76 protein-coding genes and 1 pseudogene (1 of these 77 running past the window's edge) are annotated in these 88,312 nt (G+C 71.3%); 30 read left to right on the plus strand and 47 right to left on the minus strand.

The window, feature by feature from the left end; genetic code table 11:
• The 5 genes from AB0M92_RS26920 to AB0M92_RS26940 all read right to left on the minus strand — a co-directional run.
• Window positions 1–728 carry the 5' portion of a TIGR03842 family LLM class F420-dependent oxidoreductase gene (locus tag AB0M92_RS26920; protein WP_366104872.1) on the minus strand. The gene continues 274 nt to the left of window position 1, outside the view, so only the first 728 of its 1,002 coding nucleotides appear in the window; it begins with the start codon at window positions 726–728; the stop codon falls past the left edge of the window.
• Between the two features lie 56 nt (window positions 729–784).
• The gene (hydA, locus tag AB0M92_RS26925; protein ID WP_030858278.1) at window positions 785–2,185 is read right to left on the minus strand and encodes a dihydropyrimidinase; all 1,401 of its coding nucleotides are present in this window, start codon (window positions 2,183–2,185) and stop codon (window positions 785–787) included.
• A gap of 16 nt (window positions 2,186–2,201) precedes the next feature.
• Complete coding sequence (locus AB0M92_RS26930) at window positions 2,202–3,497, minus strand: aspartate aminotransferase family protein (protein ID WP_366104873.1); 1,296 nt, start codon at window positions 3,495–3,497, stop codon at window positions 2,202–2,204.
• Window positions 3,494–4,336, minus strand: a complete 843-nt coding sequence (locus AB0M92_RS26935; protein WP_366104874.1) for a nitrilase-related carbon-nitrogen hydrolase — start codon at window positions 4,334–4,336, stop codon at window positions 3,494–3,496. The genes AB0M92_RS26930 and AB0M92_RS26935 overlap by 4 nt, the downstream gene beginning before the upstream one ends.
• A 151-nt stretch (window positions 4,337–4,487) precedes the next feature.
• Window positions 4,488–5,744 carry a hypothetical protein gene (locus tag AB0M92_RS26940; RefSeq protein ID WP_366104875.1) on the minus strand — a complete coding sequence of 419 codons (1,257 nt, stop codon included), beginning with the start codon at window positions 5,742–5,744 and terminating at the stop codon, window positions 4,488–4,490.
• Between the two features lie 243 nt (window positions 5,745–5,987).
• On the opposite strand from AB0M92_RS26940, the gene AB0M92_RS26945 reads away from it, so the two are divergent.
• The gene (locus tag AB0M92_RS26945; protein ID WP_366104876.1) at window positions 5,988–6,251 is read left to right on the plus strand and encodes a hypothetical protein; all 264 of its coding nucleotides are present in this window, start codon (window positions 5,988–5,990) and stop codon (window positions 6,249–6,251) included.
• A gap of 216 nt (window positions 6,252–6,467) precedes the next feature.
• Here the strand turns inward: AB0M92_RS26945 and AB0M92_RS26950 are convergent, their stop codons facing one another.
• Together AB0M92_RS26950 and AB0M92_RS26955 are read right to left on the minus strand one after the other, a co-directional pair.
• Window positions 6,468–6,848, minus strand: coding sequence for a PPOX class F420-dependent oxidoreductase (locus AB0M92_RS26950; RefSeq protein ID WP_366104877.1), 381 nt, complete (start codon window positions 6,846–6,848; stop codon window positions 6,468–6,470).
• A 291-nt stretch (window positions 6,849–7,139) separates the two neighbouring features.
• Window positions 7,140–7,391, minus strand: a complete 252-nt coding sequence (locus AB0M92_RS26955; protein ID WP_359175209.1) for a helix-turn-helix transcriptional regulator — start codon at window positions 7,389–7,391, stop codon at window positions 7,140–7,142.
• 64 nt (window positions 7,392–7,455) lie between these two features.
• Between AB0M92_RS26955 and map the strand changes: the two genes are divergently transcribed.
• Window positions 7,456–8,223 (plus strand): type I methionyl aminopeptidase, encoded by a 768-nt coding sequence (map, locus tag AB0M92_RS26960; RefSeq protein WP_366104878.1) that lies wholly within the window; start codon window positions 7,456–7,458, stop codon window positions 8,221–8,223.
• Between the two features lie 21 nt (window positions 8,224–8,244).
• Here the strand turns inward: map and ggt are convergent, their stop codons facing one another.
• Window positions 8,245–10,050 carry a gamma-glutamyltransferase gene (gene ggt, locus AB0M92_RS26965; protein ID WP_366104879.1) on the minus strand — a complete coding sequence of 602 codons (1,806 nt, stop codon included), beginning with the start codon at window positions 10,048–10,050 and terminating at the stop codon, window positions 8,245–8,247.
• A 120-nt stretch (window positions 10,051–10,170) separates the two neighbouring features.
• On the opposite strand from ggt, the gene AB0M92_RS26970 reads away from it, so the two are divergent.
• Window positions 10,171–10,896: a hypothetical protein gene (locus AB0M92_RS26970; protein ID WP_366104880.1), complete on the plus strand. Its 726-nt coding sequence runs from the start codon at window positions 10,171–10,173 to the stop codon at window positions 10,894–10,896.
• Here the strand turns inward: AB0M92_RS26970 and AB0M92_RS26975 are convergent.
• From AB0M92_RS26975 to AB0M92_RS27000, 6 genes are all read right to left on the minus strand, one after another.
• Window positions 10,856–12,133 (minus strand): cytochrome P450, encoded by a 1,278-nt coding sequence (locus AB0M92_RS26975; RefSeq protein WP_366104881.1) that lies wholly within the window; start codon window positions 12,131–12,133, stop codon window positions 10,856–10,858. The genes AB0M92_RS26970 and AB0M92_RS26975 overlap by 41 nt on opposite strands.
• Before the next feature lie 46 nt (window positions 12,134–12,179).
• The gene (locus AB0M92_RS26980) at window positions 12,180–12,689 is read right to left on the minus strand and encodes a hypothetical protein (protein WP_366104882.1); all 510 of its coding nucleotides are present in this window, start codon (window positions 12,687–12,689) and stop codon (window positions 12,180–12,182) included.
• Window positions 12,686–14,128 carry a HAMP domain-containing sensor histidine kinase gene (locus tag AB0M92_RS26985; RefSeq protein ID WP_366104883.1) on the minus strand — a complete coding sequence of 481 codons (1,443 nt, stop codon included), beginning with the start codon at window positions 14,126–14,128 and terminating at the stop codon, window positions 12,686–12,688. The genes AB0M92_RS26980 and AB0M92_RS26985 overlap by 4 nt, the downstream gene beginning before the upstream one ends.
• Window positions 14,125–14,808, minus strand: a complete 684-nt coding sequence (locus tag AB0M92_RS26990) for a response regulator transcription factor (RefSeq protein WP_366104884.1) — start codon at window positions 14,806–14,808, stop codon at window positions 14,125–14,127. The genes AB0M92_RS26985 and AB0M92_RS26990 overlap by 4 nt, the downstream gene beginning before the upstream one ends.
• Before the next feature lie 7 nt (window positions 14,809–14,815).
• Window positions 14,816–16,450: a murein biosynthesis integral membrane protein MurJ gene (gene murJ / locus AB0M92_RS26995; protein WP_366104945.1), complete on the minus strand. Its 1,635-nt coding sequence runs from the start codon at window positions 16,448–16,450 to the stop codon at window positions 14,816–14,818.
• A 134-nt stretch (window positions 16,451–16,584) separates the two neighbouring features.
• Window positions 16,585–17,685 (minus strand): peptidoglycan bridge formation glycyltransferase FemA/FemB family protein, encoded by a 1,101-nt coding sequence (locus AB0M92_RS27000; protein WP_366104885.1) that lies wholly within the window; start codon window positions 17,683–17,685, stop codon window positions 16,585–16,587.
• 328 nt (window positions 17,686–18,013) lie between these two features.
• Here AB0M92_RS27000 and AB0M92_RS27005 point away from each other — a divergent pair, with 328 nt between their 5' ends.
• Together AB0M92_RS27005 and AB0M92_RS27010 are read left to right on the plus strand one after the other, a co-directional pair.
• Window positions 18,014–19,213, plus strand: coding sequence for an Ig-like domain-containing protein (locus tag AB0M92_RS27005; RefSeq protein ID WP_366104946.1), 1,200 nt, complete (start codon window positions 18,014–18,016; stop codon window positions 19,211–19,213).
• Between the two features lie 121 nt (window positions 19,214–19,334).
• Window positions 19,335–20,936: a CocE/NonD family hydrolase gene (locus AB0M92_RS27010; RefSeq protein ID WP_366104886.1), complete on the plus strand. Its 1,602-nt coding sequence runs from the start codon at window positions 19,335–19,337 to the stop codon at window positions 20,934–20,936.
• A 36-nt stretch (window positions 20,937–20,972) separates the two neighbouring features.
• Here the strand turns inward: AB0M92_RS27010 and AB0M92_RS27015 are convergent, their stop codons facing one another.
• From AB0M92_RS27015 to AB0M92_RS27070, 12 genes and pseudogenes are all read right to left on the minus strand, one after another.
• Entirely contained in the window at window positions 20,973–21,857 is an 885-nt protein-coding gene (locus AB0M92_RS27015; protein ID WP_366104887.1) for an amino acid ABC transporter permease, read from the minus strand.
• A complete protein-coding gene (locus AB0M92_RS27020; RefSeq protein WP_366104888.1) occupies window positions 21,854–22,498 on the minus strand; it encodes an amino acid ABC transporter permease in 645 nt (214 codons plus the stop codon). Before AB0M92_RS27020 ends, AB0M92_RS27015 begins: the two co-directional genes overlap by 4 nt.
• A 17-nt stretch (window positions 22,499–22,515) precedes the next feature.
• Window positions 22,516–23,451 (minus strand): glutamate ABC transporter substrate-binding protein, encoded by a 936-nt coding sequence (locus AB0M92_RS27025; protein WP_366104889.1) that lies wholly within the window; start codon window positions 23,449–23,451, stop codon window positions 22,516–22,518.
• An 11-nt stretch (window positions 23,452–23,462) separates the two neighbouring features.
• Window positions 23,463–24,206 (minus strand): amino acid ABC transporter ATP-binding protein, encoded by a 744-nt coding sequence (locus AB0M92_RS27030; protein WP_366104890.1) that lies wholly within the window; start codon window positions 24,204–24,206, stop codon window positions 23,463–23,465.
• Between the two features lie 107 nt (window positions 24,207–24,313).
• Window positions 24,314–24,754 carry a DUF6278 family protein gene (locus AB0M92_RS27035; RefSeq protein ID WP_366104891.1) on the minus strand — a complete coding sequence of 147 codons (441 nt, stop codon included), beginning with the start codon at window positions 24,752–24,754 and terminating at the stop codon, window positions 24,314–24,316.
• Window positions 24,755–24,823: 69 nt separating this feature from the next.
• A complete protein-coding gene (locus AB0M92_RS27040) occupies window positions 24,824–25,609 on the minus strand; it encodes an exodeoxyribonuclease III (RefSeq protein WP_366104892.1) in 786 nt (261 codons plus the stop codon).
• 30 nt (window positions 25,610–25,639) lie between these two features.
• The gene (locus tag AB0M92_RS27045) at window positions 25,640–26,272 is read right to left on the minus strand and encodes an MBL fold metallo-hydrolase (RefSeq protein ID WP_366104893.1); all 633 of its coding nucleotides are present in this window, start codon (window positions 26,270–26,272) and stop codon (window positions 25,640–25,642) included.
• Between the two features lie 17 nt (window positions 26,273–26,289).
• The gene (locus tag AB0M92_RS27050; RefSeq protein WP_366104894.1) at window positions 26,290–26,877 is read right to left on the minus strand and encodes a hypothetical protein; all 588 of its coding nucleotides are present in this window, start codon (window positions 26,875–26,877) and stop codon (window positions 26,290–26,292) included.
• Window positions 26,878–27,089: 212 nt separating this feature from the next.
• Window positions 27,090–28,202 (minus strand): annotated as a pseudogene (locus AB0M92_RS27055) (ROK family glucokinase); the annotation flags it as partial.
• A gap of 16 nt (window positions 28,203–28,218) precedes the next feature.
• Complete coding sequence (locus AB0M92_RS27060) at window positions 28,219–29,097, minus strand: ATP-binding cassette domain-containing protein (RefSeq protein ID WP_366104895.1); 879 nt, start codon at window positions 29,095–29,097, stop codon at window positions 28,219–28,221.
• Window positions 29,097–30,128: an ABC transporter permease gene (locus AB0M92_RS27065; protein WP_366104896.1), complete on the minus strand. Its 1,032-nt coding sequence runs from the start codon at window positions 30,126–30,128 to the stop codon at window positions 29,097–29,099. Before AB0M92_RS27065 ends, AB0M92_RS27060 begins: the two co-directional genes overlap by 1 nt.
• The gene (locus AB0M92_RS27070) at window positions 30,125–31,105 is read right to left on the minus strand and encodes a sugar ABC transporter substrate-binding protein (RefSeq protein ID WP_366104897.1); all 981 of its coding nucleotides are present in this window, start codon (window positions 31,103–31,105) and stop codon (window positions 30,125–30,127) included. The genes AB0M92_RS27065 and AB0M92_RS27070 overlap by 4 nt, the downstream gene beginning before the upstream one ends.
• A 230-nt stretch (window positions 31,106–31,335) precedes the next feature.
• Between AB0M92_RS27070 and AB0M92_RS27075 the strand changes: the two genes are divergently transcribed.
• Window positions 31,336–32,340 carry a Gfo/Idh/MocA family oxidoreductase gene (locus AB0M92_RS27075; protein WP_366104898.1) on the plus strand — a complete coding sequence of 335 codons (1,005 nt, stop codon included), beginning with the start codon at window positions 31,336–31,338 and terminating at the stop codon, window positions 32,338–32,340.
• Window positions 32,341–32,387: 47 nt separating this feature from the next.
• On the opposite strand, the gene AB0M92_RS27080 is transcribed toward AB0M92_RS27075, so the two are convergent.
• Together AB0M92_RS27080 and AB0M92_RS27085 are read right to left on the minus strand one after the other, a co-directional pair.
• The gene (locus AB0M92_RS27080; protein WP_366104899.1) at window positions 32,388–33,578 is read right to left on the minus strand and encodes a cytochrome P450; all 1,191 of its coding nucleotides are present in this window, start codon (window positions 33,576–33,578) and stop codon (window positions 32,388–32,390) included.
• A gap of 129 nt (window positions 33,579–33,707) precedes the next feature.
• Window positions 33,708–34,328 (minus strand): dihydrofolate reductase family protein, encoded by a 621-nt coding sequence (locus tag AB0M92_RS27085; RefSeq protein ID WP_366104900.1) that lies wholly within the window; start codon window positions 34,326–34,328, stop codon window positions 33,708–33,710.
• 188 nt (window positions 34,329–34,516) lie between these two features.
• Between AB0M92_RS27085 and AB0M92_RS27090 the strand changes: the two genes are divergently transcribed.
• The gene (locus AB0M92_RS27090) at window positions 34,517–35,281 is read left to right on the plus strand and encodes a 3-oxoacyl-ACP reductase family protein (RefSeq protein ID WP_366104901.1); all 765 of its coding nucleotides are present in this window, start codon (window positions 34,517–34,519) and stop codon (window positions 35,279–35,281) included.
• A gap of 152 nt (window positions 35,282–35,433) precedes the next feature.
• On the opposite strand, the gene alc is transcribed toward AB0M92_RS27090, so the two are convergent.
• Together alc and allB are read right to left on the minus strand one after the other, a co-directional pair.
• Window positions 35,434–36,552 (minus strand): allantoicase, encoded by a 1,119-nt coding sequence (gene alc, locus AB0M92_RS27095; RefSeq protein WP_366104902.1) that lies wholly within the window; start codon window positions 36,550–36,552, stop codon window positions 35,434–35,436.
• 3 nt (window positions 36,553–36,555) lie between these two features.
• Complete coding sequence (gene allB / locus AB0M92_RS27100; protein WP_366104903.1) at window positions 36,556–37,896, minus strand: allantoinase AllB; 1,341 nt, start codon at window positions 37,894–37,896, stop codon at window positions 36,556–36,558.
• A gap of 328 nt (window positions 37,897–38,224) precedes the next feature.
• Between allB and AB0M92_RS27105 the strand changes: the two genes are divergently transcribed.
• Window positions 38,225–39,028, plus strand: a complete 804-nt coding sequence (locus tag AB0M92_RS27105) for an IclR family transcriptional regulator (protein ID WP_366104904.1) — start codon at window positions 38,225–38,227, stop codon at window positions 39,026–39,028.
• An 82-nt stretch (window positions 39,029–39,110) separates the two neighbouring features.
• Here the strand turns inward: AB0M92_RS27105 and AB0M92_RS27110 are convergent, their stop codons facing one another.
• Together AB0M92_RS27110 and AB0M92_RS27115 are read right to left on the minus strand one after the other, a co-directional pair.
• Entirely contained in the window at window positions 39,111–39,821 is a 711-nt protein-coding gene (locus AB0M92_RS27110) for an ABC transporter ATP-binding protein (RefSeq protein ID WP_366104905.1), read from the minus strand.
• Window positions 39,818–40,906: an ABC transporter permease gene (locus AB0M92_RS27115; RefSeq protein ID WP_366104906.1), complete on the minus strand. Its 1,089-nt coding sequence runs from the start codon at window positions 40,904–40,906 to the stop codon at window positions 39,818–39,820. The genes AB0M92_RS27110 and AB0M92_RS27115 overlap by 4 nt, the downstream gene beginning before the upstream one ends.
• 134 nt (window positions 40,907–41,040) lie before the next feature.
• Here AB0M92_RS27115 and AB0M92_RS27120 point away from each other — a divergent pair, with 134 nt between their 5' ends.
• Together AB0M92_RS27120 and AB0M92_RS27125 are read left to right on the plus strand one after the other, a co-directional pair.
• Entirely contained in the window at window positions 41,041–42,237 is a 1,197-nt protein-coding gene (locus AB0M92_RS27120) for a sensor histidine kinase (protein WP_366104907.1), read from the plus strand.
• A complete protein-coding gene (locus AB0M92_RS27125; protein ID WP_366104908.1) occupies window positions 42,237–42,866 on the plus strand; it encodes a response regulator transcription factor in 630 nt (209 codons plus the stop codon). The genes AB0M92_RS27120 and AB0M92_RS27125 overlap by 1 nt, the downstream gene beginning before the upstream one ends.
• Before the next feature lie 25 nt (window positions 42,867–42,891).
• On the opposite strand, the gene AB0M92_RS27130 is transcribed toward AB0M92_RS27125, so the two are convergent.
• Window positions 42,892–44,379, minus strand: a complete 1,488-nt coding sequence (locus tag AB0M92_RS27130) for a PLP-dependent aminotransferase family protein (RefSeq protein WP_366104909.1) — start codon at window positions 44,377–44,379, stop codon at window positions 42,892–42,894.
• A gap of 86 nt (window positions 44,380–44,465) precedes the next feature.
• Between AB0M92_RS27130 and AB0M92_RS27135 the strand changes: the two genes are divergently transcribed.
• The 4 genes from AB0M92_RS27135 to AB0M92_RS27150 all read left to right on the plus strand — a co-directional run bounded on the left by AB0M92_RS27135 (window position 44,466) and on the right by AB0M92_RS27150 (window position 48,664).
• Window positions 44,466–44,660 carry a hypothetical protein gene (locus tag AB0M92_RS27135; protein ID WP_366104910.1) on the plus strand — a complete coding sequence of 65 codons (195 nt, stop codon included), beginning with the start codon at window positions 44,466–44,468 and terminating at the stop codon, window positions 44,658–44,660.
• Window positions 44,624–45,238, plus strand: coding sequence for a nucleotidyltransferase family protein (locus AB0M92_RS27140; protein WP_366104912.1), 615 nt, complete (start codon window positions 44,624–44,626; stop codon window positions 45,236–45,238). Before AB0M92_RS27135 ends, AB0M92_RS27140 begins: the two co-directional genes overlap by 37 nt.
• A gap of 274 nt (window positions 45,239–45,512) precedes the next feature.
• Window positions 45,513–47,141, plus strand: a complete 1,629-nt coding sequence (aceB, locus tag AB0M92_RS27145; RefSeq protein ID WP_366104913.1) for a malate synthase A — start codon at window positions 45,513–45,515, stop codon at window positions 47,139–47,141.
• Between the two features lie 401 nt (window positions 47,142–47,542).
• Window positions 47,543–48,664 carry a GDSL-type esterase/lipase family protein gene (locus tag AB0M92_RS27150; RefSeq protein ID WP_366104947.1) on the plus strand — a complete coding sequence of 374 codons (1,122 nt, stop codon included), beginning with the start codon at window positions 47,543–47,545 and terminating at the stop codon, window positions 48,662–48,664.
• A gap of 94 nt (window positions 48,665–48,758) precedes the next feature.
• Here the strand turns inward: AB0M92_RS27150 and AB0M92_RS27155 are convergent, their stop codons facing one another.
• Window positions 48,759–49,355 (minus strand): helix-turn-helix domain-containing protein, encoded by a 597-nt coding sequence (locus AB0M92_RS27155; protein WP_366104914.1) that lies wholly within the window; start codon window positions 49,353–49,355, stop codon window positions 48,759–48,761.
• A gap of 112 nt (window positions 49,356–49,467) precedes the next feature.
• Between AB0M92_RS27155 and AB0M92_RS27160 the strand changes: the two genes are divergently transcribed.
• Together AB0M92_RS27160 and AB0M92_RS27165 are read left to right on the plus strand one after the other, a co-directional pair.
• The gene (locus tag AB0M92_RS27160; RefSeq protein ID WP_366104915.1) at window positions 49,468–50,292 is read left to right on the plus strand and encodes an SDR family oxidoreductase; all 825 of its coding nucleotides are present in this window, start codon (window positions 49,468–49,470) and stop codon (window positions 50,290–50,292) included.
• 60 nt (window positions 50,293–50,352) lie between these two features.
• Entirely contained in the window at window positions 50,353–50,970 is a 618-nt protein-coding gene (locus AB0M92_RS27165) for a 3'-5' exoribonuclease (RefSeq protein ID WP_366104916.1), read from the plus strand.
• 78 nt (window positions 50,971–51,048) lie between these two features.
• Here AB0M92_RS27165 and AB0M92_RS27170 read toward each other — a convergent pair whose 3' ends face one another.
• The 7 genes from AB0M92_RS27170 to AB0M92_RS27200 all read right to left on the minus strand — a co-directional run bounded on the left by AB0M92_RS27170 (window position 51,049) and on the right by AB0M92_RS27200 (window position 56,983).
• Window positions 51,049–52,434 (minus strand): nucleobase:cation symporter-2 family protein, encoded by a 1,386-nt coding sequence (locus AB0M92_RS27170; RefSeq protein ID WP_366104917.1) that lies wholly within the window; start codon window positions 52,432–52,434, stop codon window positions 51,049–51,051.
• 328 nt (window positions 52,435–52,762) lie between these two features.
• Window positions 52,763–54,166 carry an 8-oxoguanine deaminase gene (locus tag AB0M92_RS27175; RefSeq protein WP_366104918.1) on the minus strand — a complete coding sequence of 468 codons (1,404 nt, stop codon included), beginning with the start codon at window positions 54,164–54,166 and terminating at the stop codon, window positions 52,763–52,765.
• 196 nt (window positions 54,167–54,362) lie between these two features.
• Window positions 54,363–55,286: a factor-independent urate hydroxylase gene (gene pucL, locus AB0M92_RS27180; RefSeq protein WP_366104919.1), complete on the minus strand. Its 924-nt coding sequence runs from the start codon at window positions 55,284–55,286 to the stop codon at window positions 54,363–54,365.
• Between the two features lies 1 nt (window position 55,287).
• Window positions 55,288–55,677, minus strand: coding sequence for a hydroxyisourate hydrolase (gene uraH / locus AB0M92_RS27185; RefSeq protein ID WP_366104920.1), 390 nt, complete (start codon window positions 55,675–55,677; stop codon window positions 55,288–55,290).
• Between the two features lie 2 nt (window positions 55,678–55,679).
• Window positions 55,680–56,198 (minus strand): 2-oxo-4-hydroxy-4-carboxy-5-ureidoimidazoline decarboxylase, encoded by a 519-nt coding sequence (gene uraD / locus AB0M92_RS27190; protein ID WP_366104921.1) that lies wholly within the window; start codon window positions 56,196–56,198, stop codon window positions 55,680–55,682.
• A 153-nt stretch (window positions 56,199–56,351) separates the two neighbouring features.
• Window positions 56,352–56,735 carry a helix-turn-helix domain-containing protein gene (locus AB0M92_RS27195; protein WP_366104922.1) on the minus strand — a complete coding sequence of 128 codons (384 nt, stop codon included), beginning with the start codon at window positions 56,733–56,735 and terminating at the stop codon, window positions 56,352–56,354.
• A complete protein-coding gene (locus AB0M92_RS27200) occupies window positions 56,732–56,983 on the minus strand; it encodes a thiamine-binding protein (protein ID WP_078621981.1) in 252 nt (83 codons plus the stop codon). The genes AB0M92_RS27195 and AB0M92_RS27200 overlap by 4 nt, the downstream gene beginning before the upstream one ends.
• A 126-nt stretch (window positions 56,984–57,109) precedes the next feature.
• Here AB0M92_RS27200 and AB0M92_RS27205 point away from each other — a divergent pair, with 126 nt between their 5' ends.
• From AB0M92_RS27205 to AB0M92_RS27215, 3 genes are all read left to right on the plus strand, one after another.
• Window positions 57,110–57,943, plus strand: a complete 834-nt coding sequence (locus AB0M92_RS27205; RefSeq protein ID WP_366104923.1) for a TIM barrel protein — start codon at window positions 57,110–57,112, stop codon at window positions 57,941–57,943.
• A gap of 75 nt (window positions 57,944–58,018) precedes the next feature.
• A complete protein-coding gene (locus AB0M92_RS27210; protein WP_366104924.1) occupies window positions 58,019–58,909 on the plus strand; it encodes a 2-hydroxy-3-oxopropionate reductase in 891 nt (296 codons plus the stop codon).
• Between the two features lie 207 nt (window positions 58,910–59,116).
• The gene (locus tag AB0M92_RS27215) at window positions 59,117–60,574 is read left to right on the plus strand and encodes a catalase (protein ID WP_366104925.1); all 1,458 of its coding nucleotides are present in this window, start codon (window positions 59,117–59,119) and stop codon (window positions 60,572–60,574) included.
• A gap of 399 nt (window positions 60,575–60,973) precedes the next feature.
• Here the strand turns inward: AB0M92_RS27215 and AB0M92_RS27220 are convergent, their stop codons facing one another.
• Window positions 60,974–61,624 (minus strand): ATP-binding protein, encoded by a 651-nt coding sequence (locus tag AB0M92_RS27220; protein ID WP_366104926.1) that lies wholly within the window; start codon window positions 61,622–61,624, stop codon window positions 60,974–60,976.
• A gap of 126 nt (window positions 61,625–61,750) precedes the next feature.
• A complete protein-coding gene (gene gcl, locus AB0M92_RS27225) occupies window positions 61,751–63,538 on the minus strand; it encodes a glyoxylate carboligase (RefSeq protein ID WP_366104927.1) in 1,788 nt (595 codons plus the stop codon).
• Between the two features lie 307 nt (window positions 63,539–63,845).
• Between gcl and AB0M92_RS27230 the strand changes: the two genes are divergently transcribed.
• Together AB0M92_RS27230 and AB0M92_RS27235 are read left to right on the plus strand one after the other, a co-directional pair.
• Window positions 63,846–64,679: a hypothetical protein gene (locus AB0M92_RS27230; RefSeq protein ID WP_366104928.1), complete on the plus strand. Its 834-nt coding sequence runs from the start codon at window positions 63,846–63,848 to the stop codon at window positions 64,677–64,679.
• A 117-nt stretch (window positions 64,680–64,796) separates the two neighbouring features.
• Window positions 64,797–65,288, plus strand: a complete 492-nt coding sequence (locus AB0M92_RS27235) for a glutathione peroxidase (protein ID WP_366104929.1) — start codon at window positions 64,797–64,799, stop codon at window positions 65,286–65,288.
• 75 nt (window positions 65,289–65,363) lie between these two features.
• Here the strand turns inward: AB0M92_RS27235 and AB0M92_RS27240 are convergent, their stop codons facing one another.
• Both AB0M92_RS27240 and AB0M92_RS27245 read right to left on the minus strand, forming a co-directional pair.
• A complete protein-coding gene (locus AB0M92_RS27240) occupies window positions 65,364–67,046 on the minus strand; it encodes an AMP-binding protein (RefSeq protein ID WP_366104930.1) in 1,683 nt (560 codons plus the stop codon).
• A 45-nt stretch (window positions 67,047–67,091) separates the two neighbouring features.
• Window positions 67,092–68,210 (minus strand): winged helix DNA-binding domain-containing protein, encoded by a 1,119-nt coding sequence (locus AB0M92_RS27245; RefSeq protein ID WP_366104931.1) that lies wholly within the window; start codon window positions 68,208–68,210, stop codon window positions 67,092–67,094.
• Between the two features lie 158 nt (window positions 68,211–68,368).
• On the opposite strand from AB0M92_RS27245, the gene AB0M92_RS27250 reads away from it, so the two are divergent.
• From AB0M92_RS27250 to AB0M92_RS27260, 3 genes are all read left to right on the plus strand, one after another.
• Window positions 68,369–69,541 carry a magnesium and cobalt transport protein CorA gene (locus tag AB0M92_RS27250; protein ID WP_366104932.1) on the plus strand — a complete coding sequence of 391 codons (1,173 nt, stop codon included), beginning with the start codon at window positions 68,369–68,371 and terminating at the stop codon, window positions 69,539–69,541.
• 326 nt (window positions 69,542–69,867) lie between these two features.
• Entirely contained in the window at window positions 69,868–70,398 is a 531-nt protein-coding gene (locus AB0M92_RS27255; RefSeq protein WP_366104933.1) for an SMI1/KNR4 family protein, read from the plus strand.
• An 81-nt stretch (window positions 70,399–70,479) separates the two neighbouring features.
• The gene (locus tag AB0M92_RS27260; RefSeq protein WP_366104934.1) at window positions 70,480–71,064 is read left to right on the plus strand and encodes a hypothetical protein; all 585 of its coding nucleotides are present in this window, start codon (window positions 70,480–70,482) and stop codon (window positions 71,062–71,064) included.
• 172 nt (window positions 71,065–71,236) lie between these two features.
• On the opposite strand, the gene AB0M92_RS27265 is transcribed toward AB0M92_RS27260, so the two are convergent.
• Window positions 71,237–72,373 carry a hypothetical protein gene (locus AB0M92_RS27265; protein WP_366104935.1) on the minus strand — a complete coding sequence of 379 codons (1,137 nt, stop codon included), beginning with the start codon at window positions 72,371–72,373 and terminating at the stop codon, window positions 71,237–71,239.
• Window positions 72,374–72,742: 369 nt separating this feature from the next.
• Here AB0M92_RS27265 and AB0M92_RS27270 point away from each other — a divergent pair, with 369 nt between their 5' ends.
• Genes AB0M92_RS27270 through AB0M92_RS27295 form a run of 6 tightly spaced genes read left to right on the plus strand, consistent with a single transcriptional unit; the run spans window position 72,743 to window position 85,811 of the window.
• Window positions 72,743–74,791, plus strand: coding sequence for a hypothetical protein (locus AB0M92_RS27270; RefSeq protein ID WP_366104936.1), 2,049 nt, complete (start codon window positions 72,743–72,745; stop codon window positions 74,789–74,791).
• Window positions 74,788–75,768: a hypothetical protein gene (locus tag AB0M92_RS27275; protein WP_366104937.1), complete on the plus strand. Its 981-nt coding sequence runs from the start codon at window positions 74,788–74,790 to the stop codon at window positions 75,766–75,768. Before AB0M92_RS27270 ends, AB0M92_RS27275 begins: the two co-directional genes overlap by 4 nt.
• Window positions 75,765–81,221: a DEAD/DEAH box helicase gene (locus tag AB0M92_RS27280; RefSeq protein ID WP_366104938.1), complete on the plus strand. Its 5,457-nt coding sequence runs from the start codon at window positions 75,765–75,767 to the stop codon at window positions 81,219–81,221. Before AB0M92_RS27275 ends, AB0M92_RS27280 begins: the two co-directional genes overlap by 4 nt.
• On the plus strand, window positions 81,221–82,975 hold the full coding sequence (locus tag AB0M92_RS27285) for a hypothetical protein (protein WP_366104939.1): 1,755 nt from the start codon (window positions 81,221–81,223) through the stop codon (window positions 82,973–82,975). The genes AB0M92_RS27280 and AB0M92_RS27285 overlap by 1 nt, the downstream gene beginning before the upstream one ends.
• Window positions 82,972–84,060, plus strand: a complete 1,089-nt coding sequence (locus AB0M92_RS27290) for a hypothetical protein (protein WP_366104940.1) — start codon at window positions 82,972–82,974, stop codon at window positions 84,058–84,060. Before AB0M92_RS27285 ends, AB0M92_RS27290 begins: the two co-directional genes overlap by 4 nt.
• Complete coding sequence (locus AB0M92_RS27295; RefSeq protein ID WP_366104941.1) at window positions 84,057–85,811, plus strand: Hsp70 family protein; 1,755 nt, start codon at window positions 84,057–84,059, stop codon at window positions 85,809–85,811. The genes AB0M92_RS27290 and AB0M92_RS27295 overlap by 4 nt, the downstream gene beginning before the upstream one ends.
• On the opposite strand, the gene AB0M92_RS27300 is transcribed toward AB0M92_RS27295, so the two are convergent.
• On the minus strand, window positions 85,808–87,985 hold the full coding sequence (locus AB0M92_RS27300; protein WP_366104942.1) for a DEAD/DEAH box helicase: 2,178 nt from the start codon (window positions 87,983–87,985) through the stop codon (window positions 85,808–85,810). The genes AB0M92_RS27295 and AB0M92_RS27300 overlap by 4 nt on opposite strands.
• Between the last annotated feature and the right edge of the window lie 327 nt (window positions 87,986–88,312).

Genomic DNA, 88,312 nt, shown 5'->3' on the forward strand with positions numbered 1-88,312 from the left:
GAGGAGTGTTCGCCGTACCGGGAGACCAGGTCCGCGACGTGGTTGCCGACCATGCCGCCGAACCAGCGGCACTGGTCTCGGGCGTGGGCCAGGTCCTCCCCCACGTACGCGGGCGCCGCCACGCAGATGGTGATCGAGGCGGGGTCGCGGCCGGCCTCCGCGGCGGCTTGCCGGACCGCCTTGACCATCCACTCGGTGAGGTAGGGGTCGGCGAGCTGGAGGATGAACCCGTCGGCCTTCTGACCGGCGAGGGCCAGCGCCTTGGGCCCGTACGCGGCCATCCACACCGGCAGCTTCCCGTCCTTGATCCACGGGATCCGCAGCGGCTTGCCGTCCACCTCGGCCTCCCGGCCCTCGGCCAGGTCGCGGATGACGTCGATGGCCTCCCCCAGCCGGGCCAGTGTGTTGGGGGCCCGGCCGACGACCCGCATCGCCGAGTCCCCGCGCCCGATCCCGCACACCGTCCGGTTGCCGTACATGTCGTTGAGGGTGGCGAAGGTGGAGGCGGTGACCTCCCAGGTGCGGGTGCCCGGGTTGGTGACCATCGGGCCGACGTGCAGCTTCTGCGTGTTGGCGAGGATCTGGCTGTAGATGACGAAGGGTTCCTGCCACAGGACCGCCGAGTCGAAGGTCCAGCCGTAGCGGAAGCCGTTGCGCTCGGCGCGCTTCATGAGGCTGACGACCTGGGAGGCGGGTGGGTCGGTCTGCAGGACGAGGCCGAAGTCCATGCGTCGCTCCTTGCTGGGTAGTGCGGGTGCCGGGGCGTGCGGGCCCCGGCCGCCCCCTAGAGGTACTGGCAGGTGGACCGGGGGATGAACACCCCGTGGCCGGCCCGGCCCGTGTACTCGCGCCGGTCGATGACGAGTTCGCCGCGGGAGAGCACGGTGTCGACGCGTCCGGTGATCCGCTTGCCCTCGTACGCCGAGTAGTCCACGTTCATGTGGTGCGTCTCGGCGGAGATGACCTGCTCGGCGTGCGGATCGTAGAGGACGATGTCGGCGTCGGAGCCCGGCGCGATGGTGCCCTTCTGCGGGTAGAGGCCGAACATCCGGGCCGGGCTCGCGCAGGCGATCTCGATCCAGCGGCGGCGGCTGATGTGCCCGTCCAGGACGGCCTGGTGGAGGAGGTCCATCCGGTTCTCCACCCCCGGCAGCCCGTTCGGGATCTTGGAGAAGTCCCCGCGGCCCAGTTCCTTCTGGCCCCGGAAGCAGAACGGGCAGTGGTCGGTGGAGACCACCTGGAGGTCGTTGGTCCGCAGGCCCCGCCACAGCGCCGCCTGGTGCTCGCGCGGACGCAGCGGGGTGGAGCAGACGTACTTGGCGCCCTGGAAATCGGGCTCTTCCAGGTTGTCGGTGGACAGGAACAGGTACTGCGGACAGGTCTCGCCGAAGACCGGCAGGCCCTTGTCGCGGGCGGCGGCCAGCTCGGCCACCGCCTCGTCCGCCGAGACGTGGACCACGTACAGCGGGGAGCCGGCGACGCGCGCGAGCTGGATCGCCCGGTGGGTGGCCTCGGCTTCGAGGACGACCTTGCGGACCTCGCCGTGGTGGCGGGGGTCGGTCTCGCCCCGGGCCAGGGCCTGTTCGACGAGGACGTCGATCGCGATGCCGTTCTCGGCGTGCATCATGATCAGCCCGCCGTTGCCCGACGCCCGCTGCATGGCGCGCAGGATCTGCCCGTCGTCGCTGTAGAAGACCCCCGGGTAGGCCATGAACAGCTTGAAGGAGGTGACGCCCTCCCCGATCAGGTGGTCCATCTCCTTCAGGGTCCCCTCGTTGACGTCCGAGAGGATCATGTGGAAGGCGTAGTCGATGGAGCATTTGCCGTCGGCCTTGTCGTACCAGGTGTCGAGTCCCTGGCGCAGGGCCTGCCCCATGCTCTGCACGGCGAAGTCCACGATGGTGGTGGTGCCGCCCCAGGCGGCGGCCCGGGTGCCCGTCTCGAAGGTGTCCGAGGCGGCGGTCCCGCCGAAGGGCAGCTCCATGTGGGTGTGGGCGTCGACCCCGCCGGGGATGACGTACTTCCCGCTCGCGTCGATCGTGCGGTCGGCCGTCCAGGCTTCGGCGGCCGCCGAGCCGTGGGCCGCCAGGGCGGCGACGCGGCCGTCCTCGACCAGGACGTCCGCGTGGAGTTCGTCGGCGGCCGTGATGACGAGGCCGCCGCGGATGAGGGTGCGGATGGACATGTGCGGCGCCTCCCGGTCACACGATGCTGTGCAGGGCCCGTTCGAGGATCTCGGCGCCCTCTTCCGCCTCGGCGACGGTGAGGGAGAGCGGCGGCGCGATGCGCAGCACGCTGGTGTTGTACCCGCCGCCCTTGCCGAGCAGCAGGCCGCCCGCGCGGGCGGCCTCCAGTACGGCGGCGGCCGCGTCCGGGTCGGCCGTGTCGGTGCCGGGCTTCGTCAGCTCCAGGCCGGCCATCAGGCCCCGGCCGCGGACCTCCCGTACGGCGGGCACGGTGGCGGCGATGGCGCGCAGCCGCTCCAGGAGCAGGCCGCCGACGCGGCGGGCGTTGCCCTGGAGGTCGTGCTCCAGCAGGTACGAGAGGTTGGCGACGCCGGCCGCCATGGTGACCGGGGAACCGCCGAAGGTGGAGATGGAGTTGGTGTCGATGCAGTTCATCACCTCGGCGCGGGCCACGACCCCGCCGATGGACATGCCGTTGCCGATGCCCTTGGCGAAGGTGAGGATGTCCGGCGGACCGTTCTGCCCGTGTGCCTGCCAGCCCCAGAAGTGGTCGCCGGTACGGCCCCAGCCGGTCTGCACCTCGTCGCTGATCCAGAGGATCCCGTGCCGGTCCAGGACCTCGCGGAAGGCCCCGTACAGCCCGTCGGGCGGGGCGGTGAACCCGCCGACGCCCTGGACGGGTTCGGCGATGAGGGCGGCGACACCGCCGCGGGCCTGGCCCAGCACGTCTTCGAGGTCGGCGACGGCGGCGGCGGTGAAGGCGGCGTCGTCGAGGTGCGCGAAGGGTCCGCGGGTGCGGACGGCGCCCTGGACGTAGTAGGTCTGGAGCGGCGAGAGGCTGGTCGGGGACCAGCCCCGGTTGCCGGTGATGGAGACGGTCGAGAAGGACCGGCCGTGGTAGCTGTTGCGCATCGCCAGGATCTGGTTGGAGCGGCGGTACGCGGTCGCCAGCAGCAGGGCGGTGTCGTTGGCCTCCGTGCCGGAGGTGGTGAAGAAGACCCGGGCGTCGGGGATGCCGGACAGGGCGGCCACCCGCTCGGCGAGCTCGATCATCGGGCGGTTGAGGTACAGGGTGGAGGAGTGGATGAGCCGGCCGGCCTGTTCGGCGACGGCCTTGGTGACCTCGGGCAGGGCGTGGGCGGTCATCGTGGTGAGGATGCCGCCGAAGAAGTCGAGGTACCGGTTGCCGTCGGCGTCCCAGACGTGGCGGCCCTCGCCGTGCGTGAGCTCGATGGGGCGGTCGTAGTAGAGCGCGAGCCAGTCGGGCAGTACGGCCTGGTGGCGGCTGTGCAGGGGGATCGGGTTGGTCACGGCTGAACGAGCCCTCCGTAGGCGTCGGGGCGGCGGTCGCGGTAGAAGGCCCACTGGTCGCGGACCTGCTTGATCAGGTCGAAGTCGAGGTCCCGGACGAGGAGTTCCTCGTCCTTGCCGCTGGCGACCTCTCCGACGAACTGGCCGCGGGGGTCGACGAAGTAGCTGGTGCCGTAGAAGTCGTTGTCGCCGTACTCCTCCTGGCCGACGCGGTTGATCGCGGCGACGAAGTACTCGTTGGCGACGGCCGCGGCGGGCTGTTCCAGCTGCCAGAGGTAGGAGGACAGGCCCCGGTGGGTGGCGGAGGGGTTGTAGACCAGCTGGGCCCCGGCCAGGCCCAGGGCGCGCCAGCCCTCGGGGAAGTGGCGGTCGTAGCAGATGTAGACGCCGACCCGGCCGACGGCGGTGTCGAAGACGGGCCAGCCGAGGTTGCCCGGGCGGAAGTAGTACTTCTCCCAGAAGCCTTTGACCTGGGGGATGTGGTGTTTGCGGTACTTGCCGAGGTAGCTGCCGTCGGCATCGATGACGGCGGCGGTGTTGTAGTAGAAGCCCTCGGATTCGAGCTCGAAGACCGGGACGACGATGACCATGCCGGTCTCGCGGGCGAGCGCCTGCATCCGCTGGACGGTGGGGCCGTCGGGGACGGCCTCGGCCCAGCGGTAGTGCTCGGGTTCCTGGACCTGGCAGAAGTAGGGGGCGTTGAACACCTCTTGGAAGCCGATGATCTGCGCGCCGTCGGCGGCGGCCCGCCGGGCGTGCTCCTCGTGCTTGGCGATCATCGACTCGGTGTCTCCGGTCCAGGTGGCCTGGACGAGTGCGGCGCGGACGACTTGGGCCATGAGCTGCTCCTCGCGACGGGAACGCCGAGTTCTACGCACGTAGACGGTGTGCGTAGGGAGTAGAACGTAGGCCTCGTCACACCGCGGGGCAAGACCGCCGTGCGCGGTTGGGTGAGTCGATCAAGTTATGGCAACGGGTGGTCGGATCCGATCATCGGGCGGACGGTTTCGCAATCCGCAAGGCGTGTACGAGGTCACGGTGGTGCGTGCCGGAGAGGGCCTCGGCCGCCCGGAGCAGCCGGGGCGTGAACCACTGCGGATCGCGCCGGGCCAGGCGGACCGCCTCCTCGGCGGTGCGGACCTTGACGAAGGCGCCGAGCAGGGCGTCGGCCTCGCCGGTCCGGCCGGCCCCGGCCAGGGCCAGGGCGGCCTCGGCGATCTCGGCGGCGGGGCGGGCCGCGCCCTGGCGCAGCAGGGCCTCGCAGTCGGCGCGCCGGCCGGCCGCGCCGAGGGCGGCGGCGGCCGCGGCGAGCCGCTCGGGCGGGAGCGAGGCCGCCTCCCAGAGCAGCGTGGCCCAGTCCGCCCCGAGCCCGGCCCGGACCAGCGCGTCGGCGAGGGCGGGCAGCCGCGCGGCGGGCCATGCGGCCGCCTCGCAGAGCAGTACGTGCGCCTCCCCGCCCCGGCCCCGGGCCCGCAGCCCGAGCAACTCCCCGATCACGGCGGCGATCCCGCCGGGGCCCGGGCCGCCGGCCTCGCGAGCGGGGACCTGCCCGTCCCGACCGGGGGTGTCCGGTGCGGGGGCGTCCGGGGCCGGGGCGTCCAGGGCCGGGGCCCGTCCGTCCTGTGCGGAGGCGCCCCGTGCGGGGGCGGCCGACCGGCTCTGCGGCACCGCCGCCGGGGCGAGGTGGTCCGGCTCGGGCGGGGTGAAGCGGGGGCGGCCGATGGCCACGGAGCGGGACCTGCGGAGGGCGGGGGCCCCGGTCGCGGGGCGGGGCTCGGGGGCGGCCGCGAGGCGGGGCTGCGGGTGGGGTCCGGGGCGGGGCTGCGGGTCGGGTACGGGGCGGGGCTGCGGGTGGGGTCCGGTGTGAGCCTCGGGGCGGGGCTCCGGGCGGGGTCCGGTGTGAGCCTCGGGGCGGGGCTCCGGGCGGGGTCCGGTGTGAGCCTCGGGGCGGGGCTCCGGGCGGGGTCCGGTGTGGGCCTCCGGGTCGGGTACGGGGCGGGAATCCGGGCGGGGTGCGGGACGGGGCTGCGGGTGGGCCTCCGGCGCGGCGAAGCGCGCACCGCGAGGGGCGGCGGCGGGCGCCTCCGCGTGGCCCGGCGGCGGCGTGAAGGGGGCGGGGGCGGGGGCGCCCGCGTACCGGGCCCCGCCACCACGCCGCGCCCCGCGCAGCCACCGTCCCTCGGCCCGTCCGACGGGCGGCTCGGTCCGTTCCTCCCCCGCTTCCCGCGGGCCCGGCACCCCGGACACCACCCCGCCCTCCTCCACCCCGGCCCAGGCCCCGGGCGCATCCGTCCACGCGGCAGGCCGGCCCGCCCGCGGCGCCGGCCCGGCCGCCGCGCCGGGCCACGGGTCGGCGGACCAGCCCGGCCCGGGCGGGCTCGTCTCCCGGCGGGCCGGGCCCGCGGACGCCGGCGGCCCGGCCGGGGCCGCTAAGACTCCGAGCCGGGCCACGAGGTCTTCCTGGCGGGAGGCGGCCCTGGCGGCGTCGTCGTGGACCCAGGCCAGTTCGCCGGTCAGCGCCTGCGCCTGCGCCGGGTCAGCGGTCGCGGCCAGGCGGGCCGTCAGGGTGCCGTTCGCCGCCTCCGCCACGGCTCGCTGCTCGGCGGCCGCCGCCAGCAGGGTCCGGAGTTCCTCCGCACCGCCGGGCAGCCGGTCCCACACCGTGACGGCCGCGGCCCGCAGCCGGGCCGCGTGCTCCCGCTCCCGCGCGGCGAACTCCGCGCCGCGCGCCCCCGCGAGGTCCCCGAGCAGTGACTCCACCACGTCCCAGGGCGGCATCGCGGCCCCCTCCAGGCAGGCCCGCAGGCCCTGCGGATCCCGGCGCAGAAACTCCCCGTACCAGCCCGTCCCCGGATCGAGTCTCTGTGCCAACCCCCTCAAATAGTCCGAGAGTTGACCGATCACCAGCGAAGTCGGGGTCTCCATGCCCGCATTGGACCCCACCCGCGTTACGGGCGGGCTACGGGCGCCTCAAACCTTGACGGCGATCGCGGTGTGCGGACGCTTCCCGCGCCGGGCCAGCGCGGCCGGCACGTCCACCGCCCAGAACTGCCACGTGTACTTCCGCGACATCAGCTTCCGCACCCGCCTCAGCCCCGCCTCGTCCAGCAGCCGCGCCTCGCCCTCCAGTACGGCCGCCCCTTCGGCGACCCGGCCCCGCACGTCGCAGGCGCTGAGCGCGACCCGCCCGTTGTTGCGGATCCGCTTCACCTTCCAGGAGTCGCTGCGCGTCCACACGTAGAGCTCGCCCCCGTCGGCCACCGCCCACACCGGCGTCGCCACGGGCGTGCCGTCCTTGCGGAACGTGGTGAGGCTGACGTACTTGCCCTGGTTCAGCTCGTCGAGAGTCATGCCCGGAGCCTACGACGGCGCCCGGGGCGCGGAGGGTCGCGTACCCGGATCCCGGGCGGACGCCCGGCCCGGCGGCGTCACGCAGACCGCGAGCAGCAGACCCGCCGCGAGCAGGGCGCCGAGGAGGGCGAAACCGAGTCGTTGGGAAGCGTTCGAGGAGGGCACGCCTTCACGCCTGCCCCGTGCCGGCGTGCTCCCACCGCCGATTGGGCCGTTCGGCCCGCCGGCCCCGCCCGAAAGAAACCGCAGGTCCGCGGCCCGGGCGGCGCTTCAGGCGGACCCGCCGGAAGCTCAGGCCGGAGCGAACGCGCAGCGGCGCAGCACGTCGTCCAGGGACAGCCCGAGCGCTTCGGCGAGGGCGGCCACGGTGAAGAAGGCGGGGGTCGGCGCGCGGCCGGTCTCGATCTTGCGCAGGGTCTCCGCGGACAGACCGGCGCTCGCCGCGACCTCGACCATGCTGCGGCCGCCGCGGGCCTCGCGCAGCAGCGCGCCGAGGCGCTCGCCGCGCTCGCGCTCTTCGGGGGTGAGAGGGGTACGGACCATGCCCGCATCCTACCCCCTTGACCAATAACTATCCCGTTAAAGTTATACCGGTATAGTTATTGGCATGGTGGAACTGAAGACAGAAGAATCGATCAACGAGATGCGCGCCCCCGGCCGGGTCGTCGCGCGGGCCCTGGCCGCCGTCCGGCAGGCCGCCCACGCAGGGGTGTCCCTGCTGGAGCTGGACGAGGCGGCCCGCGCGGTACTGGCCGAGGCCGGCGCGAGCTCGCCCTTCCTCGGCTACCGGCCGCACTTCGCGCCGGTGCCCTTCCCCGGGGTCATCTGCGCCTCGGTCAACGACGCGATCGTGCACGGAGTCCCCGACGGCTACCGGCTCCGCGACGGGGACCTGGTCAGCATCGACTGCGGGGCGGAGCTGGGCGGCTGGGTCGGGGACGCGGCGGTCAGCTTCACCGTGGGCCGCCCCCGCCCCGCCGACGTACGGCTGATCGAGACCGCCGAGGCGGCCCTCGCCGCCGGCATCGCCGCCGCGCGCCCCGGCAACCGGATCGGCGACATCGCCCACGCCATCGGCACGGTCTGCCGCTCCGCCGGGTACGGGATCATGGAGGACTTCGGCGGCCACGGCGTGGGCCGCACCATGCACGAGGACCCGGGCGTGCCCAACGAGGGCCGACCGGGGCGCGGCATGCAGCTGCGCCCCGGCATGGTCCTCGCGATCGAGCCGATGCTGATCGCGGGCGGCACCGACGACTACCGGTGCGACGGTGACGGCTGGACCCTGCGGACCGTCGACGGCAGCCGCGCCGCGCACACGGAACACACGGTCGCGATCACCGCAGAAGGCCCGAGGATCCTCACCGCCCTCTGAGTCACCTGGAGCTGGCGGGCCCTACGGTTTTCCGTACGGGTGGACCACCATCGCCGAGCCCCCGCCCCTGCGGCTCGTCTCGGCGGCGGCGAGCCAGCGGCCGTCCGGGAGCCGCTGGACCCCGGTCGCCGCGCCGATCTCCGGGTTCTGCCGGAAACCCTGGCCCAGCGCCTCCAGTCGGCCCCGCAGCGGGCTGTTCCACAGCCCCGGCTCCAGCTCGGTGGTGGTCTGGTTGCGCTGGCTGGCCCGCGGCGCCGCGATGGCGTCGACCAGCGGCAGCCCCCGGTCGAGGTGCCCGATCAGGGTCTGCAGGACGGTGGTGATGATGGTGGCACCGCCCGGGGAGCCCACCGCGAGCACCGGACGCCCGTGCTCCAGCACGATGGTCGGGGACATGGACGAGCGCGGCCGCTTGCCGGGGCCGGGCAGGTTCGGGTCCGGGACCCCGGGGGCGGCCGGGGCGAAGGAGAAGTCGGTCAGCTCGTTGTTGAGCAGGAACCCGCGGCCCGGGACGGTGATCGCGCTGCCGCCGGTGGACTCGATGGTCAGGGTGTACGAGACGACGTTGCCCCAGCGGTCGGCGACCGTCAGGTGCGTGGTGTTCTCCCCCTCGTACGTGGTCGGGGCGGCCTGCCCGGAGCCGGCGCAGGCCACCGGGTGGCGCGGGTCGCCGGGGGCCAGCGGGCTGGTCAGGGTACGGTCCGGGGCGATCAGGCAGCCGCGCGAGTCGGCGAACCGCTGCGAGAGCAGTTCCCGGGTGGGCACGTTCTCGGCGGCCGGGTCGCCGACCCAGCGGCCGCGGTCGGCGAAGGAGATCCGCGAGGCCTCGATGAACCGGTGCAGGTACTGGGTCTCGGACAGCTTCGACAGGTCGGTGCGCTCCAGGATGTTGAGCGCCTCGCCGACGGTGGTGCCGCCCGAGGAGGAGGGCGCCATGCTGTACACGTCGAGGCCGCGGTAGCCCACCTGGGTCGGGGCCTGCCGCTTGGTCCCGTACGCGCGCAGGTCGCCGGTGGTCAGGTCGCCGGAGCGGACGATCCGGGTGGCGGCCGGGGCCACGGGGGGCTTGCGGACGGCCCGTACGATGTCCTCGCCGATCGGCCCCCGGTAGAGCGCCCCGGTGCCCGCCCGCCCCAGCTCGGCGTACGTGGCCGCCAGGTCGGGATTCTTGAAGGTGGAGCCGACCACCGGCAGCGCCCCGCCCGGCAGGAACAGCTTCGCGGTGTCCGGGAAGTCCTTGAACCGGTCCTGGTTGAGCTCGGTCTGGGCGCGGAACGTCGGATCGACGGTGAACCCGTCGCGCGCCAGTTTCTCGGCGGGCTTCAGCATCTGGGAGAGCGAGCGGGTGCCCCAGGCGTCCAGGGCGCTCTTCCAGGTGGCCGGGGTGCCGGGGACGCCGACGCTGCGGCCGCTGGTCTGGCCCTGCTCGAACGGGATGGGGACCCCGTTCTCCTGGAACAGGGTCTGCGTCGCCGTGGCGGGCGCGGTCTCGCGGCCGTCGATGGTCTGCACCCGGCGGGACTTGGCGTCGTAGTAGACGAAGTAGCCGCCTCCGCCGATTCCGGCCGAGTACGGCTCGGTGACCCCGAGCGCGGCGGCCGTGGCGACGGCCGCGTCCACGGCGTTGCCGCCGGAGCGCAGGACCGCGATGCCGGCGGCCGAGGCGTCGGCGTCGACACTGGCGACGGCCCCGCCGTACCCGGCGGCGACGGGGACCTTCGCGGGAGCACCGCCCGCGGAGTCCGACGGCGGGGCCGCCGCGCCGGTGGACACCAGCGCTCCGGCGAGGGCGACGAGCGCTAACTGACGTGTGGCGGAACGACGCATCCGAACCTCCAGTCGACGGCCCGTCACACCCCACCGGACGGGCCTGAACCCTGACTCGGCACTGTAACTTCACCGCACCCCCCGCGTCAGGAAGACGTGGTGCGGGCTAGCATCCGGCGCATGAACGACGACGTGCGCAACATCGTGCTCGGGGTGGTGGCCACCGCGATCAGCGGCGGGTTCGGCTGGTTCTCCCGGACCTATCTGTGGCGCCGTACGCTGCGCCGCAAGCAGGCCTTCTTCGGCCTGCCCACCGGCTCCGACTGCCTGTTCGTGGTCAACCGGCAGATGGGCGGCACGGAGGGGTCGGTGCACCGCAACGACGCCTTCGCGCTGCTGGAGATATCCGCCCTGATCAAGGACTGCGGGGCCAATCTCCAGATCGTCTCCCACGATTGCGTCCGCCAAGGCTTCGGCGAGCGCGCCGAGTTCTGCGTGGGCGGGCCGATATCCAACGCGCGGACGGCGGCGCACCTGGCCTCGATGCTGCCCGGGGTCCGGGTCGACCTGTCCAGGGATCCGGGTCCGGACCGCGGGGCGATCCACGTCGGTGAGGAGATGTACCGCTGGGAGAAGGGCCAGATCGACCACGTGCTGCTGGCCCGGCTGACGGCCGGGCCGGGCAGCCGCCCGGTGTTCCTGATCTCCGGGCAGACCGCGATCAGCAATCAGGCGGGCGCGCGCTATCTGGCCCGCCACCACCAGGACTTGGCGCGCCGCTACCGCGGGGACTCCTTCTGCGTGGTGCTCAAGGTCAACAACTCCGACGCCTACGGCCCGGACGTGGTCGACCTGTTGGCGGACGTCACCCGGCAGGCCCGGACACCCGCAGTGGAAGCCGTGTGATCCCGTTGATGAAGTTCGACACCAACCGGCGTGGCGGGCCTGCGAGTTCCGGAGCGGGCATGGCGGCGCGCCACTCCTCGTAGAGCACGCGCAGCTGGAGCCGGGCGAAGTGGGCGCCCAGGCACACGTGCGGTCCGTCGCCGAACGACACGTGCGGGTTGGGCGTCCGGCCGAGGTCGAGGCGCCCGGGGTCGGTGAAGACGCGCTCGTCGTGGTTGGCGGAGGCGTGGAAGACCACCACCTTGTCCCCGGCCCGGACCGGCCGTCCGGCGAGCTCGGTGTCGACGGCGGCGGTGCGCCGGAAGCTGAGCACCGGCGGGTGGACGCGCAGCAGTTCGTCCACCGCGCCGTGCACCGGTACCCGGCCGTCGGCGAGCTGCCGGTACGCGTCCGGGTCGCGGGCCAGCGCGAGCAGACCGCCGGGGGCGGCGGCGCGCACGGTGTCGTTGCCCGCGACGGTGAGCAGGAAGAAGAACATCTCCAGCTCGGCCGGGTCCAGTCCGGCCCCGGCGAGCGCGGTCATCACGTCGTCGCCGGGGTGCGCGCGCTTGTGGGAGGCCAGTTCTCGGGCGTACCCGAACATCTCGCCGAGCAGGGCCGGGGAGCGCGGGTTGACGGGTTTGCCGTCGGGGCCGAGCAGGGGCGCGGGCGCGTCCTCGGGGTCCTGGTAGCCGATGACCCGTACGGTCCACTCCAGCAGCAGGCCCCGGTCGGCGGCCGGGACGCCCAGCAGGTCGGTCAGGTTGAGCAGCGCGTACTCGTCGGTGACCGCGGCGACCAGGTCGGCGGCGCCGTCCTCGGCCCCGTCCCGGGCGGCGGCCAGCAGCGTACGGGCCCGCTCGCGGACCCGGCCGGTGAAGGCGTCGACGCGGGCGGGGGTGAAGGCGCGGGAGACCAGCCGGCGCAGCCGCCCGTGGTCGCCCTCCCCCTCCCCGCGGCGCGGGTCCTGGTTGAGCATGGTGCGCCGCAGGAACGGCAGGTCGGCGGGGTCGGGATCGCGGATCTGGGTGGCGCCGAGCCAGGATGAGTACGTGACGTGGTCGCGCAGGACCCGGACCACGTCGGCGTGCCGGGTGACGGCCAGGAATCCGGGCCCGGCGGGCCAGCCGGCGATCTCGGGTTCCGCCTGCCGGGCCACCGGGTGGTGGTCGCGCAGCAGCCGGTAGCTCTCGTACGGGATCCCGGCGCCGTAGATCCGGGGGTCGAACACGTCGGGCACGTACGGGGCGGTGTCCATGGGGCCACGGTGGCGGGAGGAGCCGTCCCGCCGCAAGGGGCACCTCCTACTGGTCGAGCTCGCAGCGGGCGGGGCCGATGTCGGCGTCCGGGCCGAGCAGCACCACCTTGTAGTTCGGTTCGGTGGAGGCGATCGTGCACACCAGCTGCCGGCGGGCCGTTTCTGAGAGGGTTCCCACCTTGAACGGCAGGCCGACCCCGATGGTGTCGTCCGACAGCATGCTGGTCCCGGCGCCGGCGCCCTGCTTCTTGATGTCGAGAGGGGGCAGCCGGGTCTCCAGCCCCGCGGCCCGCGCCTCTTCGCCGGGGCCGACGAGCAGCTTGATGAGGATCGCGGCCGTCGACTGCGAGGGCTGGTCCCGGTCGGGCACGGGGAACAGCCGGTCGTCGGCGGTCACGAAGTACACCGTCCCCTTGGTGTGGGGGTCGGGATAGACCACCTTCGCGGCGGCCCCGCTCTCGATGACCCCGGTGGACTTGATCCCGCAGCCCGTGAGCACCGCCGCGCCCAGCACCAGGGCGGCGGTGGCGGCCGCGGCCGCCCGTATCCGGGTCATGCGTCGGCCTCCAGGGGCATGTCGAGCGTGAACACCGCTCCCCCGGCGGCGCCGTTCGCGGCGTGCAGGGTACCGCCGTGCAGCCGGACGTTCTCCAGGGTGATGGCGAGGCCGAGGCCGCTGCCCGCGGAGCGCGTACGGGCGGCGTCGGCCTTGAAGAACCGGTCGAAGATGTGCGGCAGCACCTCGGGGGCGATGCCGGGACCGCTGTCGGCGACCTCGATCAGCAGCCGGGGGCCGTCGGGCCGCGGCTGCGTGCGCACGGCGACGCGGACGGGGGCGCCGCCGTGCCGCAGGGCGTTGCCGACGAGGTTGGCGAGGACCACGTCGAAGCGGCGCGGGTCGAGCCGGGCGCGGACCTGCGAGGGCAGGTCGGTGAGCACGCGCTCGTCGTCCCAGTGGCGGCGTTCGAGGGTCTTGCGCACGGCCTCGGCGATGTCCACGTCGTCGAGGTTGAGCTCGGCCGCGCGGGCGTCGAAACGGGAGATCTCCATGAGGTCCTCCACGAGGACGGCCAGCTTGCCGGTCTCGGCGCTGACCAGCCTGAGGGCGGCGGCCGTGTCGGGGTCGAGGCGCTCGGCCTCCTCGTCCAGGACCTCGGTGACGGCGAGCATCCCGGCCAGCGGGGTGCGCAGTTCGTGGGAGACGTCCGAGGCGAAGCGGCGGGCCCGGACCTCGGCGTCCCGCAGCTCGCTCACCGACTGTTCGAGGGCGCCGGCGGTCTCGTTGAAGGTGCGGGCGAGTCCGGCGAGCTCGTCGGAGCCGCGGACCTCGATGCGCGTGTCCAGGCGGCCGCGGCCCATGCTCTGGGCGGCGCGGCGCATGTCCCGTACGGGGCGCAGCACGCTGCGCGCGGCCAGCAGGGCGGGGACGATGGCGATGGCGAGGCCCGGAACGGCGCCGCGCTTGGCGGCTTCGACCATGGCGTCGACCGTGTTCCCCTCGGTGGAGAGGGACATCGTCGCGAAGAGGACCAGGCCGGTGGGTTCCCGGGCCTCGTTGTGGAGGAAGACGGCCGGCATGCCGACGGCGAGGTACGGGGTGCCGTTGGCCCCGGTGACCCGCTGGAAGGCGGCGTGCGGATGGGCCGCGACCTTGCGGCGCAGCTCCTCGGTGACCACGGTGGAGGTGGGCGCGCTGGTGCTGGAGGCCCGCAGGTTGCCGTACTCGCCGAAGACGTTCCAGGGGTTCGGTTTGCCCTTCTTCCCCAGGTCGTTGACGACCCGCTGGAGCTGGGCCTGGTCCAGCGGCAGGTCGAGGGGCAGCGTCTCCACCTGGTCGCGCAGGGTGCTGACCGCGGTGTCCTGGCTCTGTTTGAGGACCGCCGTGCGGGCCTGCTGGTAGGTCAGCGTGGCCGTGGTGACGGCGCTGATGGCGGCGACCAGCAGGAAGGCCGCGATCAGGCGGGTGCGCAGCCCGAGCGGCGCGATGCGCCTCACAGCGGGCCGAAGCGGTAGCCGAAGCCGCGGACGGTCTGGATGTAGCGGGGGCTGCCCGCCGGGTCTTCGACCTTGGTGCGCAGGCGGCGCACGCAGGCGTCCACGAGCCGGGCGTCGGCGTGGTAGCTGTGGTCCCACACGTACTCCAGGAGCTGCTGGCGGGAGAAGACCTGTTCGGGCGAGGCGGACAGGTGCAGCAGGAGCTTGATCTCGCTGGGGGCCAGGGGGACGCGCTCACCGTTCTTGGCGACGCTCAGCCCGGCCCGGTCGATGGCGAGCTCTCCGTGGAACTCGATCTCGGGGCGGCTGCCGGCCGGGGCTCCGAGGCGGCGCAGCACGGCCTTGATGCGGGCCTCGATGACCTCGGTGCGGGCGGGTTTGACGATGTAGTCGTCGGCGCCCGCTTCGAGGCCGACGACTATGTCGAAGTCGTCGCCGCGGGCGGTCAGCATGATGATCGGGAGCTGGCTGGTCTCGCGGATGCGGCGGCAGACCTGTACGCCGTTCATCCCGGGCAGCATGAGGTCGAGCAGGACCAGCTCCGGCATGAAGGTGCCCATCAGCGCGAGGCCCGCCTCGCCGGTTTCGGCGGCGCTGACTTCGTGGCCGCGCCTGCGCAGGCCGAGGCCCACCCCTTCACGGATGGAAGGGTCGTCCTCGATCAGCAGTACGCGTGGCATCAGGTCATTATCCAGGGTGGCTCGAACGTTCTTGCTCCTGCTGACGGCCGAACTTGCGCCGCAGCGGGGCCAGCAGGTCGGTGATCTCCGTGAGGCCGAGCGGTCCGGCGAGGAGGACGACGACGAGCGCGAGCGCCGCGGTTCCCGCGCCGACGGCGGCGAAGTCGCCGAGCCCGTCGGCGGCCCGGGCGGCCGCGTACCCGGCGGCGGCCCCGGGCAGACAGGCGGTCAGCATCCGCAGGTGGGTGCGGACGGCGGTGGCGCGGCGCTGCGTACGGGTCCCGGTACGCGGGCCGAGCCTGCGGGCGAGGGTGTGCGCGGTGACCGCGAGGCCCGCGAACAGGGCGACGGAGTAGGCGCCGGCCATGCCGGTGACCGCCCAGCGCGGGGGCAGCAGCAGGTAGGCGGCGGCGGACAGCCCTGCGTTCAGGGCGGCGATGACCAGGTTCAGGAAGAAGGGGGTCCGGGTGTCCGAGAGCGCGTAGAAGGCGCGCGAGAGGACGTACTGCCCGGAGAAGGCGATCAGGCCGGGGGCGAAGGCGATCAGCATGCCGGCCATGACCTCGGTGTCGGCGTCGCCCGTGCGCCCGTACCCGAAGACGCTGCCCATCACCCAGGGGGCGAGGGCGGCGAACAGCGCGGCGGCGGGGACGACGAGGGCCGCGCTGGAGCGCAGCGCGTACGACACGTCCCGGCGGATCGCGCCGAGCTCGCCGTCGGCCGCGGCCGCGCTCATCCGGGGCATCAGGGCGGTCACGAGGGAGACGGTGATGATGCCCTGCGGGACGATCCACAGCTGGTAGGCGTTGCTGTAGGCGGTGTACCCGGCGCCGCCCGCGAGCCCGGCCTCCACGGCCCGGTGCCCGGTGGCGGTGGAGAGCCTGGTGACGACCCAGTAGCCGATCTGGTTGGTGAAGACGAGCATGACCAGCCAGCCCGCGTTGCGCAGCGGGCGGGCGAGGCCTTGGCCGCGCCAGTCGAAGCGGGGGCGCCAGCGGAAGCGGGCGGCGCGCAGCGAGGGGATCAGGGCGAGGGCCTGGACGACGATGCCGGCGGTGGTGCCGAGGCCCAGCAGGCGGGCCTCGCCGGCGGTCAGGCCGTCGGGGGCGCCGTGGGAGAGGTACAGGAAGAGCCCGAAGACGCCGATGATCACGAAGTTGTTGAGGACCGGGGTCCACATCATCGCGCCGAACCGGCCGCGGGCGTTGAGCACCTGGCCGAGCAGGGTGAACAGCCCGTAGAAGAGGATCTGCGGCAGGCAGTACCGGGCCAGCGCGACGGTGGTGCTCGCCTGGCTGCCGGTGTACGGGGTGTACGCGGCGACGATCAACGGCGCGGCCAGCACGGCGACGGCGGTCAGGACGACGAGCGCCGCGGTGCAGGCGGTCAGCAGCCGGTCGGTGTAGGCGGCCCCGCCGTCCTGGTGCTCTTTCGCGGCCCGGACCAGCTCGGGGACGAAGACCGCGTTGAGCGCGCCGCCGATGAGCAGCATGTACAGGATGTTCGGGACGGTGTTGGAGACGGCGTAGCTGTCGCCGAGCAGGCCGGTGCCGAGCGCGGCGACGACGACGGCGGAACGGACGAATCCGGTGGCGCGGGAGACGATCGAGCCGGCCGCCATGAGCGCGCCGCTGCGCAGCACGGAGGTTTTGCCCGCTGCCGTGCCCGAGGTGCCTGCGGCGCCTGACGTGTCCGTGCCCTCGGCGTCGGCGGATGCCGGGTCGGCGGGCGCCGGGTCCGCCGTCGCTGCGGTGGTCTGCCTGGTGTCCGTGCTGGTCACCGGCGGGCCATGTACGCCTGGAAGGCCTTGTAGAGCGCCGTGTTGGCGTATCCGTCCATGGGGGTCTCCCACTCGCCGAGCGTTTCGACTACCTGCCCGCCGGTGCCGAGCTTCCAGCGCAGCAGCCCGAAAGAACGTTCGTCGGGGTCAAGAGTGGAGGGTACCCCGCGCATGTCGTACTCGTGGGCTCCGAGCTCGTGGGCGTCGCACATCATGTGCCACTGGAGCGCGTTGCTGGGGCGGACGTCGCGGCGGTGGTCGGCGGAGGCGCCGGTCTGGTACCAGACCCGGTTCCCGGCCACGATCATGGTGTGCGCGGCGAGGATCTCGCCCTCGTGGACGCCGAGGTAGAGGCGCATCCGGCCGGGTGCCTCGGCGTTGAGGACCTCGTACTGCTGCTCGTAGTACGCGAGCGAGCGGCCGAGGCGGAAGCCGTCGCGCTCCTCGGTGATGCGCAGCAGCCGGTAGAACTCGGGCAGGTCGGCGGCGGAGCCGATGAAGGTCTGCACGCCGGCCTTCTCGGCCTTGCGGACGTTGCGCCGCCACTCCTGGTTCAGGCCCGACCACAGCTCCTCGACGGAGCGGCCGGCGAGCGGTACGCGAAAGACGTGGCGGGGCTGGGCGTCGCCGTCGTCCTCGCCGCCGCAGCGCTTCCAGCCCCGGGTGCGCAGCCGGTCGGCGAGGGCGGCGCCGACCGGGTCGACCTCGGTGGCGAGTACGTCGGATATCTGCCGGCCCGCTCCGGTGGCGGCCTTGACGGCGGCGGCGTCCCAGCGGCGGTAGGCGGGGGTGGGCCCGATCCGCACGGCGAAGGCGCCGGCCGCGCGCAGGTGGCGCTTGAGGGGGTCCAGCCACCGGTCGATGTGCGGGTCGGACCAGTCGGCGACGGGGCCCTCGGGGAGGTACGCGAAGTATTTCCGGGTGCCGGGGAATTGGCGGTAGAGGATCAGGCCGGCGCCGGCCATTTCCCCGTCGGGGTAGTGCCATCCGACCCTTTCCGAGCGCCAAAGGTCCTTTACCTCGGCCCAGGAGGGGTACTGCAGAAAGCTCGCGTTCCGGTTACGCGAAAGGAAGGCCTGGTATTCCGGTACGGACATCGGACGCACTCTCAGCTCCCGCTCCGGGGACTGGTTTCGCTGGGCGGGGGTCACGAGCAGTGCGCACACGGCGATTCGGCCTTCCTGTACGTCCGGAGGATGGGGGACGCACAGGACTCTCACAGGAGTCCGTGACCGGCGTGCGCGGCGATTGTGACCGGACGATGACCGTTTCGCTGCGGTCGACGTCACAAGAGAAAGTCGGAACTTTTCGCCGGATTGTGCAACCTACAGTCGTGCCGTCCGCATCTCCATTTGCGAACGATCATTACTTGGAGGGGTTTCGTTGAGCCGCACACGCCGTACCGCACGCAGTCGTCGCCACGCCATGCTGGCCGGGACCGCACTCATGGCCGCCGCGCTGACCGCCTGCGGGGGCGGTTCGGGCGGTGACGCGAAGGGCTCCGGCACCGCGGACGCGAAGAAGAAGCCGGACATGGCGATATCCGTGAACCTCACGGGCGATCAGGCCAAGCCCGGCGAGCCGGTGAAGGTGACCCTCGCCGACGGGAAGCTGGCCCTGGTCAAGGTGTCCGACGGGAAGGGCGGTGAGCTGCCCGGCAAGATAGCCGACGACGGCAAGACCTGGACCTCCGAGCGCAACGCCTCGCCGGGCACGGACTACAAGGTCGAGGCGCAGAACACCGAGAGCCAGAACGCGAGCGCCCAGTTCAAGACGGTCGCCGCGGACAAGGTGAACAAGGTCACGATCAACCCGGGCAAGGCCAACCCGGTGGTGGGCATCGCCCAGCCGGTCTCGATCGTCTTCGACAACCCGGTCAAGAACAAGGCCGAGGTCGAGAAGCACCTGAAGGTCACCACCTCGAACAACACCGAGGGCTCCTGGGGCTGGTTCAAGGACTACACCGGCAACGACCGGGTGGACTGGCGGCCGAAGGAGTACTGGAAGTCCGGCACCGACGTGAAGGTCGAGATGAACCTCAACGGGGTGGACTCGGGCCAGGGCGGCGGGATGTTCGTCAAGGACTACAACACCGAGTTCAAGATCGGCAAGGACCGCCGGCTCCAGGTGAACCTCGACACCCACAAGATGACGGTGACCGAGGACGGTCAGGCCGTGAAGACCATCCCGATCTCGGCCGGCACGCCCGGCGGGCAGAAGGCCTCCTGGCTGGGGAAGATGGTGCTGATGTCCAAGGAGGGCACCATCCGGATGGACTCCCAGACGGTGGGCCTGGGTGACTCCTACGACAAGATGGTCGACTACTCGATGCGGGTGACCTGGTCGGGCATGTACATCCACGCCGCCCCGTGGAACAACGGCAACTTCGGCCGGGCCAACACCAGTTCCGGCTGCGTGGGCATGAGCGACGCCAACGCGAAGGACCTGTTCGCCGAGGCCCAGGTCGGCGACCTGGTCGAGGTCGCCGGCGACGGTTCCAAGGGCAAGGCCGACATCGGCAACGGTTACGGCGAGTGGAACCTGTCCTGGGACGAATGGAAGGCCAAGAGCGCCCTGGCCGGCGGCGCCCCGGGCGGCGCGAGCTCCACTCCCCAGAACGGCTGATCCGCGCACTTGACATACGGCCAATCGTTACCGCCGCGTAACTTACCGGCGGGTTACCTCCGGTAAGCCCCTCCCGTTACCGTCGGGTCACTTTGACACCGGCGCACGCGAGGAGCGATCGATGGTCCGCACCGCCCGCACCACCAGCAGCACCGCGGCCGCCGTGGCGGCCGTACTCGCGGCAACCGCCCTGGGCCTGGCCCCCCACCAGGCCCAGGCGGCGCCCGCCCCCGCCGCGGCGGCGGCTTCGTCGGCCCCGTCCGACCTCCGCTTCCACGACATCCCCGGCTCCGGCGGCATCACCCTCAAGGGCAATGTCTTCACCCCGGCCGGCGCGCAGTCCGGCCGGACGTACCCGCTCGTCGTCCTGCCCACCAGCTGGGGCATGCCGCAGATCGAATACGTCGCCCAGGCCAAGAAGCTCGCCGACGACGGCTACGTCGTCGTCAGCTACACCTCCCGCGGCTTCTGGCTCTCCGGCGGCGAGATCGAGGTCGCCGGCCCGCCCGACACCGCCGACGTCTCCGCCGTCATCGACTGGGCCCTGGCCAACACCCCCGCCGACGCGGACCACATCGGTCTGGGCGGGGTCTCCTACGGCGCGGGCATCAGCCTCCTGGCCGCCGCGCACGATCCCCGGATCAAGGCCGTGGTCGCGCTCAGCGGCTGGGCCGACATCATCGAGTCGATCTACTCGGGCCGCACCCAGCACCTCCAGGCCGCGGCCCTGCTCGGCGGCGCCGGATACCTCACCGGCCGGCCGGGCCCCGAACTGGGGCAGATCCTCGGCGACTTCCTCGGCTCCCGGCTGGACCGGGAGCCGCAGATGATCGAGTGGGGCAGGAAGCGCTCGGCCGCGGAGCAGGTCGACGAGATCAACGCCAACGGCGCCGCGATCATGCTGGGCAACGCCTGGGGCGACACCATCTTCCCGCCCAACCAGTACGCGGCCTTCTACGAGAAGCTGACCGGCCCCAAGCGCCTGGAGTTCCGCCCCGGCGACCACGCCACCGCCGAGGGCACCGGCCTGCTCGGACTGCCCAACGACACCTGGACCAACGCCCACCGCTGGTTCGACCGCTACCTCAAGGGCGAGCGCAACGGCGTGGACACCGAGGCCCCGGTGCAGATCAAGTCCCGCAGCAACGAGGGCTACGAGGGCTACGCCGACTGGAAGTCGGTCGGCGCCGGCGGCACCGAGAAGCTCCCGCTCTCCGACAGCGAGCACCTGTTCACAGGCGTCGACTCGGGCGCCGACGGCGGCGTCGTCTTCCTCTCCAGCATCCTCGACCAGCTGGTCAAGGCGCCCCCGACCGCCTCCATCCCGCTCCTCCCCCGCGCCTTCGCCGCCGTGTGGCAGTCCCCGCGCCAGGAGGCCGAACGCCGCATCCGCGGCACCGTGAAGCTGCACACCACCGTCACCCCCACCGCCGCGGACGGCACGTTCGTCGCCTACCTCTACGACGTCGGCCCGCTCGGCATCGGCAAGCTGGTCAGCAACGCCCCGTACACCTTCCACGACAAGCCCCGGGGCCGGGCCTTCGGCGTGGACCTGGAGCTGTTCTCCACCGCCTACGACGTGCCCGAGGGCCACCGGCTCGCCCTCGTGATCGACACCGTCGACCCCCTCTACATCGAGCACAACCCCACCGGCGCGCAGCTGACCTTCTCCTCGCCGCGCACCGATCCCTCGTACGTATCGGTACCTCTGCGCGAGGAGTGATCTGCGACTGCTGCCGGGCGGGGCGGCTCTTCGGAGCTACCGTGGACCGCCCGGCAGCACCGTTCCGGGTTCGGCCTCGGCGACGCCGACCGCTTCGGTCTTCACGCTGCGCCGCTCGAACCGCGCCACCCAGCCGGCGAACCAGGAGAGCAGCATGCACATCCCGATGTAGATCGGGGAGATGATCATGACGACGGGGATGAACGGCAGGTCGTAGTCGAGGTTCGAGGCGATCAGCTTGCCCGCGTGCAGGAACTCCTCGTACGTGATCAGGTATCCGAGCGAGGTGTCCTTCAGGGCCACCACCAGCTGGCTGATGATCGTGGGCAGCATCGCCCTGACCGCCTGCGGGGCGAGCACGAACGTCATCACCTGGGTCTTGCGCATGCCGAGCGCGTACGCCGCCTCGCGCTGCCCCCGGTCGACGGAGTTGATGCCCGTACGGAAGACCTCGGCGAGCACCGAGCCGTTGTACAGGGTCAGCCCCGCCACCAGCGCCGGCAGCGGCTGGACCTTCAGGGCCACGAAGATGAAGAAGATCATCACCAGCACCGGCATGGCCCGGAAGAACTCCACGCACAGCGTGGCCGCCCAGTGCACGGGGCGGTGCACCGAGAGCCGCCCGGTCGCGAGCAGCGCGCCGAGGACCAGTGAGAACACCGAGGCGTACAGGAAGGCCTTCAGGGTGTTCCCGAGCCCCTTGAGCAGCAGTTCCTGAATGCCCTTGTACGTGAAGGGGCTCCACTTGCTGGCGGTGAACTGGTCGGTGTCGAAGAGGAGGTAGAGGATCCAGGCGAGCAGGGCGAGGATCACCACCGTCGAGACGATCCCGTAGAGGAAGTGCCGCCGCCGGGTCCGCGGGCCGGGCAGGTCGTAGAGGGCGGTGGACTCCAGGTCCCCGCGGAGCGCGTGCGCGGTCATCGGGTGATCCCCCAGCGCTTCTCCAGCACGTTGAAGAGCGCGCTGATGGACAAGGTGATGATCAGGTAGCCGACGGCGATCCAGACGAAGGTCCAGATGATGTTGTAGCCCAGCTCGCTGAGGGTCTTGTACGTGCCCAGCAGCTCGGTGACGCTGAAGGCGCCCGCGATCGCCGAGTTCTTGGCGAGGGCGATCAGCGTGGATCCGATCGGCGGGATGACGCTGCGGAAGGCCTGCGGCAGGACCACCGACCCCAGGGTCTGGGTGAAGGTCATGCCCAGGCTGCGGGAGGCCTCGCCCTGGCCCTTGGGCACCGTGTTGATGCCCGAGCGCAGGGCCTCGCAGATGAAGGCGGAGGTGTAGCAGCCCAGCGCGAGGACCGCGAACACCTGGAAGGGCAGCACCAGACCGAAGCGCGGCAGGCCCAGCAGCACGGCGAAGAAGAGCAGGGTGAGCGGGGTGTTGCGGAGCACTGTGACCCAGACCGTGCCGAAGACCCGGAAGGAGCCGACGGGCGCGACGCGGAAGGAGGCCATCACGAAGCCGAGGACCAGGGCGAGGATCGAGGCGTAGACCGTGAGCTGGACGGTTCCGAGGAAGCCCTGCCAGTAGAGCGAGAAGTTCTGCGTGAGGACGTACATGGTGGTGCGCTCTCCCCTCAGCCCGCCGGGTAGCGGTCGATGGCGGGCGGCTTCGGGGCGGGGACGCCGGACAGGCCGAGCGTGGCCTCGTACGCCTTCTTCCAGTTCCCGTTCTCCTCCTGCTGCGCCAGGGCGTCGTCGAGGGCGAAGCGCAGGGCGCTGTCGCTGCGCGGGACGCCGATGCCGTAGGGCTCCTTGGAGAACGGCGTGCCGACGACCTTGAGCTCCTCGGGGACCTTGGCCGCGTAGCCGAGGAGGATGGAGTCGTCGGTGGAGACGGCGTCGACCTGGTAGGTCAGCAGGTTGTCCACGCAGACCGAGTAGGTGTCGTACGCGACGAGGACCGCCTTCGGGTACTCGCGCTGGAGCCGCTGGTAGGGGGTGGAGCCGGCGGCGGAGCAGACCTTCTTGCCGGCGAGGTCCTCGGGCCCCTTGATGTCCTTCTCGTCCTTGCGGACGAGCAGGGACTGGCCGGCCATGAAGTAGGGGCCGGCGAAGCCGACTTGCTTCTTGCGGTTGTCGTTGATCGTGTAGGTGCCGACGTAGTAGTCGATCTGGCCGTTCTGGAGGGCCGTCTCGCGGTTGGCGGAGGCGATCGTCTTGAACTCGATCGTCTTGGGGTCGAAGCCGAGCGAGGCCGCCATCATCTTGGCGATCTCGATGTCGAAACCGGAGTAGCGGGCGCTCGCCGGGTCCTTCTCGCCCAGGTACGGCTGGTCCTCCTTGACCCCGACCACCAGGTGGCCACGCTTCTTGGCGCGCTCCCAGGTACGGGACTGCGGCAGCTGGAAGCCCGTCGCGACCTGGTAGACGGGCAGGTCCTCGGGCTGGGGGCCCTTGACCGGAGGGCTGCCCTCCTTGCCGCAGCCGGCGAGGAGGGCCAGCAGGGCGAGGAGGAGGAGCGGCAGGAGACGGAGGCGGGCGCGCGGGCGCGCGCCGTGAGTGCGCTTCATCGGCCCGCCCCTCAGTGCTTGAGGATCTTGGAGAGGAAGTCCCTGGCCCGCTCGCTCTCCGGGGCGGTGAAGAACTCCTCCGGCGTGCGGTCCTCGACGATCTTTCCGTCGGCCATGAACACGACGCGGTTGGCGGCGGAGCGCGCGAAGCCCATCTCGTGGGTGACCACGACCATGGTCATGCCGTCGGCGGCGAGCTGGCGCATGACCTCCAGCACTTCGTTGATCATCTCCGGGTCGAGGGCGGAGGTGGGCTCGTCGAAGAGCAGCGCCTTGGGGTTCATCGCCAGGGCGCGGGCGATGGCGACGCGCTGCTGCTGGCCGCCGGAGAGCTGGGCGGGGTACTTCGGGGCCTGGTCGGCGAGGCCGACGCGGTCGAGCAGTTCCCGGGAGCGCTTGTCGGCCTCGTCCTTCCCCCGCTTCCTGACCTTCATCTGCGCGAGCGAGACGTTGGCGAGGACGGTCTTGTGCGCGAAGAGGTTGAAGGACTGGAAGACCATGCCCACGTCGGCCCGCAGGGCCGCCAGCTCCTTGCCCTCGTCGGGCAGCGGCTTGCCGTCGAGCCGGATCGTGCCCGACTCGATGGTCTCCAGGCGGTTGATGGTCCGGCACAGGGTGGACTTGCCGGAGCCGGACGGGCCGATGATCACCACCACCTCCCCGCGGCCGACGGTGAGGTTGATGTCCTGGAGGACGTGCAACGCCCCGTAGTGCTTGTTGACGTCCCGCAGCTCGATCAACGGATCGACGGCCATACGCTGCCCTGCCCACCTGTCGGAGTGTCGAGGTCAGCGCAAACTATCCAGCGACGGAAGGGCACTTCCCCTCGACACGCCTAAAGGTGACATAAAGCTCAAACGGGTCAGCCTTCGGAGGCTTCTGCGTACGCCTGGGAGAGCTCCGGGGAGCCGGTCATCGCCCAGGAGACCCCCGACTCCACCACGTTCAGTTCGCGGCCCGAGGCCAGGCGGATCACCGGCTGGCCGTTGGGCCAGACCTGCCAGGCGGAGCCCAGCTTGGTCCGGACGATCACGGTGCCGAGGTAGAAGCCCGCGTCGTTGCCGAGCCAGGGCACCACCTCGGGGTCCCGGCGCCAGCGGGGCATCAGCTGGTCGAGCGCCTCCAACGAGGCCGGGCTCTCGTCGAGTTCCAGCCCGGCCGCCCGCGCGTGGACGCGCAGCATCTCGCACTCCGAGAACAACTCGTTGACGCCCTCGGGGTCGTCCGCGAGGGCGGCGGCCAGCCCCGCACCCCGTTCCGTTTCGTGCCGGTTCAGCCAGTTGTCCAGGAAGGGGATGTTCATACCGACCAGCCTGGCACCAGGATCCCGCGCTGGCCACAGGGCGCGCGGGATCCGTCCGGGAGGGCCGGGCTACGCGTCCAGCGCGAGGTCGACGACCACCGGGGCGTGGTCCGAGGCGCCCTTGCCCTTGCGCTCCTCGCGGTCGACATAGGCATCGGTGACGGCCTTGGTGAAGGGCTCGTTCCCGTAGACCAGGTCGATGCGCATGCCCCGGTTCTTGGGGAAGGCGAGCTGGCGGTAGTCCCAGTACGTGTACGGCCGGTCGTACTTGAGGGGGCGCGGCAGCACGTCGGAGAGCCCGGCGCCCCGCAGCGCCTCCAGGGCGGCGCGCTCGGCCGGGGTCACGTGGGTCAGGCCCTCGAAGACCGCCGGGTCGTACACGTCCTCGTCGGTCGGGGCCACGTTGTAGTCGCCGAGCACCGCGAACGGGCGCGGGCCCGCCGCGTCTTCGGCGACGGCGGCGGTCAGCGCGCGGAACCAGTCCAGCTTGTAGCCGTAGTGGTCGTGCTCGACCTCCCGGCCGTTCGGCACGTACACCGACCACAGGCGGACCCCGCCGCAGGTGGCGGAGATCGCCCGGGGCTCCTCGACCCCCTCGTAGCCGGGGCCGCCGGGCAGGCCCTTGACCACGTCCTCCAGGCCGACCTTGGAGATCAGGGCCACCCCGTTCCACCTGCCGGTGGCGTTGACGGCCGACTCGTAGCCCAGCTCGCGCAGCTGCTCGTGCGGGAACTGCGCCTCGGAGCACTTGGTCTCCTGGACGCACACGACATCGGCGGCGGAGCTCTCCAGCCAGGCCAGCAGACGGGGCAGCCGGGCGGTGATCGAGTTGACGTTGAACGTGGCGATACGCATGCCGTCCAACCTACCGCCCGCCGCCGACAGTCACAGCTGGGCGGCTTCTCCGGCGGCGAGGCGCCCGTGGTCGGTGCCGCCCAGGGCCGCGAGGGCGCCGTCGTAGATCGGCCGCGCGATGTCCGAGAGGTAGGCGTCGTGGATGTCGATGGCCCGGCGCGGCTTGACCTCGCGCAGGTAGTCGATCACCTCGGCGACCTTGTTCCAGGGTGCGTGCACCGGGAGCATCAGGGTGTCCACGGGCACCTCGGGCACCGTCAGCGCGTCTCCGGGGTGGAAGAGCGATCCCTCCACGAGGTAGCCGACATTGGTGACCCGCGGGATGTCCGGGTGGATCACCGCGTGCAGCTCGCCGTGGACCTGGACCTCGAAGCCGGCCGCGCTGAAGGCGTCCCCGTGACCGACGGTGTGGACCCGGCCCGGATAGGCGGGGGCCAGCCGCTCGGCGACGCTGCGCAGGGTCCAGAGCGCGGCCGCCGGGTCGGCGTCGAGCGCGGCGCGCAGCCGGCCCTCGTCGAAGTGGTCGGGGTGCTCGTGCGTGACGAGCAGGACGTCCGCCCCGAGCCCCGCGTCGGGCTCGCTGAAGGCGCCCGGGTCGATGACGAGCACGCGCCCGTCCTTCTCCAGTTGGACACAGGAGTGCAGCCGCTTGGTGAGCTTCATGGCAGCAGGCTAGCCATTTACGGGGTCGCGGTGGACACCACGTAGACCCTCGGCTTGGCCGGGTCGGTGAGATCGACCGTGACGTCCCGGGTGGGGCGCGGGTTCGGCTGCTCCAGGGTGGTGCCGTACCAGGTGTTGTGCGGGCCCCAGCTCCAGCCCGCGATGGCGGCGTCGTGCGGGCTGACGGAGACCTCCCGGGTCAGCCCGGCCCGGCTGGTGCCGAGGTCGGCGAGGAAGGAGTCCAGGTCGGCGGGGGTGACCGCGAACTGCACGTACAGCCGGCTGGTGCGCCAGTTGTTGGTCTCCAGGAACCCGACCCGCCAGGCCTTCGGCGGGATCGGCACCTCGTAGATGCTGCGCTGGACCTTGGAGGGCCAGCCGGGGCGCACCTTGGTCGCGCCGACCTTGGCGGCCTTGTCGCGGCCGCTCTCGCGGCTCTGCTGGGCGGAGACGGCGAGGTAGCCCGCGGGCACGCCGACCAGCAGCAGGATGATGATCGCGGTGATCCAGCGCCGCCGGACGACGTGCTTGCGGTCCTCCGGCGGGAGCGGGGAGCCGCCCTCGTCGGGGGCGGAGGCCTGGTGGGGTACGGAGGGCGGGGTCACCGCGGGTCCCCGTCCTTGGGTTCGGCCGGTGTCGTGTCCGCGGCGCCGGCCGCCGCGGCCCCGCCTGCTCCGGTCTCGCCTGCTCCGGTCTCGGCGGCCCCGGTCTCGGCGGCCTTGAGCTCGGCGGCCTTGAGCTCGGCGGCCTTCGTCTCCGCGGCCTTGAGGTCCGCGGCCTTGCGCTCCGCGGTGGCCGGGGAGTCGATCAGGCCCCACTGCGCGTAGCGCTCGTACCGCTCGACGCGCCGGCGCGTGGCGCGGCGGAAGCGGCGGGCGACGAGCCGGGCCAGGTCGGCGGCGCCGACCATGCCCGCCTCGGGGCCCAGCTGCGCCTTGGCGATCCGGGCCTCGGGGCGGTAGCCGCGGCCGGTGAGGTGGCGCCGGAAGGCGTCCCGGGCGGGCCCGATCAGCAGGTCGTCGGCGGCGCTGACGCCGCCGCCGATGACGAAGCAGGAGGGGTCGAGGGCGGCGGCGAGGTTGGCGATGCCGACGCCGAGCCACTGGCCGATGTCCTGGAGGAGCTCGACGCACATGGCGTCGCCCTCGCGGGCCAGCTCGGTGATGAGCGGCCCGGTGATCTCCGAGACGTTTCCGCCGACCTTGGCGATGATGTTGTACGCGACCGGCGAGTCGGCGGCGGCGAGCTCGCGGGCCTCGCGGACCAGGGCGTTGCCGGAGCTGTACTGCTCCCAGCAGCCGCGGTTGCCGCACGGGCAGCGGTGGCCGCCGGGGACGACCTGCATGTGGCCGAACTCGCCGGCCACCCCGAAGCGGCCGCGCTTGACCTGGCCGCCTTCGAGGATCGCGCCGCCGATGCCGGTGCCGAGCGTGATCATGACGAGGTGGTCCTCGCCGCGGCCGGCGCCGAAGCGCCACTCCGCCCAGGCGGCGGTGTTGGCATCGTTGTCCACCATGACCGGGACCGCGAGCCGGGACTGGAGCGCGTCGCGCAGCGGCTCGTCGCGCCAGGCCAGGTGGGGTGCGAAGAGCACCCGGGAGCGGTCGGCGTCGACCCAGCCGGCCGCGCCGATGCCCACGGCATGGACGTCGTGCCGGTCGGACAGGTCGAGCACCAGCTCGACGATGGTGTCCTCGACGACCTTGGGGCTCTTGGACTTGTCGGGGGTCTCGGTGCGGATCTTCTCCAGGATGACCCCGTCGGCGTCGACGACGCCGGCCATCACCTTCGTGCCGCCGATGTCGATGCCGACGGTCGGGACGCGCGGGGCGGTCAGGTGCGACCGGCGCTCACGGGTCCCGATGGTCCGCAGGACGGTGCCTCGCGCCGACCCCCGGTGGGTGAGCGCAAAGTCCCGGTACGTGCTCATCGAGTCGTGTCGTCCCTCAGGGTGCGGTGGTGCCGGATGCGGTGTCTGCTGCTCCGGACGGGTGGTCCGGTCCCGATTCTGCCACCCGCTCCAGTTCGTGGCTCAGCTCGTCCAGCTCGGAGCCGCCCGCCATCTGCCGGGTGAGCTCGTCCAGGGTGATCGAGTCGCGGGTGTGGCTGCCGGCCATCGTGCCGCGCTTGAGCAGCACGAACCGGTCGCCGACCAGGTAGGCGTGGTGCGGGTTGTGGGTGATCAGGACCACGCCGAGGCCCGCGTCACGGGCCGCGGCCACGTACTTGAGGACCACGCCGGACTGCTTGACGCCGAGGGCGGCGGTGGGCTCGTCGAGGACGAGGACCTTGGCCCCGAAGTAGACGGCGCGGGCGATGGCCACGCACTGCCGCTCGCCGCCCGACAGGGTGCCGATCGGCTGGTCGACGTCGCGCAGGTCGATGCCCATGCGCAGCAGCTCGGCGCGGGTGGTCTTCCGCATGAACTCCACGTCGAGGCGGCGGAGGGGGCCGCGCCCCCTGGTGGGCTCGGAGCCGAGGAAGAAGTTCCGCCAGACGGGCATGAGCGGGACGACGGCCAGGTCCTGGTAGACGGTGGCGATGCCGTGGTCGAGGGCGGCGCGCGGATTGGCGAGCACGGTCTCCTCGCCCTCGATCTCGAAGCTGCCGGCGTCGTGCCGGTGCAGTCCGGCGATGATCTTGATGAGGGTGGACTTGCCCGCGCCGTTGTCGCCGAGGACACAGGTGATCTCGCCGGCGTGCACTTCCAGGGAGACCCCCTGGAGCGCGCGGATGTTGCCGTAGAACTTGCTGACGTCGGTCATCTTCACGAGCGCCGGCGCGGAGGACTTCCCGTACGCGGTCGCGGACTCGGTACCGGTCATCACTTCGCCTCCGCCCGCTTGCGGACCCATGCGTTGAGCAGCGTCGCCAGCAGGAGCATCGCGCCGAGGAAGAACTTGAACCAGTCCGGGTTCCACTGGGCGTACACGATGCCGTTGCTGGTCATGCCGAAGATGAAGGCGCCGACGGCCGAGCCGATCGCGGAGCCGTAGCCGCCGGTCATCAGGCAGCCGCCGATGACGGCCGCGATGATGTACAGGAACTCGTTGCCGACGCCCTCGCCCGACTGGACCACGTCGAACGAGAAGAGGATGTGCTGCCCGGAGATCCAGGCGCACAGGGCGACGCCCATGTACAGGCCGATCCGGGTCTTGACGACGGGGACGCCGGTCGCGCGGGCCGCGTCCGCCCCGCCGCCGACCGCGAAGATCCAGTTGCCGGCGCGGGTGCGCAGCAGGATCCAGGTGGCGACGGCGACCAGGGCCAGCCACCACAGGATGGTGACCTTGAGCGTGACCGAGCCGACGTTCCACTGGGAGGCGAAGAGCGCGCGGGCGGAGGAGAAGCCCTCCATGTCGGCGATGCTCTTCGTGGAGACGGAGCCGCTGATCAGCTTGGTGAAGCCGAGGTTCAGGCCGGTCAGCATCAGGAAGGTGCCGAGCGTGATGATGAAGCTCGGCAGCTTGGTACGGGTCAGCATGAACCCGTTGAAGAAGCCGATGGCCAGGGTGACCAGCAGGGACACCCCGACGCCCACCCACACGTTGGCGGTCATCTGGTAGCTGAACATCGAGCTGAACAGCGCCGAGGTGGTGACCATGACGCCGGCGGAGAGGTCGAACTCGCCGCCGATCATCAGCAGGGCCACCGGTACGGCCATGATCCCGATGGTGGAGGCCGAGTACAGGATCGTGCTGAGGCTGGAGGCCTGCAGGAAGCTCGGCGCCGCGAAGGAGAAGAAGACGAAGACGGCGGCCGCGCCGACGACCGCGCCGAGCTCGGGACGGCCGAGCAGCCTGCGGACCAGGGAGGTGGGGGCGAGCCGTTCGTCGACGGCCGTTGCCGTGCTCATCGGCTGCCCCGCTTGATGAACTCCTCCAGCTTGCCGGCCTCGTCGGCCGTGACGATCTGCGGTCCGGTGAGCACCGGGCGGCCGCCGCCGAGCACGTCCGCGTTGTAGCGGTACAGCCAGAGCAGGTCGATGGCCTCGTAGCCCTGGAGGTAGGGCTGCTGGTCCACGGCGAAGCCGAGGGCGCCGGACTTGAGGTCGCGGGCGACGGACTCGTTGAGGTCGAAGGTGTCGACCTCGGCCTTGCTGCCCGCCGCGTCCTTCGCCTTGACCGCCGTCGGGGCGAAGGGGGCGCCGAGGGTGACGATCGCGTCGACGGACGGATCGGCCTGCAGCTTCGCCTGGATGGCCGCCTGGACGGAGGGCATGTTGGTGCCCTCGACGTACAGGTTCTCCATCGTTCCGCCGAACGTCTTCTTGGCCCCGGCGCAGCGCTGCTCGTGGCCCACGTTGCCCTGCTCGTGCAGGACGCAGACGGCCTTCTTCTTCCCGCGCTTGGTCAGCTCGCTGCCGACCGCCTCGCCGGCGATCTGCTCGTCCTGGCCGATGTGGGTGAGGGCGCCGTACTCGGCCGACTGCGCGGATCCCGAGTTGACGGTGATCACGGGGATGCCGGCCTTGACCGCCTTGCCGATGACGTCCTTGAGCGCCTCGGGCTTGGCCAGGCTCACCACGATCCCGTCGACCTTCTGGTCGATGGCGTTCTGCACGAACTGGGCCTGCTGCTGTGCCTGGTCGTCGTGGGCGTAGACGAAGTTGATGTTGTCCTTCGCCGCGGCCTCCTTGGCACCCTTCTGGACGATGTCCCAGAAGGTGTCGCCGTCGCCCGCGTGCGTGACCATCGCGAAGGTCCAGCGCGGGGTGGACACCGCGGGCCGGCCCGCCTGGGCCGCCTTGGCCCGGTCCTCGGCGCGCTTGCCGCCCGTGCTGCTGCAGCCCACGAGGGAGGCTCCCAGTACCGCCGCGAGCACGGCGCCCACGACGCGTACCCCTGTCCGAACCCTAGCCACGTCTGCGTGCCCTTCCCTCGTCCTGTGTCTGCCGCCGCCGTCTGCGGGCCGCTGCCGCCAAAGCGGTCATTACGGTTCCAGCCGCTCAGTATCCGCCACAGTGGACCATGTGCCGCCATCGGGGCCTTCGCGCCCATCTCCGCCATACGGGTACTGTCCTGCGGATTGACAGCCTCCGGTGACAGGGTCACGTTGATTGCATGCGCATCGGGGTGATCGGAACGGGCCGGATCGGCTCCTTCCACGCGGCGGCACTCGCCCGCCACCGCGACGCGGGCTCGCTGCTGCTCGCCGACGCCGATCCCGCACGGGCCGCGCGCCTCGCCGACCGGCTCGGGGCGACCGCGGCACCCTCCGTGGAACAGGTCTTCACCTGGGGCGTGGACGCCGTGGTCGTGGCCTGTGCCACCGACGGGCACGCCGAGCTGGTCCTGCGGGCCGTCCGCGGCGGGCTGCCGGTCTTCTGCGAGAAACCCCTGGCCACCGATCTGACCCGGACGCTGGCCGTGCTGCGCGAGGTGACCGCCGCCGGTGGAGTGCTCCAGCTGGGCTTCATGCGCCGCTTCGACGCGGGCTGCCGCACCGCGCGGGAACTGGTGCGCTCCGGGGCCCTGGGCCGGCTGCACACCGTACGGATGATGACCGCCGATCCGGCCCCGCCGCCCGCCGCGTACCTGGCGACCTCCGGGGGCCTGTACCGGGACTGTCTGGTGCACGATTTCGACATGGTCCGCTGGGTGACCGGTCACGAGGTGAGCGAGGTCTACGCGACCGGATCCGACGCGGGTCCGCCCGTCTTCCGGGAGCTCGGCGACGTGGACACCGCCGTGGCCGTCCTGACCCTGGACGACGGGACCCTGGCCACCTGTACGGGCACCCGGTGCAACGGCGCCGGCTACGACGTGCGGATGGAGCTGGCCGGGGAGCTCGACCAGGTCTCCTCCGGGCTGGACGACCGTACGCCGATCGCCTCGACCGAACCGCACGGCCCGCCCCCGGCGAGCAAGCCCTGGACGGGCTTCCTGGAGCGCTTCGGCCCCGCGTACGAGGCGGAGCTGGCCGCCTTCGTCCGGCTGGTGCGCGGCGAGGGACCCAACCCGTGCGACGGCCGGGAGGCGCTGGCCGCGCTGCGGATCGCGGAGGCCTGCGAGGTGTCGCGGCGGGAGCGGCGCCCGGTCCGCATGACGGAACTCCCGGACCTGTAGGGGCGCCGGGGGCGGCGGGGGTGGTACGCGACCGGACACGGGCGGCGCTACCAGCGCACCGGCAGCCGGGTCACGCCCCGGATCAGGCTCCCCCCGATGTGGTCCGGCGGACCCCCGGCCGGGTCCTCGGCCAGGTCCGGGAAGCGTTCCAGCAGCCCGCGGAGCGCGATGCGGCCCTCCATGCGGGCGAGCGGGGCGCCGATGCAGAAGTGCAGTCCGTGCCCGAAGGCGAGGTGTCCCTGCGGGGCCCGCCGGATGTCGAACGTGTCGGGGGCTCCGTAGCGCTCGGGGTCGCGGTCGGCTCCGGCCAGCGAGACGAGGACGGTGGCGCCTGCGGGGATGACGGTGCCGCCGAGCTCCATGTCCTCGCGGGCGTAGCGGTAGGTGGCGTTCTGCACGGGGCCGTCGTAGCGCAGCATCTCCTCGACCGCGCCGTCGAGCAGGCCGTCGCAGTCGGCGCGCAGGGCGGCCAGTTGGTCCGGGTGGGCCAGCAGGGCGCGCGTGCCGTTGGAGATGAGGTTGACGGTGGTCTCGTGGCCGGCGACCAGCAGCAGGAAGGCCATCCCGATGAGTTCTTCGCAGGAGAGTGCGTCGCCGTCTTCGTCGCGGGTCCGGATCAGTGCGCTCAGCAGGTCCTCGCCCGGGTCCTTCGCCTTGGCGCCGACGAGTTCGCCGAGGTACTCGCCGAGCTTTTGGTGCGCGGTGGTGCTCGGGGTGGCGGAGGTGGGGGCGACGACCTCTTTGGACCAGTAGCCGAAGCGTTCGCGGTCCAGGTCGGGGACGCCCAGGAGTTCGGCGATGACGGTCATCGGGAGCGGGAAGGCGAGGGCCTTGACGAGGTCCGCGCTGCGCTGCGGGCGGGCGGCCATCGCGTCGAGCAGCTCGTCGGTGATCTGCCGGACGCGGGGCCGCATGGCCTGCACGCGGCGGGAGGTGAACTCGCGGGCGACCAGGCGGCGCAGCCGGGTGTGGTGCGGCGGATCCGCCTCCAGCATGTTGCGGTTGGCCTGGGTGACGACGATGCCCGGCAGGATCGCACCGCTGCTCCAGTCCTTCGCCAGACCGGGGTGGCCGAGGGCCCGGCGGGCCTCGTCGTAGCCGACGACCAGGAAGGCGGGCGCGTACTCGGCGGTGACCTCCACGCGGTGCACCGGCCCCCTCGCGCGCAACCGGGCGTAGAAGGAGTAGGGGTCGCTGTGGAAGTCCGCGTCGTTCGCGCTGATGTCCGGTAACGGCATGCGGTCACACTAATGTGACCGCTCAGTACGGGACCCGGCGATTTCCGGTCACTCGTCCGCGCTCTCCGGCCGCCCGCGGCAGACCCGGCCGGCGGCCGCGTCGGCCCTCCGGGAGCCGCCCCTCCCGGTTCAGCCGAAGGTGGCGAAGGCGGCACGGCCCGTCGGGCGGTACGTGAGGATGGCGGCGCCGTTCGGCGTCGTGCGCGAGGCGACCAGCTCGTAGGCCGTGGGCAGTCCGCCGGTCGGGAACAGCCGCCGCCCGGCGCCCAGGAAGACGGGGTACACCTCCAGGTTCAGCTCGTCCACGAGGTCCCGGGCGAGCAGCCACTGGGCCAACTGCCCGCTGCCGTGCACCTGGAGCTCCCGGTGCCCCTCCAGCCCGTCCTTGATCCGGACGATCTCGCTCTGGAGCTGCTCCCCGTCGATGACGGTGGTCCCCGCCCAGGAGGGGTTCCTGAGCGTGGTCGAGGCCACGTACTTCGGCAGGCCGTTGAGCCGGCTCGCGATCGGGTCGGTGGGCTCGGTCCGCTTCGGCCAGTAGCCGGCGAAGATGTCGTACGTCCGGCGTCCGAGCAGGAAGGCCCCGGCCCGGTCGAACAGCTCGGTGGTGAACGCGCCCACCCCCTCGTCGTGGAACGGGGTCAGCCAGCCGCCGTACGCGAACCCGCCGGACGGGTCCTCCTCCGGACCGCCGGGGGCCTGCATCACGCCGTCGAGGGTCACGAAGGTGGTCAGGGTCAGCTTGCCCATGGCTCTGCGCTCCTTGCGTCCGGTGTCTCGCGCACGGGGTCCGCCCGTACGGTTTCCCCCTGTACGGCTTCAGACTCCCGGCCTCCCCCGCACTCATCGGCGCGGCGCGCACGAACGCGAGGTCCGATTCCCGCCAGCGCCCGCGCCCCTCCCCCTATTTCATTGAAGCCGCAACGACTTTTCGGGCAATGAGAACGAGGGAGAAGACCATGGGCAGCAACGGCGCGGTTGTGGCGGCACTGGTGACCGGTGGCAGCCGGGGCATCGGGGCGGCCACCGCCCTGCGGCTGGCGCGGGACGGGGCCGACGTGGCGCTCACGTACGTCAACGGCGAGCGGGACGCGGCCGAGGTCGTCGCCGGGATCGAGGCGCTCGGCCGGCGCGCCGTGGCCGTACGGGCCGACGTGGGCGACCCGGCGCAGGCGGTCGCCGCAGTGGAGGAGACCGTACGCGGGCTCGGGCGGATCACCGCACTCGTGAACAACGCGGGGATCGGCGTGCTCGGACCCCTGGACGCCCTGACCCTGGCCGATGTGGACCGGGTGCTGGCGGTCAACGTGCGCGGGGTGTTCCTCACCACCCAGGCCGCGGCCGCCCGGATGGACTCCGGCGGCCGGATCGTCACCATCGGCAGCTGCATGGCCGCCCGGGTCCCGGGCCCCGGAGGAACCCTGTACGCGATGAGCAAGGCCGCGCTGATCGGCCTGAACAAGGCGCTGGCACGGGAGCTCGGCGAGCGCGGCATCACCGCGAACCTCGTGCACCCGGGCCCGGTGGACACCGACATGAACCCGGCCGACGGACCGTACGCCGCCGCGCAGAGCGCACTGACGGCCCTCGGGCGCTTCGGCACGGCGCCGGAGGTGGCGGGCCTGGTGTCCTTCCTCGCGGGTCCGGACGCCGCCTACGTGACGGGCGCCGAGTTCGCGGTGGACGGCGGGCACGCGGCCTGACGCGCGGCCGGGCACGGGGCGCGGCGCGCAGGGGGACGCGGCGATGGGGCGCAGGAGGACGCGCCGATGGGGCGCGCCGCGGCCGCGGTGCGCCCCATCGGGCCGTGCGGGCCCCGGGGGTGTCGGCCCCCGGGGCAGTCAGGGGGACGGCGTCAGCCGCCCAGCTCCTGGTTGCGGGCGGTCAGCGCGGCCGCGCCGGCCTCCGTCAGCGAGCCGTACAGGCGCAGGCGGGAGAAGCCGCCGTCCGGGAAGATGTCGATCCGCACGTGGGTGCCGACCGCCGGGGTGTCCAGTACGAAGCGGTGGTTGGTGTCGGGCTGCAGGCGAGTCCGCGGCAGGAACTCCGTCCACTCGCCCTCCTCGCCCGTCTTGACGGACAGCGAGGCCCAACCGGCCGAGTTGCCCTTGAGGTAGGCGGTGTCGATCTCGACGGCGCGGATCTCGGAGTCGGCCACCAGCTGGTAGCGGATCCAGTCGTTGCCGTCGTCGCGGCGGCGGGCGGTCTCCCAGCCGTCGTCCATCTTGCGGGAACGGCCCGGGTTGATGGTGTTGGCCGGCGGGGAGTAGAAGCGGTTGGAGGCGTCCTGGACGGAGCCGCCGTTCTCCAGCGCGACCACGTCGAAGGAGCCGAGGGCCGCGAGCCACTTCGGGTCGGGCAGGACCTCGCCGTAGACGCGCAGGCGGGCGATGCCGCCGTCGGGGTGCTGGTTGACGCGCAGGTGCGTGAAGCGCTGCTCGACGGTGACCTCGAAGCCGTTGGCCGCGTGGCCGCCGACCGGGGTGCGCGCGACGATGGTCGTCCACTTCACCGCGTCGCCCTGGAGCTCCTCCGGGGTCGGCGCGAGGGCACCCTCCCAGTTGGTGGCCTCGACGGAGACGGCCTGCGGCATGTTGCCGCGGAAGTGCGCGGTGTCGACGACGATGCCGCGGATGACGCCGGGGGCGCCCAGGCGTACGAGGGCCCAGTCGTGGTCCTCGGGCGTCGGCCAGGGCTGGGTGGCCGAGACGCCGCGGCGGCGGCGGGTCTCCCAGCCGTCCATGACCTTGCCCTTGTGGCCGAAGTCCTCCGGGTCGAAGTGCGCGGCCTCGGAGATCAGCAGGTTCTCGCGCTGGGCGAAGAACTCGTCGTTGGCGGCGATGACACCGGCGCCCAGCTCACGGGCGGCGAGGTTCGCGTACTGGGTGAACGGGAAGTCCGCGGTGCGGTAGTCCGCGTACGGGTCGCCGCCTCCGTACGGGTTCGCGTTGCCGGTGAAGGATTCAATCGCCACTGGTCAGTTCTGCCTTTCGAGGAGGAGGCCCGTGGGCTCGGTCGGGGTGCCGTGGTCGGCGATCCGCGTGCCGCGCAGCCAGGTGGACTTCACGACGCCGTGCAGGGTCTTGCCCGCGTACGCCGTCACCTGGTTGCGGTGGTGCAGTTCGGCCGGGACCACCGTGAACGTTTCTTCGGGGGCCAGGACGGCGAAGTCGGCGTCGCGGCCGGCCTCGATGGCCCCCTTCTGGGCGAGGCCCGCGAGCTTCGCCGGGGCCGCCGACATCCAGCGGACCACGTCCTCCAGCGTCCGGCCGCGGCGGCGCGCCTCGGTCCAGATCGCCGGCAGGCCCAGCTGGAGGGAGGAGATGCCGCCCCACGCGGTGGAGAAGTCGCTCGTCTTGAGGTCCGCCGTGGACGGGGAGTGGTCGGAGACGATGCAGTCGATGGTGCCGTCGGCGAGCGCGTCCCACAGGAGGTCCTGGTTGGCGGCCTCGCGGATGGGCGGGCAGCACTTGAACTCGCTCGCGCCGTCGGGAACTTCCTCGGCGGTGAGGGTGAGGTAGTGCGGGCAGGACTCGACGGTGATGCGGACGCCTTCGGCCTTGGCGGCGGCGATCAGCGGCAGCGCGTCGGAGGAGGACAGGTGCAGTACGTGGACCCGCGCGTTCAGCCGCTTCGCCTGGGCGATCAGGTTGCCGATCGCGGTGTTCTCGGCGTCGCGCGGCCGGGAGGCCAGGAAGTCGGCGTACTTGGGGCCCGGGACGACCGGGGCGGAGTCCAGGTGGTGCGGGTCCTCGGCGTGCACGATCATCAGGCCGCCGAAGCCGGTGATCTCGGCGAGGGAGGTGGCCAGCTGCTCCTGGTCGAGCTCGGGGAACTCGTCCACGCCGGAGGGCGACAGGAAGCACTTGAAACCGTAGACCCCGGCGTCGTGCAGCGGCGCCAGGTCCTTGACGTTGTCCGGCAGGGCGCCGCCCCAGAAGCCGACGTCCACGTGCGCCTTGGCGCGGGCGACCTCCTGCTTGACGCGGAGGTTGTCGACCGTGGTGGTCGGCGGCAGGGAGTTCAGCGGCATGTCGAGGAGCGTGGTGACGCCTCCGGCCGCGGCGGCGCGGGTGGCCGTCCAGAAGCCCTCCCACTCGGTGCGCCCCGGGTCGTTCACGTGCACGTGGGTGTCGACCAGGCCGGGGAGCAGGACGTCGTCGCCGAAGTCCTCCAGCCGGGCGCCGGCCGGCACCGCGGCGTCGTGCGGCAGTACGGCGACGATCTTCCCGGCGGCGACGGCGACCGAAGCGGCGCGCGTCCCCCCGGGGGTGATGACGCGAGTCGAGCGCAGTACCAGTTCCACGTCGTCGGACACGCCGGAACCTCCCCATCTACTTCCACAGAGCGAAATTCAACGTTCTGTTGACGGAGTCTCGCCGCCGATCCGGGGCCAGTCAAGAGCCGCCGGACAGAGCACTGACACACCGGTGCCGCAATTGGATGTTTCCACAGGATGGAATTAAGATTTCACTATCCAGAATGTAGCTACCACCACCGGGGGCGGACGGGTAACTTCCCGAGGAGGTCCGCGACCCGGACAAACCCCATCTGACCGGCGGGGACGGCTTCGACCCGGCTCTAGGGCCGACGCCGACCGACCGGTAGGCTGCTTCCTTGCCTGCCAGCACCGAAAGGACCGCGCCGTGCCGACGTCCAGCGCCAGCACCACCGACGCTTCCGCGAAGCCCACCGCCGCCAGCGGTGGCGTTCAGTCCCTTGAGCGCGCCTTCGATCTGCTTGAACGCATGGCCGATGCCGGGGGCGAGGTCGGCCTCAGCGAGCTCTCCACCGCCAGCGGTCTGCCGCTGCCCACCATCCACCGCCTCATGCGCACCCTCGTGGCGTGCGGCTACGTACGGCAGCAGCCCAACCGACGGTACTCCCTCGGCCCCCGCCTGATCCGCCTCGGCGAGTCCGCGTCGCGCCTGCTGGGGACCTGGGCGCGCCCCTACCTCGCCCGTCTGGTCGAGGAGACCGGCGAGACGGCCAACATGGCCCTGCTCGACGGGGACGAGATCGTCTACGTCGCCCAGGTGCCCTCCAAGCACTCCATGCGCATGTTCACCGAGGTCGGCCGCCGGGTGCTGCCGCACTCCACCGGCGTGGGCAAGGCGCTGCTCGCGTACACGCCCGCCGACGAGGTACGGGCACTGCTGGCGCGCACCGGGATGCCGGCCGCGACCGAGAAGACCATCACCACTCCGGAGGGCTTCCTGGAGGCCCTGGAGCACGTGCGCAAGGCGGGCTACGCGGTCGACGACAACGAGCAGGAGATAGGGGTCCGCTGCCTGGCCGTGTCGGTGCCGAACTCGCCGACCGCCGCCGCGATCTCCATCTCGGGACCGGCGGGGCGGGTGACCGAGGCCGTGGCCGAGTCCTTCGTGCCGATCCTGCAGAACGTCGCGGCCGAGCTGTCGGTGGCGCTGCAGAGCCAGAACCCCGCGTAGGTTCCGGCCCCGCGCCCGGACGTACGAAGGCCCCGGCCCCGCTGACGCGCGGGGCCGGGGCCTTTGCCGTACGTACGGGCGCTCAGGCGGCCGGGACCGTCTTCGGCCCGGACTCCTCCCGGGCCGGCTCCGTCAGGCGGCCGTCGGTCATGGTGGCCGTCCGGTCCATCCGCTCCAGGTGGGCGTGGTCGTGGGTGACCAGCACGGTCGCCGTGGAGCGCTCGCGGGTCAGGGTGACCAGCAGGTCGAGGACGGCCGCCCCCCGCTCGTGGTCCAGGGCGCTGGTGGGCTCGTCGACCAGGAGCACGGCCGGCTCGTTCATCAGGGCGCGGGCGATGTTGACGCGCTGGCGCTGGCCGCCGGAGAGCTGGTGGGGCCGCTTGCCGGCCTTGTCGGCCAGCCCGACGGCGTCCAGCAGCTCCAGCGCCCGGCGGCGCAGCGTCCGCGCGGGGCGGCCCGACAGGTGGGCCATCACCTGGAGCTGCTCGGCGGCGGTGAGCGAGGCCGGCAGGTTCGGCTGCTGGAAGACGATGCCGATCCTCTCCCGGCGCAGGGCCGACTTCTCGGCCGCGCTCAGCCGTGCGGTGTCCTGGCCGGCCACGACCACCTGCCCGGAGTCCGGGGTGACCAGGGTGGCGGCGACGGCCAGCAGGCTGGACTTGCCGGAACCGGAGGGCCCGATCACCGCGGTCAGCGTGCCAGCGGGCACTTCCAGGCGGACCCGGTCGAGGGCGGTGAGCCGGCTCTCGCCGTCCGGGTAGGTGAGCGTGACGTCGTGCACGAGCAGGGTCATCGGGCACTCCCGAGGGCGGTCAGGGGGTCGACGGCGGTGATCCGCCGGATGGACAGGGCCGCGCCGAGCGCGCCGAGCGCGATCATGATCGCGGCGGGCGCCAGCACGGTCGCGGTGTCGAGGACGAAGGGCACGTCGCCCCCGCTGATCAGCGCGCCGAACCCGGCGGCGATCGCCGTACCGAGCCCGGTGCCGATCGCGAGCATGACCACGGCCTGCCCGAGGGCGTCCTTCAGGAGGTACGGGGTGGAGGCTCCCAGAGCCTTCAGCACGGCGATGTCGCCGCTGCGCTGGATCGTCCAGACGGTGAAGAAGGCCCCTATGACCAGGGCCGAGATGGCGAAGAGGAAGCCGCGCATGAGCTGGAGCGAGCCGTTCTCGGCCTGGTAGGACCCTATGGCGCCGAGCGCCTCGTCGATCGTGCGGACCTTCGTGCCGGCCGCCCGGTCGCCGGCGGCGAGGTCCGCCGACCCGGCGGTGTCGAGCGCGATCACGGTGGCGAGGGCGCCGACGGAGGTGCCGGGGTTGCCGATGCGCTGCCAGTCGTCGATGTCCATCCAGACGACCGGGGTGTGGCTGTAGGCGGCGGTGCCGGAGACGGCGGCCACGGTCAGCTCCAGCGGGCCGATCCTCAGCTCGTCGCCGGCGGCCGGCCCGCCGAGCTCCTTCGCCGCCTTCTCGGTGAGGACCACCCGCCCCCGGGCGAGGCCGGTGCCGCGCGGCGGGAGGGGGCCGGCCGGGTCGACGCCGAAGACGGAGACCGCGGCGGTGCGGGCGCCGGCCGACGCGTTGGTGGTGCGGATTCCGAGGGGCTCGGCCGACTTCACGCCGGGCTGCTCACGCCAGGCCCGCCAGGCCTTCTCCGGCACCTGGGAGCCGGTGAAGGACACCTGCCGGTCCCCGGCGGGCGCGGCGAAGGCGAGGTGGCCGGCGGGCAGCCCGGTGACGGCCGAGGTGTTCTCCCGGGCCAGGCCGGCGGTGAGCCCGGACAGCAGGCCGACCAGCAGCGTGATCAGCAGTACGACGGAGCCCATGAGGGCGAAACGGCCCTTGGCGAACCGTAGATCTCTCCATGCGACGAACATGGTCCCCACCCTGGTCCCCGGCGTGGGTCCGGGGCATCGCGCCGCGGTGGCGATCCTGGTATCGAAGGACGCATCCGGACATCAAACTTTCGATTGACCGGCGGCCGCGGGCCCGCCTTTACGCTGGTCGGGCCATGGCTGATCCGCAATCCCCCGCTCCCCGCCCCCTCACGCCCGTGACGCGCGTGCTGCGCCTGTGCCTGCACGCGCTGCTGTTCGGGCTGCTCGCGCTGGCCGCCGGGCGGGCCGTCACCGATTCCGCGCCGCGCGCCGGCTGGGTGGTCGCCGCCTGCGCGGTGCTGGCCGCCGTGTACGGGGCGGGGGTGCTGGCCCCCGCGGTCCACCGCTCGCCCCGGGCCGCGGCGGTGTGGCTGGCCGCGCTGGGCGCGGCCTGGGCGGCGCTGCTGGTGGTCTCCCCCGACGGACTGTGGATCGCGTTCCCGCTGTACTTCCTGGAGCTGCACCTGCTGCGGCTGCGCTGGGGGATCGCGGCCGTAGCGGTGACCGCGTGCGCGGCGATCGGAGGCTTTCTGGCGCACGCGCAGAGCGGCGCGCTCTCGCCGGGGGCGTTCCTCGGGCCGCTGCTCGGCGGGGCCGTGGCGGTGGCGACCGTACTGGGCTACCAGGCGCTGTACCGCGAGAGCGAACGCCGCCGCGAGCTGATCGAGGAACTCATCGCCACCCGCGCCGAACTGGCCGCGGCCGAGCGCGACGCCGGGATCCTGGCGGAGCGGGAACGCCTGGCCCGCGAGATCCACGACACCCTGGCCCAGGGCCTCTCCTCGATCCAGCTCCTGCTGCGCGCGGCGGAACGAACACTTCCGCAGGACGCCCCGGCCCTGGACCACATCGGCCGGGCCCGGGAGGCGGCGCAGGAGAACCTCGCCGAGGCGCGTCGTTTCGTACGGGCCCTCACCCCGCCCGACCTGGAGCACGGTTCGCTCGCCGCCGCGCTGGAGCGGCTGTGCGCGGCCGCGCCCGGGCCGCGCGTGCGGTTCTGCCTGAGCGGCGCGCCCCGGGTCCTGCCCACCCCGTACGAGGTGGCCCTCCTGCGCATCGCGCAGTCGGCGCTGGCCAACGTGGTGCGCCACGCCCGCGCGGGCCGCGCCGAGATCACCCTGACCTTCATGGAGGCCTCGGTGACCCTGGACGTCGTGGACGACGGAACCGGCTTCGACCCCTCCTCGGCCCCCTCCGGCGAGGGCGGGTTCGGGCTGCCGGCCATGCGCTCGCGGGCCGAGACCCTCGGCGGCCTGTTCACGGTCGAGTCCTCCCCCGGCCAGGGCACCGCCGTGGCCGTCACCCTGCCACTGCCCCTGGGGGCCTCCTGATGACGATCCGCCTGCTGCTGGCCGACGACCACCCGGTGGTCCGCGCCGGGCTGCGCGCGGTCCTGGACACCGAGCCGGACTTCGCGGTGGTCGCGGAGGCCGCCACCGCCGAGCGGGCGGTGGAACTGGCCGCTTCCGAGCCGGTGGACGTGGTCCTGATGGACCTCCAGTTCGGTACGGGCATGCACGGCTCGGCGGCGACGGCGGCGATCACGGCCCGGGCCGGGGCGCCCCGGGTCCTGGTCCTGACCACGTACGACACGGACGCGGACATCCTGGCGGCGGTCGAGGCGGGCGCATCGGGCTACCTGCTCAAGGACGCCCCGCCGGAGGAGCTGGCGGCGGCGGTCCGCACGGCGGCGGCGGGCCAGTCGGCACTGGCCCCGGCGGTGGCCCTGCGCCTGATGGACCGCATGCGCACCCCGGCCGAGGCGCTGACGAAGCGGGAGCTGGAGGTGCTCCAGTTGGTCGCGGACGGCCTGTCGAACCAGCAGGTCTCGAAGAAGCTCTTCCTGAGCCAGGCCACGGTCAAATCCCACCTGGTCCACATCTACGCGAAGCTGGGCGTCGACTCCCGCACCTCGGCGGTGGCCACGGCCACCTCCCGCCGCCTGATCCGCACGCCGTAGCCCCTGGGCCCGGGCGCCCGGCGTACTACGCCACCCAGTGCGGCCGGTCCACCGCCGGCGCCAGCGGGACCCCGTCGTGGAAGGCGGCCGCGAGGCGGCGTACGGCCTCGTCCAGGCGGTCCTCCGGCAGCGTGTACGGAATCCGCAGCCGGTGCTCGAAGGTCCCGGGGTCGACCCCGAACCGCGCCCCGCGCCCGATGTGCACGCCGCAGGCCCCGGCCCGCTCGGCCAGCGCCGAGCTCACCGGCTCCCCCAGGTCCACCCACAGCGACAGCCCGCCCGGCCCCCGCACCCAGGACCACTGCGGAACGTGCCGCTCCAGCGCGGCGACCAGCGCATCCCGCTGCCCCCGCAGCTGCGCGAGCCGCGCCGGCAGCGTCCGCTCCAGCCCCTCCAGCAGCGGCTGCGCCACCAGCTGGTCCAGAACCGACCCCGTCATGTCCGCGGCCACCTTCACCGCCGCCAACTCCGTGATCATCTTCGCGGGGGCGCGCACCCACCCCACGCGCAGCCCGCCCCAGTGCGTCTTGCTGAGCGAGCCGATCGTCACCACGTGCTCGGCCCCGCCCCGCGGCGCCAGTGAGGCCAGCGGCGCCGGCGCGGGAACGTCCAGGGCGATGTCGGCGATGGTCTCGTCGACCACCAGCCACGTCCCGGTCCGCCGCGTGGCGGCGAGCAGCCGCAGCCGCTGCTCCGGCGGCATCAGCAGGCCGGTCGGGTTGTGGAAGTCCGGGATCACGTACGCCAGCCTCGGCACGGTCTGGCGCAGCGTGGACTCGGCGATCTCCATGTCCCAGCCCGTGTCGGACACCGCGATCGAGCCGGTGCGCAGCCGCGCGTGCCGCAGGGCGTCGAGGGCGTTCGCGTACGTGGGGTTCTCGGTCACCACCCGGTCCCCGGGCCCGCACAGCAGGCTCACGACCAGCGAGAACGCCTGCTGCGCCCCGGCCGTGACCAGGATCTGCTCGGGGCGGGTCGCAAGGCCCCGCCGGGTGAACCGCTCGGCGACGGCGCCGCGCAGGTCGGGCAGGCCGAAGGGGCGGTACCCGGGGCTGCGGGCGAGCCCGGGCAGTCGGGACGCGGCCCAGGCGAGGGCCTCGGTGAGGCTGTCCTCGGGGGCGCCGAGGGCGGCGATGGCCAGGTCGATCCCGGGATCGCCGTCGGTGAGGTAGCCGCCGGTGCCGGCCGGCAGGTGTGCGCCGACCGGGCCGTGGCCCTCGGGCAGCTCGGTCCAGGTGCCGGAGCCGCGCCGGCTGCGGACGTAGCCGCTCTCGCGCAGCAGGTCGTACGCCCCGGTGACGGTGGCCCGGCTGGCGCCGAGCGCCTCGGCGAGCTCGCGCTCGGCGGGCAGCCGTACGTGCAGGGCGATCCGGCCGTCGAGGATCAGCGTCCGCACGGCGTCGGCGAGGGAGCGGTAGCCGGGGCGGGCCAGCACCCCGGGGGGCAGCAGCGCGGCGAGCTGGCGACTGCCGATGGTCCTGTCCGCCGTCTGGACGACTCGCCCGTTTGCCATGCCAACCTCCCCTGATTGGCTCTGCCGACCAGACCAATCGAGGACCAGACTCGCGGTATTGGCCCCCGATTGGCAAGGAGACGGCAATGCGCACCCCGCTGACCGACCGTGACGAGCGCGCCCTGGCGGCCGCCGCCGAGAACCGGATCTCCGAGCCGCTGCGCCTCGGGCCCGCCCTGGCCGCCGTACGACGCCTGCTGGAGCGCCGCCCGCGCACCGCACGGCAGGAGCGAGAATCACTGACATGTCTCCCATCACGCACTCGACCCCGAGCCCGGTGATCGCGGGCCTGCTCCTCGCCGCCGGCGGCGGCCGCCGCCTGGGGGGCCGCCCCAAGGCCCTGCTCCCGTACCGCGGCCGCCCGCTGGTCGAGAACGCCGTACGGGTGCTGCGCGAGGCGGGCTGCGGCCCGCTGCACGTGGTGCTCGGCGCCTCCGCGGCCGAGGTCCGCGAGCGTGCGGACCTGAGCGGCTGCGTGATCGTGGACAACCCCGACTGGGCGCAGGGCATGGGCTCGTCCCTGCGCGTCGGCCTCGCCTCGCTCGCCGGTACGGGCGCCGGCGCGGCCCTCGTCTCACTGGTGGACCAGCCGGGCATCGGGCCCGCGGCCGTGGCCCGGGTCCGGGAGGCGTACCGCTCCCCCGCGAGCCTGGTGGCGGCGGCGTACGGCGGGGAGCGCGGGCATCCGGTGCTCTTCGGCGCGGACCGCTGGGCGGACATCGCGGCGACGGCGACCGGGGACAAGGGCGCGCGGGTGCATCTGACGGATCACGCGGACGAGCTCACGCTGGTGGAGTGCGGGGACATCGCCGAGGCCTTCGACATCGACACCCCGCCCGACCTGGCACGACTCGCTTGAGCGGCGGATGGGCGAGAGTTGAGCGGGTAGTGACGACGGTGGCACTGAGGGCCACCGGGCGCCCGATTGTGTCGACTCGGAGAATCTCGACATCAACAAACCATTGAACTTCCACCATAAGGAAATTACTATCCACTGGTCAGAAGCGCCCTGAACCCCCAGACGGCGCCCGCGACCGTATCCCGGAACTCTCCACACCCGGCGGCACTGCGTGCCGCCCTGCGCGAGCATTCCCCCGCGGCCGCCAGGCACCGCCGCTGAAGGAGTGACAGATATGTCCGCACCAGCGCCGTCATCGCTGGCCATCGTCGACGCCGAGCCCCTGCCCCGGCAGGACGAAGTCCTGACCGAGGCGGCCCTCGCGTTCGTGGCCGAGCTCCACCGGCGGTTCACGCCCCGCCGCGACGAGCTGCTCGCGCGCCGCGCCGAGCGCCGCGCCGAAATCGCCCGCACCTCCCACCTCGACTTCCTCCCGGACACCGCACAGGTCCGCGAGGGCGACTGGAAGGTCGCGCCGGCGCCGGCCGCGCTGAACGACCGCCGTGTGGAGATCACCGGTCCGACCGACCGCAAGATGACCGTCAACGCCCTGAACTCGGGCGCCAGGGTCTGGCTCGCCGACTTCGAGGACGCCTCCGCCCCCACCTGGGAGAACGTCGTCCTCGGCCAGCTCAACCTGATCGACGCCTACGAGCGCCGCATCGACTTCACGGACCCGCGCACGGGCAAGTCGTACGCCCTCAAGCCGGCCGAGCAGCTCGCGACCGTCGTCATGCGCCCGCGCGGCTGGCACCTGGAGGAGCGCCACCTCCAGGCGGAGGGCCGCCCGGTCCCCGGTGCGCTGGTCGACTTCGGCCTGTACTTCTTCCACAACGCCAAGCGGCTCATCGAGCTCGGCAAGGGCCCGTACTTCTACCTGCCGAAGACGGAGTCGCACCTGGAGGCGCGCCTCTGGAACGAGATCTTCGTCTTCTCGCAGGACTACGTCGGCATCCCGCAGGGAACGGTCCGCGCGACCGTCCTGATCGAGACCATCACGGCCGCGTACGAGATGGAGGAGATCCTCTACGAGCTGCGCGACCACGCAGCGGGCCTGAACGCGGGCCGCTGGGACTACCTGTTCTCGATCGTGAAGAACTTCCGTGACGGCGGGGAGAAGTTCGTCCTCCCGGACCGCAACGCGGTGACGATGACGGCCCCGTTCATGCGGGCGTACACCGAACTCCTGGTCCGCACCTGCCACAAGCGCGGGGCCCACGCCATCGGCGGCATGGCGGCCTTCATCCCGTCCCGCAAGGACGCCGAGGCCAACCGGGTCGCGTTCGAGAAGGTCAAGGCCGACAAGGACCGCGAGGCGGGCGACGGCTTCGACGGCTCGTGGGTCGCCCACCCCGACCTGGTCCCGATCGCGATGGCCTCCTTCGACGCGGTCCTCGGCGAGAAGCCGAACCAGAAGGACCGGCTGCGCGAGGACGTCTCGGTGGCGCCCGGCGAGCTCATCGCGATCGACTCGCTGGACGCCAAGCCCACGTACGAAGGCCTGCGCAACGCCGTCCAGGTCGGCATCCGCTACATCGAGGCCTGGCTGCGCGGCCTGGGCGCGGTCGGCATCTTCGGCCTGATGGAGGACGCGGCCACCGCCGAGATCTCCCGCTCGCAGATCTGGCAGTGGATCAACGCCGGCGTCGTGTTCGAGCACGACGGCAAGCCCGTGACGGCCACCGCCGACCTCACCCGCGAGATCGCCACCGCGGAACTGGCCGCGATCCGCGCCGAGATCGGCGAGGAGGCCTTCGCGGCCGGAAAGTGGCAGCAGGCCCACGACCTCCTCCTCCAGGTCTCCCTGGACGCGGACTACGCGGACTTCCTCACCCTCCCGGCCTACGACCAGCTCGTCGGCTGACCCGAGTCCGACCGACGCGCACAGCGGCCGGACTCCCCACCCTCCGCCCCCGGGCCCCAGGCCCGGGGGCGGAGGTGTTTTCGGGTGCGGGCGACCACGGACCTTTGCGCAGCGCGGGCCGGCGCCGCCGGCCGAACCGGGCCGCGGAAGCGGAATGTTGGGACACCGAACGACCGGTCGGTCGTTACGTCATCGTAATCTGCGGCTACCTAGCGGTAACAACGTGCTGCATGTCACCTTTCCGATGCCACCGGCCGGCGGTACCCCCACTTCCCCAGCCATGCACCGGAGTTCTCTTCGGCATTGCCATGGCCGACCGCAGGAGTTCCGCCGTGATCGGATTCCGCACCGCCAGCAAGGACCGGGCCCGCAGTCGAGCGCGACGACTCGCCGGGGCCGGGATGGTTCTGCCGCTCGCCGTCGGCGCGCTGGTCGCCGGCTCCGCCGGGACCTCCGCGGCCAGTCCCGGGACCGGGCCCACCGCCGTGGTGTCCATGGGCGACAGCTACATCTCCGGCGAGGCCGGGCGCTGGAAGGGCAACAGCCTGACCAACAGCGGGAACCGGACCGGCACGGACCGCGCATGGGTCTCCGGGAACACCTACGACCCCGCCAAGGTGTACGGCGCCACCGCCGGGGGGTGCCACCGCTCCGACTCCGCCGAGGTCAAGAGCGCCGGGGCCATCGCCGACGTGGCCGTGAACCTGGCCTGCTCCGGGGCCGTTTCCGAGAACGTCTTCCGCGCCTCCAACGGCGGCGTCCCCTTCAAGGGCGAGGCCCCGCAGGCCGATCAGCTCGCCGCCGTGGCCCGCACCAACGACGTCAAGGTCATCGCCCTGTCCATCGGCGGCAACGACCTGGGCTTCGCCGACATCATCAAGGACTGCGCCCTCGACTTCGTCCTGTGGGGCTCGTACTGCTACGACGACCAGCAGTACGGCGTCGACGAGAAGATGGACGGGGTGATGGCGAACGTCGGCAAGTCGGTGGACGAGATCCGCGCCGTGATGCGGACCGCCGGGTACACCGATTCCTCGTACCGGATCGTGCTCCAGTCCTACCCGTCGCCGATCCCCCGCGGCGCCGAGAACCGGTACACGCAGAGCGACTGGAGCCGGCTCAACACCGGCGGCTGCCCGTTCTGGAACCGGGACTCGGACTGGGCGCGCGATTCCCTCGTGCCGCAGATCGCCGGGCGCCTCAAGGCGGTCGCCGCCGCCAAGGGCGTGCAGTTCCTGGACCTGCGGGACATGATGCAGGGCCGCGAGGTGTGCGCGAAGGCCAGCAAGCTGGTGAGCAGTTCGGCGCCCGCGTCGGCGAAGACGAGCGAGTGGGCGCGCTGGATCGACAGCAGCGAGACGCAGGGCCTGGTCCAGGAGTCCATGCACCCGAACTACTTCGGCCAGCTGGCGGTCGGGCGCTGCCTGAACCTCGCCGTGGCCCAGCCCGCCAACTCCGCCTCCAGCTGCAAGAACACCGCCGGAGCGGACCACACGGGCATGTTCTTGACGTCCGCCCCCTGAGCCGTACGTTCCGGGTCCGGGGCGCCCGCGGAGAGTTCCGCGGGCGCCCCCTCCCGTCCGTACGGCCGCTCCGCACGGCGGCCCGGGGCCGCCCTCAGCCGCGTACGGCGGCCAGCGCCTCGTCGTACAGGGCCGCCAGGTCGGCACTGCCGCCGCTGCGCACCCAGGCCTCGGTGGCCGCGTCCACGCAGGCGAAGACCGTGGCCGTCACGGCCGCGGCGCGCACCTGCGGGACCGGGCCCTTCCCGGTGGGCATCCTGGCCGTGACGGCGGGCTGGACCAGCTCCTGCCAGCGCAGCCGCTTCTGCGTGTAACGGGCGCGAAGCGGCGGGGTGTCGAAGATCAGCGTCGTGATCTCCAGCAGCTGCCCCGGGTCGCCGTGCGCCTCCATGAGCACCTCGAAACCGGCGCGCAGCGCCTGCCACGGAGTGGCCTCGGCGGGCTGGGCCTCCACCGTCGCGCGCAGCAGCTCGCCGAGCTCCTCCTGCTCGCCGCAGACGATGTCCTCCTTGGTGCCGAAGTACCGGAACAGCGATCGCTGGGAGATGCCCGCTTCCTTGGCGATCTGCGCGATGGTCGTGGCCTCGTACCCCTGCTCGGCGAAGAGCCTCATGGCCGTGTCGAAGATGCTCGCCACCACGGCCTGCCGGGAGCGGTCCCACAGGCTCGGCTGCGTTGCGGTTGTCCCCATCGGGCCAGCATATAGGCGGACCGCCAGCCTGACCTTTGCTGTCCGCTTGGCAGTGACTGCCACACGGACATACAGTGATGACAGATGTCGTCATCCATGGGCAGGAGCCACTGTGAACGCGGTCGACTACCGAGGCAGGACCACCCTGATCACCGGCGCGAGCTCGGGCCTGGGCGCCGAGTTCGCGCGGCAGCTCGCGGCGCGAGGATCCGACCTGGTGCTCGTCGCCCGCCGGGAGGAGCGCCTGAAGGCCCTCGCCGCAGAGCTGTCGGCGGCGCACGGCGTCACGGCCGAGCCGATCGTCATGGACCTGGCCGTCGACGGGTGCGGTGAGCTGCTCGCCGCCGAGGTCGAGCGGCGCGGGATCACGGTCTCCAGCCTCGTCAACAACGCCGGCTTCGGCACGCACGGCCCCTTCCACGAGGAGGATCCGCGGCGGGTCCGCCAGGAGGTGGCCCTCGACGTGACGGCCGTCGTCGACATCAGCCGGGCGTTCATCGGCCCGCTGCGCAGCCGGGGCGAGGGCGTACTGGTCAACCTCGCCAGCGCGGCCGCCTACCAGCCCGTCCCGAACATGGCCGTCTACGGCGCGTCCAAGGCCTTCGTGCTCAGCTTCACCGAGGCCCTCTGGCAGGAGTCCCGGGGCACCGGGCTGCGCGTCATGGCGCTGTCGCCCGGCGCGACGAAGACGGAGTTCTTCGACGTGGTCGGCACGGAGGACGCCGCCAGCGGCACCAAGATGCAGACCTCCGAGGAGGTCGTGCGGACCGCGCTGAAGGCGCTGGACCGGCGGAACCCGCCGCCGAGCGTGGTCTCCGGGGCGCTGAACAAGATCATGACCCTCAGCGGGCGGTTCGCGAGCCGCCGCACGGTCGTACGGATCGTGGACCGGATGACCGCGCCCCGGACCCCCTCGCGGACCGAGGCCGCGGCGTAGGGACCGCCGCCCGCCCGAAACCGGATGATCGCAGCGGCTCGGGCTGGCATGATCCCGCTCATGCCCGCCCGAACCGCACGGCCCAGCCTGTACGTCTCCGTCGACGTCGAGGCCGACGGCCCGATCCCCGGCCCGTACTCGATGATCAGCTTCGGGGCCGCCGTCGCGGGGCGGCAGGACGGCGCCTCGTATACGGCCGCCGACCCCGAACTGCACACCTTCTACCGGGAACTGCGGCCGATCAGCGACCAGTACGTGCCCGGGGCGCTCGCCGTCAGCGGGCTCGACCGGGACCGGCTGCTGCGCGAGGGCGCCGAACCGGCGGCGGCCATGGCGGAGTTCCGCGCGTGGGTGCGGGAGGTGTCCGCCGAGGCCGGGGCGCAGCCCGTGATGTGCGGCTACCCGGCCTCCTTCGACTGGACTTTCCTGTACTGGTACTTGATGAGCTTCGGCGGCGAGAGCCCCTTCGGGCACTCCGGCTGCCTCGACATGAAGACCCTGTACGCGGCGAAGGCGCGCGTCCCGCTGCGCGCGGCGGTCAAGGGCCGGATGCCCCGCGAACTGCTCTCCGCCCGCCGCCACACCCACCACGCCCTCGACGACGCGATCGAGCAGGCGGAACTGATGAGCAACCTCATGCTCTGGACCCCTCCGGCCGCCGCCGGCCCGGCCGGCTGACGGGAAACGGCCGGTGCGCACGCCACACCCGCAGTGGGTGGCGTGCGCACCGGCCGTCGGCGGCCCGCGGGGACCGGGTCAGTGCACCGGGACCGGTTCCGGGGCGGCGGCCCCGGCGCGCTGGGCGCCGAAGTGGTTGAAGGCCAGGTTCAGCGCGATGGCCACCACGCAGCCCGTGCTGATGCCCGAGTCCAGGACGACCAGCAGGTCCTTCGGGAACGCGTGGTAGAACTCCGGCGCCGCGATCGGGATCAGGCCGATGCCCACCGAGGCGGCGACGATCAGGGCGTTCTCGCCCTTCTCCATGGCCGCGCCCGCCAGGGTTTGGATGCCGCTGGCCGCGACCGAGCCGAAGAGGACGATGCCGGCGCCGCCGAGCACCGGCAGCGGGACCACTCCGATGACGGAGGCCGCCATCGGGCACAGGCCCAGCAGGATCAGGATGCCGCCGCCCGCTGCGACGACGAACCGGCTGCGCACCTTGGTCATCGCCACGAGCCCGATGTTCTGAGCGAAGGCACTGCACATGAAGCCGTTGAACAGCGGGCTGAGCGCGCTGCCGAGCGTATCGGCGCGCAGTCCGCCCTCGATGGTCCTCGCGTCCGCCGGGCGGCCGACGATCTTGCCGAGCGCCAGGATATCGGCGGTGGACTCGGTCATGCACACCAGCATCACGATGCACATCGAGATGATGGCGGCGACCTGGAACTGCGGGGCGCCGAAGTGGAACGGGGTCGGGAACCCCACCAGCGAGGCGTTCTTGACGGCGTCGAAGCTGGTCATCCCGAGCGGGAGCGCGATGAGCGTGCCGGCCACCAGACCGAGCAGGATCGAGATCTGCTGGAGGAAGCCGCGCAGGAACTTGCGCATCAGCAGGACGATGACGAGGGTGACGGCCGCCATGCCGATGTTCTTCATCGAGCCGTAGTCGGTGGCGGTCCGGTTGCCGCCCTGCGACCAGTTGAAGGCCACCGGCAGCAGGGACACGCCGATCAGGGTGATGACCGTGCCGGTGACGACCGGCGGGAAGAAGCGGACGAGCTTCCCGAAGTACGGGGCGGCGAGGAATCCGACGACCCCGGCGACGATGATCGCGCCGAAGATGACGGGGATGGCGTCCGCGCCCTCGCCCTTGCCTATGGCGATCATCGGGGTCACTCCGGCGAACGAAACGCCGTTGACGAAGGGGAGCTTGGCGCCGATCTTCCAGAAACCGAGGGTCTGGAGGAGGGTGGCGAGGCCGGCGGTGAAGAGCGAGGCGCCCATCAGGAACGCCGTCTCGGTGGCGGAGAGTCCGACGGCGGGGCCGACGATCATGGGCGGGGCCACGACACCCGCGTACATGGCGGCCACGTGCTGGAGGCCGCTCGTGAACATCTTCAGAGGAGGCAGGGTCTCGTCGACCGGGTGCTTCTCCTCCGGTACTGCGACTGCATCTTTGCGAAACCTGGGCGTGTGGGCCACGGCTTCCTCCGGTCGGGTAACACGTCGGCAGGGACGTGGGTGTCTTGGAGGTGGTGCGAACGCTGTGCGAGTCGAGCCGGTATGGAGTTGTGGGTGGTGCCGGGAGTGTGGGGGGTACTTCTTGCTCAGGAGGTGCAGAAACGATTCGCCCAAACCGTTCCGGCCAAGCAGTGGCACGAGTCACCGCCCCCGGGAACGCCCTCGGAAAAACCTCGGGCGCTTCCCGGGAACGGCTGCCGCGGACCCCGCTCGGGTCCGCGGCGACCGGCCGGGGGCCGTCCCCCCCGGCCGGACTCTGGGGGTCCCCCCGGCAGAGCCAGGGGGAAGATCAGCCCTGCGCGGTGATGCGCGCCAGGCGCTGGGCCTCTTCGCGGGTGGACACCGCGATGGCGTCCTCGTCGGCGAAGAGGAGTCGGTTGTTCTCGACGATCTGCTTGCCGTTGACGAACGAAGCCGTCACCGGGGCGGCCGCACCGAAGACCAGCGCGGTCACCGGGTCGGCGATGGAGGAGTGCAGGAAGGTGCTGATGTTCCACAGCACCAGGTCGGCGCACTTGCCGGCCTCCAGCGAGCCGATGTTGCCGGCGCGGCCGAGGACCTGTGCACCGCCGTACGTGCCGAGGCGCAGGGCCTGGCGGGCGTTGAGCGCGGCCTCGCGGTGGACCGGGTTCAGCCGGTTGATCAGCAGCGCGTTGCGCAGCTCGGTGTGCAGCTCACCGGACTCGTTGGAGGCGGTGCCGTCCACGCCGAGGCCGACCGGTACGCCGGCGGCCAGCATGTCCGGGACGCGGGCGATGCCTGCGGCCAGACGGGCGTTGGAGGACGGGCAGTGCGCGACACCGGTCTTGGTACGGGCGAACGCGGCGATGTCGGAGTCGTTCATGTGGACGCTGTGCGCCATCCACACGTCTTCGCCGAGCCAGCCGGTCGACTCGAAGTAGTCGGTCGGGCCCATGCCGAAGAGCTCGTGGCAGAACTTCTCCTCCTCGACGGTCTCGCTGCCGTGCGTGTGCATGCGCACACCGAGGCGGCGGGCCAGCTCGGCGCCCTGCTTCAGCAGCTCGGTGGAGACCGAGAAGGGGGAGCAGGGGGCGACGGCGACCTGGGTCATCGCGTCGAAGGAGGCGTCGTGGTACTTCTTCACGGTCGCCTCGGTGTCGGCGAGCGCGCCTTCCAGGGTCTCGACCGCGTGGTCCGGCGGCAGGCCGCCGTCCTTCTCGCTGCGGTCCATGGAGCCGCGGGCGAGGGTGAAGCGGACGCCCATCTCGGACGCGGCGCGGATGATCGCGCCGGAGAGGTCGCCGGACCCCTTGGGGTACACGTAGTGGTGGTCCATGGCGGTGGTGACACCACCGCGGGCCATCGCGGCGAGGGAGCCCTGGGCGGCCGAGTAGGCCATCTGCTCGTCGATGCGCGCCCACGTCGGGTACAGCGCGACGAGCCAGTTGAAGAGGTTGTGGTCAGTGGCCAGGCCACGCGTGATCCACTGGTAGAAGTGGTGGTGCGTGTTGACCAGACCGGGAGTCACGAGGTGCCCGGTGCCGTCGATGCGGCGGACGACGTTGTCGAGGTTCTCGGGGGCCCTGCCCGCGCCGATGGACTCGATCTTGTTGCCGGCGATGACGATGTGACCCGAGGCGTACTCGGTGTCGTTCGCGTCGACGGTTGCGATCGCACAGTTCTCGATGACGATGCGCTCTACTGCGCCGTCCTGGGCTGCCGATGCTGCCATGGGACTTCCTCGTGCTTTCAGTGGCGGTGCGGGCACGGCAAAACCCAGGGGATTTGAGTGCCGGAGCCGGGGGTCTGACAGCTGACAGTACTGTCGCCCCGTTGGTTGCGTCCGGGTGCCGATTCAGGAAGTGGGGGGCGTGTCGCGCGCCGTCCCGGGGCCACTGCGGAGCCCCGGGACGCGACGCGTACCGCGCTTAGAGGTTGGTCATGTCCACGGGGATGCGGGCGTCCACGCCGTCCCGCAGGATCGTGGCCTCGATCAGACCGTACGGACGGTCCGCGGCGAAGTAGACCTCGTTGTCGTTCTTGAGGCCGAAGGGCTCCAGGTCGACCAGGAAGTGGTGCTTGTTCGGGAGCGAGAAGCGGACCTCGTCGATTTCCGAACGGTGGTTGATGATGCGCGAGCCCATCTGGTACAGGGTCTGCTGCAGCGAGAGGGAGTACGTCTCGGCGAAGGCCTGGAGCATGTGCTTCTTGGTCTCGGCGTAGGACTTCTCCCAGTTGGGCATCCGCTGCTCGTCGTCGGTCCAGTTGAAGCGCCAGCGACCCGACACCTGGGTGGCCAGGATGCGGTCGTACGCCTCCTGCAGGGTCGTGTACTTGTCCTTCACGTAACCCCAGAACTCCGAGTTGGTGGAGTTCATGACGATCAGGTCCTTGAGGCCGGAGATGACCTCCCAGTTCTGGCCGTCGTACGTGATCTGGGTGACGCGGGTCTCCATGCCCTTGCGGACGAAGGAGTGGTTCACCTCGTCGGAGCCGATGAACTTGGAGTTGGCGTCCGAGGTGGCGATCCGGTCCCAGGCGTACTCCTCGATCCGGATGCGCGCACGCTGGATCGGCTCCTGGCTGCCCACGAACCAGCGCGCCAGGTGGATGCCGAACTGCTCGGCGGACTCGATGCCGTACTCCTTGGCGAACGCGTACACCGTGTTCTTGGTGGTGTCCGTCGGAAGGACGTTGGCGTTCGAACCCGAGTAGTGGACGTCGTCCATGTCGCCGGAGAGGGCGACCGAGACGTTCAGGTCCTTGATGTGGTGGGTGTCGCCGTCCCGCGTGATCTTGACGACGCGGTTCTCTGCTTTGCCGTACTGGTTCTGGCCCAGAATCGTGGCCATGCTAGCTCCCTCGGTAAACGGAGTAGCCGAACGGGTTGAGCAGCAGCGGTACGTGGTAGTGCTCGCCCGGGTTCACCGCGAAGGTGATCGTTACCTCGGGGAAGAACGCACCGCTGTCCCTTACGCGGGGGGCGTCCTGCTGCGCCTCGGCTTGCTTCTTTGAGAAGTACGTCTCGGTCTCGAAGTCGAGACGCACGTGGGTGGTGCCTTCCGGCAGCGCCGGCAGGTCCTTGCATCGCCCGTCCGCATCGGTGGCGGAGCCGCCCAGGGCCGCCCACTCGCCGCCGAGACCCGTCCGGGCCGACAGGGAGATGGCGACACCCTCGGCGGGGCGTCCGATGCTGGTGTCCAGGATGTGCGTGGACACCGACGCGGTGGTCTCGGTGCTCATGCTCACGCTCCTTCTTCTGCGAGTTCGACGAGGCGGGTCAGACGGATCCGGTTGATCTTCACCAGCTCGCCGCGGGCGATCTCCCGCTCGGCCTCCGGCGAATTGTCGATCCGGACCCTGACCGCGTCCCGCATGAACTCACCGGTCGCACCGGTGGCGCAGATGAGGAAGACGTGGCCGAACTTCTCCTGGTACGCCAGGTTCAGTTCGAGGAGCTCGGTCTTGAGCTCCTCCGAGGCGCCGGCCATGCCGCGCTGCTCGCGGGCGGAGGTCGGGTCTCCCGGCTTCGGCCGGCCGATCGGCGCGTGGCCTGCCATCGCCTCGGCCAGGTCCTCGGCGGTGAGCTCCGCCATGGCGGACTCGTTGGCCGAAAACAGGGCTTCGGAGCCGGCGAAGGGGCGCTGGGCGAGCAGCTTGCTCCCCCATGCCGAACTGGCGCACACCTCGTGCAGCTCGGCCGCGGCCGCACTGTCGTCCAAGGCGTTGAACCGGGTGAGACCCGGGGTCGGACTCGAAGTCACGGTAGGCCTCCGTGGCCTGTTGTTGCTTGACGGGCTGCGCATAGCTAACGCCCTCGACAACACGGCGTCAACACTTTGTTGAAACTTCCCGTACACAAAAGCCGCCGCCCGGATGAATTGGGCGGCGGCTCGTCACTATGGGTCAGGCGGATTTCACCCTTGGTTGCCTTTGTTGGCGTTTTCCCTGTTCAGGTAGTTGTAGACCGTGAAACGGCTTACGCCCAGGGCGCCCGCGACCGTCTCCACACCGTGCCGCACGGAGAAGGCGCCGCGCGCCTCCAGTATCCGTACGACGTCCTGCTTGGCCTTCCGGTCGAGCTGTGACAACGGTACGCCGTGGCGGCGTTCCAGCGCGGCCAGGATCCGCTCCAGCGAGTCGGACAGCTGGGGCAGCCGTACGGCCAGCAGGTCCTCGCCCTCCCAGCTGAGCACGACGTCGTCGGGCTGCGCCAGGGCCGGATCCATCAGCTCGCCGCCCATCGCGTCGACCAGGGGCTTGACCGCGGTGACGAACGGGTGGTCGCGGGGCTCGGTCATGGGGTGTCCTCCCCGATCACGTTGACCTGGAGCGAGACGCGGGTGGCCCCGGACTCCAGCGAGTCGCGCAGCAGCGCGGCCACCGCGGTCAGCACCGCGTCGGCGTCGCCCTCGGCGGTATTGCCGAACGGCCCCACGTCGACGGCGTCCAGCTGGGCCTTCTGGATGACCTCGCGAGCGGCCACGGCATGGGCGGGCGCCTCTTCGAGATCGAAGGGCTCGGTCGTGAACTCCACTCTCAATCGCACGCTGGTCAAGCTACCTCCCGGTCATGATTTTTCGGCAGTCCGGGCTTGACATCCACGCAGAAGCCCATGCAGTCTTCCATCAAGCAGAAACTAACTTCCGCAATACGGAAGGAGCGCACACCCCTCATGGGATACACGGACCAGCGCTTCGATGTGAACCTTTCGATCCTCTTCACGGAACTCCCGCTCCTGGAGCGTCCCGCGGCAGCCGCCGCGGCGGGCTTCACCGCGGTCGAGCTGTGGTGGCCCTGGATCGAGACCCCCACCCCCGCTCAGGCGGAGCTCGACGCCCTCAAGAAGGCTCTTGAGGACGCCGGCACTCAGCTGGTGGGCCTGAACTTCTACGCCGGCCGGCTGCCGGGCCCGGACCGCGGCGCGGTATCGGTACCCGGTGAGGAGTCGGACCGCTTCAACGCCAACATCAACGTGGCCGCGGACTTCGCCGCCTCGGTGGGCTGCAAGGCGCTGAACGCCCTGTACGGCAACCGCGTCGAAGGCGTGGACCCGGCCGTTCAGGACGAGCTCGCCCTGAAGAACCTGGTCGTGGCGGCTCAGGCCGCGGACCGCGTCGGCGCGATCCTGCTGATCGAGACCCTCAACAAGCCCGAGTCGCCGCTCTACCCCCTGGTGAGCGCCCCGGCCGGCATCGAGGTGGTGGACAAGGTGAACGAGGCCACCGGCCTCGGGAACGCCAAGTTCCTGCTCGACCTGTACCACCTGGCGATGAACGATGAGGACCTCTCCGAGGTCATCGAAAAGTACGCCGCCAAGACCGGCCACGTCCAGATCGCGGACAAGCCCGGACGCGGTGCCCCCGGCACCGGCGAGCTGCCCCTGGAGGAGCTGCTCGACCAGCTGAAGAAGGCCGGGTACGAGGGCTACGTAGGCCTGGAGTACAAGGCCGCCGACGCCGCCGCCTCCTTCGCGTGGCTGCCGGCCGGGGCCCGCGCCGCCCGGTAGGCGGACAAAGTCCGGGCGATCAGCCAGGCACCCCTCGCACTTTTCGTACGAAGCATTAAGAGAAGGACCCTCATCATGAGCACGCTCCCCAACATCGCCTGGATCGGCCTCGGCATCATGGGCTCCCCCATGGCCGAGAACCTCCTGAAGGCCGGCTACCCGGTCACCGGCTTCACCCTGGAGCAGGACAAGCTGGAGCGCCTGGCCGCCGCGGGCGGCAGCGCCGTCGGCTCGATCGCCGAGGCCGTCAAGGACGCCGACGTCATCATCACGATGGTGCCCGCCTCCCCGCAGGTCGAGGCCATCTCGTACGGCGAGAACGGCATCCTGGAGAACGCGAAGTCCGGCGCGCTGATCATCGACATGTCGTCGATCACCCCGCAGACCTCGATCGACCTCGCCAAGAACGCCGCCGAGAAGGGCATCCGCGTCATCGACGCCCCGGTGTCCGGCGGCGAGGCCGGCGCCATCGAGGCCGTCCTGTCGATCATGGTGGGTGGCGAGAAGGCCGACTTCGACGCGGCCCTGCCGATCCTCGAAACCCTCGGCAAGACCATCGTGCTCTGCGGTCCGCACGGCTCCGGCCAGACGGTGAAGGCCGCCAACCAGCTCATCGTCGCGGTCAACATCCAGGCGTGCGCCGAGGCCGTGGTCTTCCTGGAGAAGTCCGGCGTGGACCTGAACGCCGCCCTGGACGTCCTCAACGGCGGTCTGGCCGGCTCCACGGTGCTGACCCGCAAGAAGGACAACTTCCTGAACCGCGACTTCAAGCCCGGCTTCCGGATCGACCTGCACCACAAGGACATGGGCATCGTCACCGACGCCGCCCGCAACGTCGGTGCGGCCCTCCCCGTCGGCGCGGTCGTCGCCCAGCTGGTCGCCTCGCTGCGCGCCCAGGGCGACGGCGGCCTGGACCACTCCGCCCTGCTCCGCGCGGTCGAGCGCCTCTCCGGCGCCCAGATCTGAGCGCCTCCCCTCTCGCAGGGGCCCTGAGTTTCCGGATGGTGCCGGTGCTGACACCTGTCCTGTCGCGCCCAAGCGCCGGCACCGTCCGGATCACCTCTCTCCATCTTTGTTCAACAAACTGTTGACGCTGCGTTCGGCCTGAAATTAGGCTGTTCCGCATGACGGAAGACGCTTTCCGTCAGCAGGTTTCCCGTACGGAAGGTCACCATGTCGAAGCGCACGCTGACGACCGAGTCCGGCGCCCCGGTCGCCGACAACCAGAACTCCGCCACCGCCGGCGTCGGTGGCCCGCTCCTGATCCAGGACCAGCAGCTCCTGGAGAAGCTGGCCCGCTTCAACCGGGAGCGCATCCCGGAGCGCGTGGTGCACGCCCGCGGCTCGGCCGCGTACGGCCACTTCGAGGTGACCGACGACGTCACCGCGTACACCAGCGCCGCGTTCCTGAACACGGTCGGCAAGAAGACCGAGACCTTCCTGCGCTTCTCCACCGTCGCCGACTCGCTCGGCGGCGCGGACGCGGTCCGCGACCCGCGCGGCTTCGCGCTGAAGTTCTACACCGAAGAGGGCAACTACGACCTCGTCGGCAACAACACCCCGGTGTTCTTCATCAAGGACCCGATCAAGTTCCCCGACTTCATCCACTCCCAGAAGCGCGACCCCTTCACGGGCAAGCAGGAGCCGGACAACGTCTGGGACTTCTGGGCGCACGCCCCCGAGGCGACGCACCAGATCACCTGGCTCATGGGTGACCGCGGCATCCCGGCCTCGTACCGTCACATGAACGGCTACGGCTCGCACACCTACCAGTGGACGAACGCGCAGGGCGAGGCCTTCTTCGTCAAGTACCACTTCAAGACGAACCAGGGCATACGCTGCCTGTCGGGCGAGCAGGCCGCCGAGCTCGTCGGCAAGGACGCCAACTCGCACCAGACCGACCTGCTCCAGGCGATCGAGCGCGGCGTGAACCCGAGCTGGACCCTCTACGTCCAGATCATGCCGGCCGCCGAGGCCGCGGACTACCGCTTCAACCCGTTCGACCTCACCAAGGTGTGGCCGCACAGCGACTACCCGCTGCACCGCGTGGGCCGCCTGGTCCTCGACCGCAACCCGGACAACGTCTTCGCCGAGGTCGAGCAGTCCGCCTTCTCCCCGAACAACTTCGTCCCGGGCATCACCGCCTCGCCGGACAAGATGCTCCAGGGCCGACTGTTCGCGTACGCCGACGCCCAGCGCTACCGCCTCGGTGTGAACCACACCGTGCTGCCGGTCAACGCCCCGAAGGCGGCGAAGGCCGACAACTACGGCCGCGACGGCGTCATGGCGCTGCGCAACGGCTCGCGCCACGACAAGAACTACGAGCCCAACTCGTACCAGGGCCCGGCCGAGACCGGTCTGGCGCTGGGCGCCCCGAAGGCCGTCTCCGGCTACACGGGCACCCACGAGGCCCCGGCCCACACCAAGGACGACGACTTCTTCCAGGCCGGTGAGCTCTACCGCCTGATGTCGGATGCCGAGAAGCAGCGCCTGGTGGCGAACATCGCCGGCGGCCTGTCTCAGGTCACCCTGGAGGACGTCATCGAGAAGAACCTGGCTCACTTCCACGCCGCGGACGCCGACTACGGCCGCCGCGTCGAGGAGGCCGTCCGCGCCCTGCGCGACGCCTGAGCCGCTGAGCTGCACCGGGGACCTGGCGGGAGGTCAGGTCCCGGGTGCCGAGCCCGAGCCGCGGACCCGGATGAGGGGTGGTACGCGGTGAGGGCAGGACGAGGACCGCGACGGGCGTGTGAGCCAGTGCGGTGGTAATGGGGGCCGAGGCCCGTCTCTTGACCTGAGGGAGACGACGCCGGAGCTCTCGTCACCGCCCGTCGCGGTCCCAGCCAATCCCCTTCAGTACGGGGGGCCGTACGGGGGCTGCGCACGGAGTCCCCCGCACGGAGTCCCCCGCACGCAGGTCGCCACATACTCCGCCCGGCGGCGCGAACGTCCTGTCGCGCCAGCCTCGCACCGTCGGGCGGTCACACTCAAAGCGCCGAGTCACGGACGGTCCCGTGACTCGGCGCTTTGTCATGCCCGGCGGTCGTCGATCTCCACCGACAGGCACGGCCACGTGGTCGCGAGGACGGCCGGATCGACGAGTGCCGGTGCCGGTGCCGGTGCGCCGCCCGCGCCCGCCGCGCGTACGGGCTCCGGCCCGGAGGGGCTGAAGTGGACCGTCGTACCGGTCGTACCGTCATCGGCGATCGGTGTCAGGCCGGTGGTGGGAACGCCGTGTTCGTAGCGCTGGACCCAGGCCCCGCCCGCCCTGCGGTTGGTGTGGACGAGCCAGTCGCTCAGGGCCGCCACGACGGACATGCCGCGGCGCGGGTGGCCGTCGGGGAGGACCTGCGCGCCCGGGTGGTCGAAGAACCGGAGGTCCTTCGTCGCCATGACCGGCTTCTTCACCGGCCGGCCCCGATCGTCGAAGCGGGTGTCCGTACCCCGGCCCTCGTCCGCCACGGACACCGAGCCGTCGGGGTGGAGCGTGACCGTGCAGCGCCCCGCGCCGGAGCACTCGGCCTCGTCGGCCGCGTAGGCGAGGACTTCGAGGAGCAGGTGGCGAAGGCCGCCGGGGGCGAACACGGCCCGGTCGCGGCGGATGGCGGCGAGGTGGTCGGCGTCCACGGACCGGGTCCAGTCGTGCGTCGTGTTGCGCCAAGAGGCCGTTGATCTGTCCATCGGAGCAGTATGCCGACCCGGTGCCGATCGGCGGCCCGGCACCGGCACAGGACGCACGAGAGCGGCCCCCGCCCCTCCGCGAGGAGGAACGGGGGCCGCTCGTACGCTGCGAACTGCGAACCGACGTCAGGCGGACAGCGGGCGGATCGCGGTCGGGGCGTGACCCGGCTCGGTCGCCAGCTCCTCGAACTCGGTGACGTCGCTCATGTCGACCGTCTTGCTCATCGAGATGTTGGTGACGCGCTCCAGGATGGCCTCGACGACGACCGGGACGCTGTACTCGGCGGCCAGCTTCTTGGCCTCCTCGAAGGCGGCGCCCAGCTCGTTCGGGTCGGTGACGCGGATCGCCTTGCAGCCCAGGCCCTCGACGACCTTGACGTGGTCGACGCCGTAGACGCCCAGTTCCGGCGCGTTGATGTTCTCGAACTCCAGGTTGACCTCGAAGTTGATGCCGAGGCCGCCCTGCGCCTGACGGATCAGGCCCAGGTAGGCGTTGTTCACGAGGACGTGGACGTACGGGATCTTGTGCTGCGCGCCGACCGCCAGCTCCTCCAGCATGAACTGGAAGTCGTAGTCGCCGGAGAGGGCGACGACGGGGGTCTGCGGGTCGGCGGTGGCGACACCCAGCGCGGCCGGGATGGTCCAGCCGAGCGGGCCGGCCTGGCCGCAGTTGATCCAGTGGCGCGGCTTGTAGACGTGCAGCATCTGCGCGCCGGCGATCTGGGAGAGGCCGATGGTGGTGACGTAGCGCGTCTCCGGGCCGAAGGCCTTGTTCATCTCCTCGTAGACCCGCTGCGGCTTCATCGGGACGTTGTCGAAGTGCGTACGGCGCTGCAGCGAGCCCTTGCGCTCCAGGTGCGAGGCGACCCAGGCGCTGTAGTCGGGCAGCTTGCCCTCGGCCTTGAGCTCCTTGGCGACCTCGATGAACAGCTCCAGCGCGGCCTTGGCGTCGGAGGCGATGCCGAAGTCCGGGGCGAAGATCTTGCCGATCTGGGTGGGCTCGATGTCGACGTGGACGAACTTGCGGTCGCCCAGGTACGCGTCGAGGTTGTAGCCGGTGTGGCGGTTGGCCCAGCGGTTGCCGATGCCGAGGACGAAGTCCGACTCCAGGAACGTCGCGTTGCCGTAGCGGTGCGAGGTCTGGACGCCGACCATGCCGGCGGCGAGCTCGTGGTCGTCCGGGATGACGCCCCAGCCCATGAGGGTGGAGATGACCGGGACGCCGGTCAGCTCGGCGAACTCGACCAGCAGGTCGCAGGCGTCGGCGTTGATGATGCCGCCGCCGGCGACGATCAGCGGGCGCTCGGAGTCCAGCAGGAACCGGATCGCCTTCTCGGCCTGGGCACGGGTCGCACGCGGCTTGTAGACCGGCAGCGGCTCGTAGGTCTCCGGGTCGAACTCGATCTCGGTCAGCTGGACGTCGATCGGCAGGTCGATGAGGACCGGGCCCGGACGGCCGGAGCGCATGAGGTGGAAGGCCTGCTGGAAGACGCCGGGGACCTGCGCGGCCTCCAGGACGGTGGTCGCGGCCTTGGTGACCGGCTTGGCGATCGAGGCGATGTCGACGGCCTGGAAGTCCTCCTTGTGGAGCTTCGCGACCGGAGCCTGACCGGTGATGCACAGGATCGGGATGGAGTCCGCGATGGCCGAGTACAGGCCGGTGATCATGTCGGTGCCGGCGGGGCCGGAGGTGCCGATGCAGACGCCGATGTTGCCCGGGTTGGTGCGGGTGTAGCCCTCCGCCATGTGGGAGGCGCCCTCGACGTGGCGGGCGAGGGTGTGGCTGATCCCGCCGACGTTCTTGAGCTCGCGGTAGAACGGGTTGATCGCGGCGCCGGGCACGCCGAACGCTTGCGACACGCCCTCGCGCTTGAGGATCTCCACTGCAGCGGCGGCGGCTGTCATACGAGGCATCGAGTTCTCCTGCGGGTCAGGCGGTGAGGCGGTCAGGCGGTCAGGCTGCTTCCGGATTCCGGACTTCCAGCGGGTTTCCGCAATCCGGAAGTTTTGTTCTGCTATACGGAACAAGCTAAGCGGCGAGTCACGGCACGTCAAGCAGCTGCGGGACCCCGGAACGCACCAAAAGCCGCGTGTCGCGCAAGCGACTTGTACGAACGACCGGGACGCGGCGGAATATCAGCGGAAAATCGAGGGCACGCCCGCCCCGTCGGTGGCGGGTGGTGGAGCATGGATCCACGCAGAGCGACGGAGGGCAGTACTCATGGCGGATGCGGTACCGGTGCGCTGCCCGGCGTGCCTGCGCGAGAACGACTACGCCGCCCCGGTCTTCCCGTGCGCGTGCGGGAGTCCGGTCGTCCCGCCGCTGGACATGGCGGCGCCGCCCGCGCCGCTGACGCACCGCACCTGGTCCGACACGTGGGTGGCGGTGCGCTGCGCGCCCTGCGGGCGGGTGAGCGAGTGGCCGCACCCGGAGCTGGGGTGCGCGTCGTGCGGGACGGTGGCGCGGATTGCGGTGCACCCGGTGGATCCCGGGGCGCCCGGGGCGCCCGCGCCGGGTGGCGGCGTACGGAAGGGGCCGCGTCCGCGTCCGGACGTACGGGGAGCACAGGGAGAAGGGGGAGATGGGGGAGACCTGCGGGGGCCTGTACGGCCCGGTCCGGGGGGCTCCGGCGGCCCCGGCGGAGCCGGCTCGGCGGCTGCCGGGCGGCGGCCCGCGTTCCGCCCGGTGACCATCCGTACCGCCCGGGACGCGGTGGCCACGGCCACGCTGTACCTGCGGTGGCTCGGCTTCCAGGACGTCCGCCGACCGGACGGGCGGCCGATCCCCTCGGCGGCCGTGGACCTGCGGGCCCCGGGGCTGGTGGCCCAGGTGGACCCGACCACGGCGCCGGCCGGGCTGCGGGCCGTGGAGTGCGTCTGGCTGAACGGGCTGACGGCCTCCGCGACCAGCGTCTACTTCTCGCTGGCCGGGTACACGCAGGACGCCCGTTCCCGTGCGGACGATCTCGGGATACCGCTGTTCGTCATGGACCTCACGGGCATGCCGCAGCCGGTCAACGACGCGGCGGACGTACTGCTGGACTCGGGGGCGTAGGGCGGTTCGCGGGGCCCGGTCGGCCCCGGCCCACCGCCTCGGTCGGCCCGCGGGGCAGGACGTAGGCTCGGAGCACATGGCGGAACACGTATCCGTATCTGTGCCGAGGAGAGCCCGATGAGCCTGTACGACATCCCGCTGACCACCCTGTCCGACGAGCCCACCAGCCTGGCGGCCCACAAGGGCAAGGCGATCCTGCTGGTGAACACCGCCTCGCAGTGCGGTCTCACCCCGCAGTACTCGGGACTGGCCCGCCTGCAGTTCACGTACGAGGCGAAGGGCTTCACCGTCATCGGCGTGCCCTGCAACCAGTTCGGCGGCCAGGAGCCCGGCACCGCCGACGACATCGCGACCTTCTGCGCGGCCGGCTTCGGCGTGACCTTCCCGATGCTGGAGAAGACCGAGGTCAACGGCGAGAACCGGCACCCGCTCTACCAGGAGCTGGTGAAGACCGCGTACGCCGACGGCGAGGCGGGCGAGGACATCCAGTGGAACTTCGAGAAGTTCCTGATCTCCCCGGCCGGCGAGGTCGTGGCCCGCTTCCGGCCGGGCGTCGAGCCGGAGGCCCCCGAGGTCATCGCCGCGATCGAGGCGCAGCTGCCGGCGTAGCGGATCACACGGGTCGGGGGCGGGGCCGCCTGGTGGCGGCCCCGCCCCCGCTGCTTTCGTAGCGCGCCCCGGCCCTCAGCCGAGGTCGGCCTCGTCGTACTCCGCCCCCGAGCCGGCGGCGGTCAGCTCCCGCAGCTCCACGCGGCGGATCTTGCCGGACACGGTCTTGGGCAGCTCCGCGAACTCGATGCGGCGGATCCTCTTGTACGGGGAGAGCACGGCGCGGGAGTGCGCGAACAGCGCCCGCGCGGTCTCCGGGCCGGGCTCCCAGCCGGCGGCGAGCGCGATGTACGCCTTCGGCACGGCGAGGCGCAGCGGGTCGGGGGCCGGCACCACGGCGGCCTCGGCCACGGCCTCGTGTTCGAGCAGCGCGCTCTCCAGCTCGAACGGGCTGATCTTGTAGTCGGAGGCCTTGAAGACGTCGTCCGAGCGTCCGACGTAGGTGAGGTACCCGGCGTCGTCGCGCGAGGCGATGTCCCCGGTGCGGTAGAGCCCGTCCGCCATGGCCTCGGCGGTGCGCCCGGGGTCGTCGCGGTAGCCGGTCATCACCCCGGCGGGGCGGGTGCGCAGATCCACGCAGAGCTCTCCCTCGTCCGGGGACTCCTTGCCGGTGACGGGGTCGAGCAGCACGATCTCGTACCCGGGCGCCGGACGCCCCATCGAGCCGGGCTTGACGGGGACGCCGGGGAAGTTGCCGATCTGGAGCGTGGTCTCGGTCTGGCCGAACCCGTCGCGGATGGTGACGCCCCAGGCCTCGCGGACCTTCTCGATGACCTCGGGGTTGAGCGGCTCGCCCGCGGCGACGGCTTCGCGGGGCGGGGTGCGCAGCTTGGTGAGGTCGGACTGGATCAGCATCCGCCACACCGTGGGCGGGGCGCAGAAGGTGCTCACGCCGTGCCGGTCCATCTCCGCCATCAGGCGCTCGGCGTCGAAGCGGGCGTAGTTGTGGACGAAGACGGTGGCGCCGGCGTTCCACGGGGCGAAGAGGTTGGACCAGGCGTGCTTGGCCCAGCCGGGCGAGGCGATGTTGAGGTGCACGTCGCCGGGGCGCAGGCCGAGCCAGTACATGGTGGAGAGGTGCCCGATGGGGTACGAGGCGTGCGTGTGCTCGACCAGCTTGGGGCGGGCGGTGGTGCCTGAGGTGAAGTACAGCATCAGCGGGTCGGTGGCCAGGGTCTCGCCGTCCGGGCTGAAGTGGGGGTCGGTGGCGTACATGTCCTCCAGCCGCCGCCATCCGGTGGGTACGTCCGCTCCGGCGGCGATGCGGGTGTAGGTTCCGGGGACCTCGTCGAACTTGCCGGTGTCCTCGGCGCGCACGATGACGTGGCGTACGTTGCCGCGCTCGATGCGGTCGCGCAGGTCCGCCGCGCCGAGCAGGGGGGTGGCGGGGATGACGACGGCGCGGAGCTTCATCGCGCCGAGCATGACCTCCCACAGCTCGCGCTGGTTGCCGAGCATGACCAGGACCCGGTCGCCGGCCGCGACGCCCTGGTCGCGCAGCCAGTTGGCGGCGGAGGCGGACCGCACGGACAGCTCCGCGAAGGAGACGGACCGGCTGGTGCCGTCCTCCTCCACGATGCGCAGGGCGTCGGCGCCGTTGCCGTCGGCGATGCGGTCGAACCAGTCCAGGGCCCAGTTGAAGCGCTCGGGGCGGGGCCAGGTGAATCCGGCGTGGGCGGCTTCGTAGTCCCCGCGGCGTTCGAGCAGGAAATCGCGTGCGGCCAGGAACGCGGCGGTGGCGCCGGTGTTGTGCGTCATGGAAGGCATCGTGCCGTGCCGCCCGTACGCCCCACCAGAGCGGCGTCAGCCGTGGATTGACCCGAAGCGCACGGAGGGACGCCGGCCGGTCCCCCCGGTCTCGCCCATCTCGGTGATCATGCGCTCCCCTTCGGCGACGATCTCCTCCTTCTGCCCCTTCGAGACCCTCCCGAACAGCTCGACGGCGATCGACGCCTCCTCCCCCTTGTCCTCCCACCGCCACAGCCCGGCGACGAAGCCGTCCACGAGGAGGGTGCGGTGGGCCTGGTTCCCCGTCCAGGTGCGCCCCTTGAGCTCGGCCGGGACCACGCGGGTGCGGTCGGCGTGGGAGAGCAGCAGGTTGTCGAACTCCGGGAGGAAGCGGGGCGGGGCCGGGGTGCCGGCGTCGGGGCGGGGCGCGTCGGGCAGGTCGAACAGCTCGACGCCGTTCTCGTCGCGGAAGGCCGCCAGCCGGGGTCGCAGCCGCTCGAAGACCTCGCGCAGCCGGGTGAGTCCGGCCCAGGTCTGCATGTCCTTGACGGAGGCGGGTCCGAAGGCGCCGAGGTAACGCAGGACGGCGTCGTCGACGGCGTGCGGCGGCGGCCCTTCGCCCGGCGGCCGTCCGAGCCACTGCTCCAGGGTGGTGAGCCGTACCTGCCCGCTGCGCCCCCAGACCCCGCGCGGCGTGACCTGGACGAGCGGCAGCCGGCAGCGCGCGGCGACGGACAGGGACTGCGGGTCGGCGCCCGGCCAGTAGGCGAGCAGCTCCTCGCGGATCTCGCCCATCGTGCGGGGTTCGGCCTCGACGAAGGTACGGGCGAGCTCGCCGAGCCGCTCCAGGTCCACTCCGGCGAGGCCCTTGCGGAAGGCGCCCACCTCCCGGTCGCGGGCGGGCTGGACCAGTGGGCGCAGGGTCAGCGCGTCGTGAGCGGTATGGGTGTGGATGGTGGACCGCATGGTGACCATCCGGACCACCTTGCGGGACTCCATCAGCTGCGCGAGCGCGTCGGGGCGGAACCCTTCGAGCCGGGCGTGCAGCTGGAAGTACGGCGGTTTCACGTTCTGCGCCTGGAGCCCGAGCAGGTGCGCGACGGCTTCCTCGGCGCTGAGCGCGGCGCGGCTCAGGAGCAGTTGGCGCGCGAGCGTGGCACGGTTCAGTGAACGGGTGTCGAGTACGGAGCCCATGCAGGCAAGCTACCCGCACTCGCGGACGGATTCAGTCCGCAATGGGCGGGGCAGAAGCAGCCACAGACTTGCCCATACCCTCCCGAACCCTCCTACCCCTTCCGATATCCTTCCCGTTGCCGACCGTAAAGATGTCCGACTGGGGGAGCTGACCTGCGATGCCGGAGCGCCCGGACCACCGACACCGCCGCCCCGCGCCCTCCGGGAAGCGGACCGGCTGGCGCCGCCCCGCGCCCCCGCCCGCCGCGCCCCCCGCCTCCCGGCCGGCCGACCCGCGGCCCGCACCGGCCTCGGCCGCTCCCCCGGACCACCGCAGCGTGATCGACTCCGCCGTCTACCGCGACGGCCGGCGCATCGCCTCCCCCGCGACCCTCGCGGAGACGTTCCGCCGGCTGCGTGAGGAGCCCGACGGCATGGCCTGGATCGGCCTGCACCGCCCGACCGAACCGGAGCTCCACTCACTGGCCGCCGAGTTCAACCTCCACGAGCTCGCGGTCGAGGACGCCCTGGAGGCCCACCAGCGCCCCAAGCTGGAGCGCTACGGCGACACCCTCTTCGTCGTCCTGCGCGCGGCGCGCTACCTCGACGCTTCGGAGGAGGTCGAATTCGGCGAGCTGCACGTCTTCCTCGGCCCGGACTTCCTGATCACGGTCCGCCACGGCGCCGCCCCCGACCTCTCCGCGGTCCGCCGCCGCATGGAGGAGACCCCGGAACTCCTCGACCTCGGCCCCGAGGCGGCGCTGTACGCGATCCTCGACGCGGTGGTCGACGGCTACGCCCCCGTCGTCGCGGGCGTCCAGAACGACATGGACGAGATCGAGACGGAGGTCTTCCGCGGCGACCCGGAGGTCTCGCGCCGCATCTACGAACTCTCCCGCGAGATGGTCGAGTTCCAACGCGCCACCCGCCCCCTGGTCGGCATGCTCCACGCCCTGATGGCGGGCTTCGCGAAGTACGGCACGGAAGAGGAGCTCCAGCGCTACCTCCGCGACGTGGCCGACCACGTGACCCACACCAGCGAACGCGTGGACGGCTTCCGCCAGGCCCTGACCGAAATCCTGACGGTCAACGCCACCCTGGTCTCCCAACAACAGAACGCCGAAATGCGAGCCCTGGCCGAAGCCGGCTTCGAACAGAACGAGGAGATCAAGAAGATCTCCTCCTGGGCCGCCATCCTCTTTGCACCCACACTCGTGGGAACCATCTATGGCATGAACTTCGAGGACATGCCGGAACTGAAATGGGCAGGCGGCTACCCCTTCGCGATCCTGCTGATGGCAGTGGTCTGCGTGAGCCTGTACGTCATCTTCAAGAAGCGCGACTGGCTGTAGACCGCACACCAGCGCCGTTGATCAACTTAGCTCTTGCGAACGCAAAGAATTGGCCCGCAGGACCCCCGGGGAGAATCTGGGGAGAATCCGCAGCCCACCCATGTCGGGCGCTCCCCGGACCTTGGGGCCAGCTCTCCCGCACCGCCGACCACCTTCGACGGCACGCGATTGCGGAGGGTAACGACAACGGGTGGCACAGCAGATGCTGTGCCACCCGTTGTTGCGACCAGGCCTGTCCTGTCTCCCCCGACGACTACAAGCCGGCAGTCCTCCAACGACCCTGCCCGTGGGGCGTCGATGTCCGACCCCCTGTCTAGCCTGTCTCCGTGAAGCCCACCGATGACCGACAGTTCCCCGCCGCGCTCGCCACCGCGATGACCGTTCGATTCGACTACGCCGATGGGAAGACCGGGGTCGACTTCGAACCCTTCCCGGCCTTCCTGTCCGCTGCCGAGACCACCGACTGGTTTCAGGCGTGGACGGGGAACAGCGAACTGGACGGCAACGACTTCCGGGTGTTCGGGCAGGACGGCACGGGCGGGTACGCGGCGATCTGGCTCATCCGCCCGAACCGCCCTCTGGCCGACCAGCCCATCGTCTTCCTCGGCTCGGAGGGCGAGACCGGCGTCGTAGCACGCGACCTGGGCGACTTCCTGTGGCTACTGGCCGACGGCTTCGGCCCCTGGGAAGCCGCCACCTCCTACGAGCCCGACTGGCAGGCCCACCCCAATCCGGAGCTGGCAGCCATCGCCCAAGGATTCGCACCGCACCAGCACCGGTCGGCGGCAGCCGCGATCAAGCTGGCGACCCAAGAGTTCCCCGACTTCGACGACACCATCATGGACCTCTGCCGCTGAACCCAGCGCGGTCGATTGCGGACATTCGCCCGCGCCCCGGACCGCCCTCGCCGCATTCGAGCGCCTCTGTAGCCTCTGGCCATGAGTCATGAGGAAGACGAGGACGAACTGATCCTGGAGGCCCGCGCGATGCTGGCCGTCGGACGGAACGCCGAAGAGGTCTTCGTCGCACTGGCCGCGCGCAGCTGCGGCTGGGGGGCCTCCGCCTTGGTCATGTGTCTGGCCCTCGGAGTCCCCCGGACTGACGCCGAAGCCCGAATCCGCGAGGCTCGACCCCTCTTCGAGGAGTTCGCGGTGGGCGAGGACGACCTCGTCGCCTCGGTTATGGCCTTCGTGGACGTGTTCGTCGTGGACGGGGTGCTGGACGCTCACCAGGAGCGGATCCGCGACCTTTTGGGGACTGCAGCCGGCGCCCGCGGCGGCTTCCCCGGCAGCCTCCTCGCGTGGTTCCGTAGCGGGGAACTCACGAACCTCTTCGTGTACTTCGCGAAAACGCGGTTCCGGGACGGGCGGGGCTCGCCCCCCGACTTCTGGGCGGCCATGGTGGCGGCCGGGGAACTACTGGTGACCGAGGACGGCCCCGACCGGGCTGAGGTGACAGCGGGGCTGGAGCACTGCCGGGCACCGGCAAGCTCCATAGGTGCGGGACGTCAGGTGCGGCCCTGAGAGAGGACGAGGCCCTCGGATACGTACTCGGGCACCGTGCCGAGCAGTGCGGGCCCTACGTCTGGGGGGCCAGGGCACGGCGAAGTGACGTGACCTGGTGGGGCCACTTCGATCGGTCCGAACAGCACCTCCGCGTCCGCCGTGCTTCCGTCGCATCAGGGAACGGGGCGGATCACACTGCGGCCGTGTCCGGTTCGTCTGCGGCCGATGGGTGCACGGGCCTACCGGGGTTGAACGGTGTGAACCAGGCGCCGAACGCCATGGGTGCAGTGCCGAGGGCCGATCCCACCGCGCCCTCGTCGATCCCGTCCATCGAACCGTCGTACAGCCACTCGTGGTCCATGTCCTCGTAGACGTTGTCGGCGAAGGCTTCTAGAGCGTTCGAGACTCCGTCGTCGAGCAACCCGAACAACTCCAGCGTGACGGTCGTCTGGCTCAAGAGCAGCCTCAGGGCAAGTTCCTCTGCGACGCAACTCAACCGGTCGAAACTGCCGTTGGTGAAGCGGGTGGTCATGGCGATCACGGTCACCAGGAAGCGGCGGGCGAATCGGGTGTCGTACTGGAGGACGTACCTCTCGGGCAGGTCCTCCAGGTGCCACAGAGGGCCGTCGCAATCCCCTACGTTGCTTCCCTCCTGCTCCAGCGTGTGCACGTCCTCGAACAGCTCGTCGATCAAGACGTCGGTGGCGTAGATCAGTGCGCCGGCGGCCAGCATGGCGTCCTCGGGCGCGACTGCGAAGCCGTAGTCGTCGCCGTCCTCCTCCCCGGGGTCGTCCCGCACACCGAACATCACTGGTGGAAAGGAACGCAGCTCGTCCGCCAGCACGAGCATCCGGGCGCGCACTTCCTCGGCCTTCGCTTGCGCGTCGCACTCGCCTCCTTCGGCTGCTGCGGGCGGCTCAGCATGACGGGCTTTGCGGGCCGCGGGGTCGTCCGGCGGGCCGTCCGGGCCGTCGGCGGCGGCGAGGCTCTCCTGGGTGAGCTCAGGGTGCAGTTCGACTTCGCACCGCTCGACCGTCCAATCCGCGAGCAGCTCGGAGCGCCGAAGCACTTCGCTCACGACGTCCCGGACGGCGTCCTCCGCGAATTCCAGCGCCTCTGCGTCGACGAACACCTTGAGCAGTGCCCCGCCCGGATACACGCCCACGATCGTGTCGAGGAGTTCGACCTCCATGCCGTCCGGCCCGTCGATGCCGTCGACCGAGGCGAAGCCGCTCTCGATCAGCGCGACGGCCCCGGCACGCTGCAGCGGGTCCATCTCCGGAGTTCCCTCCGAGATGCAGATGTCTACGGTCACTACGTACGTCACGTGTCCGAGCCTGGCAGACGGAACGGAGCCGAGGGAGAGAATCGAAGTGGTTCGTCAAGCCGTCGCCCCACGAAGGCGACTGCCACCTCTAAGGACTCTGGCACCATACGGGGGCGTGTATGGTCATACTGCTTCATGGCAAGCATGAGTACCTCTTGAACGGACGGCGCCACGAGCGTGTCTTTTCGGTTGGTCGGGCGACGGCTCACGACAAAGCCAAGCAGGCGTGCGCACTGGTCGGTACACCACCGCGAACACGCCGACGGATCCCTGTGCCAGGGCGCCGCTGGATTCCCCGCCCGCCCCCCGCCTTTCGCGTGATGCCGTGACGTCCTCTTCAGGCAGTGACAACCTCTCCATGGGAACAGAGTGGATCTCTCCTACCAGGCGTGGCAGCGGGTGCTCGCGGACGAGTTCTTCGGACCGCAGCACGCGGGTCACCCGACCCTGCTCTATATCGACGGCGATGTGGAACAGGAGCTCATGCGCCGCGGCGGTATCGAAGTGCCGCTGGCCGAGTCGGTCGGCCTGGCCATACGGGCGGCAGGACCCGACCCCTACGCCGAGATCGAGAACCACCGGTGGCGTGTGCGCCGCCAGGACCGCGACGGCGTTCCCGCCTTCCTGCCTCTTCTGGCCTGTTCCGTCCTGGCCGCCACGAGAATGGTGCACGACCAGCACCACCGGGCCAGCGCGTACCACGCCCGCTTCTCCGAGTTGCTGACCGGTGACACCGGTCTGCTGCGCAGCTCTAACTACGAGCCGGTTTCCCGGATGTGGCAGGTCCTCGCTTCCTGGCAGCACAGCCAGGGCGGTGCCCGGGGCCTGTGCACGATCCCCTCTCCGCGCGACCTTCCGCCCAACCGCGGCAGGATCGGCTTCGCGCTGTCCCAGGCGCTGCTCAGTGGCAGGGACCGTAGCCAGCTGCCTGACATCTTCACCGCGTTGCGCAACTACAACGGGGATATCTGGCCGCTGCCCGGTGACGCCCTGCTGGGCGCCCTGGAGATCCGTCACTGGGAGCAGCGGTTCTCCTCCGGTTTCCGCCGGGCGGCCGAAGAAGAGGAGTTCCGTCCGCTCATCGCACGGCTGCTCGGCAACTACGCCGCGACGTGGGACGGATCGGCGGAACTCGTTCCAACCGGGCTGCCCCGTGCCGAACTCCTGGTACAGCTCGACGCCGGACGGCTCAGCTGGGTGGCGCGGAGTTCCAGCGCCGATGCCGCCCGTATGGTCCTGCCGGACGACGTCGTGCTCAACCGCCTCGGTGATACCGCCTACTACTCCGTCGGCGGATTGACCGCTCCCGGTGCCAGCGGCCTGAAGGAGGGCGTACGGATCCGTGGGCAGGACCTCATACTCAGCCGCCCGCCCGTTTCGGTGCTCGTGCTCGCACGCAATGACGTGCTGGGCGTCTGGGCCAGCGCGGACGGCTTCATCCCGGGTGAGCAGCACGTGGTGCTCGCTGCGCCCGAAGCCCGCTCGGACGTGCAGCGCCTGCTCGACCGTGCTGCGTCGGCGGGCCGCCGTCAGGAAGGGTCCCAGCTCGCGTGGATGCCGGAGGGCTGGTCCCTGCACCGCCCGGTGCTCTTCGACGATGCCCTGACACTGCGCAAGGCCCTGCACGAGGTCCAGGGCACGGTGGGATCACTGCACCCCAGCCCCCAGTTCAAGCTGCGGTTGGAGGGCGGGCTGCGCCTCGCCCCCGGTCTGGACCCGCAGCTCTTCCTCACGGGGGCCGAACCCTCCGTGGTCATGCCCGACGCCACGGAGGGGGATCTGCTGCTGGACGGCTCGGAGCGCCCTGAGTTCCGGGAGCCCTCCGCACTCGGCCTTCCTGTCCCGCTGGCCGGGCTGGGGCTGATGCCGGGCCAGCACACGATCAGTGCCGAACTCTCCGAAGTCAGCTTCACCACGGCCGAGTCGGCGCCGATTCCCCCGGCCGCGCCCCAAGTGTGCGGCTTCGCGGTCGCGGCGGACGGAGTGGCCGCGGCCTACCCGGCCGTGCTGGCCGGGGCCGCCCCGGCCGTAGTGGGCGCGGACATCACGGCTCAGGACGGTTCCGCCCTACACCGCACAGTGCTATGCCGGCGCGGCTCCGACCAGCGCCTGTTCGCGGCGTCCGACGGCCGGCTGTGGAACATCAGCTGCCCAGAGCCCCCCGCCTGGTGGGCCGAGCGGCTGCCAGGCGTCGCCGACCCGCTCTTCTTCGAGGTGAACCTCTTCGATGTGGACGGCTGGCTGTTGGAACGCCGTGCCGGGCGGTGGCGTGCACAGCCGGTCAGCCCTGGGCTGCCGCAGCCCGGCTCTTCCGCCCGGGCCCGTATCTGGGCCTCGGCCGTACTGACCGCGCAGGAGGCATCGGCGGATCCGCTCTGGACCGCCTACGTACGGGCGGCGAAGGAGCTGGAACGTTGAACACCACGGGGGTCGGCGGCGTACTGCTGCGATGGGCAGCTGAGCGCGGCGGCGGAAGGGCGGCCGAGCTGCGTCAGGGCATCCGCGGAACGGCCCAGTCGTACGGGCTCAGGCTGACAGAATACGCCCACTGGGACTGGCTGCGTACGGCCTCCGCCATGGGCTTCCTCGATCTCGACCTGCGGGTGGACCAGTGGTCCGCCGCCCCGCTGGTCCTCACTCGCCTGCCACACGCGGACGGGCTAGCTCTCATCACGGGTGCACGCTCGGCAGCGGCCAGCGGCCAGCTGCAGCGCGCCGCGGAGGACTGGCTCGAACTCCTCACGGTCCCCGACAAATCGCGCGACGGTGCGGTACCGCTGCCCGACACCCTGCTGGTCCAGTACGACGACCCGGAGCTCCTTCCGGAGACCGCCCAGCGACTCGGCGCCCGCTTCGTCCCCTGTGCGGCGCGGCAGCTCACGGATCTCCTGCCCCGCACCGCAGTCGGCCCGGAGGCCGCGCCGCCGGGCGGCTCCGGGATGAACTCCCTGGAGCAGTACGACATCGGCAAACGGCGCTTCGAACCGGTCGCCGCAGCGCGTGAGGACGGCCTGTACCGCTGGCGGGGTGCCGATAACGCACGCTTGGTGCGGGCCCGCCGGAACGGCGTCTTCTATAGGACGGAGCGGGAGACCGGCGTATATCTGGAGCTCGCCCGCCACCGCGAGAACGCGGTGCGCTGGCGCGCGGAACCGGCTGCTGGCCGGTCCGCCTGCGGATGTCTCTTCGTCGACCGGGGCGCCCCGATGCCGCCGCTGCACCAGAGGGCGGCCGTGCTGTGCACCGGGCTTCCGCCGCAGACCGGAGCCCATGGGGAGACCCTGGCCTACGACAACGTTCCGCGCGTCCTGGCCGAGGCGATCGCCGCCTCGCTGCTGCAGAACCTCGAAGTCCTGCCGCAGCCCGCGGCCGCCGCCACTGGGAGGGCCAAGTGAACGCCGAAGACCGGGACTCCGCAGCCGCAGGCGCAGTCGGCCCCCATGACATCATCGGGACCTTCAACGACCTGCGCCGGGCACTCTTCCGCTACTACGACACGCCCTTCGGTGTGGACGACGCCTCCGTCATGGCGGAGAGGCGAATGCTCCTGGACCGCGACAACGGCACCTGGCGCGAACCCCTGATCGAACTGCGGCCCCAGTACGCGTCCAGCGGGATGAGCGTCGAGGAGTCGTTCGCCGCGGCCGGCACGCACCCGGACGCGGCAGCCTTCTCGCAGTTCGCCCTGCCCGACGGGGTGGACAGCCTGTACCGGCACCAGCACGATGCCCTGGTCGCGGCCTGCCGGGACGGCAAGGACTTCGTCGTTACCGCCGGCACCGGATCCGGCAAGACCGAGGCGTTCCTGCTCCCGGTCCTCGCTGATCTGGTGGCCGAGTCGGCGACGTGGACCGGCACCCGGTCCGAACCGAGCATGTGGTGGCAGGGCGACGGGGGCTACGAACACAGCCGGACCCGGGAGGACGGGCATCCCGCCGCGATGCGGGCCCTGGTCCTGTACCCGACCAACGCCCTGGCGGACGACCAGCTCGTGCGCCTGCGCCGGGCGCTGGACGGTGACGGGTCCCGCAAGTGGCTGGATGACCACCGCAAGGGCCACCGTTTCTACTTCGGCCGCTACACGGGGGCCACACCGGTAGCGGGCAGCAGCGAATCCAAGCCGGGACTGGCCAGGCTGCGCGAATACCTGCGTATTGTGCACCAGCGCCAGGAACGCGCCGACGCGCGGGTCCAGGCCTTCATCCCGCGCCTCGGCGGGGCCGAGATGCACAGCCGCTGGGACATGCAGGCGGCCGCACCGGACATCATGGTCACCAACTACTCCATGCTGAACATCATGCTGCTGCGCCCTCAGGAGAAGGCGCTGTTCAACGCCACCCGCAGATGGCTGGAGAGCACGCCCGGGGCCCGCTTCACGCTGATCCTCGACGAGCTCCACATGTACCGCGGCACCGCCGGGACCGAGGTGGCGTACCTGCTGCGCAACTTGCGTCACCGGCTCGGTCTGGACCACGCTCCGGAGAAGTTCCGCGTCCTGGCCGCTTCCGCATCGCTGGAGGACGGCCGCGACGACGCCTTCCTCGAGGAGTTCTTCGCGCTCCCCCGCTCCCGTCGCGTGATCATCCCGGGTACGGCGCTGCTTCCCAAGCGCGGCAGCACCGATCTGAGCCCGCACGCGTCCGTGCTCGCCGCTGCCGCTGGGCAGGAGCTGTCCCGCGATCAGGCCCGTGGCCTTGCCGATGCCACCGGGCTCGGCGCGGCGATCCCGCACACCCTGTCCCCGGGCGGGGTGCCCCGGGCGCTGTCCACCTCCGCGCTGGCCCGGCAGCTGTTCCCCGGGAGCGCCACACCCGAACAGGGGGAGGCCGCGCTGCACGGCGCCCTGCGCGTCCTGGGCACGGCCGAGGACCCAGACCTGCCGAAGCTCCGCGCGCACCTCTTCTTCCGCAACATCGGCGGGATCTGGGCCTGCTCGGACCCGCAGTGCCCGGAGGTACCGGCGGACGCTGGCCCCGAGCGCCGGGTCGGCCGTCTCTTCGCCGAGCCTTCATCCCGTTGCGGATGCGGGGCGCGGGTGCTGGAACTCCTGTACTGCCAGACCTGCGGCGACCTGATGCTGGGCGGCTACGCCAGCCCGGACGACACCCGGGGCCGGAAGTTCACCGGCGCGCTGCACACCGACTTCCCCGAGCTCGACCTGTTGCCGGACGAGGTCAGCGGCGTGCCCACGGCGGCGAACTACATCGTCTACTGGCCCCGGACGAAGGGGCTGGGACTGGACGACCCCGGCTGGACCGCGGCCCTGTCCAACGGCGGGCCCAGCGTGAGCTTCGAGTTCCGCCGCAGCGAGTACCAGTCGGCCACCGGGCGCCTGAACAACAAGGACGTGAACCACACGGGCTGGTCCTTCCACATCTCCGTCCCCGAGGACAAGGAGACCCGGCAGCCGGTCCTCGATCCGGCACGGCTGCGGCCGTTCCCCACCCGCTGCCCTGCCTGCGGTGACGACTGGGAAATCAGGCGGGACCGGGACGGGCGCCACATCCCCCTGGAATCGTCGGCGAGGCTGCGCAGCGCCCCGGTCCGCCGTATGCGGACCGGTTTCGACAAGATCAACCAGGTGCTGGCTACGGAGGTCCTGGGCCACCTGCCGCCCGGGCAGCGCAAGGCGATCGCCTTCTCCGACAGCCGCGACGACGCCTCGGAGCTCGCCAGCGGCCTGGCCCTGAGGCACTACCAGGACCTTTTGCGCCTGCTCAGCGCCAAGGCGGTCCGGGAGCAGGGCGATCCTTACGCCGACCTCCAGCTGGTGAAGTCCTACTACGCACACGAGACAGTGGACAAGGAAGAGGCACGGGGGGCCATGATCCGGCTGCGCGAGCGCGGGCCGGCTGATTTCGGCAAGCTGAAGGCCATCCTCACCGACGACCTCGATGCCGAACCGGACCTGCTGCCGGAACTCGAAAGCCGTTTCGCCGCGCTGCCGTCCCTCGACACCCTCTCCGGAGATCTGGAGGGCCTGCTGCTCCGGTACGGGACGAACCCGGGCGGCCCTTCCGCCTCCCTCCAGCAGACCTCCACCGGGCAGAACTGGACCGCGCTCTACAACTGGAAGCGGGACCGCGAGTCCGTCGCCGTGACCCAGGCCCATCAGGAGCTGCTGGAGAAGGTGCGCGAGCGGCTGCGGACCGAGTTCCTCTCCAGCCTGTTCTCCAGTGCGGGCCGCGACTTCGAGTCCCTCGGCCTGGGCTGGCTCTGTCTCCAGGACGACCGGTCGCCTGTCGAGGTACCGACCGGGAGCAATGAGGCGGTTGCACGCGCGAGCCTGCGCATCCTCGGCCAGATGCGCCGCTTCCACCGGGTGAGGGCCGCGCTGCAGAACCCTCCGGCCCCGCTGAAGCGCTTCTGGAAGCAGGTGGCTGAACGCGAGGGCACGGATCTGGAGAGCGTCAAGGACCGCGTGCTCGGCGTCTGGAAGGACGCCGTCGTGGAGTACCTGGTCAACCCCGAGAAGGTGGCCCTCCGCACGGGTGGCGGCAGGGTGTGGACCTGCACCAGCTGCCGGCGCCCGCACCTGCACCCCGGCGTGGGCCTGTGCACGAAGTGCTGCACTCCGCTGCCAGCCGGTCAGGAGTTCACCGGAGCCCTCGAGGACGACTACTACGCGTGGAAGGCGGCCCACGGCACGGGCGACTTCGCCCTGCGCACGGCCGAACTCACCGGACAGACCGACCGGCTGGAGGCCCAGCGCCGCCAGAGCGTGTTCCAGGATGTCTTCCTCGGCGAGGACGACGTCCCCGCCGCTGACGGACTCGAACTGCTCTCCGTGACCACGACCATGGAGGCCGGTGTGGACGTCGGCCCCCTCAACACCGTCCTCATGGCGAACATGCCCCCCACCCGCTTCAACTACCAGCAGCGCGTGGGCCGGGCCGGCCGGCGTACGACCCCGGTGGCGATCGCGCTCACGGTCTGCCGCGGGCGCAGCCACGACGAGCACTACTTCGCCCGTCCCGAGGCCATCACCAACGACCCGACCCCGCCGCCCTACCTGGCGCTGGGCATGCCGTCCGTCTTCCGGCGCGTGCTCCTGGGTGAGGTCCTGCGCCAGGCCTTCGAAGCGGTCCCGCAGTCCAGCACCCGGGACGCACCCCCGCTGACCAGTAACGTGCACGGCCAGTTCGGCCTGTCCGCGGACTGGCCTGCGCATCAGGAGATGGTCAGACGCTGGATCCTGGACCACCCGGACCGGATCCAGGCGGCGGCTGCCGCGCTCCAGTCACACACTCCCGAGCCGGTAGCCTCCGCCGACCCGGTCGCCTGCATCGCCGAACTCCTCGAAGAGATCGAAGACGTGGCTGCCAGAAGCGTGGGGCACGCCGAGCTGAGCCAGCGGCTGGCCGAGGCCGGGCTCCTGCCGATGTTCGGTTTCCCTACACGCGCCCGGCTGCTGTTCCGGAGCGTGCCCAAAAAGACCTTCCCCTGGCCGCCGGCTGACTCGGTCAACCGCGACCTGGCAGTGGCCCTCAGCAAGTTCGCGCCCGGCAGCGAAACACCGCAGGACGGGCGGCTGCTGCGGTCCGACGGCGTGGTCGCTCTGTCTCCCGGCGCCCGCAGCGTGTACGCCGCCGAGGAGCCGTTCGGTCCGGAGCAGCTCGTGGCCATGTGCCGCATCTGCGCTCACGTCGATCCGGCTCCCGAAGCCGCGGACAAGGTAGGGGACTGCCCGGCCTGCGGAGCGGAGGGCAAAAACTACCGCCTCGTCCCCTTCCGCGAACCGGCGGGCTTCTCCGCCTCGGGGACTCCCCGGGACTACGACGGCACACGCGACTGGGGAGGCGGCACGACCAGCACCCGCACGGCTGCCGACCTGGAGAGAACCGCACCCCGTGTGGTGCGGACGTCCGACGACTGGCTCGTCGCCCACAGCGGCAGCGGGTACCGGTACATCGTCAACACCAACGGCGGCAAGCTCTTCCGCTTCCGCAAGGGGAAAGCTCCCTGGAAGGGCTACTGGCACCTGGAGAGCCAGTCGGCGGACGCGGACCTGGAGACCGCCCTCGGTGCGACCCAGCACACCGACATGTTCTTCGTCGGCGCGAAGGCCGCAGTGGACGAGGACCGGGGGCTGCGCTTCGACATCTCCAGGTCCGGACAGCCCAGCGGTTTCGCCGACGCCTACCACGGGCGACGGGCGGCCTGGTACTCGCTGGCGGCGCTGCTCCGCCGCGCCGCCGCACCCCACCTCGACGTCCAGCCCGAGGAACTGCTCAGCGGCATCCACGGCTCGGACGCCCCGGTCGCGGCGCCCGTGATGGCGTACCTGGCCGACAGTCTCGACAACGGGGCCGGCTTCAGCACCCACCTCGGGTCGGCCGCACACATCGACGGGTTCCTCGGAGCCGTGGACACCTATCTGAGCCAGCTCGGGGCGGACCGGCGGCACACCGAGAACTGCAGCAGTTCCTGCTACGCCTGCCTGCGCGACTACTCGAACATGCGGCTGCACCCGCTCCTCGACTGGCGCCTCTCACGTGACCTCCTGGACGCGCTGCGCGGACGGGAACTGCAGCTCGACCTAGGCCTGCACGCGGAGCTCCTAAGCGGGTGGGCGAAGGAGGACGCGGCCGTACGGCCGGTCGAAACGCCCAGCGGCTTGGTCTGCCTGCACACGTCCGATTTCAGTGGGGAGCCGGTCGCCGTCGCCGTGAAGCACCCGCTGGAGGCCGCGGCGGAGGAGGTCCAGGCGAAGCGGCTCCAGCAGCTGAGCCGAGACGTGCTGTCCGCGGGGCTCGCCGAGAGGATCGCATTCGTCGACGCGTACTGCCTCGACCGGACCCCCGCCGCAGTGATCGACCAGGTCCGCCGGTTCGCGGAGGACTTCTGATGGGCACCGGGATCAGCCTCAGCCACGGTCCGGATCCGTCTGAGGCCCTGGAGGCCCTGAGGCAGCGCGAGCTCGCGCGCCGCATCGCGCTGCAGGCCGCGCGTGCCCGCGGGGAGCGTCCGGCCGTCATGCGCTCCTCCCCCGCCCGGGCAGCGGAGGGTGCTGCCCAGTCCCCTGCCGCGGGAACGGACGGGGGCGCCCCTGTCCAGGTGCCAGCCGCGGACCTGCTGGTCCCCACAGGGTTCGCCGGCCAGGAGGCCTGGGACCGGGCCCTCATGCTCGCCCGCCGGGTCCTCCCGGCGCCCGCACCCGGGTCGCCGGAACTACGCGAGATGCCGGCGCTCCGGCTGGCGTCGGAGGTGCTTGAGGCTGCCGCACGGCTGGAGCCGTTCGAGGCGGTGACGCTGCTCGTCGAGGCCGCGGACCACGGTTTGCCCGTCGCGGATCCCGTAGCCACAGCGCGGGCCAGGGCCCTGCTGAAGGATGATCCGCTGGCCTTGCCCGGGGAGCCGGATACGTCTTGGCAGGTCTACCAGGACGAACGGCGCGTGCAGGAATTCCAGCTCCCGGCCGGCCGCCAGAAGCCGCTCCTGTCGGTGCTGCCGATCCCGGTGCTCGACGACTTCATCGACGAAGAGTGGATCACCGCCGCCCCGGAGCCGGACGGCTCACCACGGGCGGCCTACCTTCGTGCCCGTCTCGTTCCCGAGGCGCTCAGCGACGCGGAGCTGAGCCTGCTCAACTGGCGCCTGGAGCGGCAGCGGCGGGAGGCTAGGCCCGGCAGTGAGCCCGGACCTGACTGGCCGGACTCCTGGTGCCTGCTGCTGAGACTGCAGCAGGGTGACGCCCAGGCCGTCGACGAGGACTGGCCGGTACTTCCGCGTGCCGTCCGCGGGCTGCTCAACGAGCTGCGGACCGTACGCGAGACCGGCCGGGTCTCCCGTCATCTCGCCGAAGACCAGGCCCTGTGGCCCCTGCTCGAGCGCCTCGCGCCCGAAGCACGCAGTGAGTCCAAGGAGTTCTACGGCTGGCTCGCCGTCCGGAGGCTGCTCCGCGCCCTTCGCCACCTGCACCGGGCGGAGATCCGTGGAGACCAGGAACTCGCCGAGGCGCAGCGGCAGGCGGCCTGGGACCTCACCGGGCACCTCGCATTCGCTTCCCAGGCCGTTCGCTGGGAGGCTCAGAACGCCCGCGCCTACCTGAGTGCAAGGGCGGACCCTGCCGAAGCCGCCCGGTGTCTTGCCCACGACGCGGAGTCGCACCCTCCGAGGCAGCAGGAGCTCGGTGACACGGCCATCAGCCGGCTCCTGGGCAACCGCTCCTTCCTCGAAAGACACCGGCCCTCCGACCGTGACCGGCTGGTGAATCCCTACCTCATCCTGGGTGTTGAGGACGGTTCGACGGAGTGGAAGCGTTCGTGGCGCGCGCTGCGCCGCGAACTCGATGAGTCCGGGTGCGTCCGGATCAACCAGGCCAAGGACGCAATTGAATCCGCCCAGCGCGAAGACAGAGACGCCGAGCGGCTCGTGATACCGCTCGCTCCGCACCGCTGGGCCGCTCCCACCGCGGTGAGCCACAGGCTCGGTCTGCCAGCCGAACCAGTGGAACGCGCGACCGAGCCCCCGTCGGAATCTGACCGGGAGTGGGCGCGAGCGGCCGCGGCCCGCGAAATAATCACCCTGGCGACCAGCCGCCTCCCCCAGGCTGCCGAGCATCCCGTAGCCCCTTGCGATCCAGAGAGCAGTGCACTGTGAACGAGCACTCCGTCCATCCGGAAGGCAGCGGCAAGAAGGCGCGGCGCACCGGCCACCGCGCAGACGGGAGCACCGGCGCACCGAAGCGGCGCAACTCCACCGATGGGCAGATCCGTTCCAGCGGATCCCAGAGGTCCCAGTGGACCGCGGACAGCAGGACACCGCAGATCGCTCCCGGAACGCTGGACGCGGCCAGCCTCCTGGGAGCCGTGACAGACGCCTTGCGTCCGGTACTGGAGCAGCGTCTCTCCGACATGGCTGACAGCCTGGCGGCCGTTCTCGGGGATACACAAGGCCCCGACGCGGCCAACGCGTTGCGTGCGGAGCTGCTCAAGCGTGTTCTCCCGCAGTTCACCGAGGCGGTGCGCGGGGCAGTCGTGGAGAGCATCCGGACCCGGCAGATGCACCTGGCCCAGCTCGCGGTCATCGACCGGACCGCCCACCAGGCAGAGAGCCTGAGGGCTCTGTGTGTCCGGATCGACGGCGAGATCAGCCGGGCCGGACTGGTTCGCGTGACGGAACCGGGAGACCTCTCCCTGTTCAACCTGGTCGACGCCGACGCCCTACGCCAGGGAGCCGACGAACCTCCCGTCTACTCCGTCGTCGCCCCCGCCTATACCGACCGTGAATCGGGCAAGCCAGTGGAACGGGGCTGGCTCAGCGTCGCCTATGAACCCCCGGCCCCGCTCGCGGCCGCCTGCACCCCGGCCCCGGGCCAGAAGCGACGGCAGCACAAGGAACGGGCCGTGAAGGAGAGCCCGTCGCCGGAGCAGCCGTCCGCACAGGTGTCCGTGCAGCCGTCCTCCGGGCGGGCCCCGTACGCCGACGGCACCCCGCCCGACCAGCAGCCTGAGTCCGCACCGGATCCGCGTACCGAAGCAGTACACCTTGACGCTGAGCCCGGGCCCAGCCCCAACCCGAAGGGAGGCTCCGGCCCGGCTGGTGCCATCGAGGCGCCCGCACCGCACGCGGACCCTCCCACAGGCCCCGAAGACTCCCCCGAGCCTGCCGCACCGCCTCGGAAGTCATGGCGGGCGGCCTTGCACGCGTCAGCCAGCAAGCACATGGGAGGGAGCTACCGATGAGCTTCGGCATCGATTTCGGTACGAGCAATTCTGTCGTGGCCCGGTGGAACGGTCACACCGCCGAGGTGGTCCCGATCGACGGCGGCAACCTCCCGGCGCTATGGCGGCAGCCGGAGTTCGACCAGATCTTCCCCTCCGTCGTGTCGGTGCGCGACCTCCAGCGGACGCTCTGCTTCGGGTGGGCCGCCAAGACTGCCACTAACGAACCGCTCGACGCGGTAAAGCGCATGCTGGGCACAAGGTCCGGGGCAGACCGGCCGGACGGATCTGACGAACTGGAGGTGCTCCCCCAATTGGAGGAGCACCACGTGTGGATCGGCGGCGAGGCCTTCCACAGCACGGCCGCGGCCGCCTCGCTGTTCAGTCGCATGCGCGAGGGCGCCGCCGAGCAGCTCCTCGAGCTCACCGAGGCAGTGGTCACGGTGCCGGCGAACGCGACCGGAGGGGCGCGCTACCGAACCCGCGCTGCCGCCGCGCTGAGCGGGATCAAGGTCAAAGCGCTGCTCAATGAGCCGACGGCCGCAGCGATCTCGTACGCCCACGATGTTCCGGTCCCCGGCCGGTTCCTTGTGTTCGACTGGGGCGGAGGGACCATCGACGTCACCGTCCTCGAGTACGCCGACGGTCTCTTCGAAGAGCAGACGTCACGCGGCATCACGGCGCTCGGAGGCCTGGAGTTCGACAGCGAACTCGCCAAGCTCGTGCTGCGCAAGATGGGCAAGGCCCCGGAGTCGCTGACCAAGGCGGAGCGCCGACACTGGCGGAGGCACGTCGAGCTGACCAAGATCGCCCTGTCCCACGTACCGCCGGACGGCCAGATCCTCTTCGAGCCCGGGCCGGGCTCCGGCAGGGCGGCGCGGGCCGTCCCCGTCACGGCGGAGGAGTACGCACAGGCCGTCGCACCTTTGATCGGCCAGGCCATGCAGCCGGTGGAACAGGCCCTGAAGGACCTGAACATCAGCCCTGAGGACATCGACTCCGTCCTTCTGATCGGCGGCACCTCACAGATCCCTCAGGTCCGCCACGCCCTCGGGGCGGTCATGGGTCATGACCGCATCGTCGACCCAGGGCTGTGCCGCCCCATGACCGCGGTGGCCCGCGGCGCAGCCATCTACGCGGCCTCGCTGGACGGCACCCTCGGCGACCAGGACGGCGGCGGTGACTTCTCGCTGGTCACCAGCTACGACCTGGGCACCGCCGTGAGCGCGGGAAAGCAGCGCGGTTTCCGTCAGATCATCCGCCGCAACGCCACTCTCCCCGCCGAGGGTACGTCCACCTTCCAGCCCGACAAGCCGGGTGCCTCCTCCGTGCGCGTCTCCGTCATCGAAGGCGAGTACGGGCACGCCGCCGACAGTGACCGGGCGTTCCCGCTGGCCACCATCGAGGTGCCCCTGCCCATGGCGGAACACGACCCGACACGCAACCGGATCGAGGTCCGGTTTCGCTACAACGAAAGCGGGATCCTGCGTTTCACTGCCACTCACGCGGCCACCGGCAAGGTGCTGGCAGAACGCGAGATCGACTCCTTCGGCCCGGACGGCACACCGCTCCAAGACGGTCTCCAGGAGCAACTCACACGCCTGCTCGCCCATACAGTGCGGCCCTTCGCCGAGCCCCCGCAGCCTGCTGTGAGCAAGGCCCGGGAGACGGCTGCGCCTTCCGTCGCCCCGGTCCCCGAGCCGGCCGTGGTGGCAGACCCCGCGGTGAGCGTGAACGGTACGGCGCAGCACCTCGCGACCGGCGCCCCCTAGGCCTGGTCCGCTCCAGCGGAGCGGTTCAGGCCCGTCAGGAACGGGCTCGGGGCGCCGCTCCAGCTCACGGACAGTCCTTCGCGCGCCCGGGTGCAGGCCACGAACAGCAAACAGCGCTCGGCGAGCATGTCGGCCGCGTGCTGCACTGGGTCGGCGGCTGCCGGGGTCACCGCTGTCAGTAGCGGCAAGGCGCTCTGGGCCGCCCCCAGGATCGCCACGCAGCGGAACTCCAGGCCCTTCATGGCGTGCATCGTCGCGATCCGCACGCCCGGGGCATCGGGACCGGGGGCGTCCTTTAGCAGCAGCGCCTCGACCCCCGCTGCCCGGAGCCGACTCTGCGCTTTGGCTCCGAGCTGGTGGAAGCGGGTGCACACCGCGATCTCCTCGGCGGATACGTCCATGGCGAGCCACTGGCGCACGCATTCGACGAGCCCGGTGAGTTCAGCCTCTTCGGACAGGTGGCCGAGGACGCCGGGGCGGGCTCCGTGCAGGAGCGACACGTACCCGGCCAGTCCGCCGTCCGTACCGTCCCCCGAAAGGTCCTCAACGGTCTGGCCAGACAGCACTCCCCCGGACCACCACAGGATCTCCTCCGTATTGCGGTAGTTGACGCGCAGCCGGAAGCTGCGCCCCACCACGGCGATGCCGAGCGCGGCGAAGGACACCCGGGAGTCGTAGATCCGCTGGTGGGGATCGCCCGTCAGGAAGACGTCGTCCGGCCCTTCGGGCACCGCGGCCCGCAGCAGACGCCATTGGGCCGGGTGGAGGTCCTGTGCCTCGTCCACGACAAGGTGCCGGTAGAGACCGGGCCCCTGGCTCCGTTCCCGCAGGACGCGGGCTGCCTCGGCACACAAGAGCAGATGTGTGCTGCGCCCCTCCGCGTCGAGCTGCTGGACGAAGTCCGATACCGCCCGCCACACAAGAGGCCGCCTGACCGGGGGCAGCGAGCTGCCCCTGCCGCGCCGGTCAGCGGCGACGTACTCCGCTTCGGTTCGGATGTCCTGAGCAAGGATGACGTGCCGGTATTCCTGCATCAGGAACTCACCGGTCCACGGCAGGCCCAGATGCTTGGCGATCCCCCGCCAGCGCGCCCGCTCGTCGTGGTCGTCGATCGCTGACGGCACACGCCCCGCATGCTCTCGCAGCACCTTGACAGCAAGGGAGTTGACCGTTCCTACCTGCACCTGGGCAAGCGCGGCAGGGTCGTCCAGCAGCACAGCGAGGTTCTCACGCAGGATGCTGGCCAGGGCAGTGGTGTAGGTGGTGAGCAGAACAGGCGGACTGCTGGCCTGCTCCACGGAGGCGAGCAGGTGCTTGACCCGGTGCAGCGCAACGACGGTCTTGCCCGTGCCGGGGCCGCCGGTGACCTGGACGGGGCCGCTGTAGGACTCGCGGTAGGCGATCCGGCGCTGGCTGGGGTGCAGGAAGACACGCCACGCGGCGAACGGCTCCGTCAGCATGCGCTCAAGGTCGTCAGGCCGGGACACGACGACGATCCGGCTCGTGGTGTTGGCGATGGCCGCCGAGACGTTGCGGGGGTCCAGCGGGGCGTCGTCCGCTGGCCGGCGCTGCGAGACTATGAGGGTCCAGACCTCCTCCGGAGTTGCTTCTTCGGCCAGGTACAGCAGGACTTCACACTGATCCTCAGGAAAGACCGGGATGAATGCCTCAAGCTGCGCCCTGTCCGTCAGCGAGCGCACGGCAGGCAGCAGCGCGTCGTCGATGCCCAGGTGGCGCAGAACGGTATCGGAGTGCTCGTCGAACAGCCGGCGCGGGGCCTGCTCTGCCACCTGCTCCAGGAGCGGAACGATTTGCTCGATCGCCTCGACGTTGCGCACCTCCAGCCCCCGGGTGGCCGAGTTCACACTGAACAGACGCTTCGCGGCCCACCCGTAGGCCCTGTCGTGCTGCACCACGTTCACCAGCAGAAAGGTGCTCCCGCCGTCATCAGGTGCGAGCACGACGCCCCGCCAGTAGGCGGTGATGCGGATGGTCCGCATCCGGGGGTCCCTGGCGTTCTCCACGGACTCCAGATGCAGTCCCTTGTCCGCGTGCAGCTCGGCAGCGGTGAGCTTCTGGAACTTGGCCATAGCCTTCCGCACGCCGGCCCGTACGGGCTTCTCCAGTTGCTCATACTCCTCCCAGAAGGAGGCAGAGAGAGCGAGTTGGGGCACTGCACCGTCCTCCGATCGGCCGGGATCCTGGAGGTGATCACCCTACCGACAGCCGAATGGGTTCGCGTGACCGAGTCGGCGACCGGGCACTGGAGCACGGCATCGCCGCCGCGGCCGCAACCGTATTCAAGGACCGTGCGGCCAGGGGCTAACTCGTGTCGATCAAGGCCTGCCTGGCTGATGCGGGGACGCTTCCGCGACTGATCGCCGTATGCCTGCTGCTCTAAGCCTGCTAGTGACCTGGTTCGGAGATCCTGTCGCAGTAGCGGCAGATGCGGTCGAGGATCTGGTCGGCGGTCTTGGTCCACTTGAAGGGCCGGGCATCGT

The organism is Streptomyces sp. NPDC051582 (genome assembly GCF_040681715.1).
Taxonomy (GTDB): Bacteria; Actinomycetota; Actinomycetes; order Streptomycetales; family Streptomycetaceae; genus Streptomyces.

What these genes read in the sequence shown, in the direction of transcription:
- map (WP_366104878.1), top strand. Translation starts at nt 7,456, where the DNA reads ATGGTGGAACTGAAGACAGAAGAATCGATCAACGAGATGCGCGCCCCC.
- AB0M92_RS27005 (WP_366104946.1), top strand. Translation starts at nt 18,014, where the DNA reads ATGCTGGCCGGGACCGCACTCATGGCCGCCGCGCTGACCGCCTGCGGG.
- AB0M92_RS27040 (WP_366104892.1), bottom strand. Translation starts at nt 25,609, where the DNA reads ATGCGTATCGCCACGTTCAACGTCAACTCGATCACCGCCCGGCTGCCC.
- AB0M92_RS27215 (WP_366104925.1), top strand. Translation starts at nt 59,117, where the DNA reads ATGTCGAAGCGCACGCTGACGACCGAGTCCGGCGCCCCGGTCGCCGAC.
- AB0M92_RS27165 (WP_366104916.1), top strand. Translation starts at nt 50,353, where the DNA reads ATGCCCGCCCGAACCGCACGGCCCAGCCTGTACGTCTCCGTCGACGTC.
- AB0M92_RS26980 (WP_366104882.1), bottom strand. Translation starts at nt 12,689, where the DNA reads ATGACCCGGATACGGGCGGCCGCGGCCGCCACCGCCGCCCTGGTGCTG.
- AB0M92_RS27110 (WP_366104905.1), bottom strand. Translation starts at nt 39,821, where the DNA reads ATGACCCTGCTCGTGCACGACGTCACGCTCACCTACCCGGACGGCGAG.
- AB0M92_RS27000 (WP_366104885.1), bottom strand. Translation starts at nt 17,685, where the DNA reads ATGTCCGTACCGGAATACCAGGCCTTCCTTTCGCGTAACCGGAACGCG.
- AB0M92_RS27195 (WP_366104922.1), bottom strand. Translation starts at nt 56,735, where the DNA reads ATGACCGAGCCCCGCGACCACCCGTTCGTCACCGCGGTCAAGCCCCTG.
- AB0M92_RS27245 (WP_366104931.1), bottom strand. Translation starts at nt 68,210, where the DNA reads ATGGGCTCCGTACTCGACACCCGTTCACTGAACCGTGCCACGCTCGCG.
- aceB (WP_366104913.1), top strand. Translation starts at nt 45,513, where the DNA reads ATGTCCGCACCAGCGCCGTCATCGCTGGCCATCGTCGACGCCGAGCCC.
- AB0M92_RS26970 (WP_366104880.1), top strand. Translation starts at nt 10,171, where the DNA reads ATGAACGACGACGTGCGCAACATCGTGCTCGGGGTGGTGGCCACCGCG.
- AB0M92_RS27015 (WP_366104887.1), bottom strand. Translation starts at nt 21,857, where the DNA reads ATGACCGCGCACGCGCTCCGCGGGGACCTGGAGTCCACCGCCCTCTAC.
- AB0M92_RS26975 (WP_366104881.1), bottom strand. Translation starts at nt 12,133, where the DNA reads ATGGACACCGCCCCGTACGTGCCCGACGTGTTCGACCCCCGGATCTAC.
- AB0M92_RS27125 (WP_366104908.1), top strand. Translation starts at nt 42,237, where the DNA reads ATGACGATCCGCCTGCTGCTGGCCGACGACCACCCGGTGGTCCGCGCC.
- AB0M92_RS27220 (WP_366104926.1), bottom strand. Translation starts at nt 61,624, where the DNA reads ATGGACAGATCAACGGCCTCTTGGCGCAACACGACGCACGACTGGACC.
- AB0M92_RS26955 (WP_359175209.1), bottom strand. Translation starts at nt 7,391, where the DNA reads ATGGTCCGTACCCCTCTCACCCCCGAAGAGCGCGAGCGCGGCGAGCGC.
- AB0M92_RS26990 (WP_366104884.1), bottom strand. Translation starts at nt 14,808, where the DNA reads ATGCCACGCGTACTGCTGATCGAGGACGACCCTTCCATCCGTGAAGGG.
- AB0M92_RS27075 (WP_366104898.1), top strand. Translation starts at nt 31,336, where the DNA reads ATGCGCATCGGGGTGATCGGAACGGGCCGGATCGGCTCCTTCCACGCG.
- AB0M92_RS27020 (WP_366104888.1), bottom strand. Translation starts at nt 22,498, where the DNA reads ATGTACGTCCTCACGCAGAACTTCTCGCTCTACTGGCAGGGCTTCCTC.
- AB0M92_RS27090 (WP_366104901.1), top strand. Translation starts at nt 34,517, where the DNA reads ATGAGAACGAGGGAGAAGACCATGGGCAGCAACGGCGCGGTTGTGGCG.
- AB0M92_RS27240 (WP_366104930.1), bottom strand. Translation starts at nt 67,046, where the DNA reads ATGACGCACAACACCGGCGCCACCGCCGCGTTCCTGGCCGCACGCGAT.
- AB0M92_RS27085 (WP_366104900.1), bottom strand. Translation starts at nt 34,328, where the DNA reads ATGGGCAAGCTGACCCTGACCACCTTCGTGACCCTCGACGGCGTGATG.
- AB0M92_RS27230 (WP_366104928.1), top strand. Translation starts at nt 63,846, where the DNA reads ATGGCGGATGCGGTACCGGTGCGCTGCCCGGCGTGCCTGCGCGAGAAC.
- AB0M92_RS27045 (WP_366104893.1), bottom strand. Translation starts at nt 26,272, where the DNA reads ATGAAGCTCACCAAGCGGCTGCACTCCTGTGTCCAACTGGAGAAGGAC.
- pucL (WP_366104919.1), bottom strand. Translation starts at nt 55,286, where the DNA reads ATGGCCACGATTCTGGGCCAGAACCAGTACGGCAAAGCAGAGAACCGC.
- AB0M92_RS27260 (WP_366104934.1), top strand. Translation starts at nt 70,480, where the DNA reads ATGAGTCATGAGGAAGACGAGGACGAACTGATCCTGGAGGCCCGCGCG.
- AB0M92_RS27295 (WP_366104941.1), top strand. Translation starts at nt 84,057, where the DNA reads ATGAGCTTCGGCATCGATTTCGGTACGAGCAATTCTGTCGTGGCCCGG.
- AB0M92_RS27035 (WP_366104891.1), bottom strand. Translation starts at nt 24,754, where the DNA reads ATGAACATCCCCTTCCTGGACAACTGGCTGAACCGGCACGAAACGGAA.
- AB0M92_RS27060 (WP_366104895.1), bottom strand. Translation starts at nt 29,097, where the DNA reads ATGACCGGTACCGAGTCCGCGACCGCGTACGGGAAGTCCTCCGCGCCG.
- AB0M92_RS27235 (WP_366104929.1), top strand. Translation starts at nt 64,797, where the DNA reads ATGAGCCTGTACGACATCCCGCTGACCACCCTGTCCGACGAGCCCACC.
- AB0M92_RS26935 (WP_366104874.1), bottom strand. Translation starts at nt 4,336, where the DNA reads ATGGCCCAAGTCGTCCGCGCCGCACTCGTCCAGGCCACCTGGACCGGA.
- AB0M92_RS27065 (WP_366104896.1), bottom strand. Translation starts at nt 30,128, where the DNA reads ATGAGCACGGCAACGGCCGTCGACGAACGGCTCGCCCCCACCTCCCTG.
- AB0M92_RS27175 (WP_366104918.1), bottom strand. Translation starts at nt 54,166, where the DNA reads ATGGCAGCATCGGCAGCCCAGGACGGCGCAGTAGAGCGCATCGTCATC.
- AB0M92_RS27010 (WP_366104886.1), top strand. Translation starts at nt 19,335, where the DNA reads ATGGTCCGCACCGCCCGCACCACCAGCAGCACCGCGGCCGCCGTGGCG.
- ggt (WP_366104879.1), bottom strand. Translation starts at nt 10,050, where the DNA reads ATGCGTCGTTCCGCCACACGTCAGTTAGCGCTCGTCGCCCTCGCCGGA.
- AB0M92_RS27025 (WP_366104889.1), bottom strand. Translation starts at nt 23,451, where the DNA reads ATGAAGCGCACTCACGGCGCGCGCCCGCGCGCCCGCCTCCGTCTCCTG.
- AB0M92_RS27030 (WP_366104890.1), bottom strand. Translation starts at nt 24,206, where the DNA reads ATGGCCGTCGATCCGTTGATCGAGCTGCGGGACGTCAACAAGCACTAC.
- AB0M92_RS27115 (WP_366104906.1), bottom strand. Translation starts at nt 40,906, where the DNA reads ATGTTCGTCGCATGGAGAGATCTACGGTTCGCCAAGGGCCGTTTCGCC.
- AB0M92_RS27150 (WP_366104947.1), top strand. Translation starts at nt 47,543, where the DNA reads ATGGTTCTGCCGCTCGCCGTCGGCGCGCTGGTCGCCGGCTCCGCCGGG.
- AB0M92_RS27120 (WP_366104907.1), top strand. Translation starts at nt 41,041, where the DNA reads ATGGCTGATCCGCAATCCCCCGCTCCCCGCCCCCTCACGCCCGTGACG.
- AB0M92_RS27205 (WP_366104923.1), top strand. Translation starts at nt 57,110, where the DNA reads ATGGGATACACGGACCAGCGCTTCGATGTGAACCTTTCGATCCTCTTC.
- AB0M92_RS27155 (WP_366104914.1), bottom strand. Translation starts at nt 49,355, where the DNA reads ATGGGGACAACCGCAACGCAGCCGAGCCTGTGGGACCGCTCCCGGCAG.
- gcl (WP_366104927.1), bottom strand. Translation starts at nt 63,538, where the DNA reads ATGCCTCGTATGACAGCCGCCGCCGCTGCAGTGGAGATCCTCAAGCGC.
- AB0M92_RS27210 (WP_366104924.1), top strand. Translation starts at nt 58,019, where the DNA reads ATGAGCACGCTCCCCAACATCGCCTGGATCGGCCTCGGCATCATGGGC.
- uraH (WP_366104920.1), bottom strand. Translation starts at nt 55,677, where the DNA reads ATGAGCACCGAGACCACCGCGTCGGTGTCCACGCACATCCTGGACACC.
- AB0M92_RS27140 (WP_366104912.1), top strand. Translation starts at nt 44,624, where the DNA reads ATGTCTCCCATCACGCACTCGACCCCGAGCCCGGTGATCGCGGGCCTG.
- AB0M92_RS27285 (WP_366104939.1), top strand. Translation starts at nt 81,221, where the DNA reads ATGGGCACCGGGATCAGCCTCAGCCACGGTCCGGATCCGTCTGAGGCC.
- AB0M92_RS27135 (WP_366104910.1), top strand. Translation starts at nt 44,466, where the DNA reads ATGCGCACCCCGCTGACCGACCGTGACGAGCGCGCCCTGGCGGCCGCC.
- AB0M92_RS26950 (WP_366104877.1), bottom strand. Translation starts at nt 6,848, where the DNA reads ATGACTCTCGACGAGCTGAACCAGGGCAAGTACGTCAGCCTCACCACG.
- AB0M92_RS27080 (WP_366104899.1), bottom strand. Translation starts at nt 33,578, where the DNA reads ATGCCGTTACCGGACATCAGCGCGAACGACGCGGACTTCCACAGCGAC.
- AB0M92_RS27250 (WP_366104932.1), top strand. Translation starts at nt 68,369, where the DNA reads ATGCCGGAGCGCCCGGACCACCGACACCGCCGCCCCGCGCCCTCCGGG.
- AB0M92_RS27130 (WP_366104909.1), bottom strand. Translation starts at nt 44,379, where the DNA reads ATGGCAAACGGGCGAGTCGTCCAGACGGCGGACAGGACCATCGGCAGT.
- hydA (WP_030858278.1), bottom strand. Translation starts at nt 2,185, where the DNA reads ATGTCCATCCGCACCCTCATCCGCGGCGGCCTCGTCATCACGGCCGCC.